This window comes from Haloferax sp. Atlit-4N (genome assembly GCF_003383025.1).
Classification (GTDB): domain Archaea; phylum Halobacteriota; class Halobacteria; order Halobacteriales; family Haloferacaceae; genus Haloferax; species Haloferax gibbonsii.
Genome location: NZ_PSYY01000002.1, coordinates 378,618 through 490,582 on the forward strand (window position 1 = coordinate 378,618; position 111,965 = coordinate 490,582).

At 67.4% G+C, this 111,965-nt stretch carries 109 protein-coding genes and 3 tRNA genes (2 of these 112 cut by a window edge); 55 read left to right on the forward strand and 57 right to left on the reverse strand.

Annotated features, from left to right (window positions below; genetic code table 11):
• Window positions 1-332, forward strand: partial view of a GNAT family N-acetyltransferase gene (locus tag C5C07_RS11165; protein WP_115805073.1) — the 3' end only. The gene continues 577 nt to the left of window position 1, outside the view; 332 of the gene's 909 nt are visible here — the last part of the coding sequence; the start codon falls outside the window, past its left edge; it ends in the stop codon at window positions 330-332.
• Window positions 333-367: 35 nt separating this feature from the next.
• On the opposite strand, the gene C5C07_RS11170 is transcribed toward C5C07_RS11165, so the two are convergent.
• A complete protein-coding gene (locus tag C5C07_RS11170; protein WP_050459659.1) occupies window positions 368-1,405 on the reverse strand; it encodes a PAS domain-containing protein in 1,038 nt (345 codons plus the stop codon).
• Window positions 1,406-1,583: 178 nt separating this feature from the next.
• Window positions 1,584-2,666 carry a glutamine-hydrolyzing carbamoyl-phosphate synthase small subunit gene (gene carA, locus C5C07_RS11175; RefSeq protein ID WP_049905075.1) on the reverse strand — a complete coding sequence of 361 codons (1,083 nt, stop codon included), beginning with the start codon at window positions 2,664-2,666 and terminating at the stop codon, window positions 1,584-1,586.
• 97 nt (window positions 2,667-2,763) lie between these two features.
• Here carA and C5C07_RS11180 point away from each other — a divergent pair, with 97 nt between their 5' ends.
• The 4 genes from C5C07_RS11180 (at window position 2,764) to C5C07_RS11195 (ending at window position 5,011) form a co-directional block, all read left to right on the forward strand.
• On the forward strand, window positions 2,764-3,177 hold the full coding sequence (locus C5C07_RS11180) for an Lrp/AsnC family transcriptional regulator (RefSeq protein WP_004042482.1): 414 nt from the start codon (window positions 2,764-2,766) through the stop codon (window positions 3,175-3,177).
• A 72-nt stretch (window positions 3,178-3,249) separates the two neighbouring features.
• Entirely contained in the window at window positions 3,250-3,819 is a 570-nt protein-coding gene (locus C5C07_RS11185; RefSeq protein WP_115805074.1) for an NUDIX domain-containing protein, read from the forward strand.
• On the forward strand, window positions 3,806-4,225 hold the full coding sequence (locus C5C07_RS11190; protein WP_115805075.1) for a desampylase: 420 nt from the start codon (window positions 3,806-3,808) through the stop codon (window positions 4,223-4,225). Before C5C07_RS11185 ends, C5C07_RS11190 begins: the two co-directional genes overlap by 14 nt.
• Before the next feature lie 87 nt (window positions 4,226-4,312).
• Window positions 4,313-5,011 carry an SDR family NAD(P)-dependent oxidoreductase gene (locus tag C5C07_RS11195; protein WP_050459657.1) on the forward strand — a complete coding sequence of 233 codons (699 nt, stop codon included), beginning with the start codon at window positions 4,313-4,315 and terminating at the stop codon, window positions 5,009-5,011.
• Window positions 5,012-5,038: 27 nt separating this feature from the next.
• On the opposite strand, the gene kynU is transcribed toward C5C07_RS11195, so the two are convergent.
• Window positions 5,039-6,310 (reverse strand): kynureninase, encoded by a 1,272-nt coding sequence (gene kynU, locus C5C07_RS11200; protein WP_115805076.1) that lies wholly within the window; start codon window positions 6,308-6,310, stop codon window positions 5,039-5,041.
• 84 nt (window positions 6,311-6,394) lie between these two features.
• Between kynU and C5C07_RS11205 the strand changes: the two genes are divergently transcribed.
• Entirely contained in the window at window positions 6,395-7,423 is a 1,029-nt protein-coding gene (locus C5C07_RS11205; protein WP_115805077.1) for an alpha/beta hydrolase, read from the forward strand.
• Between the two features lie 6 nt (window positions 7,424-7,429).
• Here the strand turns inward: C5C07_RS11205 and C5C07_RS11210 are convergent, their stop codons facing one another.
• The 7 genes from C5C07_RS11210 to C5C07_RS21300 all read right to left on the reverse strand — a co-directional run bounded on the left by C5C07_RS11210 (window position 7,430) and on the right by C5C07_RS21300 (window position 14,351).
• Window positions 7,430-8,470 (reverse strand): AIR synthase family protein, encoded by a 1,041-nt coding sequence (locus C5C07_RS11210; protein WP_004975039.1) that lies wholly within the window; start codon window positions 8,468-8,470, stop codon window positions 7,430-7,432.
• A gap of 314 nt (window positions 8,471-8,784) precedes the next feature.
• Window positions 8,785-9,735, reverse strand: a complete 951-nt coding sequence (locus C5C07_RS11215) for an alpha/beta fold hydrolase (protein ID WP_115805078.1) — start codon at window positions 9,733-9,735, stop codon at window positions 8,785-8,787.
• A gap of 95 nt (window positions 9,736-9,830) precedes the next feature.
• Window positions 9,831-12,050, reverse strand: coding sequence for an amino acid permease (locus C5C07_RS11220; RefSeq protein ID WP_115805079.1), 2,220 nt, complete (start codon window positions 12,048-12,050; stop codon window positions 9,831-9,833).
• Complete coding sequence (locus tag C5C07_RS11225; RefSeq protein ID WP_004975045.1) at window positions 12,047-12,508, reverse strand: universal stress protein; 462 nt, start codon at window positions 12,506-12,508, stop codon at window positions 12,047-12,049. The genes C5C07_RS11220 and C5C07_RS11225 overlap by 4 nt, the downstream gene beginning before the upstream one ends.
• Window positions 12,509-12,702: 194 nt before the next feature.
• Window positions 12,703-13,098 carry a hypothetical protein gene (locus C5C07_RS11230; protein ID WP_050459652.1) on the reverse strand — a complete coding sequence of 132 codons (396 nt, stop codon included), beginning with the start codon at window positions 13,096-13,098 and terminating at the stop codon, window positions 12,703-12,705.
• Window positions 13,099-13,188: 90 nt separating this feature from the next.
• Window positions 13,189-14,208: a YeiH family protein gene (locus tag C5C07_RS11235; RefSeq protein ID WP_115805080.1), complete on the reverse strand. Its 1,020-nt coding sequence runs from the start codon at window positions 14,206-14,208 to the stop codon at window positions 13,189-13,191.
• Window positions 14,205-14,351 (reverse strand): hypothetical protein, encoded by a 147-nt coding sequence (locus C5C07_RS21300; RefSeq protein ID WP_156037881.1) that lies wholly within the window; start codon window positions 14,349-14,351, stop codon window positions 14,205-14,207. The genes C5C07_RS11235 and C5C07_RS21300 overlap by 4 nt, the downstream gene beginning before the upstream one ends.
• Window positions 14,352-14,559: 208 nt before the next feature.
• On the opposite strand from C5C07_RS21300, the gene C5C07_RS11240 reads away from it, so the two are divergent.
• The 4 genes from C5C07_RS11240 (at window position 14,560) to C5C07_RS11255 (ending at window position 17,829) form a co-directional block, all read left to right on the forward strand.
• Window positions 14,560-15,186 (forward strand): adenylate kinase, encoded by a 627-nt coding sequence (locus C5C07_RS11240; protein ID WP_115805081.1) that lies wholly within the window; start codon window positions 14,560-14,562, stop codon window positions 15,184-15,186.
• Window positions 15,187-15,307: 121 nt separating this feature from the next.
• Window positions 15,308-16,228, forward strand: coding sequence for a DUF106 domain-containing protein (locus tag C5C07_RS11245; RefSeq protein WP_004975060.1), 921 nt, complete (start codon window positions 15,308-15,310; stop codon window positions 16,226-16,228).
• Between the two features lie 150 nt (window positions 16,229-16,378).
• Window positions 16,379-16,957, forward strand: coding sequence for a (d)CMP kinase (gene cmk, locus C5C07_RS11250; RefSeq protein ID WP_050459938.1), 579 nt, complete (start codon window positions 16,379-16,381; stop codon window positions 16,955-16,957).
• 2 nt (window positions 16,958-16,959) lie between these two features.
• Entirely contained in the window at window positions 16,960-17,829 is an 870-nt protein-coding gene (locus C5C07_RS11255; protein ID WP_050459649.1) for an RNA-guided pseudouridylation complex pseudouridine synthase subunit Cbf5, read from the forward strand.
• Between the two features lie 12 nt (window positions 17,830-17,841).
• Here C5C07_RS11255 and C5C07_RS11260 read toward each other — a convergent pair whose 3' ends face one another.
• Window positions 17,842-18,126 (reverse strand): hypothetical protein, encoded by a 285-nt coding sequence (locus C5C07_RS11260; RefSeq protein ID WP_050459648.1) that lies wholly within the window; start codon window positions 18,124-18,126, stop codon window positions 17,842-17,844.
• A gap of 173 nt (window positions 18,127-18,299) precedes the next feature.
• Here C5C07_RS11260 and C5C07_RS11265 point away from each other — a divergent pair.
• Window positions 18,300-18,370: transfer RNA gene (locus C5C07_RS11265), tRNA-Pro, on the forward strand.
• Between the two features lie 1,518 nt (window positions 18,371-19,888).
• Here C5C07_RS11265 and C5C07_RS11275 read toward each other — a convergent pair.
• The 3 genes from C5C07_RS11275 to C5C07_RS11285 all read right to left on the reverse strand — a co-directional run bounded on the left by C5C07_RS11275 (window position 19,889) and on the right by C5C07_RS11285 (window position 21,339).
• Window positions 19,889-20,086, reverse strand: a complete 198-nt coding sequence (locus C5C07_RS11275; protein ID WP_115805083.1) for a hypothetical protein — start codon at window positions 20,084-20,086, stop codon at window positions 19,889-19,891.
• Window positions 20,087-20,199: 113 nt separating this feature from the next.
• Window positions 20,200-20,469: a hypothetical protein gene (locus tag C5C07_RS11280; RefSeq protein WP_004042445.1), complete on the reverse strand. Its 270-nt coding sequence runs from the start codon at window positions 20,467-20,469 to the stop codon at window positions 20,200-20,202.
• A 348-nt stretch (window positions 20,470-20,817) separates the two neighbouring features.
• Window positions 20,818-21,339 (reverse strand): HPP family protein, encoded by a 522-nt coding sequence (locus C5C07_RS11285; protein ID WP_115805084.1) that lies wholly within the window; start codon window positions 21,337-21,339, stop codon window positions 20,818-20,820.
• Between the two features lie 136 nt (window positions 21,340-21,475).
• Between C5C07_RS11285 and C5C07_RS11290 the strand changes: the two genes are divergently transcribed.
• Window positions 21,476-22,060, forward strand: a complete 585-nt coding sequence (locus C5C07_RS11290) for a GNAT family N-acetyltransferase (protein ID WP_049905096.1) — start codon at window positions 21,476-21,478, stop codon at window positions 22,058-22,060.
• 1 nt (window position 22,061) lies between these two features.
• Here the strand turns inward: C5C07_RS11290 and asd are convergent, their stop codons facing one another.
• A complete protein-coding gene (gene asd, locus C5C07_RS11295) occupies window positions 22,062-23,096 on the reverse strand; it encodes an aspartate-semialdehyde dehydrogenase (protein WP_004975076.1) in 1,035 nt (344 codons plus the stop codon).
• 197 nt (window positions 23,097-23,293) lie between these two features.
• Between asd and pccA the strand changes: the two genes are divergently transcribed.
• Together pccA and C5C07_RS11305 are read left to right on the forward strand one after the other, a co-directional pair.
• Window positions 23,294-25,096: a propionyl-CoA carboxylase biotin carboxylase/biotin-carboxyl carrier subunit gene (pccA, locus tag C5C07_RS11300; protein WP_004975077.1), complete on the forward strand. Its 1,803-nt coding sequence runs from the start codon at window positions 23,294-23,296 to the stop codon at window positions 25,094-25,096.
• Window positions 25,097-25,162: 66 nt separating this feature from the next.
• A complete protein-coding gene (locus C5C07_RS11305; RefSeq protein WP_115805085.1) occupies window positions 25,163-26,296 on the forward strand; it encodes a biotin--[acetyl-CoA-carboxylase] ligase in 1,134 nt (377 codons plus the stop codon).
• A 31-nt stretch (window positions 26,297-26,327) separates the two neighbouring features.
• Here the strand turns inward: C5C07_RS11305 and C5C07_RS11310 are convergent, their stop codons facing one another.
• The 5 genes from C5C07_RS11310 to C5C07_RS11330 form a co-directional block, all read right to left on the reverse strand.
• Complete coding sequence (locus C5C07_RS11310; RefSeq protein WP_004975080.1) at window positions 26,328-26,894, reverse strand: universal stress protein; 567 nt, start codon at window positions 26,892-26,894, stop codon at window positions 26,328-26,330.
• 132 nt (window positions 26,895-27,026) lie between these two features.
• On the reverse strand, window positions 27,027-28,040 hold the full coding sequence (locus C5C07_RS11315; protein WP_115805086.1) for an amidohydrolase family protein: 1,014 nt from the start codon (window positions 28,038-28,040) through the stop codon (window positions 27,027-27,029).
• A gap of 52 nt (window positions 28,041-28,092) precedes the next feature.
• On the reverse strand, window positions 28,093-29,316 hold the full coding sequence (locus C5C07_RS11320) for an HD domain-containing protein (RefSeq protein ID WP_115805087.1): 1,224 nt from the start codon (window positions 29,314-29,316) through the stop codon (window positions 28,093-28,095).
• A 70-nt stretch (window positions 29,317-29,386) separates the two neighbouring features.
• Window positions 29,387-30,559, reverse strand: coding sequence for an HD domain-containing protein (locus C5C07_RS11325; protein WP_115805088.1), 1,173 nt, complete (start codon window positions 30,557-30,559; stop codon window positions 29,387-29,389).
• Window positions 30,560-30,658: 99 nt separating this feature from the next.
• Window positions 30,659-31,261, reverse strand: coding sequence for a hypothetical protein (locus C5C07_RS11330; protein ID WP_004975088.1), 603 nt, complete (start codon window positions 31,259-31,261; stop codon window positions 30,659-30,661).
• 134 nt (window positions 31,262-31,395) lie between these two features.
• On the opposite strand from C5C07_RS11330, the gene C5C07_RS11335 reads away from it, so the two are divergent.
• The 7 genes from C5C07_RS11335 (at window position 31,396) to C5C07_RS11365 (ending at window position 36,189) form a co-directional block, all read left to right on the forward strand.
• Window positions 31,396-31,656: a hypothetical protein gene (locus C5C07_RS11335; protein WP_115805089.1), complete on the forward strand. Its 261-nt coding sequence runs from the start codon at window positions 31,396-31,398 to the stop codon at window positions 31,654-31,656.
• A 105-nt stretch (window positions 31,657-31,761) separates the two neighbouring features.
• Window positions 31,762-32,754 (forward strand): 2-phospho-L-lactate transferase, encoded by a 993-nt coding sequence (gene cofD / locus C5C07_RS11340; RefSeq protein WP_115805090.1) that lies wholly within the window; start codon window positions 31,762-31,764, stop codon window positions 32,752-32,754.
• Window positions 32,754-33,545, forward strand: a complete 792-nt coding sequence (locus C5C07_RS11345; RefSeq protein WP_115805091.1) for a tRNA-dihydrouridine synthase — start codon at window positions 32,754-32,756, stop codon at window positions 33,543-33,545. Before cofD ends, C5C07_RS11345 begins: the two co-directional genes overlap by 1 nt.
• A complete protein-coding gene (locus tag C5C07_RS11350) occupies window positions 33,545-34,405 on the forward strand; it encodes a triphosphoribosyl-dephospho-CoA synthase (RefSeq protein WP_115805092.1) in 861 nt (286 codons plus the stop codon). Before C5C07_RS11345 ends, C5C07_RS11350 begins: the two co-directional genes overlap by 1 nt.
• Window positions 34,402-35,103: a DUF447 domain-containing protein gene (locus C5C07_RS11355; protein WP_115805093.1), complete on the forward strand. Its 702-nt coding sequence runs from the start codon at window positions 34,402-34,404 to the stop codon at window positions 35,101-35,103. Before C5C07_RS11350 ends, C5C07_RS11355 begins: the two co-directional genes overlap by 4 nt.
• Before the next feature lie 24 nt (window positions 35,104-35,127).
• On the forward strand, window positions 35,128-35,316 hold the full coding sequence (locus tag C5C07_RS11360) for a 30S ribosomal protein S17e (protein ID WP_004042417.1): 189 nt from the start codon (window positions 35,128-35,130) through the stop codon (window positions 35,314-35,316).
• A gap of 216 nt (window positions 35,317-35,532) precedes the next feature.
• Window positions 35,533-36,189, forward strand: coding sequence for a glycerophosphodiester phosphodiesterase (locus C5C07_RS11365; RefSeq protein WP_004975104.1), 657 nt, complete (start codon window positions 35,533-35,535; stop codon window positions 36,187-36,189).
• Between the two features lie 36 nt (window positions 36,190-36,225).
• Here the strand turns inward: C5C07_RS11365 and C5C07_RS11370 are convergent, their stop codons facing one another.
• The 7 genes from C5C07_RS11370 to C5C07_RS11400 form a co-directional block, all read right to left on the reverse strand.
• Window positions 36,226-36,534: a hypothetical protein gene (locus C5C07_RS11370; RefSeq protein WP_004975106.1), complete on the reverse strand. Its 309-nt coding sequence runs from the start codon at window positions 36,532-36,534 to the stop codon at window positions 36,226-36,228.
• A 63-nt stretch (window positions 36,535-36,597) separates the two neighbouring features.
• Entirely contained in the window at window positions 36,598-36,867 is a 270-nt protein-coding gene (locus tag C5C07_RS11375; RefSeq protein ID WP_004975108.1) for a hypothetical protein, read from the reverse strand.
• Complete coding sequence (locus C5C07_RS11380) at window positions 36,864-38,408, reverse strand: acyl-CoA carboxylase subunit beta (protein WP_115805458.1); 1,545 nt, start codon at window positions 38,406-38,408, stop codon at window positions 36,864-36,866. The genes C5C07_RS11375 and C5C07_RS11380 overlap by 4 nt, the downstream gene beginning before the upstream one ends.
• Before the next feature lie 226 nt (window positions 38,409-38,634).
• The gene (locus C5C07_RS11385) at window positions 38,635-40,053 is read right to left on the reverse strand and encodes a sodium-dependent transporter (protein ID WP_115805094.1); all 1,419 of its coding nucleotides are present in this window, start codon (window positions 40,051-40,053) and stop codon (window positions 38,635-38,637) included.
• Window positions 40,054-40,225: 172 nt separating this feature from the next.
• Window positions 40,226-41,563 carry a sodium-dependent transporter gene (locus tag C5C07_RS11390; protein ID WP_004975113.1) on the reverse strand — a complete coding sequence of 446 codons (1,338 nt, stop codon included), beginning with the start codon at window positions 41,561-41,563 and terminating at the stop codon, window positions 40,226-40,228.
• 251 nt (window positions 41,564-41,814) lie between these two features.
• Entirely contained in the window at window positions 41,815-42,522 is a 708-nt protein-coding gene (locus C5C07_RS11395) for an SDR family oxidoreductase (RefSeq protein ID WP_115805095.1), read from the reverse strand.
• 132 nt (window positions 42,523-42,654) lie between these two features.
• Window positions 42,655-43,620 carry an NADPH:quinone reductase gene (locus C5C07_RS11400; protein WP_115805096.1) on the reverse strand — a complete coding sequence of 322 codons (966 nt, stop codon included), beginning with the start codon at window positions 43,618-43,620 and terminating at the stop codon, window positions 42,655-42,657.
• A 277-nt stretch (window positions 43,621-43,897) separates the two neighbouring features.
• On the opposite strand from C5C07_RS11400, the gene sucC reads away from it, so the two are divergent.
• Together sucC and sucD are read left to right on the forward strand one after the other, a co-directional pair.
• Window positions 43,898-45,043: an ADP-forming succinate--CoA ligase subunit beta gene (gene sucC / locus C5C07_RS11410; RefSeq protein ID WP_004975119.1), complete on the forward strand. Its 1,146-nt coding sequence runs from the start codon at window positions 43,898-43,900 to the stop codon at window positions 45,041-45,043.
• On the forward strand, window positions 45,040-45,909 hold the full coding sequence (gene sucD / locus C5C07_RS11415; RefSeq protein ID WP_004975121.1) for a succinate--CoA ligase subunit alpha: 870 nt from the start codon (window positions 45,040-45,042) through the stop codon (window positions 45,907-45,909). The genes sucC and sucD overlap by 4 nt, the downstream gene beginning before the upstream one ends.
• A gap of 46 nt (window positions 45,910-45,955) precedes the next feature.
• On the opposite strand, the gene C5C07_RS11420 is transcribed toward sucD, so the two are convergent.
• Entirely contained in the window at window positions 45,956-46,249 is a 294-nt protein-coding gene (locus tag C5C07_RS11420) for a hypothetical protein (RefSeq protein WP_004975123.1), read from the reverse strand.
• A 159-nt stretch (window positions 46,250-46,408) separates the two neighbouring features.
• Here C5C07_RS11420 and C5C07_RS11425 point away from each other — a divergent pair, with 159 nt between their 5' ends.
• The 3 genes from C5C07_RS11425 (at window position 46,409) to C5C07_RS11435 (ending at window position 49,757) form a co-directional block, all read left to right on the forward strand.
• Window positions 46,409-48,715 carry a methyl-accepting chemotaxis protein gene (locus tag C5C07_RS11425; RefSeq protein ID WP_115805098.1) on the forward strand — a complete coding sequence of 769 codons (2,307 nt, stop codon included), beginning with the start codon at window positions 46,409-46,411 and terminating at the stop codon, window positions 48,713-48,715.
• 1 nt (window position 48,716) lies between these two features.
• On the forward strand, window positions 48,717-49,154 hold the full coding sequence (locus C5C07_RS11430) for a CBS domain-containing protein (RefSeq protein WP_004975127.1): 438 nt from the start codon (window positions 48,717-48,719) through the stop codon (window positions 49,152-49,154).
• A 93-nt stretch (window positions 49,155-49,247) separates the two neighbouring features.
• A complete protein-coding gene (locus tag C5C07_RS11435; RefSeq protein WP_004975128.1) occupies window positions 49,248-49,757 on the forward strand; it encodes a DUF2062 domain-containing protein in 510 nt (169 codons plus the stop codon).
• Between the two features lie 2 nt (window positions 49,758-49,759).
• Here C5C07_RS11435 and C5C07_RS21690 read toward each other — a convergent pair whose 3' ends face one another.
• The 3 genes from C5C07_RS21690 to C5C07_RS11445 form a co-directional block, all read right to left on the reverse strand.
• Window positions 49,760-49,909 carry a hypothetical protein gene (locus C5C07_RS21690; RefSeq protein ID WP_004975129.1) on the reverse strand — a complete coding sequence of 50 codons (150 nt, stop codon included), beginning with the start codon at window positions 49,907-49,909 and terminating at the stop codon, window positions 49,760-49,762.
• Window positions 49,910-50,193: 284 nt separating this feature from the next.
• Window positions 50,194-50,268, reverse strand: a tRNA-Val gene (locus tag C5C07_RS11440).
• A 45-nt stretch (window positions 50,269-50,313) separates the two neighbouring features.
• Window positions 50,314-50,388 (reverse strand) — tRNA-Val (locus C5C07_RS11445).
• 239 nt (window positions 50,389-50,627) lie between these two features.
• On the opposite strand from C5C07_RS11445, the gene trpD reads away from it, so the two are divergent.
• From trpD to trpG, 4 genes are read left to right on the forward strand one after another with little or no spacing between them, the layout of a single operon-like run.
• Complete coding sequence (gene trpD / locus C5C07_RS11450) at window positions 50,628-51,623, forward strand: anthranilate phosphoribosyltransferase (RefSeq protein ID WP_049905078.1); 996 nt, start codon at window positions 50,628-50,630, stop codon at window positions 51,621-51,623.
• A gap of 1 nt (window position 51,624) precedes the next feature.
• Window positions 51,625-52,290 (forward strand): phosphoribosylanthranilate isomerase, encoded by a 666-nt coding sequence (gene trpF / locus C5C07_RS11455; RefSeq protein WP_115805099.1) that lies wholly within the window; start codon window positions 51,625-51,627, stop codon window positions 52,288-52,290.
• Complete coding sequence (gene trpE, locus C5C07_RS11460; RefSeq protein ID WP_004975137.1) at window positions 52,287-53,861, forward strand: anthranilate synthase component I; 1,575 nt, start codon at window positions 52,287-52,289, stop codon at window positions 53,859-53,861. The genes trpF and trpE overlap by 4 nt, the downstream gene beginning before the upstream one ends.
• Window positions 53,858-54,478: an anthranilate synthase component II gene (gene trpG, locus C5C07_RS11465; RefSeq protein WP_050459627.1), complete on the forward strand. Its 621-nt coding sequence runs from the start codon at window positions 53,858-53,860 to the stop codon at window positions 54,476-54,478. Before trpE ends, trpG begins: the two co-directional genes overlap by 4 nt.
• A gap of 71 nt (window positions 54,479-54,549) precedes the next feature.
• Here the strand turns inward: trpG and C5C07_RS11470 are convergent, their stop codons facing one another.
• Window positions 54,550-54,762 carry a hypothetical protein gene (locus tag C5C07_RS11470; RefSeq protein WP_004975139.1) on the reverse strand — a complete coding sequence of 71 codons (213 nt, stop codon included), beginning with the start codon at window positions 54,760-54,762 and terminating at the stop codon, window positions 54,550-54,552.
• Window positions 54,763-55,297: 535 nt separating this feature from the next.
• Between C5C07_RS11470 and C5C07_RS11475 the strand changes: the two genes are divergently transcribed.
• Window positions 55,298-58,399: an adenosylcobalamin-dependent ribonucleoside-diphosphate reductase gene (locus C5C07_RS11475; protein WP_115805100.1), complete on the forward strand. Its 3,102-nt coding sequence runs from the start codon at window positions 55,298-55,300 to the stop codon at window positions 58,397-58,399.
• An 802-nt stretch (window positions 58,400-59,201) separates the two neighbouring features.
• Here C5C07_RS11475 and C5C07_RS11480 read toward each other — a convergent pair.
• Window positions 59,202-61,955 (reverse strand): BGTF surface domain-containing protein, encoded by a 2,754-nt coding sequence (locus tag C5C07_RS11480; RefSeq protein ID WP_342764749.1) that lies wholly within the window; start codon window positions 61,953-61,955, stop codon window positions 59,202-59,204.
• Between the two features lie 746 nt (window positions 61,956-62,701).
• Here C5C07_RS11480 and C5C07_RS11485 point away from each other — a divergent pair.
• The gene (locus C5C07_RS11485) at window positions 62,702-63,136 is read left to right on the forward strand and encodes a type IV pilin (protein ID WP_115805102.1); all 435 of its coding nucleotides are present in this window, start codon (window positions 62,702-62,704) and stop codon (window positions 63,134-63,136) included.
• A complete protein-coding gene (locus C5C07_RS11490; protein WP_115805103.1) occupies window positions 63,137-63,619 on the forward strand; it encodes a type IV pilin in 483 nt (160 codons plus the stop codon).
• 162 nt (window positions 63,620-63,781) lie between these two features.
• On the opposite strand, the gene C5C07_RS11495 is transcribed toward C5C07_RS11490, so the two are convergent.
• From C5C07_RS11495 to C5C07_RS11510, 4 genes are all read right to left on the reverse strand, one after another.
• Window positions 63,782-63,970, reverse strand: coding sequence for a hypothetical protein (locus tag C5C07_RS11495; RefSeq protein ID WP_004975161.1), 189 nt, complete (start codon window positions 63,968-63,970; stop codon window positions 63,782-63,784).
• 52 nt (window positions 63,971-64,022) lie between these two features.
• Window positions 64,023-64,583 carry a DUF1684 domain-containing protein gene (locus tag C5C07_RS11500; RefSeq protein WP_004975163.1) on the reverse strand — a complete coding sequence of 187 codons (561 nt, stop codon included), beginning with the start codon at window positions 64,581-64,583 and terminating at the stop codon, window positions 64,023-64,025.
• Window positions 64,584-64,643: 60 nt separating this feature from the next.
• Window positions 64,644-65,627: an aldo/keto reductase gene (locus C5C07_RS11505; protein WP_115805104.1), complete on the reverse strand. Its 984-nt coding sequence runs from the start codon at window positions 65,625-65,627 to the stop codon at window positions 64,644-64,646.
• Between the two features lie 284 nt (window positions 65,628-65,911).
• Window positions 65,912-66,178, reverse strand: a complete 267-nt coding sequence (locus C5C07_RS11510; protein ID WP_004975169.1) for a hypothetical protein — start codon at window positions 66,176-66,178, stop codon at window positions 65,912-65,914.
• A gap of 349 nt (window positions 66,179-66,527) precedes the next feature.
• Here C5C07_RS11510 and C5C07_RS11515 point away from each other — a divergent pair, with 349 nt between their 5' ends.
• Window positions 66,528-66,809, forward strand: coding sequence for a hypothetical protein (locus C5C07_RS11515; protein ID WP_004975172.1), 282 nt, complete (start codon window positions 66,528-66,530; stop codon window positions 66,807-66,809).
• A 9-nt stretch (window positions 66,810-66,818) separates the two neighbouring features.
• Here the strand turns inward: C5C07_RS11515 and C5C07_RS11520 are convergent, their stop codons facing one another.
• The 6 genes from C5C07_RS11520 to C5C07_RS11545 all read right to left on the reverse strand — a co-directional run bounded on the left by C5C07_RS11520 (window position 66,819) and on the right by C5C07_RS11545 (window position 74,048).
• Window positions 66,819-67,754 (reverse strand): DMT family transporter, encoded by a 936-nt coding sequence (locus C5C07_RS11520; protein WP_115805105.1) that lies wholly within the window; start codon window positions 67,752-67,754, stop codon window positions 66,819-66,821.
• A 115-nt stretch (window positions 67,755-67,869) separates the two neighbouring features.
• The gene (locus tag C5C07_RS11525; RefSeq protein WP_004975177.1) at window positions 67,870-69,201 is read right to left on the reverse strand and encodes an ABC transporter ATP-binding protein; all 1,332 of its coding nucleotides are present in this window, start codon (window positions 69,199-69,201) and stop codon (window positions 67,870-67,872) included.
• On the reverse strand, window positions 69,194-70,387 hold the full coding sequence (locus tag C5C07_RS11530) for an ABC transporter ATP-binding protein (protein WP_004975181.1): 1,194 nt from the start codon (window positions 70,385-70,387) through the stop codon (window positions 69,194-69,196). The genes C5C07_RS11525 and C5C07_RS11530 overlap by 8 nt, the downstream gene beginning before the upstream one ends.
• Before the next feature lies 1 nt (window position 70,388).
• Window positions 70,389-71,453, reverse strand: a complete 1,065-nt coding sequence (locus C5C07_RS11535; RefSeq protein ID WP_115805106.1) for an ABC transporter permease — start codon at window positions 71,451-71,453, stop codon at window positions 70,389-70,391.
• 6 nt (window positions 71,454-71,459) lie between these two features.
• On the reverse strand, window positions 71,460-72,458 hold the full coding sequence (locus C5C07_RS11540; protein WP_004975185.1) for an ABC transporter permease: 999 nt from the start codon (window positions 72,456-72,458) through the stop codon (window positions 71,460-71,462).
• Between the two features lie 3 nt (window positions 72,459-72,461).
• The gene (locus C5C07_RS11545; protein WP_004975189.1) at window positions 72,462-74,048 is read right to left on the reverse strand and encodes an ABC transporter substrate-binding protein; all 1,587 of its coding nucleotides are present in this window, start codon (window positions 74,046-74,048) and stop codon (window positions 72,462-72,464) included.
• Window positions 74,049-74,247: 199 nt separating this feature from the next.
• Here C5C07_RS11545 and C5C07_RS11550 point away from each other — a divergent pair, with 199 nt between their 5' ends.
• Both C5C07_RS11550 and C5C07_RS11555 read left to right on the forward strand, forming a co-directional pair.
• Window positions 74,248-74,886 (forward strand): ribonuclease HI, encoded by a 639-nt coding sequence (locus C5C07_RS11550; RefSeq protein WP_004975191.1) that lies wholly within the window; start codon window positions 74,248-74,250, stop codon window positions 74,884-74,886.
• 147 nt (window positions 74,887-75,033) lie between these two features.
• On the forward strand, window positions 75,034-75,741 hold the full coding sequence (locus C5C07_RS11555; protein ID WP_115805107.1) for a twin-arginine translocase subunit TatC: 708 nt from the start codon (window positions 75,034-75,036) through the stop codon (window positions 75,739-75,741).
• A gap of 175 nt (window positions 75,742-75,916) precedes the next feature.
• Here C5C07_RS11555 and C5C07_RS11560 read toward each other — a convergent pair whose 3' ends face one another.
• Together C5C07_RS11560 and C5C07_RS11565 are read right to left on the reverse strand one after the other, a co-directional pair.
• Complete coding sequence (locus C5C07_RS11560; protein ID WP_115805108.1) at window positions 75,917-78,172, reverse strand: NADP-dependent malic enzyme; 2,256 nt, start codon at window positions 78,170-78,172, stop codon at window positions 75,917-75,919.
• Between the two features lie 131 nt (window positions 78,173-78,303).
• Window positions 78,304-79,410 (reverse strand): Xaa-Pro peptidase family protein, encoded by a 1,107-nt coding sequence (locus C5C07_RS11565; RefSeq protein WP_004975200.1) that lies wholly within the window; start codon window positions 79,408-79,410, stop codon window positions 78,304-78,306.
• A 222-nt stretch (window positions 79,411-79,632) separates the two neighbouring features.
• On the opposite strand from C5C07_RS11565, the gene C5C07_RS11570 reads away from it, so the two are divergent.
• From C5C07_RS11570 to C5C07_RS11590, 5 genes are all read left to right on the forward strand, one after another.
• On the forward strand, window positions 79,633-80,424 hold the full coding sequence (locus C5C07_RS11570) for a COX15/CtaA family protein (RefSeq protein WP_193363460.1): 792 nt from the start codon (window positions 79,633-79,635) through the stop codon (window positions 80,422-80,424).
• 265 nt (window positions 80,425-80,689) lie between these two features.
• Entirely contained in the window at window positions 80,690-81,502 is an 813-nt protein-coding gene (locus C5C07_RS11575) for a basic amino acid ABC transporter substrate-binding protein (protein ID WP_004975205.1), read from the forward strand.
• 49 nt (window positions 81,503-81,551) lie between these two features.
• Window positions 81,552-82,385 carry an amino acid ABC transporter permease gene (locus C5C07_RS11580; protein WP_050459615.1) on the forward strand — a complete coding sequence of 278 codons (834 nt, stop codon included), beginning with the start codon at window positions 81,552-81,554 and terminating at the stop codon, window positions 82,383-82,385.
• Window positions 82,382-83,110: an amino acid ABC transporter ATP-binding protein gene (locus tag C5C07_RS11585; RefSeq protein WP_115805109.1), complete on the forward strand. Its 729-nt coding sequence runs from the start codon at window positions 82,382-82,384 to the stop codon at window positions 83,108-83,110. Before C5C07_RS11580 ends, C5C07_RS11585 begins: the two co-directional genes overlap by 4 nt.
• Before the next feature lie 70 nt (window positions 83,111-83,180).
• On the forward strand, window positions 83,181-83,411 hold the full coding sequence (locus tag C5C07_RS11590) for a hypothetical protein (protein ID WP_004975210.1): 231 nt from the start codon (window positions 83,181-83,183) through the stop codon (window positions 83,409-83,411).
• A gap of 37 nt (window positions 83,412-83,448) precedes the next feature.
• Here the strand turns inward: C5C07_RS11590 and C5C07_RS11595 are convergent, their stop codons facing one another.
• The 3 genes from C5C07_RS11595 to C5C07_RS11605 form a co-directional block, all read right to left on the reverse strand.
• Window positions 83,449-84,510, reverse strand: coding sequence for a zinc-binding dehydrogenase (locus tag C5C07_RS11595; RefSeq protein WP_004975212.1), 1,062 nt, complete (start codon window positions 84,508-84,510; stop codon window positions 83,449-83,451).
• A 109-nt stretch (window positions 84,511-84,619) separates the two neighbouring features.
• Window positions 84,620-86,083 carry a replication factor C large subunit gene (locus C5C07_RS11600; protein WP_115805110.1) on the reverse strand — a complete coding sequence of 488 codons (1,464 nt, stop codon included), beginning with the start codon at window positions 86,081-86,083 and terminating at the stop codon, window positions 84,620-84,622.
• Window positions 86,084-86,148: 65 nt separating this feature from the next.
• Entirely contained in the window at window positions 86,149-86,541 is a 393-nt protein-coding gene (locus C5C07_RS11605) for a hypothetical protein (protein ID WP_004975218.1), read from the reverse strand.
• Window positions 86,542-86,739: 198 nt separating this feature from the next.
• Between C5C07_RS11605 and C5C07_RS11610 the strand changes: the two genes are divergently transcribed.
• Window positions 86,740-87,378 (forward strand): GNAT family N-acetyltransferase, encoded by a 639-nt coding sequence (locus tag C5C07_RS11610; protein ID WP_115805111.1) that lies wholly within the window; start codon window positions 86,740-86,742, stop codon window positions 87,376-87,378.
• The gene (locus C5C07_RS11615) at window positions 87,375-88,022 is read left to right on the forward strand and encodes a GNAT family N-acetyltransferase (protein WP_004975221.1); all 648 of its coding nucleotides are present in this window, start codon (window positions 87,375-87,377) and stop codon (window positions 88,020-88,022) included. Before C5C07_RS11610 ends, C5C07_RS11615 begins: the two co-directional genes overlap by 4 nt.
• A 7-nt stretch (window positions 88,023-88,029) precedes the next feature.
• Here the strand turns inward: C5C07_RS11615 and C5C07_RS11620 are convergent, their stop codons facing one another.
• Window positions 88,030-89,205 (reverse strand): amidohydrolase family protein, encoded by a 1,176-nt coding sequence (locus tag C5C07_RS11620; RefSeq protein WP_115805112.1) that lies wholly within the window; start codon window positions 89,203-89,205, stop codon window positions 88,030-88,032.
• Window positions 89,206-89,376: 171 nt separating this feature from the next.
• On the opposite strand from C5C07_RS11620, the gene C5C07_RS11625 reads away from it, so the two are divergent.
• Window positions 89,377-89,958 carry a hypothetical protein gene (locus tag C5C07_RS11625; RefSeq protein WP_004975225.1) on the forward strand — a complete coding sequence of 194 codons (582 nt, stop codon included), beginning with the start codon at window positions 89,377-89,379 and terminating at the stop codon, window positions 89,956-89,958.
• Between the two features lie 54 nt (window positions 89,959-90,012).
• Here the strand turns inward: C5C07_RS11625 and C5C07_RS11630 are convergent, their stop codons facing one another.
• Both C5C07_RS11630 and C5C07_RS11635 read right to left on the reverse strand, forming a co-directional pair.
• Window positions 90,013-90,591: a GNAT family N-acetyltransferase gene (locus C5C07_RS11630; RefSeq protein ID WP_115805113.1), complete on the reverse strand. Its 579-nt coding sequence runs from the start codon at window positions 90,589-90,591 to the stop codon at window positions 90,013-90,015.
• Window positions 90,592-90,669: 78 nt separating this feature from the next.
• Window positions 90,670-91,320, reverse strand: coding sequence for a metal-dependent hydrolase (locus C5C07_RS11635; protein WP_004975228.1), 651 nt, complete (start codon window positions 91,318-91,320; stop codon window positions 90,670-90,672).
• 140 nt (window positions 91,321-91,460) lie between these two features.
• Here C5C07_RS11635 and C5C07_RS11640 point away from each other — a divergent pair, with 140 nt between their 5' ends.
• Entirely contained in the window at window positions 91,461-92,168 is a 708-nt protein-coding gene (locus tag C5C07_RS11640; protein ID WP_004975230.1) for a helix-turn-helix domain-containing protein, read from the forward strand.
• 109 nt (window positions 92,169-92,277) lie between these two features.
• Window positions 92,278-92,580, forward strand: coding sequence for a hypothetical protein (locus C5C07_RS11645; RefSeq protein WP_004975234.1), 303 nt, complete (start codon window positions 92,278-92,280; stop codon window positions 92,578-92,580).
• 50 nt (window positions 92,581-92,630) lie between these two features.
• Here the strand turns inward: C5C07_RS11645 and hmgB are convergent, their stop codons facing one another.
• On the reverse strand, window positions 92,631-93,968 hold the full coding sequence (hmgB, locus tag C5C07_RS11650) for a hydroxymethylglutaryl-CoA synthase (RefSeq protein WP_004975237.1): 1,338 nt from the start codon (window positions 93,966-93,968) through the stop codon (window positions 92,631-92,633).
• A 79-nt stretch (window positions 93,969-94,047) separates the two neighbouring features.
• Window positions 94,048-95,940, reverse strand: coding sequence for a type IV pilin (locus C5C07_RS11655; RefSeq protein WP_115805114.1), 1,893 nt, complete (start codon window positions 95,938-95,940; stop codon window positions 94,048-94,050).
• A 77-nt stretch (window positions 95,941-96,017) separates the two neighbouring features.
• Between C5C07_RS11655 and C5C07_RS11660 the strand changes: the two genes are divergently transcribed.
• Window positions 96,018-97,649, forward strand: a complete 1,632-nt coding sequence (locus C5C07_RS11660; RefSeq protein WP_115805115.1) for a hypothetical protein — start codon at window positions 96,018-96,020, stop codon at window positions 97,647-97,649.
• Between the two features lie 101 nt (window positions 97,650-97,750).
• On the opposite strand, the gene C5C07_RS11665 is transcribed toward C5C07_RS11660, so the two are convergent.
• From C5C07_RS11665 to C5C07_RS11675, 3 genes are all read right to left on the reverse strand, one after another.
• On the reverse strand, window positions 97,751-98,338 hold the full coding sequence (locus C5C07_RS11665) for a DUF2150 family protein (RefSeq protein ID WP_004975254.1): 588 nt from the start codon (window positions 98,336-98,338) through the stop codon (window positions 97,751-97,753).
• A gap of 139 nt (window positions 98,339-98,477) precedes the next feature.
• Window positions 98,478-99,326: a TatD family hydrolase gene (locus tag C5C07_RS11670; RefSeq protein WP_115805116.1), complete on the reverse strand. Its 849-nt coding sequence runs from the start codon at window positions 99,324-99,326 to the stop codon at window positions 98,478-98,480.
• A 110-nt stretch (window positions 99,327-99,436) separates the two neighbouring features.
• Window positions 99,437-99,913 (reverse strand): NYN domain-containing protein, encoded by a 477-nt coding sequence (locus C5C07_RS11675; RefSeq protein WP_004975259.1) that lies wholly within the window; start codon window positions 99,911-99,913, stop codon window positions 99,437-99,439.
• A gap of 195 nt (window positions 99,914-100,108) precedes the next feature.
• On the opposite strand from C5C07_RS11675, the gene C5C07_RS11680 reads away from it, so the two are divergent.
• From C5C07_RS11680 to C5C07_RS11690, 3 genes are all read left to right on the forward strand, one after another.
• Entirely contained in the window at window positions 100,109-101,674 is a 1,566-nt protein-coding gene (locus C5C07_RS11680) for a S8 family peptidase (protein WP_004975265.1), read from the forward strand.
• 150 nt (window positions 101,675-101,824) lie between these two features.
• Complete coding sequence (locus tag C5C07_RS11685; RefSeq protein ID WP_004975267.1) at window positions 101,825-103,117, forward strand: RimK family alpha-L-glutamate ligase; 1,293 nt, start codon at window positions 101,825-101,827, stop codon at window positions 103,115-103,117.
• Window positions 103,118-103,455: 338 nt separating this feature from the next.
• Entirely contained in the window at window positions 103,456-103,707 is a 252-nt protein-coding gene (locus C5C07_RS11690; RefSeq protein ID WP_004975269.1) for a hypothetical protein, read from the forward strand.
• Window positions 103,708-103,825: 118 nt separating this feature from the next.
• Here the strand turns inward: C5C07_RS11690 and tuf are convergent, their stop codons facing one another.
• Window positions 103,826-105,088: a translation elongation factor EF-1 subunit alpha gene (tuf, locus tag C5C07_RS11695; protein ID WP_004975270.1), complete on the reverse strand. Its 1,263-nt coding sequence runs from the start codon at window positions 105,086-105,088 to the stop codon at window positions 103,826-103,828.
• 427 nt (window positions 105,089-105,515) lie between these two features.
• Between tuf and C5C07_RS11700 the strand changes: the two genes are divergently transcribed.
• The 5 genes from C5C07_RS11700 to gcvH all read left to right on the forward strand — a co-directional run.
• The gene (locus C5C07_RS11700; protein WP_004975272.1) at window positions 105,516-106,001 is read left to right on the forward strand and encodes an Lrp/AsnC family transcriptional regulator; all 486 of its coding nucleotides are present in this window, start codon (window positions 105,516-105,518) and stop codon (window positions 105,999-106,001) included.
• 420 nt (window positions 106,002-106,421) lie between these two features.
• On the forward strand, window positions 106,422-107,906 hold the full coding sequence (locus C5C07_RS11705) for a proton-conducting transporter membrane subunit (protein WP_004975273.1): 1,485 nt from the start codon (window positions 106,422-106,424) through the stop codon (window positions 107,904-107,906).
• Complete coding sequence (locus C5C07_RS11710) at window positions 107,896-110,319, forward strand: DUF2309 domain-containing protein (RefSeq protein WP_115805117.1); 2,424 nt, start codon at window positions 107,896-107,898, stop codon at window positions 110,317-110,319. The genes C5C07_RS11705 and C5C07_RS11710 overlap by 11 nt, the downstream gene beginning before the upstream one ends.
• Window positions 110,320-110,630: 311 nt before the next feature.
• Complete coding sequence (gene gcvT / locus C5C07_RS11715) at window positions 110,631-111,722, forward strand: glycine cleavage system aminomethyltransferase GcvT (protein ID WP_050459605.1); 1,092 nt, start codon at window positions 110,631-110,633, stop codon at window positions 111,720-111,722.
• Between the two features lie 2 nt (window positions 111,723-111,724).
• A protein-coding gene (gene gcvH / locus C5C07_RS11720) for a glycine cleavage system protein GcvH (RefSeq protein WP_004975279.1) crosses the window boundary here: on the forward strand, window positions 111,725-111,965 show its 5' portion. 140 nt of this gene lie beyond the right edge of the window; the window shows 241 of its 381 coding nt (coding positions 1-241); it begins with the start codon at window positions 111,725-111,727; its stop codon lies beyond the right edge, outside the window.

A 111,965-nucleotide genomic window follows, 5' to 3' on the forward strand; every position in this document is an offset into this window, starting at 1 on the left:
GCGCGCGCCTCCACGACGCCGCGGCCGACGACCGACTATTCGTCGTCGGCGACGACCGCGCGACAGGCTTCACCTACCGGAACCGAACCTACACCCGCGAACGCGACGACGAGGGCGAGGTGACGTGGGCCGAGTACGCGGTCGCCGCGTGGGACGACGCGCCGGCCTGCGAGTCGCTGTTGGACGCGGTTCGACGCGACGCCGCCTCGGTCGGCGCGGACCGGACGCGCGTCCTGTTCCCCGAGCGAATCGATTGGATTTCCGACGCGTCGCTCGCCCGGAGCGACCTCGCGGAGGAACCGACGTTCGTCATGGAAGCGGACCTCTCCTGACCGGCGCGTCTCGTTCGCTCTCGGCCGAACGCGGCCTACTTCCACACGACGCCGCGGACTTCGAAGCGCGCGCCGCCGAGTTCCGAGTCGGCCACGTCGAGTTGCCAGCCGTGGAGGTCCGCGATTCGCCGGGCCGTCGAGAGGTGAAGCGAGTCGTAATCGACGCCGAGCAACTGGTTCGGGCTCGGGGCCGTCGCCGCGCGCTCCTCGGACGACGGGCGGGGGCCGTCGTCGTCGACGTAGAACCCGTCGGCGGTCGTCCCCACGACGACGCTGGAAGGCGGCCCGGGCAAGGCGTTCCGCTCGAAGCAGTTGGTGAGTAGCGCGACCAACAACAGCCCGAACAGGTGCGTGTCGGCCAAGAGCGACCCGTCGCCGACAACTCGGTAGGTGGCGTCGTTCGCGCCGTCGAGCGACGCGACGGCCCACGCCTGCGCGACGTGCTCGCGGAAGCCCACGGGCGCGAGGTCGAGCGTGCTCGGTTGTTCGGCGACGTCGATGCCCCACTCGACGAGCGACTCGATGCGCGAGAGGCTCTCGAACAGCGCGGCGGCGTCGTCGCCGTCGACCGAGACGAGCCGTTCGGCCGACTCGGTAGCCGACGCGAGGTGGGCTTTCAACTCCGAGGCGAGCCCGCCGACGAGCGCCGCGAGGTGTTCGTTCTTCTCGTTGACCTGCAGCTCCGCGAGCCGCCTGTCGGTGATGTCGAGGTGGATGACGAGCGCGAACTCCCCGTGTCTCGGCGTATCTATCGGGACGACGCGGAGCGAGAACCACCGGTAGACCGCGGGCGAGTGACACGGGTACTCGGCGGTGAAACAGTCGCGGTCGCCGCGGAGCACCGCGCGGATGCCGTCGGCGACGACGCCCGCGATCTCGTCGCTCTCGCGGGCCGCGTCGCACACGTCGAGGTAGTTGACCCCCGTCGAATCGGGGTCGCCGGCGTACCCGTTCTCGTCGGCGAACGTCCGCCACGCCCGGTTCGTGTAGACGATATCCCCGTGCCTGTCGAGAATCGCCACCGTCGCCGGGAACTCCTCGAACCCGCGTTCGATGAGCGATACGTCGTCCATTATAGGTGAGAATACGCCGGGGAACAGTTTGACAGTTTCTACCACATCCGGTCCGAAATGCGAATCCCGTTGCTCGTGGGGGAAACGCGCCGAAAAATCGGTGTTCTGTCGCCGGCGGTCGGGGTGCAGTCGACCGGGGCGTCTGGAATCGGGCTAGTAGAAGTCGCGGTCGGGGTGGTCAGTCCGAGGGAGCGACTCGGGGCTTATGCTCGTTTCCCTCTGTACCCGCCATGGCGAGCACGTCGTCGAAGAAGCCGAGCGAGTCGTGGGGACCGGGGTGGGCTTCGGGGTGGTACTGGCGCGTGATGACGCTCAGTTCCTCGCTGGCGAGGCCTTCCGCGGTGTCGTCGTTGACGTTGACCTGCGTCACGTCGAGTTGGTCGCCGGGGTCGGCGACGGTGTAGCCGTGGTTCTGGGTCGTCATGACGACCTTTCCGCTCTGGAGGTCGCGGACGGGCTGGTTGACGCCGCGGTGGCCGAAGGCCATCTTCTCGGTGGTGCCGCCGAGCGCGCTGGCGACGATCTGCTGGCCGAGGCAGATGCCCGCCAGCGGGACCTCGCCGGCGAACTCCTCGACGAGGTCGCGCGTCGCGGTGTAGTTCTCGGGGTCGCCGGGGCCGTTGGAGATGAACAGCACGTCGGGTTCGAGCGCGGTCACGTCCTCGGCGTCCGCGTCGTAGGGAAGCACGTGGACCGTCGCGCCGCGGTCGACGAGGGAGTCCACGATGGAGCCCTTCGCGCCGCAGTCGACGAGCGCGACGGTGGTGTCGCCGTCGCCCTCGAACGTCGTCAGCTCGGTCGTGGTGACCTGCGCGCCGATGTCGACGTGCTCGCTCATGCCCTTACACTGCGCGAGTTCTTCCTTCGCGTCCTCGGGGGTCACGTCCTCGCCGACGGCGATTCCGACCTTCATCGCGCCCTCCTCGCGGATGGACGTGACGAGGTCGCGCGTGTCGAGGTGGTCGACCGCCGGGACGCCCTCGTCGGCGAGCCACTCGACGACCTCCTCGGTGAACTCGCGTGCGACGGCCGCCCGAGGGTGGACCCGGTCGGACTCGAATCGCTCGGCTCGGACGCCGTAGTTCCCGATGAGGGGGTACGAGAAGGTGAGCACTTGTTCTTCGTACGAAGGGTCGGTCAGACTCTCTTCGTATCCCGTATATGCGGTTGTGAACACCAGTTCACCGCGTGTGCGCCCCGGAACACGGCCACGCGCTTCGACCACGCGACCGTCTTCCAGCGCCAGATAGGCGTCCGACATTACGAGAAACGAACGGAACACGGGTGCATAAGTGTTACTTTCGAAGTCGAGTTACGAAATTCGTAATCGGTAAGTCGCTGGGGACGGCACGTGAGATATGGACGAGCTTGACCGACGCATCCTCGATATCCTTCGACGGGACGCTCGGACCCCCAACACGGAGATTGCGGCCGAAGTCGGGACCTCCGAGGGGACCGTCAGGAACCGCGTCGAGCGGTTGGTCGAGGAGGGCGTCATCGAGCGCTTTACGATTTCGACCCGCACGGGGAACCTGAAGGCGATGATAGAGGTGACCGTCGCGGTCGACGTCGACACCAACGACGTGTCCGAGCTGATGGCCGACTGGAAGGACGTGGACTTCGTCTGGCAGGTCTCCGGCGAGGAGGACATCGTCCTCGTCGTCGACGCCGCCGACACCCGCGCCGTCAACGACCTCATCACCCGCGCCCGCGAGCACGACGACGTGAAGAGCACGAAGACCCGCCTAATCCTCGACGAGCGCCTCGGCTAATCCCGCGCCGCCGCCGCGTGGTCCGCGGTTCGCATCGAAGCTTAGTTGACCCCCGACTCCGACGGAAGGCACATGAGCAACGCAGCGGCCGACGAGGCTACTGAACTCCACAAGAACGCAGCGCAGGACGTCATCGCCGTCGACTCCGACGACAACGCCGAGGGGACGGTCAACCGACTCGACGCCCACACGGGCGACGGCATCCGCCACCGCGCGTTCACCTGCCTCGTGTTCAACGAGGAGGGACAGATACTCCTCGCCCAGCGCGCGCCCTACAAGCGCCTGTGGGACACCTCCTGGGACGGCACCGTCGCCTCCCACCCCGTCGAGGGCCAGACCCAAGAGGAAGCCACCGAAGAGCGCCTCGAAGAGGAACTCGGCATCTCGCCCGACCAGTACTCCGACCTCCGCGTCACGGACAAGTTCGAGTACAAGCGCTACTACGAGAACGCCGGACTGGAGTGGGAGGTCTGTGCCGTCCTGAAGGTCACGCTCGAAGACACCTCCCTCGACCCCGACGAAGAGGAAATCGCGGGCATGCTCTGGGCGGATTACGAGCACCTCCACGACAACCCCGAGTGGTACCGCCAACTGCGTCTCTGCCCGTGGTTCGAAATCGCCATGCGCCGTGACTTCGAGTAGGCTCTCGCTCGAACGCGACGCGCGGCAGTCGGTTCTCTCGCACGCCCGCGAGGGAGCCGCCAGCGACCCGCCCGCGGAGGTCTGCGGCGTCCTCGCCGGCGACGGCGACGCGCGCACCGTCACCGCCGCCCACCCCGTTTCGAACGTCGCCGACGACCCGCGGGTCGCCTACGAACTCGACCCCGAGGAGACGGTTTCGATTCTCGAAGCCATCGAGTCCGCGGGCGACGACGCGGTCGGCTTCTACCACTCGCACCCCGAGTCCGACCCGGTCCCGAGCGCGACCGACCGGGAACAGGCGTCGTGGCCGGGCTACGTCTATCTCATCTGCTCGCCCGACGGCCGGATGACCGCCCACGAGTGGACCGGCGACGAGTTCGGCGAACTCACTATCGCGGTCGAGTGACCCGTCGGCCTCTCGAACCTCGCCGGTACGCCGCGACCGCCGGCACGCTTCGGTGAGAATATCCTTTCTCAGTTCACAGACGCAGCCATGGAACCCGACCGCTACGACGACCTCGACGGACAGGTCGCGCTCGTCACCGGCGCGAACCGAGGTATCGGCCGCCAGATAGCCGAGAACCTCCGCGACCGCGGCGCGACGGTGTACGCGGGGTCGCGCAGCGTCACCAACGAGACGCCCGAGGGCACCGAACGCGTCCTCCTCGACGTGACCCAAGAAGGCGACATCGAGGAGGTCGTCGACGGCGTCTTCGCCGACCAGAACCGCCTCGATATCCTCGTCAACAACGCCGGCGTCGGCGGCGAGGGCGAGGACATCGTCGCCGAGTCGACCGAGCGAATCGACCGCACCCTCGGCGTCAATCTCCGCGGGCCGATGCTCCTGTGCAAGCACGCGGTTCCCCTCCTCCTCCAGTCCGACGGCGGCCGCGTCGTCAACGTCTCCTCCGGGATGGGCGCGCTCGGCGAGGGGCAGTCCGGCGGGTCGCCCGCGTACCGAATCTCGAAGACCGGCCTCAACGGCCTCACCGCCTACCTCGACGGCCAGTACGGCGACGACGGTCTCATCGCCAACTCGGTGTGTCCCGGCTGGGTCCGCACCGACATGGGCGGCGAGGAGGCGAACCGGCCGGTCGAGAAGGGCGCGGAGACGCCGACGTGGCTCGCCACGTTCAAGCCCGGCGCGCCCGCGGGGAAGTTCTGGCGCGACAAGGAAGTCATCGACTGGTAAGCGACCGACTCCCCGCCGCCGCGACCCTCACGTGACGCCGCCGCTCTGCTTCTCGAACGCCTCGTATTCGTCCCCGTCCAGAATCTCTCGGAAGTGCTCGACCGCCCGGTACACGTCCTCGAAGCCGACGTAGGCCGGCGCGGGAGCCATCCGGACGACGTTCGGTTGACGGAAGTCCACGATGACGCCCCGTTCCTTGAGCGCGAGGCTGACGCGGTAGGCCTCGGGGTGTTCGACCGCGACGTGGCCGCCGCGGGCCGCGGGGTCACGCGGGGTGCCGACCTCGCACTCCGGCAGTCGCTCGTCCACGAGGGCGATGAGGTAGTCCGTGAGCGCCAGCGACTTCTCGCGGAGGGCGGCCACGCCGCCGGCGTCCTCGACGACGTCGAGCGCGCCGTCGAGGGGGGCCGCGGACAGCACCGGGACCGTCCCCGACTGGAACGCGCCGGCCGACTGCGCCGGCTCGTAGGTCATCGCCATGTCGAACTGCGTCTCCTTGTCGTTGCCCCACCAGCCGGCCAGCGCGGGCGTGACGCCGAAGTGGCGCTCGTTGACGTAGAGGCCGGCGATGGAGCCGGGGCCCGCGTTGAGGTACTTGTAGTGACACCAGACGGCGAAGTCCACGCCGACCTCGGAGAGCCGGTGCGGGACCGCGCCGACCGAGTGCGCGAGGTCGAAGCCGGCCAGCGCGCCGGCCTCGTGAGCGGCTTCGGTGATGGCCTCGACGTCGAACAGCTGGCCGCTCCGGTAGAGGACCGACGGGAGAAACACCATCCCCACGTCGTCGTCGATGGCGTCGAGCACGTCCTCGGTCTCGATGGTCCGCCCGTCGCGGCTCTCGACCACGCGGAGCGCCTCGTCGGGGTCGCGGCCGGCGTGCTGGAGTTGCGCGCGAATCGCGTAGTGGTCCGTCGGGAAGTCGAGGTCGTCGACGACGATGTTCTCGCCGCGGGCGGGGTCGTAGAACGTCCCGACGAGCGCGTGGATGTTGACCGTCGTGGAGTTGGCGACGACGACCTCCTCGGGCGTCGCGCCGACGAGCGGGGCGAGTCGCTCGCCCAGTCGCTCGCCGTAGGTGAACCACTCCGGGTCGGCGTCGGTCCACCCGCGGATGGCGAGGTCGCGCCACTCGTCGACGACGCGTTCGAGGGCCGCCTCCGCGTCGACAGACAGCGGGCCGAACGAGTTGCCGTCCATGTACAGTTCGCCCTCGGGGACGAAAAAGCGGTCGCGGAGGTCCGAAAGCGGGTCCGCCGCGTCCATCTCGCGGGCGGTCTCGACGGTGGAGTCGTCGGTCATACGCGTGTCGAAGCGCCGGCGCGACAAGTAGATTCACGACCCGCACGGCGTGGTGTTTTTCACGGTCGCCCGCGGCCCACCGGTATGGCTCTCTTTGACGGTGACTCCCGACACGACCCCGAGGACGATTCTAACGGCTCGTCCGCCATCGGTGTCGCCGACCGCGCGGCCGACCTCGACCCGCAGGCTCACGCGGCCGTCGCCGAGGTCGAGCGTCTGGGCCTCCCCGAGTGGTCCGCGCTCGGCGTCGAGAGCGCCCGCCGGGTCGAAGACGAGGTGTTTTCGGCCGGTGACGCGCCCGAGGTAGCCCGCGTTACGAACTTCGCAATCTCCGGCGAGGGCGGGGACAGGGCCGCCTCGACCCACGAGATTCCGCTCCGCGTCTACCACCCCGAACCCGGCGAGACGCGCCCCGCGGTCGCGTTCTTCCACGGCGGCCTCTGGGCGATGGGCACGCTGGACTCCATCGACGGCGTCTGCCGACGGCTCGCGGTCCGCTCGGGCCGCGTGGTCGTCTCGGTCGACTACCGACTCGCGCCCGAGCACCCGTTCCCCGCCGGCCTCGACGACTGCGTGCGGGCGGTCGAGTGGCTCGCCGAACGCGGCGCGTCCGTCGGAGCCGACCCCGACCGAGTCGCCGTCGCGGGGACCAGCGCCGGCGGGAATCTCGCGGCCGCCGTCTCCCTCCACGCCCGCGAGTTCGACGGCCCGACCATCGAGAGACAGGTCCTCCTGTACCCGATGACCGACTGCTCGGCCGACCACGACTCGCTCCGGGAGAACGCCGACGGCCCGCTTCTCACCCGCCGCGACGTGCTGTGGGCCCACGACACCTACCTCCGAAACCCGGTGGACCGCTACAACCCCTTCGCCGCGCCGCTCCGGGCCGACTCGCACGCCGACCTCCCGCCGGCGCACGTCGTCACCGCCGGCTTCGACCCGCTTCGAGACGAGGGCGCGGCCTACGCGTCGGTACTCGACGCCGCCGGCGTGGAGGCCGTCCACGACCACGAGGCCGCCATGCCGCACGGCTTTCTGAGCCTCGCGGCCGACGTCGACGCGGCGGACGCGGCGCTCGACCGGGTCGCTGACGCGCTGGAAAACGAGGGGTGAGTCTGCTTATTCGTCGGCACCCGACTGCTCGGCCTCGCTGGCGAGCCGGTCGTAGGCGGCCCACGAGGGGTCAACGTCGGGGTGCTCGATGCGCTCGCCGTCGACGACGACGCCCTCGCCCGCGACGACGGTGCCGGCGACGCCGACGGGGGTGCCGCGGGCGTCGAGCGCGGCGACCACGTCGTCCGTGACGTCGGGGTCCGTGGCGACGACGAGCGACCCGGCGGTGGTCGAGCGCCACGGGTCGATGCCGAGGAAGTCGCAGGTCTCGCGGACGCCGGGCCGGAACGGGATGCTCGACTCGTCGATTTCGAGTTGGACGCCCGCGCTCTCGGCGATTTCGTTGAGCGCGCCGTGGACGCCGCACTCGGTGGCGTCGTGCATGGCGTGGACGCCGCGGCCGCCGGCGGCCGAGACGGTCATCGCGTCGCGGACCGCGTCGGTCTCGTCGAGTCGCGCCTGCGCGGCGGCGAGCACGTCGTCGTCGAGGTCGGCGAAGGCGTCCGGAAAGAGCGTCGTCAGGAGGCCGGTCGCCTCGACGCCGGGGCCCTTCGTCACGAGCACGTCGTCGCCGGGTCTCGCGCCGTCCGGGCGGACCACGTCGTCGTGGTCGCCGACCGCGAGGGCGGTCGCGCCGCCGACCCACGGGTACGAACAGCCGGCGTAGCGGGCGGTGTGGCCGGTGACGATGCTGACGCCGAGGTCGTCGGCCTCGTCGTGCATCGCGCCCCAGAGTTCGGCGAACTGCTCGTCTGTCATCTCGGGCGGGAGGGTAAAGGAGACGGCGAGGTGCGAGGGGTCCAGCCCCGAGACGGCGATGTCCGAGAGGACGATGTCGATGGCGAACCGGCCCGCGCGCTCGAAGCCGAGCGCGGGGAGCACGGAGACGGGGTCGGTCGCGATGGCGACGGCGGTGCCGTCGATGTCGAGGAGGCCGAAGTCGACGCCGTGGGTCGGGCCGAGCGCCACGTCGTCGCGGGCCGCGCCCAACCGCGGGTAGATGTACTCGTCGAAGAACTCGCGGTCGACCTTTCCGAGGTCGGTCATACGCGACCTGCGGGGGCCGCGAGTAAGAACGTACTCATCCGGCGACGACGGGTCCGGCCCGGTGGGGTTCGAGGCCCGGTCGTGGGCGCAGTCGCTCGCCGGTCGAAAGGTGGGACGGTCCCCCGTCCCTGCTCATGAAGAGACGCGGAGACGGTTCGAAGGGGCATGGAAAGTCCCACCACCGGACTGCTCCCGCGTCGATTCAACGTGCACGCCGGACGTACAAGAACCTCGCTAAGTTCCCTCGATGGACCTATATAGCTTCAACGAGCAACCGGCAAATACTGCTCATTAATCAAAATCGCCGGCGGAGCTCAGACCGGGCGATGGCCCGCCTCGTCGGGGGTGTTGTTCGGCGTTCGCCACGCGTCGTCGAGGTGTTCGACGAGCGCGCGGGCGACGGCCACCGGCTCCTCGTGGTGGACCCAGTGGGTCGCCTCGTCGAACGTCTTGAGGTGGCCGTCCTCGCAGAACGCGAGGCTCTCGCGCGCCATCTTCGGCCGGAGGAACCGGTCCCGGGTCCCCCAGACGACGAGCGTCGGGGGCTCGACCGTCTCGACGCGGGGTCGCGGGCGCTCGCGGGCGACCGCCCGGTACCAGTCGACCATCGAGCCGTAGGCTCCGGAGACCGACCACGCGGCGCGATAGCAGTCGAGGTCGGTCGCCGAGAACGTGCCGGGAAGCGCGGTGCCGGTCATCGTCCGCTCCAAGACGGCCCAGTCGCCGACGGGGGCGACGAGCTCGGGGAGCTTCGGCAGTTGGAAGAACAGGACGTACCAGCTCCGGAGCTGCTGGGCCGGGTCGCGTCTGAGGTGGCGGGAGAGCACTACCGGGTGCGGGAGGTTCATCGCGGTGAGAGAACGCACCCGGTCGCGGTGGTGGAGCGCGGTCCACCACGCCACCGCGCCGCCCCAGTCGTGACCGACGACGTGGGCCTTCTCGTGGCCGAGCGCGTCCGCGACGCCGACCACGTCACCGGCGAGTTCGTCGATGCTGTACCACTCGACGCCCGAGGGGCGGTCGCTCAGGTTGTAGCCGCGCTGGTCGAGCGCGACGACCCGGTAGCCCGCTTCGGTCAACGGGCGGAGGTAGTCCGCCCACGCGTACCAACACTCCGGAAAGCCGTGGAGGAGGACGACGAGTTCGCCGTCTTCCGGTCCGGCTTCGACCGCGTGGAGCGTGACCTCACCCGCGTCGATGCGGCGGCTCGTCGCCTCGACGGACAGCTCCGCGTCGTCGCGCGACAGCCCCGATTGCTTCGCCATACCCCCCGCTACGGCGGCGAAGGACAAATGTGCCGCGGCGACGCGAGAGGCCATCGGCGGCGAGAAAACGGGTCGGTTCCGCGGCGCCCTTCGGACTACCCGAACAGGCGCTCCCTGATGCTCCGCGAGCGACTCCGCTCGGCCAGGAGGACCGAACACTCCACGTCGTCGACGACGTCCATGACGACGGTGCCGCGGACGAGCCGCGAGAGGAGGCCGCGTTCCGTCGCGCCGACGACGAGCAGCGACGCGTCGGTCGCGTGCGACTCGATAGCCCTCTCGACGTCGCCGGTCTCGACGGTGAGCGTGGCGTCGCCGAGACCGCGCTCGTCGGCCCACTCGCGGAGGAACTGCTCACCCGCTTCCCTGTCGTCGGCGACGTGGAGAAGCTCTATCTCCGCGTCGCAGAACTCGCGCAGGACCGAGGCGATAGACGCCGAGAGGTCGGAGTCCGGACCGCCGGCGGTCGGCACGAGCACGTGCGAGGGGTCGAACCCGCGGTCCTTCAGCACCAACACGTCGTAGGGGAGCGCGTGCGTTATCTCCTCGAACGCGCTCTCGGCGCGGCCGGGCGACCCGTGGCTGTCGGGGCCCCAGCCCATGACGACGAGGTCGGCGCTGTAGGTCTCCGCCGCGTCGAAGACCTCCTCGAACGACCGGTGAGAGAGGACCGTGTGGGTCTCGATGTCCACGCCGAGTTCGTCGGCGTCGACGCGGGCCTGTTCGAGCAGGCGGTCGGCCTCGGCGAAGTCGTACTCCTCGCGGGCCGATTCGAGCGCGGTCTGGTCGGGCACCTTCACGATGTGGACGCCGACGAGCGTCCCGTCGTTGGCCTTGGTGACGGCCCCGGCCAGCGAGATGAGGTCGCGCTCGCTTTCGGGGTTCGAGAGGGGGACCATGACGCGATAGCCGCCGTCGGGCTGGACCGACGTGGCGGCCGAGACTGCGGCATCCGGGAGCTGTTCCGACTGCTGGAGCAGGTACTTCCCGAGGATGCCCTGTTTCGTCGCCCTGGTGCGGGCGTAGGCGGCGTACCACAGCATGGCGAACACCACGAACCCGGCAGCGAGGAGGACGATGTTGTTGGCGAAGAAGGCGATGAGGGCGAACGACGTAATCGCCCCGAGGATGGGGGTGATGGGGTACAGCGGAACCCGGTAGTCCGGCTGGTAATCCTCGGGGTCGGACACGCGCATCACGATGAGCGCAACGTTGAGCAGCCCGTAGATGATGAGGTGGAGGACGCTCCCGGCGTTCGCGAGGGTGTTGACGTCGGCCAGCAGGATGAACAGGAGGATGAACCCGCCGGTGATGGCGATAGAGCGGTACGGCGTGCCGAACCGGGGGTGAATCTCGTTGAGTTCCTCGGAGACGATGCGGTCGCGCCCCATGGCGAAGTTGATGCGCGAGGAGGCGAGAATCGAGGCGTTCGCGGACGAGGCGGTCGCGAGGAGGCCGCCGAACAGCATCGCACCCGCGCCGACCGGACCGATGAGGAGCCGGGCGACGTCGACGACGGCGGTGTCGTTTCCGGCGACGAGGCTGTTGTCCACCGCGGCCAGCACGGTCAGGAGGACGAGCGCGTACACCACCGTCACGATGACGACGCTGCCGAGGACGGCCCGCGGGAGGTTCTTCCCGGGGTTCTTGATCTCCTCCGCGACGGAGGTGATCTGGACGAATCCGAGGTACGAGACGAAAATGAGGCCGGTCACGGGGAGGAGCGGCGACACGCCCTTGTCCGGCGGGACGAACGGTCGGAGTTTTGCGAGGTCCGCGTTCAGCAGTCCGAAGACCGTGAACACGGCGAGGATGGCCAACAAGATGAGCACGATGGCGTTCTGTAGCTTCCCCGTCTCCTTCGCGCCGACGTAGTTGATGAACACGAAGAGGAGACCGCCCGCGAGGGCGACGAGTTTCACGCCGGAAACCGTGATACCGCCGAGGACGAGGCTCGGAATGGGGAGGAACGTCACCACGTACTGACCGAACCCGGTCATGTAGAACGCGGAGGCGAACGCGAGCCCCATCCAGTTGCCCCACCCGGCGACGCTGCCGAACAGCGGCCCGAGGGCGTGGTTGATGTAGTAGTACGCGCCGCCGGATTTCGGCATCGCGGTGCCCAGTTCGCTGGCGGACATGGCGGTCAAGAGCGCGATGACGCCGCCGAGGACGAACGCGGCGGCCGCGAGCGGCCCGGCCTGTTGGACCGCGGCCCCCGGAAGCACGAAGATGCCCGCGCCGATCATCGTCCCGATACCGATAGTCAACGCCGCGAGCGGGCCGAGGTCTTTGGCGAGTTCCTCGTCCGTCATGTTTCACCGTCTTCGTCGGCGTCGTCCGCCGGCAGCACGACCACGGGACGGTCGCTGTGCCGAATCAACTCCTCGCGGACCGCGCCCGAAAAGAGGTCCCACCACGAGCGGCCGCCGCGCGGGGTGAAGACGATGGCCGTCGCGTCGGCCTCGCGAGCCGCTTCGAGAATGGCGTCGCCGACGTCGGTCGCGAACCGGAGGTCGGTCTGAAGTTCGATGCCGGCGTCGTCCGCGGCGCGGCGGGCGATGTCGAACAGTTCGTCCGCGACCTCCTCGCGCTGTTCGACGCCGGCTTTGTCCGGCGCGCCGCCCGCCTTCTCGATGACGTGGACGACGGAGGCCCGACCATCGGCCGCCGCGATGCGCGGGAACGCGGTGGCACAGGTGGTATCGGCGTCGTCCGCGTTCGCGAGCGGGAGCAGCGGGCGAGAGAACAGCGACTCGACGTGTTCAGTCATGTGTCGGACCTGCGAGAGTGGAGTAAGGGAGGCGATTCCACCCGGCGGAACGGGATTGTGCCGGGGCGAGCGAGCCCACTTCACAACGTGACCGTCGGGAATTCATGCGCGGAGGTTGTGCGGCAATAGATTTAGAAGTTCGCAAACCGGGGCACAGCGTCGAATCGAATCGAACGCGGAGGGAACCCGCCCGCTCAGACGGCGGTGACCCACGCCCGGTACGCCTCGTCGCGGCCGTAGACCGCCTGAAAGACGCGGTCTGCGAAGCCGGCGAGGCGGTTCGCGTCCGAGCGGGCGGTGATGCGGACGTTCGTCCCCTCGGCCTCCTCGGGGCTCTCCAGTTGGTCGATTCGGAACTCGGGGAACTCCGCGAGCAGCCCCTTGAGCCGGTCGAGTTCCTCGTCGGTCACGTCCATGTTGAACGTCTGGTCGGCGAACTGAATCCACGGGCCGGGCCCCTCGCCGTCGACGTCGGCGAGGCGTTCGGCCTCGATGGTGAGAAAGGCGCTGCCGCGGTCGCGGTGCGCCGACACGGCGTCGGCGAAGAGCTTTCGGCGCTCGCGCGCGGTGTCGGCCTCGAATCGGGTCATGCGACTTGCTACACGCGCGCGGTACAAAAACGGCCCGCGTCGGGGCGGTGAGTCCCGGACCGCGGAGCGACCCGAACGGCCGTCAGCGCGTCAGAACAGCGCGAGAACCGCGGCGAGCGCGAGCGCGCTGATGGTGAGCAGTTGCAGTCCGAGGACGGCGAGCGGAGCCGCGCCCGTCTGTCGCATCGCGTCGAGCCGAACGTCGAGGCCGAGACCGACGAACGCGAGCGCGAACAGGGCGTCGCTGGCGGTGCCGACGGTCGCGAGCGTCGCCTCCGAGAGGAGGCCGAGGTTGGCGACGGCGGCGACGGCGACGAAGCCGACGAGGAACCGGGGAACGCCGTCGAAGACGGCGCGCAGACCGGTGGCTGCCTCCTCGGCCCGGCCGGCGTAGCGAACCGCGTAGGCGACGGCGACGAAGCCGAGCATGGAGTTTCGCGCGAGTTTGGTCACGGTCGCCCAGCGACCGGCGACCTCGGAGTGGGCGAAGCCGGCCGCGGTGACGGGGCCGGTGCTGAACATGCTCAGGCCGGCCCAGATGCCGAACTGACGGCCGGACAGCGGAAGCAGGTCGCCGGCGATGGGGAACACCGCGAGGGTGAGCGCGTCGAACAGGAGGACCGCGGCGACGACGTGGGTGAGGGACTCGCCGTCGGCGTCGATGGTGCCGGCGATGGCGGTGGCCGCGGAGACGCCGCAGACGCTCGCGCCGGCCGCGAGGAGCGACCCGGTCTTGTCGGCGAGGCCGAACACGCGGCCGGCGACGGCCTCGACGAGGAGGACGCCGGCGGCGACGGTGACGACGACGAGCGCGACGAGCACCGGCCCGGAGGCGACGAGTTCGTCGATTGCGATGCGAGCGCCGAGCAGGACGATACCCGTTTCGAGGAGGAGCTTCTGCGTGTCGACGCCGGGGCGCGCCCAGTCGGGAACGCCGACCGTGTTGGCGACGACGGCCCCGAAGAGCACGCCGAGCAGGAGCGCGTTGACGCCGGGGACGAAGCCGGCGACGAGCGCCGCCGCCCCCGCGAGGACGACGAGGATGCCGACGCCCGGTGCGAGTCGCGCGAGCCGGCCGATGCCGGCGTCCGAGCTCTCCCCGGCGCTCACGGCCCGAGCGTCGCGAGGACGGTCACGACGACGAGCCCGAGGGCGGTCGCGCGCCAGCCGCGTTCGAGCGTACACCACAGACCGTACGCGCGCTCGACGGTGGCCGCGCCGAACGCGTCGCGCATGAGGGACGAATCGCGCATCTGTCGGTGCCACGAGGGCCGCGCCGTTGAACGTGTCGCTTCCGTCTGTGAAACCGGCAACAAAACCCGCGAACACCGCGGTGGGACGGCCGTGAGAGCTGTAGAACGACGAACAAGGAGCAATATTGTCTCGTTCCTCTGACCGCCGCCGTCGCAGAACTCAGTACGTATCTTCAACACTATATGGTCTCGCCGGATGGAGTCAGATATGGCAAAGCGCATCCTCCTGCTCGGAGCGCCGGGCGCAGGTAAGGGCACACAGTCGAAGCGACTCGCCGAGACCTACGGCGTCGAACACGTCACCACTGGCGACGCGCTGCGCGCGAACAAGGACATGGAGACCGAGTACGGGACGCCCCGTTCGTTCATGGAGAAGGGCGAACTCGTCCCCGACGCGGTCGTCAACGAAATCGTCGAGGCCGCGCTGGAAGACGCCGACGGCTACGTCCTCGACGGCTACCCGCGGAACCTCTCGCAGGCGGAGTACCTCACCGAGATCACCGACCTCGACGCGGTCATCTACCTGAAGGTCGCCGAGTCCGAGCTCGTCGAGCGCCTCACCGGCCGTCGCGTCTGCGACGACTGCGGCACGAACTTCCACGTGAAGTTCAACCAGCCCGAAGCGGAGGGCGTCTGCGACGACTGCGGCGGCGAACTGGTCCAGCGCGACGATGACACCGAAGAGACGGTCCGCGAGCGCCTGTCGGTGTTCAAGGAGAACACCGAGCCGGTCATCGAACACTACCGCGACGAGGGCGTCCTCGTCGAGGTCGACGGCGAACAGACCCCCGACGAGGTCTTCGAGGACGTTCAGGTCGTCGTCGACGACGCGTAAGCGCGCACTCGGAACGACGTTTTTCACCGACTATACTCGGAGCGCCGGCGCTGTCGCCGGCGCGCCCGCTCTCGTCTCCAGAGTAAAACCTTGATAACAGCCGGTTGCTAAAGGGCCGGTAATGGCACGAATCGAATCTCGGGTGCGCGACCTCGTCGGCTCCGACGCCGACATGCGCGCCGCCGTCGAAACCGTCATCGAACGGGCGGACGACGGAGAAGTCGAGTGGGCCGACGTTCGCGACGAGCTCACGAGCGGCCAGTGGGGTCGCCTCATCGAGAAAGGCATCCTCGTCGACGGCGACGAGGGGTTCCGGCTCGCCGACGCGGCGGAGACCCGCGCCGGCCTCGAAGACGACACGTCCGACTCCGGCGGCTCGTCGTCGTCCTCGTCGGTCGATACCGACACCGGCGACTCCTCGTGGTCGAAGTACGACAAGGGCGCGGCCGTCGTCACGGTCGGCCTGTTCCTCGGCTACTCCGTCTCCGAGGTCCGGAACGTCATCGGCGGCGTGATGGACGTGGCGCTCGGCCCGCTGGCCGACATGCTCCCGTTCTACGCCGTCGTGATGGTCCTCGCGCTCGCGACCGGCCTCTACTCCACGCTCCTGCAGGCGAACCTCATGGACATGGAGAAGATGGGCATGTATCAAGAGCGGATGAAGGACATCCAACAGCGACAGAAGGACGCCAAGGAGCGCGGCGACGACGCGGCGCTCGAGAAGATTCAAGAAGAGCAGATGGAGGCGATGGGCGACCAGATGGGCATGTTCAAAGAGCAGTTCCGCCCGATGGTCTGGATCATGTTCCTCACCATCCCGGTGTTCCTCTGGATGTACTGGGCCATCGGCGTCGGCGGGGGCTCCGACCCGCACATCGTCACCGATAACATCGTGCTCCCGCTCGTCGGGTCCGTCGAGTGGAAGCAGGGTGTCATCGGGCCGATGCAGGCGTGGATTGTCTGGTACTTCCTCTGCTCGATGGGCTTCACCCAGATCATCCGCAAGAGCCTGAACATCGACATGTCGCCGTCGGCGTCGTAAGCCGACCCGAGCGACTCGAAACGACTCCGTCTCTCTCTCCGTTTCCGCGTCTCACCACCCTCGGTTCTCTCCCACTCACCCCCGTGAGAAGCCTCCGCAGGGGCCGTCGGCAACGATAACACCTTTTAGCCGACCGCACGCAGCATGGATATGTTACTGACCGTCTCCGGACCACCGGGCAGCGGGAAAAGCACGACCGCCGCCGCGCTCGCCGAGGCGTTCGACCTCGAACACATAAGCGGCGGGGACATCTTCCGCGAGCTCGCCGCCGAGCGCGACATGACCGCCGTCGAGTTCAACAAACTCGCCGAGGAGGACGATCAAATCGACCGCGACCTCGACCGCCGCCTCCGCGACATCGCCCTCGACCGCGACGACGTGCTCCTCGAATCTCGCCTCGCCGGCTGGCTCGCCGGGGACGCCGCAGACCTCCGCTTTTGGCTCGACGCCCCCGTCGACGTTCGCGCCGAGCGCATCGCCGACCGCGAGGACAAAGCGCCCGACATCGCCCGCGAGGAGACGACGACCCGCGAGGCGAGCGAGGCCAAGCGGTACGACGCCTACTACGACATCGACATCACTGACCTCTCTATCTACGATATCGCGCTCAACACCGCCCGCTGGGGGCCCGACGAGGTGACGGCCGTCTGCATCGCCGCGGTCGACTCCTACGACCCCGAAGCCGACGAGGGCAAGTACCCGGTCGACGGCGTCCGTTACGACTTCTGACCATGCTCCGAGACCCGCCCGAACACCGGAGCGTCGACGACCTGCTCTCGTTCGGCGTCGTCAACCTCGACAAGCCGCCGGGGCCGTCGGCCCACCAAGTCACCGGCTGGGTCCGCGACATGGCCGACGTCGACCGCGCCGCTCACTCGGGAACGCTCGACCCGAAGGTGACCGGCTGTCTCCCCACGCTCCTCGGCGACGCGACCCGCATGGCGCAGGTGTTCCTCGAAGGCTCGAAGGAGTACGTTTCCGTGCTCGAACTCCACGGGCCCGCGCCGGCCGACATCGACTCGACCGTCGCCGAGTTCGAATCGAAGCTCTACCAGAAGCCCCCGCGGAAGTCCGCCGTCTCGCGCCGCCTCCGCGTCCGCGAGGTGTACGACCTCGACCTCCTCGAAGTGAAAGACAGACAGGCGCTGTTGCGCATCCGGTGCGAGTCGGGCACGTACATCCGGAAACTGTGTCACGACCTCGGACTCGCGCTCGGTACCGGCGGCCACATGGGTCACCTCCGCCGGACCGCGACCGACCCCTTCGACGACGCGGACCTCGCCACGCTCCACGACCTCACGGACGCCCTCGCGTTCGCCGAGGAGGGCGACGAGTCGTGGCTCCGCGACGTGGTCTCGCCCGCCGAGCGGGCGCTGTCGCACCTCCCATCGGTCACCGTGGCCAACAGCGCGGCCCGCGAGGTCGCCAACGGCGCGCCCGTCTACGCGCCCGGCGTCTTCGACGTCGACGCCGACGCCTCCCGCGGCGACCTCGTCGCCTGTTACACCGACGACGGTTCGGCCGTCTGTCTGGGCGAACTCGTCGGCGACGCGGACGCCGACGCCGGCGAGGTCGTCTCGCTGGAAGCCGTGTTAGTGTGAGGCCGCTTCGCGCTACTTTCTCCGGCGCTTTTTCTCCGCGTCCGCGAGCGTCTCCGCCTGCTCGTTGACCGACGCGACCTCTCGTTTCGCGTCCGACTTGTCGAGGTCGTAGACGTAGCGCCACGACGCCAGCGGGTAGCCGTGGGACTCCTCGGGGCGCTCCGCCGACGGTTCGGACTCGGAACCGCGGCGAATCGACCACCACCGGAGGCCTGCGACGCCCACCGCGAGGAGGACGAGGAGCATCGCGACGAACGGGAGGAGTCCGAGCGGGACGCTCTGGAGGGACGTGAACATGCGTTGTCATTACTTCCGAGGCGGCAAAAGCGTACTCGTGGGGCGGAATCGGTTTCTTGGCACCGTTCGAACCGCACGACGACGGTGCGATACCGTGGCACGCCAGCTCTTCGCGTCGCCGCGACGAAACGAAGGGCTTAACCGCGAGACACGCATCGCTTTGAATGCACCCCGGGACCGTGGGGTAGTGGTATCCTCTGCCGATGGGGTCGGTAGGACCTGAGTTCGACTCTCAGCGGTCCCATACTTTTGCCGACGCAACACGACGAGCCGTGAGTCCGTCAGGACTCCGGCGAGACCCGCGCGTCGGGTGACGTATGCACGGAGCTGAGCGTCGAGCCCGGAAGTCGCAGCCCGCGAGCGAAGCGAGCGGGACCGTCTTCCGACGTTCGACTCTCAGCGACCCCGTACCACCGTTTTACGTCGTCGACTGTCGCTCACAGAGCGACAGTCTCCTCGCAAAAAGCTGTCCTCGTGAGCGACAGCGAACGAATGCTCGTGAGACGCCTCGCGTCTCACGGTGGACCAAAAACTCCCCGCGAGGGCTCGCTCTGCTCGCCTCGCGGTGCAAGAATCGAGTGCGCCTGTGTTCAGTTTGATCCGGTACTCAAGAACTGTCTCACATTCTCGGGGGATTACAGTCACGCACGACTAAGTCAGAGCTGAAACTAGGGCTCTGTTGAAATCCTCTTGCCGTCTTGCGATTTGTTGAGAGACCAGTTTTCACTGTGATCCACGGAAACTAGCCAGAAAGAGCGCTCTCTCCAATGTCAACGCTGAAGGATTTAAACAGAGCCGAAACTAGCTAAATAGAACACTCTACTGCTGCGAGGAACCCGTTTCCGAACATAACTAACGCAGAGATAGTCAGCAGAGTGGAAAGACCAATCAGAATCGCACCGTCCCGCTGGACGACCGAATTTCCCCGTATCCACTCTTCGTATCCACTCAGAAGCCAATTTTCCACAAAAACCTGTGAGTGCTCTTGGGAAGTGAATATCTGGTCAAGCGTGTCACCAGAGATACCGCCAGTATACTCCACGGTTACATACAGGTACGTTGCCGAGAAGATTGAAAACGTCAGTAGTCCACTCCCTACCTTCGTGAACACGTTTACAAAAGAAACTGCGGTGACGCAAGAGTCAGAGTCGATACCAATAGCAATGGCCGAAATGAGAATACTGGCTAACAGTAGGTTCAACTTGATCAACTGAATCGCGTCTGTTCGCAAATTCTGGATTGAACTGACCTGATGACCAACTACAGTTTGAGCTTCTTCGAGAAGAGTTGAGAGTTCTTGATCGGAATCTACTGTTGGGACAACTCGGACGTTGTCTTGCCCAACTCGCCGGGGCCCATCGCGAATGAGTGTACTGAATAGAATGAGGAACCCACCCGCAACGATACCTAAGGCGGGCCAGTCATACGGAGCAAGCGGGGTGTATATTGGGTGACTTTGAATAACTCCAGATAGTTGAACAAATAAGAGACTAACCAGACCAACAGAGAACAATACCCGCCCAGCTAGTGACATACCTGATTTGAATAATTCCTTAAACCAGGACATGAGATCTAAATGAACATATATACAACGTGTGTGAAAACTCTACTCACCAGCCGCCAGACCTCTTTCGTGATTTCTTGTGTAGCGGACCCAGCTCGCTGTGCGGATTCTTTCGACCTAATGTAAACTCATGGCCTAGACTCGACCGACGTGGACGTTGTTCTAGTTAACTTGTTCTGCCAGCAGTCCACAAGAACCTCACTCCCCGTAGAACAGATACGAAAACGCCAGAAACGCCAGCACCGAGCCGAGGAAGAACGCCAACAACCCCATCGTTCCGCCAGTCCGCGACCCGACGAACACCGCGGAGACGCCTCCCACGAGCGCCGAACCGAGCAGGAGAAACGCGCCGCGTTGCCACTCCTCGACGAACTCGACCACACTCTTTTCAGCCATACAACATTTTTCTCGGCGGCGGACAAAAATCTCGTGGTGACTCTGGGACAAACACGGTGTGACTGTTCGTCACACCCTGCAACAACCACCAAAAAACGGCCGGGAACCGCTACTCAGGTCGAGACGGCATCGCAGGTCCAGCCGGGGTCGCTCCCCGTGCGCCGGATGAGGTCCGCGCGGCACGCCGGACAGTAGTCGGGGACCGTCGTTTCGCCCCGCGGGACATAGACGCCACCGCCGCATTCCACGCACGCATCGGCGACGACTGTCGTGCAGTCAGCACAGAGGTTGAAGTCGTCAACCGTGAGGTCGCGCAGCACTTCGAGCTTTTTGTCCAGGATGTACTCGTCGATAACCGCCTGACAGCTGTGGCACGGCTTCATAGCGATACAGCGTGTCAATTGAGACCATGGCACATATACCTGTCGTCGTAGGTGTCTCTTGTCGCGGAATGTCAGTCGGGGCGGAGGCTCACCGATGCCGGATATGCCACGTTTGCACGCGAGCGACCCTAGCGCGGCCGGTGCGAACGTGTTTCACAGAAATCATAAGTTACTCCATGACGAATTACGTTTGCTGCTGTCAGAGGCACATCAGGGCGACGAGCGGAATCATTCGCCTTCTCCCCATCTATTCTCTCGGCTATCGATTCGAGCCGGCGGTACCGAGAATCGACCGTCCGAGCGGCCTCCAATGGGTCTCCGAGCGGCCTCCGAGGGCCGGCCCAGACCTCAACTCCGCGTTCCCGCGTCGGTTGGACTGTCCCCGTACATCTCAGCGAACAGCGCGCCCGTCGCCCGGTGGACCCCCACGAGAACGACCACGCTCGCGACGATAGTCGCGACCGACTGCGGCGTCGAGAGCAGGCCGAGCGAGACGATGAGCGTCGTCGCGCAGGCCGGCGGGTGGACCGCGTCGAGTTCCACCATTCCCCAACTCGTCGCAGCGACCGAGACCGCCCCGCTCGTGACGAGGCGCAGCGTGTCCGTCGACGCGGCCGAGAGCGACGGGTCGAGCGTCACGCCGGGGGCGACGAGCGCGTAGGCCGCGAAGCCGACGACGGCGCCGACGGCGTGGCCGCCGACGATGCGAGACGAGCGGGAGCGCCCGCCGCGACGGCGGAAGGCGAGGACGAACGCCGTGGGGCCGAGGCTCGGAAAGACGAACGGCTCGCCGGTCGCCCACGCGATGCCGCCGAGTGCGGCGACGAGCAGACCGGCGGAGAGTCCCGTTTCGAGACCGCGTCGAGACATGTGACACGCTCTGTCGACGCGGCGTGAAAACGGTGTCTAACTCTGGACGAATCGAACCGGTTCCGTGGGGCTCGCCGACAGATACCGCGTGCTCCGCACGCCCACGTTGAAGTGCGACCGCGACGACGGACGGGATATGTGCGGAGCCGCGTTTCTCGAAGGCGACCGCGTCGAACTCAGAACCGTCGAGTCGGAGCACGTCGAGTTCCTCCACGAGACGGTCAACGACCCGCGGGTTCGGCGGGGAATCGCCGCCGCCGACCCGGTGACGCGGGCGACAGAGCGCGAGTGGGTCGAGTCGCGCGGCGACGGCGACGACATCAACTTCGTGGTCGTGGTCAACGGCGACCCGGTCGGGACTATCGGGCTCAAACCGCCGAACGTCGTCACCGGCGCGGCCGAGGTCGGCTATCTCGTCGCGCCCGACCACTGGGGCAACGGCTACGCGACAGACGCGCTGCGGACGCTCTGCGGCTACGCCTTCGGCGAGCGCCGACTCAACAAACTGTACGCGAACGCCTACGAGACGAACCCGGCGTCGACCCGCGTGCTGGAGAAGGCCGGCTTCGAACGCGAGGGCGTCCACCGGGAACAGGGATTCGTCGACGGCGACCACGTCGACGTGCTTCGATACGGTCGACTCGCCGACGAGTGGCGAGACGAAGAGAAGGTCGGCGACGCCGAAGGCGAGTCCGGGAGCGACGCCGACGGGTGGATATAGCCTAAATCCAGCCCTCTTGGGCGAGGAGTTCGCCGTTGAGGACGGACGCACCGGCCGCGCCGCGAATCGTGTTGTGCGCGAGGCAGTTGTACTTCACGCCGCGTTCAGTCGCCTGGATGCCGCCGGCGGAAATCTGCATGCCGTCGCCGCGCTCGCGGTCGAGGCGGGGTTGCGGGCGGAAGTTGTCCTCGAAGACGTGGATGAGCTGTTCGGGCGCGCTCGGGAGGTCGACGCCGGGGTACTCGCGCATCGCGGCCGCGACGTCCTCGGGGGAGGCGTCGTCGGCGAGGTCGGCGAAGACGCTCTCGAGGTGGCCGTCGAGCGTCGGGATGCGGTTACACGAGGCGTTGACCTCCGCGCCGTGGAGCGCGACCTCCGCGCCGTCGAACGAGCCCAGAAGCTTGCGGGACTCCGTCTCCATCTTCTCTTCTTCGCCGCCGATGTGCGGGATGGCGTTGTCGATGATCTCCATCGAGGTGACGCCGTCGTAGCCCGCGCCGGAGACCGCCTGCAGGGTCGTGACGTCGACGCGTTCGAGGCCGAACTGGTCGAGCGCGGCGAGCGTCGGGACCATCGTGATGGTCGAGCAGTTCGGGTTCTTCACGAGCGCGCCGTCCCAGCCGCGCTCGTCGCGCTGGACCTCGATGAGGTCGAGGTGCCCCGGATTGATCTCCGGAATCGTGAGCGGCACGTCGGGGGCCATGCGGTCGTTCGAGGAGTTCGACGAGACGACGTAGCCCGCCTCGAGGAACTCGGGTTCGACCTCGGCGGCGACCGACGACGGGAGCGACGAAAACAGGAGGTCGATGTCGTCGGGCACGTCCGCGGGGTCGGTGCTGCCGACTTCCATCGCGGCCACGTCGTCCGGGATGGGGGTGTTGACGCGCCACTTCGCGGCCTCGTCGTATCGCTTGCCCGCGCTCGACTCGCTCGCGGTCAGCGCCGCGAGTTCGAACGTCGGGTGGTCTTCGAGGAGCTGGATGAATCGCTGTCCGACTGCGCCGGTTGCACCGAGGATGCCGACTCGTACTGCCATTACCCGTGTCGTAGTGTGGCACACGCATAAGGCCGTTTGGATTTGAACCAGTATTCGCGGCGTATAGTGCCAGAGAAGTGTAATCTCGGCCGTTCCTTCACGGTCGAACACGTAAATCGTCGTCTGTCGAAGCGGGCACCGACGTGCGTTGGTAAAACCGATAGAATAACGTGCGGTTCCCTGAAAGACTACCGCAAATGTTCAGCAAGGTTCTCGTCGCCAACCGAGGCGAGATCGCGGTGCGCGTCATGCGCGCCTGCGAGGAGTTAGGAGTCCGGACCGTCGCCGTCTACAGCGAGGCGGACAAACACGGCGGGCACGTGCGGTACGCCGACGAGGCGTACAACATCGGTCCCGCCCGCGCGGCCGATTCCTACCTCGACCACGAGTCGGTCATCGAGGCCGCGCGGAAGGCCGACGCCGACGCCATCCACCCCGGCTACGGCTTCCTCGCGGAGAACGCCGCGTTCGCCCGGAAGGTCGAGGAGTCCGAGTTCAAGTGGGTCGGCCCGTCGGCCGACGCCATGGAGCGCCTCGGCGAGAAGACGAAGGCCCGCGCGCTCATGCAGGACGCCGACGTGCCGGTCGTTCCCGGCACGACCGAGCCCGCCGACTCCGCCGACGACGTGAAGGACGTCGCCGACGAGTTCGGCTACCCGGTCGCCATCAAGGCCGAAGGCGGCGGCGGCGGCCGCGGCCTGAAGGTCGTCCACTCCGAGGACGAGGTCGACGAGCAGTTCGAGACGGCAAAGCGCGAGGGCGAGGCGTACTTCGACAACGCCTCCGTCTACGTCGAGAAGTACCTCGAAGCGCCGCGCCACATCGAGGTGCAGATTCTCGCCGACGAGCACGGTAACGTCCGCCACCTCGGCGAGCGCGACTGCTCGCTCCAGCGCCGCCACCAGAAGGTCATCGAGGAGGCCCCGTCGCCGGCGCTGTCCGACGACCTGCGCGAGCGCATCGGCGAGGCCGCCCGCCGCGGCGTCCGCGCCGCCGACTACACCAACGCCGGCACCGTGGAGTTCCTCGTCGAAGATGGCGAGTTCTACTTCATGGAGGTCAACACGCGCATCCAGGTCGAACACACCGTCACCGAGGAAGTGACGGGCCTCGACGTGGTGAAGTGGCAACTGCGCGTCGCCGCCGGCGAGGAACTCGACTTCTCGCAGGACGACGTGGACATCGAGGGCCACTCGATGGAGTTCCGCATCAACGCAGAGGCCCCGGAAAAGGAGTTCGCGCCCGCGACGGGCACGCTCGCGACCTACGACCCGCCGGGCGGCATCGGCGTCCGCATGGACGACGCCGTCCGTCAGGGCGACGAAATCGGTGGCGACTACGACTCGATGATAGCCAAACTCATCGTCACCGCCTCGGACCGCGAGGAGGTTCTCGCCCGCGCCGAGCGCGCGCTCGCCGAGTTCGATATCGAGGGGCTCCGCACGGTCATCCCGTTCCACCGCCTCATGCTCACCGACGAGGCGTTCCGCGAGGGGAGCCACACGACGAAGTACCTCGACGAGGTGCTCGACCCCGACCGCATTCAGGCCGCCGTCGAGCGCTGGTCGCCCGAGGCCGTCGCCGACGATGACGACGACGACGAGGTCACGGAACGCACCTTCACCGTCGAAGTCAACGGCAAGCGCTTCGAGGTCAGCCTCGAAGAGCGCGGCGCGCCCGCCATCCCGGTCGGTAACGCGTCCGCGGGCAAATCCAACTCCTCCGGCCCGCGCAAGCGCCGCGACGACGGCGGGAACGACGACTCCCAGCAGATTATCGAGGGCGACGGCGAGTCCGTCACCGCCGAGATGCAGGGGACCATCCTCTCCGTCGAAGTCGAGGAGGGTGACGAGGTCGAACCCGGCGACACCGTCTGCATCCTCGAAGCCATGAAGATGGAAAACGACGTGGTCGCCGAACGCGGCGGCACCGTCTCGCAGGTCCTCGTCTCCGAGGGCGACAGCGTCGACATGGGCGACGTGCTGCTCGTCCTCGAATAGTCCCGAGACCTCGGGACCGACGCCCGAACCGCGAACCTCTTTTCCCGTGCGCCGGTATCCACCCGCATGAGCGACACGCGACGCGCCCTCCTCGACGCACTCGCCGAGGGTCCCGTCTCCGGGCCCGACCTCGCCGACCGACTGGGCGTCTCCCGCGCCGCCGTCTGGAAGCACGTCGAGTCACTCCGCGACGAGGGGTTCGGCGTCGAGAGCGCCGGCGACGGCTACGTCGTCACCGACGTGCCGGAGTACGGCGGCCCGGCAATCGAGTACGGCCTCGAAGTCGACTACGACATCGAGTTCCACGAGACGCTCGACTCCTCGAACGTCCGCGCCCGCGAACTCGCCGCCGAGGGCGCGAGCGACGTGGTCGTCGTCGCCCGCGAGCAGACCGCCAGCCGGGGGAGAAAGAACCGCGAGTGGTCCGCGCCCGACGGCGGCGTCTGGATGAGCCTGCTCGTGCGCCCCGACGAACCGCCGGCGTACGCCCCGCTGTACACGCTGGCGATGGCCGTTGCCGTCTGCGACGCGGCGCGCGAGGCCGGGGTGGACGCGAGCATCAAGTGGCCGAACGACGTTATCGTGAGCGAAGCGAACGATAACCCGTCGGGCGCGTCAGAGTCCGACGGTGTCTCCGCGAGCGAAGCGAGCGGAGGTTCACCGGCTCACGCCGGTGGCGTTGCCACGAGCGAAGCGAGTGGCGGTTCGTCTGCGAATGCAGACGGCATTTCCGCGAGCGAAGCGAGCGGAGGTTCGAAGGACTCCGACACGCCCGCCGACAGCCGCGGCTACCGAAAGCTCTGCGGCATCCTCACCGAGATGGAAGGCGAGGCCGACCGCGTCTCGTGGCTCGTCATCGGCCCCGGAATCAACGTCAACCTCGACCCCGCGGACCTCCCCGAGGGCGCGACGAGCGTCGCCGCGGAAGCGGGTCCCGTCGAACGCCGCGTGTTCGTCCAGCGGGTGCTCGAACGCTTCGACGAACTGCGCGGCGACATCGACGCCGTCCTCCCGGCGTGGCGCGAGCGGGCGGACACGCTCGGCAGGCGGGTCCGCGTCCACACCGCGAGCGGCGTCATCGAGGGGGAGGCGGTCGATATCGAACACCCCGGCACGCTCGTCGTTCGAACCGACGAGGGCGAAAAACGAGTCCACGCCGGCGACTGCGAACACCTGCGCCCGGCCGACGGCGGGCGCTGAAACCGCGACCGACCTCCGCGCGGCTACGTCGCTATTCTCCGCCGTCGGCGGTCGCCGTCGAATCGGCGGCGGCGTCAGCCTCCGCGGGAGAATCCGCGGGTGACTCGGGCGCGGCGTCGTCCGGTACCTCGACGGCGAACTCGTCCGCGTCGTCGCCGCCGCCCTCGATGCGGACGGTCAGGACGGGGACTTTCGACGCCCGGACGACCTTTTCCGCGACCGACCCGAGGAGGAGGCGGTCGATACCGCCGCGGCCGTGGGTTCCCATCACGATGAGGTCGCACCCGCCGCGCTCGGCGAACTCGACGATTTCTCGGCTCGGCGTCCCTTCGAGGACGTGCGTCTCGACGGGGACGCCCTGCGACTCGGCCGCGCGCTCGACCTGGTCGAGCGCCGACTCGGCGTCGGCGCGCAGCATGTCGTCGAGCCCCTCCCACGACGATTCCATCGGGAGCCCCGCGAAGCTCCCGGCGTTCACCACGTACACCCCGTGGAGTTCCGCATCGTGAACGGCCGCTAACGCCGCCGCGTGGACCGCGACGCGCTCGGAGCCGGCGGAGCCGTCGATGGGAACGATGATTCGGTCGTACAACACCATGACACTTGATAACATTTTCTCGGGGTCGGTAATAACCCTTTGCTACGGGAGGAGTACTGCGAGAATAGGTCGGTTCCATGGGAGTTCTGGGCGGCTTCGGTCGGAAGCGGAAGGCGGGGACGTCGCCCGAACTCAGAGGTACACGTCTTTCACGTCCGCCTGCCCGGCGCGGCGGACGACGGCGCGGACCACGTCCTCGACGCCCGCGAGGTTGTCCGTGTCGCCGTCGAGGACCAGCAGCTTGGCGTCGCGGCCCTCCTCGACGAGGCCGTAGTTCAGCCCGGCGATGTCGGCCCCGTTGACGGTCGCCATGCGGAGGACCTCGGCGGCGGAAACGTCCGCCAGCTTGGAGGTGAACTCCATCTCGCGGAACATCGAAGGGCTGTTGAGCATCACGTTGTCCGTGCCGAGCGCGACGGTGGTGCGGTCGACCAGTTCGCGAATCGGCGCGACGCCCGCGTCGGTGACGAGGTTCGACCGCGGGCAGATGACGACGGGAATCTCGCTGTCCTCGACGCGTTCGAGGTGGAGCGCCTCCGGGTGGACCATGTGGACGAGGAAGTCCGGTTCGAGGTCCAACGCGGCGTTGATGTCGTGGGCGTCGCGCTCGCCCGCGTGGATGCCGAACAGCTTTCCGGCGGCCGCGGTCGCGTTCCGGAGCGCGCCGAACTCGCCGTCGCGCGCACCCGACGCGCCGAAGCCGTCGGCGATTTCCATCGCGTCGGCCGTCTCGCGCCCGAAGACGACCGCCTCGATGTCGCGGCCGTCGAGCGCCCGCCGGATGACGTCGACGCCCTCGACGCCGCCCTCGCGGAACTCCAGACAGGCCGCCGTGCCGCCGGCCTCCATCATCCGGAGCGACCGGTGCATCGCGGCGGCTTTCTCCTCGGTGCTCGCCGCGCGGAGGAGCCGGTGTTTCAATCCGTCCGGCGGCGCGACGAGGTCGTCGAGCGACAGTCCCTCGCCGGCCTCCTTGGCGATGGAGTCGCCGAGGTGGGTGTGGGCGTTGACGAACGCGGGCAAGATGATGTCCGTCGACTCGGTCGCCGTCTCCTCGATTGCGGTTATCGTGCCGTCTTCGACGACGACCCGCCCCTCGACCGGGTCGAAGTCGCGGCCGCGGAGTATCGTACCCTCGAGTTGCATCGCTCTCGAATGCGTCTCGGCGGTGCTTGAACCTCCCGTCTCGGGACGGGGATTACTCGAACTCGTCGAGCGTCGCGTTGAGGCCGCTTCTGACCTCGGCGACGAGCGCGCCGTCGACGTCGAGGCCGAGCACGTCCGCGGCCGCGCGGCCGACGCGCTCCGTCTCCTCGCGCGGGGCGTAGACGCCGAGTCGCCACTGCTGTTCCTGTGCGGTCCGCAGCGCCTGCACGAGCGGCGACTCCCGCTCCAACTGCCGAATCTCGCCGTTGACCATCACCCGCGACGACGACTCGGTCATCGACGGGCGCGAGGGCACGTCGAGGATGACCGACTCGGGCGACGCGTCGGCGGCGTCGGCGATGTCCCGCTCGAACGCCGCGAGCGCGTCGTGCCCGGCGTCGATAATCGAGTCGGGGACGTTCGGCAACTCCGCCCAGACGGCCCGCTTGTAGAGGTCGCGGGTGGCCAGTCGCTCGGCGAAGGCGCTCGTCGAGTCGGTGAGTTTGAGCGCGACGAGCAGGTCGGGGTCGTCCATCCGCCGAAGCTCCTCGGCGTCGATGTCCGGCTCGGCGAGCAGTCGCTCCGACGCGCGCCGGAGCATCGCCTTCGAGATGCGCGCGACGTGGTGCTGGTAGACGGTCGGGTTCATGAGCGCCCGGGCGAGCAGGAGCGATTCAGCGGTCTGGACGTTTCCCTCGGCGAGGACCAACTCGCCGTCGACGAACGTCAGCTCTCGAATCAGGCGCTCGTGGTCGATGGTGCCGTAGGGGACGCCGGTGTGGTGGGCGTCGCGGACGAGGTAATCCATCCGGTCGACGTCCAACTCACCGGAGACCAACTGGCCGAACTCGCCGTCGCCCTCGACTAAGGCGGCGACCCGCTCGGGGTCCAGTCCCTCGTCCTCAAGCGTCTCGCCGACGGTCCCGCGGGCGACGAGTTCCTCCACGTCGTCGTGGTACTTGCCGGTGTGGCGGTGGGTCACGTCCTCGATGTTGTGGCTGTAGGGTCCGTGGCCCACGTCGTGGAGGAGCGCCGCGGCCTCGACGTGGGCGGCGGCGTCGCCCTCGATGCCGAGGTGCGAGAGGGCGCGGGAGGCGAGGTGGTAGACGCCGAGGCTGTGTTCGAACCGCGTGTGGTTCGCCGAGGGGTAGACCAGTTGGACGGTTCCCAACTGCTTGATGCGCCGGAGCCGCTGCATCTCCGGCGTATCGAGGAGGGCTTCGGCCGCGCCCTCGACCTCGATGTGGTCGTGGACGCTGTCCTTGATGGTCGTCATTGTGGGTGAATCGGCCGCCATCGGTGAAAAAGGGTCGGACGGGTGGTGTGTCTCCGGCTCTCTCCGCGCCTCAGACCGGGGTCGTCACGCGAACCGGAAGCCCGAGCACGTCCACGGCGGCCGCGGCCACCTCGTCGCGGACCGCGTCGGGCGCGTAGACGCCGAGTCGCCACTGCGTCCGCTCGGCCGACCGAAGCGCGCCCACGAGTTCCGAGGCGTCTTCGAGCCGCCGGACGACGCCGTTGACGACGACGCGCGACCGGGACTCCTTGATTCGCGGGCGCGACGGCGCGTCCACGATGACCGACTCGGGCGACACGTCGGCGGCGTCGGCGACGTCCCGCTCGGCCGCCCGCGTCGCCTCGAAGTCGAGTTCGACCACGTCGGTCGGCACGGCGTCGATGGGGGCCCAGACGGCCCGCTTGTAGAGGTCGCGGCGCTCGATTCGGCGGCCGAGGTCGGGCACGCGCTCGCCGAGCGCGACGAGCAGGTCGTGGTCGGCCATCCGGACGAACGCCTCGATTGGCACGCCGCCGTCGACGAGGCGCTCGGAGGCGCGTTCGAGCATCGCGCCCGCGATGCGGGAGACGTGGTGACGGTAGACGGTCGCGTTCATCAGCGCCCGGGCGAGAAGCAGGGATTCGGCGGTCTGGACGTTCCCCTCGGCCAACACGAGTTCACCGTCCCGGTACCGGAGTTCGCGGACGAGGCGGCCGTGGTCGATAGTGCCGTAGGGGACGCCCGTGTGGTGGGCGTCGCGGACGAGGTAGTCCATCCGGTCGACGTCCAACTCGCCCGAAACCAACTGGCCGAGGCCGCCCGCGCCGTCGACCATGTCAGCGACGCGGGCGGGGTCGAGGCCGTGGTCGGTCAGGACGTCGCCGACCTCGGTCCCGTCGAGCAGATGGTGAATCTCGTCGTGGTCGCGGCCGGTGCGCCGGCGGATGAGGTCCTCGGTCTGGTGGCCGTAGGGGCCGTGGCCGATGTCGTGGAGGAGCGCGGCGGCGCGGACGTGAGCGGCGCGGTCGCCGTCGACGCCGAGGTGCGAGAGGGCGCGGGAGGCGAGGTGGTAGACGCCGAGGCTGTGTTCGAACCGCGTGTGGCTCGCGGAGGGGTAGACGAGCCGGACCGTCGAGAGCTGTTTGATGTGTCGAAGCCGCTGGAAGGCGGGCGTATCGACGAGTTCGGCGGCCACGGGGTCGAGCGAGATGTAGTCGTGGACGCTGTCCTTGACGGCGGTCATAACGGGTGTTGCACGAGAGGAGTCAAATAGCCGAGCATTCGGGTCGTCGCGGGGACGGAATGGCTGCCCGTGCGGCCGTTCGGCCCCGTTCCGCCCGCTTCACCGCTGGGAGAACTGCCCGACGACCTGCTCTGCGGTCGCGTCGGCGACGACGCCGACGAGGTGCGCGCGGTAGGCGGGTCGGCTGACGACCCCGGTTCCGGCGCTGTCGACCGACGCTTCGACCGACCCCGCGAGGTCGGGACCGTCGGTCGACTCGAAGACGAGCGCGTCGCCCGAGAGCGCCGCGTCGACGTGTCTCGCGTGCCCGCCGGCGTCGAAGGCCGCGCGCCACGCCACCGACCCCGCAGGCGCGACCGGGTTCCAGCGCGAGTCCCACTCGTCCACGACGACGACCACGACCGGACCATCAACGTCCTCGTCGCGGGCGTCGGCCGGTTCGAGGGTCACGCCGCGCTCCGCGAACGATTCGACGAGTGCTGCCGTGAGGTCGTCGCGGACGGCTTCGGGCGCGTCGACCACGAGGGTCCCGTCGGTAACCGGCGGGAGCGAATCGACGTTCGCCCCGCCCGACGCGGCGGTCGCCGAGGCCGTCGTCTCGTAGCTCGCCGCCTCGAAATCGAGGGCGAGCAGGCCACCGGCGACGGCGGCGACGACGAGAACGACCGCGACCGCGACCGTGGTTCGAGGTGACAATTCCATGGATGGTATATTCGTCTCGCTGCGGCGATAGCCGTTCTGTGACGCGTGTTGTCTGTAGTCCGCCCCGTCGAACGGTGATGGCGGTGGTTCGACCGCCCACAAACCGTTTCACTCGGGGGCGACGAGACGCTGACATGAGTCTCCGCTCGGCGCTCGGAAACGCCGTCGGCTACGCGCTCCTCGGCTTCGCCTGTCTCTCCATGGCTTTCGCGGGCTACTGGGCCGCGATGAGCGCCTTGACCGGCGTGACTGCCGGGCGCGTGATGTTCGTCGTCTCCGGCCTCGGAGCGGCCGTGACGACCGGCTTTTCGGGTTATTTCGTCAGGAAGGCGGTCGCCGGACAGGTGATGCCCGCTGAGTTCGACGTGTCGGTGGCCTACCGCGGCGGGCCCTGACGAGGGCTTCGTCGGTCTCCGCGGCCGTATCCCCCTCGCGGCGCGCGACCGGCCGTCGTCTCCGGTGAAGGAACTTTCAAACGGACACTCGCCCTACGGCGCACCATGGTTACGTTTCTCGCCGGGGGTACGGGCACCCCCAAACTCCTCGACGGGGCCGCCGGGGTGTTCGACCCCGCCGAGACGACCGTCGTCGCCAACACCGGCGACGACGTGGAACTCGGCGGCCACCTCGTCTGTCCCGACGTGGACACCGTCCTCTTCGCCGGCGGCGGCGTCCTCGACACCGACCGCTGGTGGGGCGTCGCCGGCGACACCACCGCGACCGACGACGAACTCCACCGGCTCGCCGACGCGGCCGGCCTCGAACCCGGCCCGCGCTACCTCCCCGAATCGGCCCAGACCGCCGGCCGCGACATCGCCCGCTGGCGTCGCTTCTCCGGCGTCGCGGAGTTCATGGAGATCGGCGACCGCGACCGCGCGGTCCACATCACCCGAACCTCGCTTCTCGACGAAGGGGACACGCTGACCGAGGTCACGGAAACCCTCGCCGACGCCTTCGACCTCGACGCGTCGCTCCTCCCGATGAGCGACGACCCCGTGGCGACGCTGATTCACACCGACGAGGGGACGATGCACTTCCAGGAGTACTGGGTCCACCGCCGGGCAGACCCCGCCGTCCGCGACGTTGAGTTCCGCGGCGCTGCCGACGCGACCGTCACCGACGAGGTCGCCGACGCCCTCGCGGACCCCGTCGTCGTCGGTCCCTCGAACCCGGTCACGAGCATCGGGCCGATGCTCGCCATCGACGGCTTCGCGGACGCCCTCGCCGACACGCCGGTCGTCGCCGTCTCGCCGTTCGTCGAGGACACCGTGTTCTCCGGGCCCGCCGCCGACCTCATGGAGGGCGTCGGCTACGACCCCTCGACCGCGGGCGTCGCCGAGGCCTACCCCTTCGCCGACGCGTTCGTCCTCGACCGCGACGACGGCACCGACCTCGACCGCCCGGTGGTCAGAACCGACACCCGAATCGACGGCCCGGAAGACGCCGAGCGCGTCGCCCGCGCCGTCGCCGAGGCGCTCGCGGAGGTGTCGTGATGTTCGACCCGCGCGTCGCCGTCGCGAGCCTCAGCGGCGAGTCCGACGCCGCGTGGGCGGACGCCGCGGCACCGCACGTCGGCGCGGCGTTCCTCGGCGGCGTCGCCCTCGACGACGCCTCGCAGGCGGCGGCCCGCGAACTCGTCGCCCGCGGGCGCTCGGAGTTCCTCGCCGACGACCCGGTCGCCTTCGTCTCCGACCAACTCGCTTCCCTCGCCGGATTCGACGGCGAGGACCGCTTCGTCGCGGTCAACGTCAGGGCGACCTCGCCGGCCCCGATTCGGGAGGTCGCGGCCGTCTGCGCCGACCGCGGCGCGGGCGTGGAGATAAACGCCCACTGCCGACAGGACGAACTCCGCGCCGTCGGCTGCGGCGAGACGCTCCTGCGCGACACCGACCGACTGGCCTCCTACGTCGCCGCGGCCGCCGAGTCGGGCGCGCCGGTCGGCGCGAAAGTCCGCGCCGAAATCGACGATGTGGACCTCCCGAGCCTCGCGGTCGCGCTCGCCGACGCCGGGGCCGACTGGCTCCACGTCGACGCGATGGACTCCGAGGCTGCGATTGCCGACGTGACCGCCGCCGCGCCCGAACTCTTCCTCGTCGCCAACAACGGCGTCCGCGACCGCGAGACGGCGACCGAGTACCTCGATTACGGGGCCGACGCGGTGAGCGTCGGGCGGCCGAGCGACAACCCGGCGGTCCTCCGCCGGGTCCGAACCGCCGTGGACGACTGGTTCGGTGGCCGCGAGGACGCGGCCGATTCGGGCGACGAGAGCGGGGTGTCCGCCTGATGGTCGCGCCCGTCTCCGACCGCGGGTTCGGCCCCGCGCGCCACGCCGAACTCGCGCTCCTGCTCGAAGTCGCCGGCACGCCCAAGCCGGGGAACGTCGACCGCCGCCGCGACCTCTCGGACCTGCGCTTCGAGCACTTCCTGACGGGCGCGGTCGGCTCCGCGGCCGGCCTCGGACTCGCCGCGTCGGGCGCGCCCGTCGGCGAGGCGTTCGAGGAGGCGGTCGCCGGCATGAGCCGACAGGGCGGCGGGAACACCCAGTTTGGCTGTCTCCTGCTTCTCGCCCCGCTCGTCCGGGCCGCGGCAGACGACGACCGAGACCTCTCTCCCGCCGGGGCGACCGACGTGGTCGAGTCGACCACCGTCGCCGACGCGGTCGATTTCTACCGCGCCTTCGAACACGTCGACGTGGCCGTCGGCGACGTGCCCGATGACGCCCCCGACCTCGACGTTCGGCGCGGCGGCGACGCGGCCGACGCGCTCCGGGACCGCGAGTTCACGCTCTACGACGTGATGGACCTCAGCGCCGAGCGCGACGCCAACGCCCGCGAGTGGACCGGCGGCTTCGCCCGGACCTTCCGCGCGGCCGAGGCCATCCTCGCCGACGACGGCCCCGTCACCGACCGCGTCGCTCGCGCGTTTCTCGACCTCCTCGCGGAGGAACCGGACACGCTCGTCGCGACGAACCACGGCGAGGCCGTCGCCCGCGACGTGATGGACCGCGCGGCCGCGGTCTCGGACCTCGACGAGGCCGAGGAACTGGCCGACGAGTTCGTCGCCGAGGGAATCAACCCCGGCACGACCGCCGACATCGTCTGCGCGGCGACGTTCGTCGCGCTGGAGCGGGGGGTCCCGCTGTGAGCGACGACGAGACAGCGGACGCGGGGCGTCGAGCCGGCGACCGCGACAGCGACGACTGGCCCGTCGAACTCCGCGGCGTCACCGAGACGGTCGTCGCCACGCTCGGGCCGAACGACCGGTGGAACTTCGCGGCGCTCGGCGTCCGCGCGCCGGAGTCCGACGCCGGAACCGACGACAGCGGCGGCTCGGCTACCGGCTCTCACCCGCCCGCGACCGCGACGACGTGGGGAAACACCCGAACCCGTCGGAACTTCCACCGGCAGGGGGGCGGCGTCGTCCAGTTCGTCTCCGACCCGCGGGCGTTCGTCGAGGCCGCGATGACCATCTACGAGCGAGACTCGCCGCTCCTCGATTCGGCCGACGCGTGGGCCGAAGTCGAGGCGACAGCGGTCGATTCCGGCGAGGACGGCGGGACCGAGTGGGAGGAATGGGAACTCCGGCCCGTCGATGCCGCGGTCGAGCAACGCCGACCGTTCACCATCAATCGCGGCTTCGGCGCGGTCATCGACGCGACGGTGGCGGCCTCGCGCCTCGACGTGCCGGCGTTCGACACCGACGACCTGCTGGACCGGCTCGCGTACTTCGCCGAGACGGTCGGGAAATGCGGCGGGGAAAGAGAGCGCGAGGCGTTCGCGCGAATCGACGAGTTGACGGGCTGGCGCGAGCGGGCGGCCGCGAGACGGAACGAATCGTTTTAGTGTTCGTCCGGGGAATCTTCCGACATGGCAATCAAGCCCAAGTACGTCAAGCAGCTTGGTAACATCCTGCTGGAGCGATACCCGCAGGCGTTCAACACGGACTTCGAGACGAACAAGGACAGCGTCGAAGAACTGACCACGGTCGAGTCGAAGGGCGTCCGCAACCGCATCGCCGGCTACATCACGCGCAAGAAGGGCGGCCAGGGCGCGTAAGTTCGAGTCAGTCGATTCTCTCTGCGAACACATCTTCTCCAGCCCGCGCGGAGCGGCCGCGCCGGTCCGCGCGCGACGGGCCGCGCGACGCCCGCACGGCTCGGTCCCCAGTAAACGATTCCCGTACGAACTGCTCCCCACCGTTCCCCTCCGCTCACCATCGCTTTCGACCGGTCCGGAGGAAGCGTTTAGTCCGCCCTCCCGCGATGCACCGACATGCGCGTCATCGGTCACCGCGGCTGTCCCGCCCTCGCCCCCGAAAACACGCTCGCCGCCTTCGACGCGGCCGCGGCGCGACTCGACTGGGTCGAACTCGACGTCCGGCGCTGCGGCTCCGGCGAACTCGTCGTCTTCCACGACGAGACGCTCGACCGCCTGACGGGCGCGACCGGCCGCGTCGCCGACACGAGTCTCGTTGACCTGCAAGAACTCACCGTCGGCGACTCCGACGAGTCGATTCCGACGCTCGCCGCGGTGTTCGACGCCCTGCCGGACCGCGTCGCGGTCAACGTCGAACTGAAGGTGGCCGGCCTCGCCGACGACCTCGCCGCCGTCGTCGGCGACGCGGGAAACGAGGTGCTCGTCTCGTCGTTCGACGCCGAGGCGCTCCGCGAGGTGCGCGAGACGACCGCGCTCCCGGTCGCCTTCCTCTTCGCGGCCGACTGGACGGAGTCGCTGTCGGTCGCCGCCGACCTCGACTGCGCGGCCGTCCACCCGCACTACGACCTGCTCTCGTCGGCACGGGTGGACGAGGCGCACGGCCGCGGCTTCGAGGTCAACGCGTGGACGGTTCCCGACCGCGAGGTCGCGCGGAGACTTCGAGAGTACGGTGTGGACGGCGTCATCGTCGACGACCCGAAACTCGCGGAGTGAACTACCGAGCATCGACCGCCGGCTACTGACCGCCGGTTACCGAGACCGAGTCCGAGCGTCGCCGCGGAACGCCTGAAACGCCGTCTGGTCCCGTTTCACACCGAGCGCGAGCGAGAGGAGGGCGACGACGACGCAGACCCCGACCGCGACAGACGGGAGGACGCGATCGTGAATGTAGCCGTTCGCCATCCCGAGTTCGACGCAGGTCCCGGCGAAGACGGCGGCGAGCGCCGCGGAGACGAAGTCGGGTTCGCCCTCGTCGGCGTAGTGTGCGGCGGACGCGACGGCGGCGAACCCGGCGAGGACGGCGTTGAGAAACAGCCAGACGAGCGCGGTTTGGGCCATATTGGTCCGACTGATGTCGGACGAGAATGTATGCGTTCTGTCGTGAAACTGCAGTCCTCAGACTCAGAACCGGTCGGTGCGGCCCGAGGCGGCCCACGCGTCGGTCGGCGCGCCGGTGGGGACGCGACGGCCACAGCCGGTGACCGATTCGAGGCGACCGGCGTAGCGCCAGCGCTGCTCGTTCCACGTCTCCTCGCCGTCCGCTGCGGCCGCGGCGGCCGCGGCGACCGACTGGTCGTGGAGGTGCGCGCCGACGGCGGCGGCGATGGCCGCGGCCTCCTCGGCGTCGGCGTCGTCCGGAATCGACAGCCCAGACAGCAACTCCCCGCTCATAGCGGGATGTTGCCGTGTTTCTTGTCGGGTTGGGACTTTCGCTTGGAGTTCAGCATCCGGAGGTCCGAGATGAGGCGCTCGCGGGTCTCGCCGGGTTCGATGACGTCGTCGATGAAGCCGCGGTCCGCGGCGGTGTAGGGGTTGGCGAACTCCTCGCGGTACTCCTCGATGAGTTCGTCGCGGCGGGCGTCGGGGTCGTCCGCGGCGTCGAGTTCGTCGCGGTAGAGGATGTTGACCGCGCCCTGCGGGCCCATCACGGCGATTTCGGCGGTCGGCCACGCGTAGTTCACGTCCGCGCCGAGGTGCTTCGAGGCCATGACGTCGTACGCGCCGCCGTAGGCCTTGCGCGTGATGACGGTCATGAGCGGCACCGTCGCCTCGGAGTAGGCGTACAGGAGCTTCGCGCCGTGGCGGATGATGCCGTTGTGTTCCTGGTCCGTGCCGGGCAGGAAGCCGGGCACGTCCACGAAGGTGAGGATGGGGATGTTGAACGAGTCGCAAAAGCGGATGAAGCGCGCGCCCTTCTCGGAGGCCTCGATGTCGAGGGTGCCGGCGTTCACGTGGGGCTGGTTGGCGACGATGCCGACCGAACGGCCGTCGAGGCGGCCGAAGCCGACGACGATGTTCTTCGCGAAGTCCTCCTGGACGCCGAAGAACGAGCCCTCGTCGAGGACGCCGTCGAGCACGTCGTGGATGTCGTAGGGCTTGCGGGGTTGGTCGGGGACGACCTCGGCGAGGTCGTCGTCGACGCGTTCGGGGTCGTCCCACGGCTCGACGCGCGGGGGGTCTTCGACGTTGTTCTGCGGGAGGTACGAAAGCAGGTGGCGGATGTCGTCGAGCGCCTGCTCTTCGGTGTCGGTGGCGAAGTGGGCGACCCCGCTTGTCGAGGTGTGCGTCGTCGCGCCGCCGAGTTCGTCGAAGGTGACCTCCTCGCCCGTGACCGTCTTGATGACGTCCGGGCCGGTGATGAACATGTGGCTCGTGTCGCGGACCATGAACGTGAAGTCCGTCAGCGCGGGGGAGTAGACCGCGCCGCCGGCGCAGGGGCCCATGATGGCCGAAATCTGCGGGATGACGCCGGACGCCTCGGTGTTGCGGCGGAAGATTTCGCCGAAGCCGCCGAGCGACTGGACGCCCTCCTGAATCCGCGCGCCGGCGGAGTCGTTGAGACCGACGACGGGTGCGCCGACCTCCATCGCCTTGTCCATCACCTTACAGACCTTCTCGGCGAACACCTCGCCGAGCGAGCCGCCGAAGACGGTGAAGTCGTGGGCGAAGACGAAGACGGTCCGGCCGTCGACCTCGCCGTAGCCGGTGATGACGCCGTCGCCGGGCAGTTTCGTCTCCTCCATCCCGAACTTGTGGTTGCGGTGGGTCCGGAACTGGTCGAACTCGCGGAAGGTACCGTCGTCGAGGAAGTAGTCGATGCGCTCGCGGGCGGTCATCTTGCCCTTGTCGTGCTGGGAGGCGATTCGGTCCTCGCCGCCGCCCTTCAGGGCTTCCTCGCGCTTCTCGCGGAGTTCGTCGATCCGGTCTTCCATCGTCATGCCAGACCACCTTCGCTCATTGGAGCAACGGTCCGCAGTCCTCGGTCAAAGGAGTTCCGCAATCCGGCAACCCTTACTTCGACAGTTGTCGAAGAATAGGTGGAACAATCATCATAGTTAGCGACGCGAAGCACTCCCCGCGTTCGCGTCGGTCGAAAACGGAGCAAAGGGAGCAGTCGGAGTCGAGTCAGCGCCCCGAACGCGGCCGGGAGAGCCCCACTCAGACGACCGAGTTGGGCTGTCGCAGGCCCAAGAAAGCGGCGGCGGACGCGACGACGGCGACGCCGACGGTCGGCCAGAAGCCGATGGTCGTGTCCACGCCGAAGTGCGTGAGGAGCGTGAAGACGAGGAACAGCGGGAGGACGACGCCGACGGCGAAGAGCCACGGCGTGCCGAGAGACTTCGAGAACTCGCCCGCGCCGGCGGCGAACTCCTCGAGCGCCTCGCGGCCCATGACCCAGCCGACGAACAGGAGGAACGCGGCGAGGCCGGCGGTCAGGAGGACGTTCACGAGCGGCCCGGCGACGAAGCCGAAGATGCTCGGATTGAACGCGCAGACGGTTCCGGTGACGGCGACGAGCGCGGTCATCCCGGTGACGGCGCGTTTGCGAGAGACGCCGTACTCGTCGACGAGGAACGCGACGGGGATTTCGAGCATGCTGATGGAACTCGACAGCGCCGCGAGCGTCACGACGGCGAAGAACGCGGTGGCGATGAGCGTCCCCGCGGGGAGCTGCGAGAACGCCCCCGCGAGGCCGACGAACAGCGCGCCCGGTCCGGTCCCGGTCTCGGTCGGGTTGACGCCCTGCGAGAACAGGAGCGGGAAGACGACGAGACCCGTGATGACGCCGACGCTCGTGTTGAGGACGGCGATGGCGCTGCCGTCGAAGGGAAGCGAGCGGTCCTCGTCGAGGTACGAGGAGTACGTTATCATCGTGCCCGCGCCGAGCGAGAGCGTAAACAGCGCCTGTCCGGCGGCGGGACCGAGGATAGCGAAGAAGTTCTCGGTGATGACCGAGGGGTCGAAGCGGAGGAAGAAGGCGTAACCGGCGGCCGCGTTAGGCTGGGTCGCGGCCCAGGCGGCGAGACCGGCGAGCAGGACGAGCACGGCGGGCATCATGATTTTCGTGCCGAGTTCGATGCCCTTGCGGACGCCCGCGAAGACGATGAGCGCGGTCAGTCCGAGAAACAGGAGGTGGTAGAGCGCGGCGTCGACGCCGGCGGAGACGCCGCCGAAGTACTGGCCCGGATTCGTGAAGTACGCGGGGCTGCCGCCGACGACCGCGGCCCCGCTTTCGAGGAGATACCGGATGATCCACCCGCCGACGACGCTGTAGAACGAGAGCAGCGAGATGCCGGTGACGACCGAGAACGCGCCGACGACGCCCCACGTTTTCGACCCCGAGAGGTCCCGGAGCGCGCCGACCGGCGACTTCTTCGCCCGACGACCGATGACGAACTCGCCGAGCAGACCGGGGACGCCGACGAGGAGGACGATACCGAGATACACGACGAGGAACGCGCTGCCGCCGTTTTCGGCGGTCTGCCACGGGAATCGCCAGATGTTCCCGAGGCCGACCGCGCTGCCGACGGCCGCGAGGATGAACCCGAGCCGTGTTGCCCATGTTTCTCGTGTCATTGACACCCATTGCCAGTCCACCGGTAAAAGGGCTTTCGAACCAACGATACGTCATCGGAGAAATTTAACGGTTTTGAGTGGTCTACGCGTGAAAATCACCGTCGAATAGTCGAGAAAAACGCACCGCTACCGACGATTCCTAGGCGCGATGAAAGCGGGACCGGTCGCCGCCTCAGAGGGGCGGAACGATGGCCGGGCTCTCGCCGAGGAACAGCGTCTGAAGCCCGAGGGCGAGCGTCGCCACGACGGCGACGATAACGAGCGTGCGGACCAGCCAGAGCCACGTCAGGCCGACGCCGTCACCGAGTCCGCTGCCCTTCATCAGCTCGTCGATGGCGGGCGCGCCGTAGACCCACGCCGCGAAGACGAGGATGCCGAGGACCGAAAGCGGGAGCAGCAGTTTGTAGGCGAGCGTGTCGAACCAGCCGAGCCACGCGGTGTCGATTGCCGACGGGACGCCGAGCAGGAAGATGACGCCGCCGAGACCGACGGCCATCTGCGGGCGGGAGACGTCGTAGTTGTCGATGGACCACGAGACGACGACTTCGAGGAGGCTGATCGCAGACGAGAGCGCCGCGATGAGCACGACCACGAAGAAGACGAGGCCGATTATCTGGCCGCCGGGGATGTCGGCGAACGCGCCGGCGACGCTGATGAACACCGCGCCCGCGCCGCTCGTGTTGGGGTCGATTCCCTGGGCGAACAGGAGCGGGAGGACGACGAGACCGGCGAGGATGCCGACGAAACTGTTCAGGAAGACGATGGTGATACCGTCGCCGAACAGGCTCTGGTCGCCGTCGATGTAGGAGGCGTAGGTTATCATCGCGCCCATGCCGAGCGACAGCGAGAAGAACGCCTGCCCGACCGCGAAGGGGACGATGTCGGCGAAGTTCTCCGTGAGCGCGTTGAAGTCGGGCGAGAGGAAGTACGCGTAGCCCGCGGACGCGCCGGGGAGCGTGAAGGCGAAGGCCGCGAGCACGCCGAGGATGACGACGATGCTCGGAACCATCAGTTTCGTCGCCTTCTCGATGCCGTCTTCGATGCCGGCGGCGACGATGCCGACGACGAGCGCCATGAACACGGCGTGGAGCGCGAGCGCGTCCATCCCGGCGGACACCTGACCGAAGTACTCTGCCGGGGCGGCGAAGTACGCGCCGGTCAGGCTGCCGCCGATGTACCGGAGGACCCAGCCGCCGACGACGCTGTAGTACGACAGAATCCAGAAGCCGGTGAACAGGCCGATAGCGCCGACGACGCGCCATTCCTTGTAGCCGAGCTTTTCGAAGGCGTTGATGGTGTTCAGGTTGGTCTTGCGTCCGATGACGAACTCGGCGAGGATGGCCGGGAGGCCGATGCCGAGCGCCGCGATGATGTAGACGATCAGGAAGGAGGCACCGCCGAACTGAGCGGTCTTGAACGGGAACTGCCAGATGTTCCCGAGGCCGACCGCGCTGCCGACGGCCGCGAGGATGAACCCTGCCCTGGTTGCCCACGTTTCACGTTCGGTCATGTCTATCACCCTGTTGCCGATGTGGGTGTGATAAATGACGCGGTATGCCGTCGCATATCGGAGCGAAAATCGACATAATTCTCCAACCAACTATAGGATGTGGCACGTTCGTCCGAATTCAGGCCTCGATTAGCCTCATTTTTCTAACGAGTGTCGTGTTCGTGAATCCCTTGCGTACCGCGTAAAAATTCGCGCGCACCACAACGAATGTCATACCCTATCGTGGCGAATGTTGCCACGAAACAGGGTCGTCAGGCCTCGCCGTACACCGGGACGGCCGCGCCGCTCGTCACGGGGGTCGCGTCCGAACAGAGCGCGAGGACGGTCCGGGCGATTTCCTCGGGTTTCACCCACTTCTCGAAGTCGGCGTCGGCCATCATCTCGCGGTTCATCGGCGTGTCGATGACGCTCGGCATGACCGCGTTCGCGCGCACGACGCCGCGGTTCTCCTCGGCGATGGTCTCCGTGAGCAGGCGGACGCCCGCCTTCGACGCCCGGTAGATTCCGTCGCCTTCGCCACCCTCCAGCGACGAGCGGGCCGAGACGCTCACGACTGAGCCCTCGGTCTCCCGGAGGTGCGGAATCGCGTGTTTCGACGCGAGGAACATCGTCTTGAGGTTCACGTCGAACAGGAAGTCGAACGTGTCCGCCTCCGTCTCGTCGACGGGCGTCCCGCCGCGCCACGTCCCGGCGATGTTGGCGAGGTGGTCGAGGCGGCCGAAGTCGGAGGCGACCGCGTCGACGACGCGCGCCACGTCGTCCTCGTCGGTGAAATCACCCTCGTAGAATCTGACACCCTCGGACTCGAAAAAGCCGTCCTCGTCGTCGGGTTCGACCACGTCCGCGGCCGCGACCGACGCGCCCGCCTCGTGGAACGCGCGATCGATTGCGCCGCCGAGCGCGCCGCTCGCGCCGGTCACGAGAGCCACGGTTCCGTCGAAATCGAATGTCACGTCCATGTCCGTGCGGTACGTGCGCACGGGACATAATTCGGTCGCGGCTGTGTGCCCGTCGGCGACCGGCCGCGTCGTCACCCTTCCGTGTCGGTGACCGCCTGCCCGGATTGCCGCGGGCACGACGAGGCGGTCCGGTCAGGGCGTGATGACCAGTTTTCCGAGGAAGCTGTCTTCCATGACCGCGCGGTGGGCCTCGGCGGCCTCGTCGAGGTCGTAGGTCCGCGCCACGTCGATTTCGAACTCGCCCGCGCCCATCTGGCCGGCGAGCTCGCGCAGGGGAGCCGACAGGTCGGGCGTGTTGAACATGCTCATCATCGTGAGCGAGAGGTCCTTGCCGCGGGCCGACGACGACAGGTCGAAGCCGACTTCCGGGTCGTTCTCGCCGATGCCGACGACGCGACCGCCGTGGGCGGCCACGTCGGCGTCGAACTGGAGATAGTCGTCGAGTCGGTGGTCGAGCGTCAGGTCTACTCCGTCGCCCGTCGCGGCGTCCACGACGGCGTCGGCGAGGTCGTCGCGGGCGTAGTCTAGAACCACGTCCGCGCCGAGTTCGGCCACGCGGTCGTGGTAGTCGGGCGCGGCGGTGGCGACGACGCGAGCGCCGGACGCGGCGGCGAGCTGGACCGCGGCGTGACCGACGCCGCCGGAGCCGCCGTGAATCAGGACGGTGTCGCCGAGTTGCATCCCGCCGTGGTCGACGAGGGCGCGCCACGCCGTGACGCCGGCGACGCCCGCGCCGCCGGCCGCGACGAGGTCCACGTCGTCCGAGAGGACCGCGAGCCGGTCGGTCGGGACGGCCGCGAACTCGGCGTAGCCGCCGTAGTGGTCCTTGCCGATGCCGGTGCCGACGACGTGGTCGCCCTCCGCGAATCCGGTGACGTCGGGGCCGACCGCCGCGACCGTTCCGGCCACGTCGACGCCGGGAATCATCGGCATCGCGAAGGGCTGGTACGAGCCCTCGCGGAAGTACGTGTCGACGGGGTTGACGCCCGCGGCCGCGACTTCGACGAGGACCTCGCCCGCCGCCGGGTCGGGCGTGTCGATGTCGTCTACCTGAAGCACGTCGCGTCCGCCGTGGTCGTGGAATCTGACAGCGCGCATGCCGAACGATGGGGTCGGACGGGTGATAAATTCGGACGACTCGGGGCGAATCGCGGCGACACCGACGGCGGCTTGCTCGGCGCGTTCGACCTCCGAGATTCGTACGTGCAGGCGTACGTCTGCGTATCCTGTAGATTCATCCGATTTTATTCCGGATAAATTATGAATTCCGAGGTTAATTCGGTTATGAGTGAGCCTCTCCGGCGATTTTCACCTGTCGGCTCTGAACGGAGATGAATGGGATTTAAGCGCGTGCCTTTCCCTCCCACGCATGGTAATGAAGCTTCACGAATACCAGGCGAAGGATATCTTCGCAGAGGCTGGGATTCCGGTGCCAGAGTCCCGTCTCGCGTCGTCGGTAGAGGAGGTCATGGAGGCGGTCGAGGAGATCGGATACCCCGCCGCCATCAAGGCGCAGGTACACGTCGGTGGGCGTGGCAAGGCCGGTGGCATCAAAATCGCCATGGACGAGGACGAAGCTCGACAGGCCGCGGAGGACATCCTCGGGATGGACCTCAAGGGCTACACGGTCGACCGGGTGCTCGTCGAGGCCGGCGTCGACTTCGAAAACGAACTGTACGTCGGTATCACGATGGACCGCAGCGAGGGCAAGCCCGTCGCGATGGTCTCGACGGAAGGCGGCGTCAACATCGAGGAAGTCGCGGAGGAGACCCCCGAAGCCATCGCCCGCGAGCACATCGACCCCGCGTTCGGCCTGCACCCCTACCAGGCCCGCAAGGTCGTCTTCGAGGCGGGCATCCCCCGCGACGTGGCCTTCGACGTGGCCTCGTTCCTCACGACGCTGTACGACCTCTACGAGTCGAACGACGCCTCGGACATCGAAATCAACCCCGTCATGATTACGTCCGACCGCGACATCGTCGCCGCGGACGCCGTCATGAACATCGACGACGACGCCCTGTTCCGTCACGACGACCTCGCGGCGATGGAAGAGGACGCCTACGAGAACGACCTCGAGGCCAAGGCCGGCGAGTACGGCTTCGACTACGTCCGTCTCTCGGGTAACGTCGGCATCATCGGCAACGGCGCCGGTCTCGTCATGACGACGCTCGACCTCGTGGACTACTTCGGCGGCGAGCCCGCCAACTTCCTCGACATCGGCGGCGGCGCGAAGGCCGAGCGCGTGGCGAACGCGCTGGACATGGTCTTCTCCGACGAGAACGTCGACTCCGTCGTGTTCAACATCTTCGGCGGCATCACCCGCGGCGACGAGGTCGCCAAGGGTATCAACGAGGCGCTGGAGAGCTTCGACGAGATTCCCAAGCCGGTCGTCGTCCGCCTCGCGGGCACGAACGCCGAGGAGGGCATGGAGATTCTGAACACGGACCTCGTACAGGTCGAGGGGACGCTGGAGGACGCCGTCCAGCGTGCCGTCAAGAACGCACAGGAGGTGTCCCAATGAGCATTTTCGTCGACGACGACACGCGAGTGGTTGTACAGGGTATCACGGGTGGCGAAGGCAAGTTCCACACCCGCCAGATGATTGAGTACGGCACGAACGTCGTCGCCGGGACCTCCCCCGGGAAGGGCGGTCAGGACGTCGACGGCATCCCCGTCTACGACACCGTCGAAGAGGCCGTCGACGAGGAAGACGCCAACGCCTCCGTCGTGTTCGTCCCGCCGGCGTTCGCCGGCGACGCCATCTTCGAGGCGCTCGACACGGACCTCGACCTCGTCGTCGCCATCACCGAGGGCGTCCCGACGCAGGACATGGCCAAGGTCAACAAGCGTCTGTCGGAGACCGACACGCGCCTCATCGGCCCCAACTGCCCGGGCATCATCACGCCCGGCGAGGCCAAACTCGGCATCCTCCCCGGCAACATCTTCGAGGAGGGTAACGTCGGTCTCGTCTCCCGCTCCGGTACGCTCACGTACCAGGTCGTCTCGAACCTGACCGAGCGCGGCATCGGCCAGACCACCGCCATCGGCATCGGCGGCGACCCCATCATCGGCACGTCGTTCGTCGACGCCCTCGAGGCGTTCGAGAACGACCCCGACACCCACGCCGTCGTCATGTGCGGCGAAATCGGCGGCGAGGACGAAGAGCAGGCCGCGAAGTACATCGCGGAGAACATGGACACGCCGGTCGCCGGCTTCATCGCGGGCCGCACGGCACCGCCGGGCAAGCGTATGGGTCACGCCGGCGCTATCGTCTCCGGTTCGGGCACGGGCACCGCGGAGTCCAAGATTTCCGCCCTCAACGACGCGGGCGTCCCCGTCGGCGACACGCCCAACGAGGTCGCCGACCACATCGAAGACTTCCTCTAAGCCCGCTCGAACGCGGTTTTCGACTCGCTTCGATTCTTTTTCCCACCTATCGCAACGTCGCGCCGCACAGCCCACAGCGTCCGCCGTCGGCCGCGTTCGGCACGCCGCACTCCCGGCAGACCGCCGTTCGCCGGCGCGATTTCTCCCGTGCGGACCGCAGGAACGTCGTCGGGTCGACCGCCGTCCCGGTCGGCCCGCCGCCCTCGTCGACTCTGTCGAGGACGCGCTCGACGAGGTCGTCCTCGCGCATGGCGTCGAGCAGTCTGACGAACCCGACGAACAGGAGCGACGGCGCGACGATACAGAAGCCCGCCACGAGCAGGCGGAACTCGGTTTCCATGTGGCTTGCTAGCGTTCGACAGACGTATGGTTGACGCTCGTGTCGCCCGCGGGAACTCGCGCGCGCGTCGGCGGTTCGTAGGCCGTCGCCGCCGACTATATTATCTAGATTGATACTCAGGTGCGCGGATTTATGCACCGCATTCCGGTCGGTACGGTAATGGCCGAGAATCTCGTTTTGGAGGCCGAATCACGGCTTCCTGATGCGATTACGGAGAGCTACACGCGGCGGCTGGTCGCCGCGATGCTGCTCGTTTCAGTCCTCGTCGCCGGCGTCGGAGTCGTCCAGTATCAACAGACGGCATCCACGATAGACGAGGACGCCCGCGCCGACCTCCTCACCGAGGCCGAACGCGAGGCCCTGCAGGTGAACACGTGGTTCGACGAGCGGAGCCGCCTCGCGACCATCGTCGCCGACGACCCCTCCGCCGGGAGCACCCTCGACGGGCGGTCCTCGGCGACCCTGACGGCCGCCAAAGAGGACATGCCCGCCGACGTGGCCGCGCTCCACTTCGTCGACACCGAGACGACGACCGTCCTCGGCTCGTCCGAGGAGGGCGCGGTCGGGACGACGCTGTTCGAAAGCGGGTCGCTTCCGCTCCCCGCGAGCGCCGACCTCTCGGACGACGGCGTCGAGCGGACCACCGTCTACGTCGAAGACGGCGTCGCCTACATGGGCTTCGTCGCGCCGCTTCCGTCCATCGAGCCCCGCGCAATCGTCCTCGTCGCCGAGGCGTCCTCGCTCGGGGCCGCGCTCGACGGCAACCACATCGACGGCGGCTTCACCCAACTCGTCACGACCGACGGACGCGTCCTCTACGACGGCGGCGGCGGCCAGTCGAACGTCGCCTACCCCGCCGCCGAGGCGTCCGAACTCGACGCCGCCTTCGCCGGCGCGACGGGCGTCTCCCGCCTCGCACCCGTCGAGGGCTTCGTCTCCTCGCCGCACGTCGTCGCGCACGTCCCCGTCTCCGGCGGCGTGCTCCTCCTGCACGCGCCGGCCAGCAGCGTCTTCGCGCTCTCCCGGAGCGTCGGCCTCCAGATTGCGACGCTCCTCGCGCTTTCGATGCTCGGCTTCGTCGCCTTCGCGCTCATCGTCCGCGGGAACACCGCGCTCCCGCTCGTGGACCTCGCGTCGACCGTCTCCGCGCTCCGCGACGGCGACCTCGACGTGGAACTCGAAACGGACCGCACCGACGAGTTCGGACAGGTCGTCCGCGGCATCGACAACCTCCGGGACGACCTCCGCGACCAGCGGGCCGACGCCCGCGCCTACAGCGAGGCGATGACCCGCGCGGCCGACGGCGACCTCCGCGTCCGCCTCCCGACCGACTCCGAGAGCCGCGATATGGCGACGGTCGCCGCCGCGTACAACGAGATGATGGACGACATCGAACAGACCGTCGGCACGGTCAAGACCTTCGGCGAGGACGTGGCGACGCTCGCCGACCGCGTGGCCGACCGCGCCGACGACGTGTCCGCCGCGAGCGAGGAGGTGTCCGCGTCGGTCCAGCAGATTTCCGAGGGAGCGAGCGAGCAGACCGACAGCCTCGTCGCCGCCGCCGACGAGATAAACCACCTCTCCGCGTCCATCCAGCAGATAGCGTCGTCGGCCGACGAACTCGTCCGGCTCACCGAGGAGGCCGAGGCGCGCTCGCTCGACGGCCAGACCGCCGCCACCGACGCCCTCGACGACATCGACGCCGTGCGCGCCGAGACGGAGGCGACCGTCGACGAGGTCCGCGAACTCGACGACCGCCTCGCCCGAATCGAGGACATCGTCGAGGTCATCACCGACATCGCGGAACAGACCGACATCCTCGCGCTCAACGCGAACATCGAGGCCGCCCGCGCCGGCGAGGCCGGCGAGGGCTTCGCCGTCGTCTCCAACGAGGTCAAACAGCTCGCACAGGAGACCAAGTCCTCGGCGGGCGACATCGAGTCGCTCGTCGCCGAAATCGAGACCCAGCGCGACGCCGTCGTCTCCCGCATCGAACGCATGCGGGCGCAGGTCGAAGAGAGCGCGACCTCGGTCGACGAGGCGCTTTCGTCTTTCGACGGTATCGTCGAGCGCGTCGAGGAGACGACCGCGAGCGTCCACGAGATTTCGGACGCGACGGGCAGTCAGGCCGACTCCTCCCAGGAGGTGCTGTCGATGACCGACGAAATCGCGGGCATCTCCGAGGAGACCGCCGCCGAGGCCGAGAACGTCTCCGCGACCGCGGAAGAACAGAGCGCCGCGCTCGTCGACGTCAACGGGGACGTGCGCGAGCTCTCGTCGCACGTGAGCCACCTCGACGACCTCCTCGACGCCTTCGAGGTCGACGACGGGGGCGAGGTCTCGGCGACTATCGACGACGTGCTCGGCGACGCGGCCGCCGGGTCCGGCGCGAGCACCGACCCGACCCAGTCGCGCGCTGAATCCACCCCCCAACCCGAGCGAGAACCCTCGCCCGCGGACGACTGACATGCGCGTCGACGACATCATGACCGAGGAGGTGGCGACCGTCGGACTGGGGTCGAGCGTCGCCGACTGCGCGCGAACCATGCTCCGCGAGGGCGCGGGAAGCGTCGTCGTGATGGCCGACGGCGGCCCCGCGGGCATCGTCACCGAGTCGGACGCGCTCCGCGCCGGCGTGGCGAGCGGCAAGCCCCTCGCCGCGGTCCCGGCCCGCGCGGTCATGTCGAACCCAATCAAGTGGGTTCGACCGGACTCGACCACGCGCGTTGCCGCCGAGAAGATGCGCGACCAACGGGTGAAGAAACTCGTCGTCGTTGACGGCGCGGAGATGGTCGGCATCGTGACCGCGACGGACATCGCCTTCCACCTCTCGGACGTGGCCCGCGGCGTCGGCCAGATGATAGAACTCAAGGACAAGTGGGAGTCGGACCGCCGGTTCCGCTGACCGCCGCCTCGACGCATCGACACGTCGACTGCTACCAGTTGACTGATTCTCGGCGAAGCGTTGATAACGACGTCTCGCTTCTAGTCTCGACGAGTGTACGACCGTCTCGCGTCGATTCGTCCCCGCGTCCGGTCCGGCCTCGAACGAGCGTTCGCGGCGGACCACACCCCTCACGAGGTCGCCGCCAGCTTCGCGTTCGGCGTCTTCTTCGTGGCCATGCCGACCGCAGGGACCGCCCTCGCGCTGTTCGCCCTCATCGCCTACTTCGTCGAGCGGGCGAGCCGACTCGCGCTCGTCGCCACGCTCGTCGTCTTCAACCCGCCCGTCAAGTGGGCGGTCTACGGCGCGAGCTTCTGGCTCGGTTCGCACCTGCTCGGCCCGGTTCCGGGGGCGTCCGTCGCCGACGTGTCGCTCAGCGCCGGTCTCGACATCCTCCTCCGACAGCTCCTCGGCAACACGATTCTCGCCGTCGCTCTCGCCGTCGTCGGCTACGCGGTGACGCTCCAACTGGCGCGCCTGCACCACCGACGACAGCGGTCGGAGACGCCGACGCGCGGCGCGGACGCCCGGAACGACGACGCCCGGTCCGACGTGTCGTCGTGACGCTACCGCTGTGACCGTTCTTCTCTGCCTTCTTCGAACGCCCGGAGCGACTGGATGAGTTTGTAGCCGAGGTAGACGACCGCAAGCGGGATGAGGAGCAACAGCGCCAAGATGACGAGTTCGGGACCGCCGGGGATTTGCAGGAGGGTCATGGGCGGGATTCGCGGGCGGAAGACATAGTGGTTGGGTGGTGCGGGAGACTGTCTGTTCGGTTGGGTGGAGCGAGAGACTGTATCAGGAGACACGCTCGCTTCGCTCGCGTGAACCTCACTCGCAACGCTTCGCGACTCACGGCTTCGCCGTTCGTCTTACTGCGACACTACGTGTCGCACGTTGCTCGCTGGTTCAAATCTGCCCGCGACACGATTGCACGCGACTCGCGGCACCGAGCACACGCTACGCGGTGCTCGGGAGGCAATTCGTCGCGAGAAAGTAGTGGGTTGGGGCAGATTTGAACTGCCGGCCTCCTCCATGTCAAGGAGGTGTCATAACCAGACTAGACCACCAACCCGGTGTGTTGCGAACATCGCCGAACGCCGAAACGCGGGAAGAGGAGTGGGTTGGGGCAGATTTGAACTGCCGGCCTCCTCCATGTCAAGGAGGTGTCATAACCAGACTAGACCACCAACCCGGTTACGGTGCTTCCCGCGCCCGTTCGGACGCATCTCTCCGTTGTCCGGGGTTACAATTTAAGCTTTCGAATCGGACTACGTGCGGCGATTCGGGTCACAGCGCGTTCCCACCGTTCGAGGCGGGCGATTCGCTCCGAGCGCCGACCGTCGGAGCCGGCGATTTTCGCCAGCCCGACACGCTTAAGCCGATGTACTGATTTGTACATCATAACCCGAAGAAGTACATCGGTGATTACCAATGCAGGATTATATCGAACGTGTGACCGGCGGTGCGGACCTGACTGTCGAGGAGGCGCGCGACGCCGCGCGGGCGGTCTTCGAGGACGCGACCGAGGCGCAAATCGGCGCGCTCCTCGCCGCGCTCCGGGCGAAAGGCGAGACCGAGGCCGAAATCGCGGGCTTCGCGCAGGGGATGCGCGACGCCGCGTTGACCATCGAGCCCGACCGCGGCCCGCTCGTCGACACCTGCGGCACCGGCGGCGACGACTACAACACCATCAACGTCTCGACCACGAGCGCGCTCGTCGCGGCCGGCGCGGGCGCGGCGGTGGCCAAGCACGGCAACTACTCCGTCTCTTCGTCTTCTGGGAGCGCCGACGTGCTGGAGGTCGCCGGCGTGAACGTCGAGGCCGAACCCGAGTCCGTCGAGGCGTGCATCGAGGACAACGGCGTCGGCTTCATGCTCGCGCCCGTGTTCCACCCCGCGATGAAGGCCGTCATCGGCCCGCGGAAGGAACTCGGCATGCGGACCATCTTCAACGTCCTCGGCCCGCTGACGAACCCCGCCGGGGCCGACGCGCAGGTCCTCGGCGTCTACGACTCCGACCTCGTCCCCGTCATCGCCGAGTCGCTGTCGCACATGCCCGTCGAGCGCGCCCTCGTCGTCCACGGCTCCGGCATGGACGAAATCGCCCTCCACGACGCGACGACGGTCGCCGAAATCGACGGCGATGAGATTACGGAGTACACGCTCACGCCCGCCGACCTCGGCCTCGAACAGGCCCCCATCGAGGCGGTCGCCGGCGGCACTCCGCAGGAGAACGCCGCCGACCTCGAAGGTATCCTCACCGGCGACGTGACCGGTCCCAAGCGCGACCTCATCCTCGCCAACGCCGGCGCGGCCGTCTACGTCGCCGACCTCGCGGACTCCCTGGAGGAGGGCGTCGAGGTCGCCCGCGACGCCATCGAGTCCGGCGCCGCGAAGGCCAAGCTCGACGCGCTCCGGGAGGCGTGAGATGACCCGCGTCAAAGTGTGCGGCGTCACCGACGAAGCCGACCTCGGAGCGGTCGACGCGGCCGGTGCCGACGCGGTCGGTGCCATCTGCGACGTGCCCGTGGACACGCCCCGCGAGATTTCCCGCGAGCGCGCCCGCGAGCTGTTCGCCGCCGCGCCGCCGTTCCTCACGACCGTCCTCGTGACGATGCCCGACTCCATCGACCACGCCCGCGACCTCGCCCGCGAGGTCCAACCCGATGTACTCCAACTCCACGGCGACTTCGCGGCCGACGACCTCGACTCGCTCCGCGCGACGGGCGTCGGCGTCGTCCCCGTCGTCGACGCGACCGACCTCGACCGCGCACGCGCTCTCGCGCCCGTCGTTGACGCTATCCTCGTCGACACGCCCTCCGCGTCCGGCGCGGGCGGCACCGGCGAGACCCACGACTGGGACGCCTCGCGCGAACTCGTCGAGGCGGTCGACGTGCCCGTGGTTCTCGCGGGCGGCCTGACCCCCGACAACGTCGCCGAGGCGGTTCGGACGGTCGAGCCCTACGGCGTCGACGTCGCGAGCGGCGTCGAGGCCTCCGGCGGCGTCAAGGACCACGACGCGGTCCGCGCGTTCGTCGCCGCGGCGAAGGCGGCCCGCGGAGCGTCCGAGGGTCACGAGGAGGTCGTCGCGTGACGACTCCCGACACCGACCGCGACGAGTTCGTCGAGCTCGTCGGCGACGCGGACGAACCGGTCGTGACGCACCTCGTCGCCGACCTCGACGTGTCTGTGGACCCGCTGGCCGCGTACACGACGCTCGCCGACCGCAGCGACTACGGCTTCCTCCTGGAGAGCGCCGAGAAGGTCTCCTCCAGCAACCCGCAGGGCGCGTTCTCCGCGCCCGCGACGGTCGCCGATTCCCACGCGCGCTTCTCGTTCGTCGGCTACGACCCCGAGGCGGTCGTGACGGTCGGCCCCGACGGCGTCGACGTGACCGACCTCGGCGGTCCCGCCGCCGAGTTCGTCGGCGCGGGCGACGGCGACGTACTCGACTCCCTGCGCGGCGCGCTCCCCGACCTCCCGCGCGTCAACTTCCCCGAGACGGACCGCCAGACGCTCACCGGCGGTTTGGTCGGCTTCCTCGCCTACGAGGCCGTCTACGACCTCTGGCTCGACGAGGTCGGCCGCGAGCGCCCCGATACCGACGACCCGGACGCCGAGTTCGTCCTCACCACCCGGACGCTCTCGTTCGACCACCGCGAGGACGCCGTCCGCCTCGTCTGTACCCCCGTCGTCTCGCCCGACGACGACCCCGGCGACGTCTACGACGGCGTCGTCGCCGAGGCCGAACGCGTCGCCGAGAAGCTCCGGGCGGCTGACGACCCCTCACCCGGCGGCTTCGAGCGGACCGGCGAGGAGGCCGGTTCGCGCGAGGACTACGAGGCCGCGGTCAGGAAGACGAAAGAACACGTCCGCGACGGCGACATCTATCAGGGCGTCATCTCGCGCACCCGGAAGCTCCACGGACAGGTCGACCCGGTCGGCCTGTACGCCTCGCTGCGCGAGGTGAACCCCTCGCCGTACATGTACCTGCTCCGGCACGGCGACCGGCGCGTCGTCGGCGCGAGCCCCGAGACGCTCGTCTCGGTCAGGGGCGACCGCGTCGTCGTCAACCCCATCGCGGGGACGTGCCAGCGCGGCTCCGGGCCGGTCGAGGACCGCCGCCTCGCCGGCGAACTCCTCGCGGACGGAAAGGAGCGCGCAGAGCACACGATGCTCGTCGACCTCGGCCGCAACGACGTGCGCCGGGTCTCGACGCCCGGCAGCGTCCGCGTCGAGGACTTCATGAGCATCATCAAGTACAGCCACGTCCAGCACATCGAATCGACCGTCTCGGGGACGCTCGACCCCGACTCGGACGCCTTCGATGCCACGCGCGCGACGTTCCCGGCGGGAACGCTCACCGGCGCGCCGAAGGTCCGGGCGATGGAGATTATCGACGACCTCGAAGACGAGCCCCGCGGCGTCTACGGCGGCGGCGTCGGCTACTACTCGTGGACCGGCGACGCCGACATGGCTATCGTCATCCGGACCGCGACGGTCGAGTCCGACGGCTCGGAAGACACCATCACCGTCCGCGCGGGAGCCGGCATCGTCGCCGACTCCGACCCGACCGCGGAGTACGAGGAGACCGAACAGAAGATGGGCGGGGTGCTCGACGCCGTCCGCCGCATCGAGTACGGGACCGAGGAGGTGTCGCAATGACGGCGATTCGACTCGTCGTCGTCGACAACTTCGATTCGTTCACGTACAACCTCGTGGAGTACTTCTCCGAGCAGACCGTCGAGGGCGAACCGCTCGACATCGAGGTGCGCAAGAACACCGCGTCGCTCGACGAGATTCGCGACCTGAACCCCGACGCCATCGTCATCTCGCCGGGGCCGGGTCATCCGAAGAACGACCGCGACGTGGGCGTGACGAACGACGTGCTCACGGAGCTTTCGACCGAGATTCCGACCCTCGGCGTCTGTCTCGGCCTCGAAGCCGCGGTGTACGCCTACGGCGGGACCATCGGCCACGCGCCGGAGCCGATTCACGGCAAGGCGTTCCCCGTCGACCACGACGGCGAGGGCGTCTTCGCCGGCCTCGAAGACGGTTTCCCGGCCGGCCGCTACCACTCACTCGTCGCCACCGAGGTTCCCGACTGCTTCGACGTCTCGGCGACGACCGACCACGACGGCGAGGCGCTCGTGATGGGCGTCCGCCACCGCGAGTTCCCCATCGAGTGCGTCCAGTTCCACCCGGAAAGCGTGCTCACGGGGTCGGGACACGGCGTCGTCAGAAACTTCCTCACGGCGGTCGCCGGCTTCGACGTGGCCTGAATCGGGCCAGACACGCCGAGGCGCGGTCGCGGTTTTTGCCGTTCTCTTCGCCCGATGGCCGTGCAGCCACCTCAGAGGACGTTGATGCCGAAGAACGAGAGCAGCAGCAGCGCCCCGACGACGATGGCGGCGATGGTGACCAGTCGCCACGCGACTTTGAGGAACAGTCGCCCGACGAGGATGACGACGGCGACGGCCACGAGCACCACGAGCATCTGACCGAGCGGCCCGGAGAGCAGGCCGCCGAGCTGTAACGGTGTGAGCGCGAGGGGAGTCAGTACCATACCCCGATATGACACCCGTAGAGCGGATAAGCTTGTGGGCGGTCTCGTCTCGCGGTTCCGGTGCGATTCCGCCGTCGAAACGACCGATTTCGGCACCCCTGAGCGGTTGGGTGATTTGAACATACGAATTCTGATATTTATCTGCATGTCGACTGTCCGATCTCCCTTTATATCCTCTCCGGTGATGCGGCACTGTTCACCATGTGACCGATTCAGACGGCTCGTCTCCCCCCTCACGTTCTACTGGATATCACCGTTACGTCTGTCGATTTTCTCCGCCGAGATTTCACTTCCGCTCCGCTCTAACTACGGTTATGTGGCTTCCGTCCGTTCTATGAATCCGTGCACTTCGGACCCGGTCGTCGGCCGCCGACGTAATTGCACTAATTATGATACGTTCGGCGGTCGAACCTCCGAGTTCGAAGCCCTTAACCAACCACGCAACACACACCAATATCGTCACCAATGAGCGGAATTTCCGGACACTATCGACGCGACCTCGCCCGAACGCGGCTCGGGCGGGAGGGACAGTAAGATGAGCGACGCGAACCTCTCGACGGACGAACTCGTACTTCCGGTCAAGCGGACCGAAGGCGAGACCCTCGAAGAGCGGATGACGGGCAACGCCTACAACAACATTCTCCCCGCCCGTTACCTCCGCAAGGACGCCGACGGCGACCTCGTCGAGACGCAGGAGGACCTGTTCCCCCGCGTCGCGAAGAACATCGCGCTCGCCGAGGCCGTCTTCGAGGCCGAACAGCGCGACATCGAAATCACGGTCACTCCCGACCTCATCAAGCCGGACCACCCGCGCCGCGACGAACTCGCCGAGGAGGTCTTCGGCAAGGGCGTCACGGCCGACGACGACGAGGCCGAGACGACGCTTTCGGTCTACAACGTCAACAAGTTCGCCTACGAAACCCTCGTCCCCGAACTTCCGGAGGGCGTCCGCGAGGTCGTCGTCGAGAAGCGCGAGACGTTCGAAGAGATGATGGGACAGCTCTCGTTCATGCCGAACTCGCCGACGCTGATGAACGCCGGCGACGAGCTTCAGCAGCTTTCGGCCTGTTTCGTCGACTCGCCCGGCGACGACATCACGGACATCCACCAGACGGCCAAGGAGGCCGCCGAGGTGTTCCAGTCCGGCGGCGGCATGGGCTACGCCTTCTGGAAGCTCCGCCCCTACGGCGACGCGGTCGGTTCGACCGGCGGCATCGCCTCCGGCCCCATCACGTTCATGCGGACGTTCGACCAGATGTGCGAGACCATCGCGCAGGGCGGCGCGCGCCGCGGCGCGCAGATGGGCGTCATGCGCGTCAGCCACCCCGACGTCATCCAGTTCCTCCACGCGAAGAACAAGGACGTCTCGCTCGCGCACACGCTCCGCCTGAACGACCCCGACGACTTCACCCACACCAAGTTCGTCGACGCGCTCGACGAGGCGCGCGAACTCATCGACGAGGACGGTCGCGTCCCCAAGCACCTCCGTAACGCCGTCGAAGGCCATCTCTCGAACTTCAACATCTCGGTCGGTATCACCGACGGCTTCATGGAGGCGCTGTACAACGACGAGGAGTTCGTCTTCACGAACCCCCGCACCGAAGAGCCGCACGTCGCCACGCCCCAGACGAAGGAAATCTACGACATGTTCGGTCTCGGCGAGCACGTCGAGGTCGGTGAGGTCCTCTCGGTCCCCGCGAAGAAACTCTGGGACCAGATTATCGAGGGCGCGTGGGAGAACGGCGAACCCGGCGTCGTCTACCTCGAGCGCGCAAACAAGCAGCACTCCTTCGACGTCGAGAAACATCCCGACCACCGCATCCTCGCGACCAACCCCTGCGGCGAACAGCCGCTCGAGGAGTACGAGGCGTGTAACCTCGGCCACATCAACCTCTCGACGCTCGTCGCGGAGGACTCGCCCGACTGGCGCGTCTGGTACGACGCCCACGGCGACGAGTACGACTCGCTTGAGGCCGCGACGGACGCCTTCCTGGAAGACGCCGTCGACTGGGAGGAGTTCGACCACCGCATCGACAACGGCACGCGCTTCCTCGAAAACGTCGTCACGATGTCGGACTTCCCGGTCGAGAAGATCGAGGAGAAGGTCCGCGAACTCCGTAAAATCGGGCTCGGCATCATGGGGCTCGCCCAGATGTACATCCAGCTCGGCGTCCGCTACGGCTCCGACGAGGGCAACGAAATCGCCCAACAGCTCATGACCCACATCAACCACGGGTCCAAGCGGGCGTCCCACGAACTCGCCGAAGAACGCGGCCCGTTCGAGGCGTGGGAGGACTCGAAGTACGCGAACCCGACCGAGTACCGCGAGTGGTTCGAACACCACACCGGCGAGTCCGCCGACGACTGGGAAGACGGCTACCCCATCCGCAACCACAACACGACGACCATCGCCCCGACGGGTACCACGTCGATGGTGTCGAACACCACCGGCGGCTGTGAGCCCATCTACAACGTCGCCTACTACAAGAACGTCTCCGACGACGTGCAGGGCGACGAGATGCTCGTCGAGTTCGACGACTACTTCCTCCGCGTGCTGGAGGCCAACGACATCGACGTCGAGGCCGTCAAGCGCGAGGCCCAAGAGCAGATGGCCAGCAACGAGTTCGACGGCGTCTCCTCGCTGTCGACCGTCCCGGACGCCATCTCCGAGCTGTTCGTCGTGACCTCCGACCTCGCGGGTATCGAGCACGCGGGCGTCCAGTGCGCCCTCCAGAGCGGCGTCGACTCCGCCATCTCGAAGACCTGTAACTTCCCGAACAGCGCGTCGAAGGAGGACATGGACGAGGTCTACCGCTACATCTACGACCACGGCGGCAAGGGCGTCACCGTCTACCGCGACGGCACCCGCTCGAAGCAGGTGCTCACCACGCGCGCGAAGAACACCGAGTTCTCCGACGACGAGGAGGCCGCAGAGGCCATCGTCTCGCAGATTCGCGACGTGTTCGGCGACGTGGAGGCGTTCCTCGAATCCGAGGAGGTCTCGGACCTCATCGGCAGCGAACTCGAACTCGCCTTCGCCGATTCGCCGAGCGACGTCGGCAAGAAGCGCCCCCGTCCGGACGTGCTGTACGGCGTCACCCAGCGCATCGACACCGGCTACGGGAAGCTCTACGTCAACATCAACGAGGACGAACACGGCGAGCCGTTCGAGCTGTTCGCCAACATCGGTAACTCCGGCGGCTTCACCGCGTCCTTCACCGAGGCGCTCGCCAAGACCGTCTCCACGTCGCTCCGCTCGGGCGTCGACCCCGAGGAGATCGCGAACGAACTGAAGGGTATCCGGAGCCCGAAGGTCGCCTGGGACAAAGGCGAGCAGATTAACTCCATCCCGGACGCCATCGGCACCGCGATGCGCCGGTATCTCGACGGCGACATCGACAAGGGCTACCCGCAACAGCAGAACCTGACCGAGGTCGAAGCCGAGGCCGCCGCGACCGAGGACGCGGACACCGACGGCGGCGTCGCCGTCGACGACGGCCCCGGTGGCAGTTCCGACGCCGTTGCGGACCTGCTCGCCGCGGGCGAGAGCCCCGAGTGTCCCGAGTGCGGCGAGATGGACCTCTACTACTCCGAAGGCTGTAAGACCTGCCAGAACTGCGGCTGGTCCGAGTGCTGAACGCGAGACGGTAACTCGCCGCCGTCGCCGTCTCGTCCGTCACTCGATTTCCGCTCTTTTCTTTTGCGCTCCTCGACCCCACGAGTCTGCACTGTCCAGTCTCGTTGGCGTGTTCGACGCGAAGGTGTCGTCGAGGCCGGCGGGAGAGACACGCCAATCGTGGACTCTATCGCTCGCACAGTACCCTCATCTCTCGGGGACAGCCATCGCTCCCTCCGTCCCTCCGGATGGACCGCCCGTCGACAGCGGGAGAGATGTGGTGAGATAGAGTGAGATAGAGTGCGACTGTGGAGCCCGCGCTCGTATCGCTCCGGTGACCCGACGCTGTTCGAGACGAGATGTATCGACCGACGAGACGAGAGACGCAGTCACTCGACCGTTCCCTCGACTGCGTAGTACGGCACGTCGTGAACTGCGAGCGCGTCGGCCCACGTAGTCGGTCACGACTGCCATCGGTCTCGGCTCACTCACGGCGGTCGACCGGCCGCCACCCGGTGCAATTCGTTCTCCGCACGTCGCCGACGGAACGCGAAGACCGGCCTTCGACGAACCCAAACCACGCACAGCGACTGGGAAGGACAAGAACCACCTCGGTACGACCGTGCGTCTCGGTTCTGTACGTCGTCTGGTCGTCAAGCGGAGTCGTCGCCACTAGCTTTAGCTTTCTACCTTCGAGGGCTGCACGTCGCGACGTTACTCGCCGTTTGAGTGCGTGACGACTGTCGACGCGAGTGCTGCGGCTGTCGGGTCAGCGTCGAAAGAAAGGAAAAACGCCGGGAAGGGTCCCGGTGGTTAGCTATCGTTAGTTGTCGCGGCGGACCGCGAGGAGCGCAGCGGCGACGAGCGCGACGAGGGCGACAACGACACCGAAGCCGGGCGTCTGGGACGACGTGGTGGTCGTCTCGTCAGCCGTCGTGGTGGCGGCGGTGGTCGTCGTAGCCGCAGTCGTGGTCGTCGTGTCTGCGGTCGTCGTGGTGTCAGCCGTCGTCGTGGTGTCCTCAGCCGTCGTGGTGGAGGTTTCCACGGACTCGACGACGTTGCCGTCGACTTCCTCGTCGGACGCGACGCCACCGTCAGCCGTCACGGTGAACGTGTCGCCGACGCTCTGCTCGGAGAAGTCGAAGCTACCGGAGAACGAGCCGTCTGCCTGGACGTAGACCGTAGCGGTCTTCAGGAAGCGCGGCTGCGTGTCACCGTCGGACTCAACGCGGAGCGTGAGTTCCGTACCGGGCGCGACGTTCGAGGAGCCAGAGATCATCTGGTCCGCAGCGTTCGTCACGTTGACCGGGTCAGCGTCGAACGTGTGTTCGGCTTCGACGTGCTCGTAGGAGTCAGTCTGCGACGAGTTGTCGTCAACGAGCGCAAGGTTGGAGGAAGAGACCTCGTCTTCCTCGATCATCTTGAACTGGACGTTGAACGAGTCGTCGTCGTCGACGTCGACAGCGTTACCGGAGGTCTTCTCAGAGGACTGGAGAACACCGTCGTCGTTCTCGTCGCGGTACGCGTCAATTTCGTCCGAGTCGAACACGACGAAGTACGTGTCGTTGTCGCCGTCTGCGACAACAGAGGCGTTAGCGACGTCGAGGATCTTCGGGTCGCGGTTCGGGTCGGGGTTCGTCTGGTTGATCGTCAGACGGTAGGAGTCGTCGTAACCGTTGCCGGTCGCGAAGAAGTTAGGCGTCTCGTCGTCCTGGGCACCCGTCGTGCCCTCGAGACCGGAGGCCTCGATCTGGACGACAACCTGGTCTTCGAACGCGATCTGGCTGTCTTCAGTGATGTTGCCGTTCTCGAGCGCCTCGGAGACCTCGTCGAGGTCCGTCAGCGACTCGCCGGCCGGAGCGGTCCACGTGCGGACCGCGGAGACGCCGCCTTCCTCGAGGACGAGGGTCGCGACGTTCTCGCTGTCAGAGACTGCGCTGCCCGTGCGGACTTCGAGGTCGTAGTCGCCAGCGTCGATGAGGTTGCTGGTCGCGAGGCCGACTTGGGCCACGCCGTCGTTACCAGACAGGACGTCATCGTCGCCGTCTTCGACGTCGAAGACGCTGCTCGGGTTGTTGTTACCGCTGGAGGTGGACTTCGAGGAGTCCCAGAGGAGGATGACTTCGCCGTCGTCGTTACCGTCTTCGACGGTGACGTTAGCGGCGTAGCCCTGTTCGAAGCTACCGATGGAGACCGTTGCGGTGTCAGTGTTCTCGACGGTCACCGGGATGGCGACAACGTCGCCGCGCTGCTCGGTGATGACGGACTCGCCGAAGTCGGCGGAGCCCTCACCGGCGTCTTCCACGGTGATGGTGTCGGATTCGACGGAGACACCGGAGGCCGTGTCGGTCACTTCGACCGTGTAGTCGCCAGTGTCGAGGTCGAGTTCGCTCGCGTTGAACTCGAAGTCGTATTCACCCTGACCGTTGAGGTCGACAGTCATGCTCCCGTCGTCGACTTCGTCGCCGTCGTCGTCGAGGAGAGCGATCTTGACGTTCTCGCGGTCGGAGTTCGCGTTAACCGTACCTTCGATGAGGTCCTCGTCGGTGACGTTCAGGTCGTCGATGGAGACCTCGAGACCGAGGTCACGGACCTGAATCTTCTCGTCGAGGGTGCTACCGATGGTGACGTTGTAGCGCTGGAGTTCGCGGTTGGACGTATCGAACGTGTAGACCGCGGAGGTCGAGCCGGTCGAACCGGAGCGGAAGAAGCTCTCGACGTCGTCCTGACTGTCGTCAGATTCGACTTCGACAGTCGTGCCGAGGTTACCGTTCGTCGCTGCAACGGTCTCGCCCTTGTAGGCGTCGGTGACGGAGACAGAGTTGTCGTCCGTGACCGTGACCGTCGCGACGGTGACCGTCGAGTTGTAGTCGTCGTCGAGACCCTCTTCGAGTTCAGTATTGTCGAGGTCCTCAACGCCTTCGAGGTTCACGACGATATCGCCCGTCGCAAGGTCGTCCGTAGCGACGACGACCTGACCGGGGTTGGGCTGACGAACGTCGTTAACGAAGGACGACGGAACCGGGGCGTCGTCCTGGTAGAGCTGAAGGTTGCTCTGGACGTTCTGAACTTGCTTGTTGAACGAGAGCTCGAGCACGGTGTCGCCGCTCGCGTTGCGGTAGTGAACAGCCGAGATGAGCTCAGGCTCATCGTCACTGCTGATGGTAACAGAGTTACCCTGAACGTCAGCAGCCGACGGGTCGGACTCGTTGGTCACGACACCGACGGTGTACGAGCCAGCAACCACACTGCTGGCGTCGAGCGTCTCGTTAAGCTCGGTGTCCCCACCGAGCGAGCTGTTAGACGTGGACAGTTCACCGGAGTCGAACTGGCCGTTTCCGTTCGTGTCGAGATAGGCCGTTGCGTTGTTTTCGAATCCACTGAGCGTCGCGTTCACGTACACTGTGTCGTCGGACACAGTACCGGAAACGTTGGACGCATCAGCAGCAGCACTACCCGTAAACGCGATGGACCCGGCGAAAACCGAGAAGACCATCAGCGCAGCGAGGAGTACCGCGCGGATTTGCTTATTGCGTGTCATTGTTGATGGTGTTGCAGTCGGGGACATCGTTTTCATCGACCCTCGGACGGAACCAAGCCGGGCAGAACCCGGGCCGAGGCGAGGTACTCACAGATGCCTCCGTGGGCAGGGGTACAGTTTGCTCTGTTGACCGTTCGCGGTAAATACTTTGTGTGATTGAATGGTCTCTGAAACGTTACCAATCGTGTCACACAGGCCTCGAAACCCGATTCTTCCCCACAAAGCATATGTACGTCTGTTGAAAATATATCTAGCGCGTGCGCACGCCACCTTGGGTAGGAACGGCGTCCCCGGTTCGCCGGGGGCGTACTCGTTCTCGATAACTAATCGTCGAGCCCCGGCTGTCGAAGCTCGACGTCGGCACTTCGCACAGATTTGGATGGCGACCGCGACCACAGGTGCACGTCCCTCGCGTGTACATTGGCGCTCCACGCGTACGTGCGAGAAACACATATCCTTCTGTCGTCGTTTATCATCGCCAGACGACAGCCACACCGAGTAGTGAAAAAGAACGACCGAGAACGTGTCAGAGATTCTTTAAACCGATTCGACGACGGAGTACCATCGCCCCCTTAAACGACATATAAACACTATATTAATGCCCGAATTGTTCGGAGAAACCATCCATTAATCTGGCACGTACATTTAAGTTACCCCGGAGATACGAGTCGGTTGGACACACCGCGACGGGTGCCGGGCAGGGATGACGGTTGCGCAGCGATGAACGCGTGCGCACCGGCGTCTTCGGCGAGCGATACCGTCCCGGGTGTCGGACACAACGCATGCAACTCAAACATCTCTTCACGGAAGACCGTGCAGTCAGTCCTGTCATCGGGGTTATCCTGATGGTGGCAATTACAGTCATCCTCGCGGCCGTTATTGGTACCTTCGTTCTCGGTCTCGGCGACCAAGTGAGCGAGACGTCCCCGCAGGCGAGTTTCGCATTTGATTACGACGGCACTGAATTGACCATCACGCATGAGAGTGGTGAGCAGATCAACGGTGATCTCGTCACCATCACGGGCGACGTGAACGTTTCGTCTCCGAACAACAAGTGGTCTGACCTCGGTTCAGGGACAATCTCCGCCGGTGAGTCGGTCGTCATCCAAAGTTCTAGCGACGACGCATTCACGCAGGATGAGACCGTTCGCGTCGTCTGGACCTCCGAGAGTGGGAGTACGTCGTCCACCCTTCAGAAGTGGACCTACAACGGATAGATGAACTTCAAGCAACTCCTCGCTGAGGACGACGCGGTCTCACCGGTTATCGGCGTTATCCTCATGGTCGCGATTACCGTCATCCTCGCGGCCGTCATCGGAACGTTCGTCCTCGGTCTCGGCGACCAAGTCGGCGATACGGCCCCACAGGCCAGTTTTAGCTTCGACTATCAGGATGCATCCGGGAGCAATCCGGACAACCTAACGGTGACTCACGACAGCGGTACTTCGATAGATAGCGAGAACATCAACCTGACCGCGTCTACGAACTTCGACTTCATCACGTCTGGAACGCCGGACGGAACAGAAATGAACAGCTCGAAGTCCTTCGCAGACATGGGCGTCTCTGACGACGTGACTGCGGGAACGTCCGTCCAAGTCGGAAACAGCACCTTCGACAGCGCAACGTTCCGCATCGTCTGGACCTCCGAGAGTGGCAGTAACTCCGCCACGCTCCAGAAGTGGTCCGGTCCCGACGCCTAAACGCGACACAACCTTCGCGGCAACGTTTTCTTCGGACCGACTGACTGCGCAGCGTTGCGGCTGGCACGACCACGGAACGCGTCGCTACCACGGCTGCGGCGAACGAAACGTGCTCTCACGAGAAAAGACGGTTTTAGTCGGTACGACGGGCGAGTGCCGGACTCAGACCGGACGGCCGCCCTCGGACGTGCCGACCAGCCACGTCCCGAGCGTGAGCGCGCCGGCACCGACGGCGAGCGCGTAGGACATCACCTGTGCGGCGTTCGGCAGCATTCCCGGCAGCATCGCGAGCGTCCCGACGATCATCAGCGCCATCCCGATGACGGCTTGCTTCGAACTGAGCAGTCCCATGTCCGTCTCTCCGGAAGCGTCCGATATGGAACTTGCGCTTTTGCTTCGCCGGTTACTCGTAGTCTCGCTCCCCGGCGGGGACGACTACGTCGAGCCAGTTCTCCTCGGGGGGAAGCGGACACTCGAAGGTGTCGGTGAACGCGCAAAACGGGTTGTACGCGAGGTTGAAGTCCACGACGACTTCGTCCAACTCGTCGAGGGGCGCGTCGGGCGTGAGTTCCATGTAGCGACCGCCGTTGTAGGTCTGCTGACCCGTCGTCTTGTCGCGGAAGGGGACGAACAGCGTCGGCGAGTCGTCGTGTTCCTGACGATACGCGCCGAGGGTCAGTTCGGCGTCGCGGAGTTCGAAGTGGAACGTGGCGACGCGGAGATACCGGACCTCGCCGTCGGTCGAGGTGTCCATCGTCACCGGCTCGGGGTCGTCGTGCGTCTCGACCGACGCGGTCACCCGGTAGTCGGGGTCGGGGTCGAAGTAGTCGAGGCCGTCGAAGTCGTCCCGTTCTTCCGGCGGAATCGGCGACTGGGGATGCGACCCGAAGAAGTCGTCTTTCTCCTCGCGTTTCGCCCGGAGTTCGGAGACGTAGGCGTCGGCGTCGAACGCGTCGTCGGTCATACGCGACGGTACCCACCGGCGACACCTACACCTGACGGTTCGAAGGCGCGTTCGAACTCGTTACGCGGACAGGTGGCGCTTGGCGGTCGAGATGCGTTTGAACTGCTCGTTCGTGAGCTCGATGTCCGCGGCCACGACGTTCTCGCCGAGCTGGTCGACGGTTCGTGCCCCGATAATCGGCGCGGTGACCTGCGGGTGGTGCATGAGCCACGCGAGGCTGACCTGTGCGGGCGACGCGCCGACCGCCTCGGCGACCCCCTCGATAACCTCGAGCGCGTCGAAGTTCGACGGCGTGAGGTAGGAGTCGGCGAACCGCTGGTCGTTCGCCGCGCGAGAGTCCGCAGGCGGGCGCTCGTCGCGGGCGTATTTGCCCGTGAGAAAGCCGCCAGCCAGCGGCGACCACGGCACGACGCCGATGTCGTAGTCGGCGCACATGTCGAGGTAGTTCCCCTCTATCTCGCAGTTGACGGCGTTGTACCGCGGTTGGGCGAGTTTAAACGGCTCGTAGCCGCGCTTGTCGGCGAGTTCGTTCGCCTTGACGACCTTCCAGGCGTTGGGTTCGAGCGTCGAGGTGCCGAGGTAGTTCACCTTCCCGTCGCGGACGAACCCGTCGAGCGTCCGCATGAACTCCTCGACCGGCGTCTCGTCGTCCCACCGGTGGATGTACAGCAGGTCGACGTAGTCGGTGCCGAGCCGGTCGAGGATGCGGTCCATCTGACGGCGGAGGTGTTTCCGGTTGAGCCCGCGGCCGTTGGCGTCTTCCCGCGTGGGCCAGAAAACCTTGGACGCGACGACGAAGTCCTCGCGGTCGCGCGCTTCGAGCCACTCGCCGATGTACGTCTCGCTCGCGCCGTCGCCGTACATGTCGGCGGTGTCGATGAAGTTCCCGCCGGCGGCGGCGTAAGCGTCGAGCAACTCGTGGGCGCGGTCGCGGCCGACCTCGACCTCGCCGTCGTCGGCCTGTCGACCGAACCGCCACGTCCCGAACGCGAGTTCGGAGACCGTCGTTCCGGTCCGTCCTAGTGGAACCATCGCGAGCGACATACCGAACCCGAAGACCGGAGCGCCGTAAAGCCACTCGATTCCCGATGGTCGAAGATGAGAAACCTGAGGCCGTGGCAGGTCGGCGCATCGAGCGTCTGAGGAGCGGGCGAGAACCTCGATGGAGGCGCGTGGCGAGCGCTCGCGAGGTCGAGAAACGGAGAGCGGTAGGTGGAAAGCGAGAGGTGGAAAGCGGGAAGTGGAGGGAGAACACCGCGTCTGTTTGATTCGCCGTGTCAGGCAACGCACGCACGATTACGGACAGGCGTGTCGGCGCGACCGGGTGACTACGACCGGGCGTAGTTGTGCCCGAGCACGAGCGCGAGCGCGTTGAGCGCGAGAAGCGCTCCGAAGACGGTGAACTCGCTCGCTTCGAGGCCGCCGAAGAGCAGGGGCACATACAGGAACGGGAGGGCGACCGCGGCCCAGAAGCCGACGAACCGAAGCGGTGCGGCGACGAGTTCGAAGCCGAGGCGGAGCGGTTGTTCTTCCGTTACGACCTCCCGGAGTTGGGAGAGGCGTTCGCGGGGGACCGTGGATGGGGAGTTCGACATTGGTTGGGGGGCACCTACGAGCACAACATGGAGTGGAGGGGTCATAATTACGTGCGAGAATTCCGTTCGTTTCATACTCGTTTACTTGAGAGTATTCGGTAAACGTGAAATTTCACGGGCCGACGAGCGGCGTTCTAATACTTCACAAACGCCGCTAACTCTTTTATTCACACAACAGTCAAGCGTTCTTGAACAGTCGTCGAATCCTGAATTTCCACGGTTCGACCGAGCGGACTCGGTCCTCGGTGCGCTCGGTGGCCCCCGTGTGGACCGTCGGGCGGGCGACGCTTCGACCGGCATCGTCCCGCAGGGAGCAGGGATTTAGCCCGCCGGCGCGACTGTCGATGCGATGCCAGACCTCAATCGCGTCGCAAAGCGCATGTACAACATCCACCCGAACGCCATGCACCTCACCGTCGGCGAGGAGATAGACGGCACGTTCACGCTGGAGAGCGCGGAGTTCTTCCAGACGGAGTTTCAGGCCGAGGGCCGACGCGACGGCGACGACGCGGTCTACCGGTTCGCGACGACCGAGGACAACGACGCTGTCGTCGTCGGTCAACAGCGACCCGGTGAAAACGGGTGGAGGATGGTCGGCGAAGTGGACTCGGTCGAGCGGGCGGACGCGTAGCCGCGCTTTTCAGTCGGTCGCGCGGACGCCGTCGCCGAACCGATAGCGGAGTTCGCGCCGAATCGCCCCGCGCTTCAGGAGGAGGAACCCGAGGAAGATGAGCGCGAACCCGCCGACCGTCGACGGGGTCGGAACTTCGCTCAGGAACGCCCACCCCGAAAGCGCCGCGAAGACGGGCGCGACGTACGAGACGAGGTTGATTTCGATGGGGCCGAGGCGGTCGAGCAGGTCGAAGTAGATGAGGAAGCCGAGCGCGCTCGCCGCGAGCGAGAGGTACCCGAGCGCGGCGACGGACTGGCCGTTGAAGACGACCGAGCCGAGACGCTCGCCGAGTGCGACGGACGCGACGTGCATCAGTCCCGCCCCGAGGAGCATCGACCACGCCTCCATCGTCTCGATGGACAGCTCGGAGTCGACCCGGCGGGTCAGCACCGACCCGAGGGCGAAGGCGGCGGCCGCGCCGAAGATGAGGAGCTTCGCGACCGTGCCGCCGGCGAGGAGGTTGCTCGGGTCGAGCCCCGAGAGCACCGCGACGCCGACGAGGCCGAGGAGGAGGCCGACGACGCCGAGCGCGGTGAGCCGCTCGCTCGGGAGCAAGAGCCGCGCGAATCCAGTGGTGAGCACCGGGCTGAGACTCACGATGACCGCGGCGGCGGCGCTCGTCACGCCCGGGTCGGTCTCGCCGATGAACAAGAGCGCGTGGTAGGCGGCGATGAGGAAGACCGCGCCGATGGCGACTTCCGTCCACTCGGCCCTGCCGCGCGGAAGCGGCGAGTCGGTGGCGTACAGCGCGTAGGCGAGCATCACCACCCCCGCCACGTCGTACCGGAGAGCGGCGAAAAGCACCGGCGGAAAGAACTCGAGTCCGGCTTTGATAGCCATGAACGCGGACCCCCAGACGGCGGCGAGGACGACGAACAGACCGAGGTTTCGGTACCGTGTCACAGCGATGGTGCGCCCGGTGGGGGCCTGAACGTTTCGTTACGGGGTGGTTTCGCCGGTGCCGCGGGGCGAGAACCGCCCACCGGCCACCGCCAACACACCGGTCGTCCGTCGTCGCTCAGTCGTCGGCCTCGGCGGCCGCGCCGGCGTTCGTCTCGATGACGGTCACCTCGTCGGAGCCCTCGTAGAGGTGACACGCCGCGGGGTGCGGCGCCTCGCCGACGGCGGGGCGACGCGTCTCACAGGGGCTCTCGAAGCGTTCCCGAAGCGTCTCGCCGGCGCGGTCGGCCTCGCCCTCGGCGAGGTGGCCGAGCGCCGTGTCGACGACGCCCGCGACCTCGCCGCGGAGTTCGGCGTCGACGTGTCGCGCGCGGGCCTCCTCGATGAACGCTTCCGTGTCCGCTCGGTCGGGGTCGGCGGCGTCCCAGATGTGGTCCGGGTTGACGTCGCCGACCGCCAGGGCGTCGCGGAGGTCCATCACGGAGCGGTAGGTCCCCTGTTCGATGTCGAGGTCGTCAGGGGGGATGACCTGCGGGCACCGCGTCCGGAAGCGACAGCCCGACGGCGGGTTTCGCGGCGACGGCACGTCGCCCGACAGCGCCTCGACCCGCCGGCCGTGTTCGGCCGTGGAGGGTCGGGGAACGCTCTCCAACAGCGCCTTCGTGTAGGGGTGTTTCGGCGACTCGAACAGCTCGTCTGTCGGGCCGAGTTCGACCACGTTGCCGAGGTACATCACGGCGACGCGGTCGCAGATGTGGCGGACGACAGAAAGGTCGTGGGCGATAAAGAGGTACGTCAGCCCGAACTCCGATTGGAGGTCGTCGAGCAGGTTCAGCACCTGCGCCTGCACGGACACGTCGAGCGCCGACACCGGCTCGTCGAGCACGATGAAGTCCGGTTCGAGCGCGAGCGCGCGGGCGATACCGATACGCTGGCGCTGGCCGCCGGAGAACTCGTGGGGGTAGCGGTCGAGGTGGTTCGCCGAGAGGCCGACCCGCTCCAACAGGTCGGCGACCTTGTCGCGCCGCCACTCGCGTTTCGACTCGCCGTCGGCGGACTCGGGAATCCCGTGAATCTTCAGCGGTTCGGCGACGATGTCGCCGACGGTCATTCGCGGGTCGAGACTGGAAAACGGGTCTTGGAAGACGATTTGGGCGTCCCTGCGGAACGCCTTGAGTTCGTCGTCGTCCATCTCGAAGACGTTCGCCCCGTCGAAGGTGACCGCGCCGCCGGTCGCCTCGCGCAGTCGGAGCAGCGTCTCGCCGGTCGTGGACTTCCCGCACCCGGACTCGCCGACGAGGCCGAGCGTCTCGCCGCGTTCGACCTCGAAGGAGATGCCGTCGACGGCCTTCACGCTCGTCGGGTCGCGCCCGAGGAGGCTGTCGACGAACGAGTCCTGCTCGAAGTAGTACTTCTGGAGGTCCCGAACCGCGAGGAGCGGCTCAGTCATCGGCGTTCACCTCTCGGTCGACCGCATCGGCCGCGTCGGCCGAATCGACGGCGTCCGCGGGGTCGTACTCCTGTTCGGCGAGGACGCACCTGACGCTGTGTCGGCCGTCCAGTTCGTACTCGGGGATGCGGGTCAGACAGTCGGTCATGGCTTTGGGACACCGGTCGGCGAAGTAACACGCGTCGGGCATCTCCGAGTCGAGCAGGCTCGGCACGTTGCCCGAGATGGGTTCGAGGCGACCCGAGGGGTCGTCAACGTCCGGAATCGACCCCAACAGTCCCTGCGTGTACGGGTGGACGGGGTTGTCGAAGATGTCGGCGAGCGGGCCGCGCTCGACGACTTCCCCGGCGTACATGACGCCGACGCGGTCGCACATCCGGGCGATGACGCCCAAGTCGTGGGTAATCATCAGGATGCTCATCCCCTCCTGTTCCTGCAGGTCGCGAAGCAGGTTGAGAATCTGGGCTTGGATGGTCACGTCGAGCGCGGTGGTCGGCTCGTCGGCGATGAGGATGTCCGGTTCGCCGGCGAGCGCCTGGGCAATCATCGCCCGCTGGAGCATCCCGCCGGAGAACTGGTGAGGGTACTCCTCGGCGCGGTCCTCGGGGTCGGGGATGCCGACCTGGTCGAGCAGTTCGACCGCGCGGTCCATGCTCTCGTCGTCGACGTAGCTCTTCGAGGGGAGAAGCGAGTCCACGAGGAGCGAACCGAGACCGTAACCCTGCGTCCGCGAGCGCGTGCTTCGCGGGTTCGACCGGGCGCGGCGCTGGACCTCGACCGCCTCGGCTATCTGCTCGCCGACGGTTATCGAGGGGTTGAAACTGCTCATCGGGTCCTGAAACACCATGCTGAACGACGGGCCGCGGAGCGACCGCCGGACGCCCTTCGGGAGCCGCCGGATGTCCACGAGGTCGCCGTCGACGGCCTCGGGCTTCGACCCGCGGAACTCCTCGGCGAGGTCGGCGTTGCGGTACCATATCTCGCCTTGGGTCACGCGGCCGGGCGATTCGATGAGGTCGATGACCGAGAGCGCGGTCACGGACTTACCGGACCCGGACTCGCCGACGATGCCGAATATCTCGCCGTCTTCGACGTCGAACGAGACGCTCTCGACCGCGTTGACCTGCCCCTCCTCGGTGAAAAACCGAGTGGAGAGGTCGCGGACGCTGAGAATCGTGTCGGCCATCTCAGACGCCCCCCTCCCCTTCGATGCCGGGGTCGAGCGCGTCTCTGAGCCAGTCGCCGACGAGGTTCAGCCCGATGACCGTCACCACGATGGCGAGGCCGGGCATCGTCGAAATCCACCACGCGGTGGACTGGTACTGCCGGCCGAGGGCGATGTCGAAGCCCCACGACACGTCGGCGCCGGAGAAGCCGAGGAACGACAGCGCCGATTCGAGCAGGATGATGGCGGCCACCTGAATCGTCGCCAACACGAGGATGGGCGTGATGGCGTTGGGAAGGACGTGTCTGAGCATCGTCCGCCCGTCGCTCGCGCCGAGGGCCTTCGCGGCCTTCACGTACTCCTCCTCGCGGATGGAGAGCGCTTCGCCGCGGGCGACGCGGGCGAACCACACCCAGTTGACGAGCGCGACGACGACGATGACCGTCCCCGGGAGGACGACCGTCTCGGGCATTCCCGTCGGTAACCCGACCGCCGAGCGGAACGCCGGGGCGAGTCCGGTGGCGACGAAGGGGTCGGGGATGGGCGCTTGGGCCTGCCCCCAGACGCCGACGAGGGCGATCGCGAGCACGAGCGAGGGGAACGCGAGCATGATGTCCGCGCTCCGCATCAGGAGGTCGTCCACGCGACCGCGGTAGAACCCCGCTGACAGCCCGACGAGGACGCCGATGAGCGCCGCGAGCGACGTGCCGAACAACCCGACGAGGATGGACGTTCTCGCGCCGTAGATGATGCGCGAGAGGATGTCCCGCCCATTGCCGTCGGTGCCGAGCGGATGGGCGGCCGTCGCGTTCGTGTAGACGGTCTGCGTCTCGGTGACGACCTGACCGTCCTCGATGACGACGCTCCCGTCTTCCATCTTCGTCACCTCTTTCGTCTCTTTGGTGCTGAAGCCGAGCGGCGGCTGTCGGGAGTTATCGAGATTCTGTTGAGACGGGCTATACGGGGAGATAAACGGGGCGAAGACGGCCATCGCCACCATGAGGATGACGACGACGATGCCGAGCTTCGCGAGGAGACTCCGTCTGAGTTCCCGACGAAGGTTTCTGCGTGTGCGTTCCGATATCATAGAGCGTTAATCGTAGGCCACCTGCGGGTTGACGTAGGCGTACAGGGCGTCGACGAGGATGTTCACGAGGACGAACCCGACCGCGACGACGATGAGCGAGCCCTGTAAGACCGGCCAGTCGCGGGCGTTGATGCTGTTGATGATGAGCGTCCCGAGCCCCGGCCACGCGAAGACGGCCTCCGTGATGACGGCCCCGCCGATGAGCGTGCCGAGCTGGAGGCCGATGACGGTGATGACCGGAATGAGCGTGTTCCGAAGCGCGTGTTTGTAGCGGACCAGGGTCTCCGGGAGCCCCTTCGCCCGCGACGCGCGGACGTACGTCTGCCCGAGCTGGTCGAGCATCCCGCTGCGGGTGAGTCGCGTGATGAGCGCGGTGAAGTAGGTCCCGAGCGTGATTGCTGGCAGTGTGATGTGCCACAGCCACGTCACGAAGCCACGTATCGCCGCGCCCGCCTCACCGCCGACGAGAAGCATCGCGATGCCGTCGAGGCCGATGGGGCGCTGGCTCGTCGGGAACAGGTTCAACTGGACCGCGAGCACGAGGATGAGCATCACCCCGAGCCAGAAGTTGGGCGTGCTGATGCCGACCAGTGAGAACACGGTCGCGCCGTAGTCCGCGGGCTGGTGACGCCGCGTGGCCGACAGGACGCCGAGCGGAATCGCGATGACGACGGCGACGACGGTCGCCGCGATGGCGAGTTCCAGCGTCGCCGGGAGCTTCGCGACGACGCGCGCCGCGACCGGCGTTCGGGTCACGAGCGACAGGCCGAGGTCGCCGAACGGGATGCCCGAGACGAACTGCCAGTACTGCACGTACAGGGGCTCGTTCAGCCCGAGTTCGGCGATGACCTGCGCCCTTACCTCCGGGTCGACGTCGGGCGGTAACAGCACGTTCGCCGGGTCCCCCGGCGAGATGAACCGGAGGCCGAAGACGACCGTAATGACCCCCCAGATGACGAACAGCCCCTGGAGCGAGCGTTTGATGAGGAACCTCGACAGCGACATCGACTACTGCTGGCTCATCGCGTACGCGTCGATGCGCTCGTCGGAGCGGGCCTCCCAGGCGATGGCGTCGTTGACGCCGTAGACGCTGTACTGCTGGTTCAGGAATATCCACGGGCACTGCTCGTGGGCCATCGCGTTCGCCTCCTGGAGGGTCGCCTCGCGCTCCTCGCCGGACTGGTTGCCGGCCTGTTCGAGCAGCGCGTCGAACTCCTCGTTTTGCCACGTCGTGAGCGTCCCGTCGGAGGCGAGAAGCGCCTCCATGACGAGGCCGCCGTCGAACGTCGCCTCGCCCCAGCCGATGAGGAACCACGGCGGGCGGGCCTCGATGCTGCCCGCGAGCAGTTCGTCCACGAGCGACCCGAAGTCGCGCTGGCGAACCGTCGCCGTGACGTTCGGTAGCTCGTCGATGTAGCCCGCGACCGCCTGCGCGATTTCGAGGTCCTTCAGGTAGCGGCCGACCGGCGTGTTGAGTTCGATCTCCGCGCCGGCGTAGCCGGACTCTTCGACCAACTGCTCCGCCTGGTCCGGGTCGTACGGGTACGGGTCGAGGTCGGGGTTGTGGCCGACGAACTCGGGGAGCGTCGGCTGGCCCGTCTGCGCGCCGAAGCCGCCGAGGACGTTCTGGACGATGCTCTCGAGGTCGATGGCGTAGTTCATCGCCTGCCGGAACTCGACCGAGTCGAACGGTTCGACGTCGTAGCGCATCCCGTTGTAGATGATGCGGGTCGACGGGGCCGCGGCGACGCGCGCGTTGTCGGAGTTGGTGACGCGCTGGACCTCCTGGGGCGGGACGTTGACGATGAGGTCGGTCTCGCCCTGCAGGAGTTGGTTGACGCGAGTGCTGGCCTCGGACGCCGCGCGGAAGGTGAGGGTGTCGACCGCCGCGGGCTCCTGCCAGTAGTCCTCGTACGCCGTGAGGACGACCTCCTCGTCTTCGGTGTACGAATCGAGTTGGAACGGTCCGGTACCGTTCATGTTCTGACCGATGTACGCCTTGTCGTTCTCCTCGACCCACGACTGCTGCATCACGTCGAGGTAGGTCGCGAACTCGGAGAACACGATGGGGTTGAGCGAGGAGTTGTTGACCTTGACGGCGTTCTCGCCCTCGATGACTTCCGCGCCGGCGACGCCGGCGAGTTGGTCGCTCTGCGGACTGGCGAAGCTCACCTCCTCGTCGACGACGCGGTTGATGCTGTACGCGACGTCCTCGGGGGTGAGTTCGTCGCCGTTGTGGAACGTGACGTCCTCGCGGAGGTCGAACCGGACCGCGTTCTCCCCGTCGATGCGCTCGTAGTTCGTCCCCAGTGCGGTCTGAATCGACCCCGCCGCGTCGCGGGTCAGGACGCCCTCGTACGCGTGGAGGACGACGATGTCGGTCGTCGTCTCGCGGTGGTCGTGCGGGTCGAGGCCGGAGGGCATCTGGCCCTGCGTGATGGTCACGTCGAACGAGCCGCTGTCCTCGGTCGTCGTCGTTTCGGTGGTCTCGGTCTCCTCGCCGCCGGTCGTCGTCGTTTCGGTGGTCTCGGTCTCCTCGCCGCCGCCGCCGGAACAGCCCGCGAGCGCCGCCGACGCCGCCGCGCCGCCTGCCAACTTAATGTACGACCGTCGACTAATGTGTGAATTGGTATCAGCCATCGAAGGTAGATTGCGTCGGTCGTTCTTATATCCATTGCCTGTGATTCGGCTCCCGCATAGCGTTCTGCCCATATATTGTGCGCAGTTATGCTCCCGAGTCATCACCCCCCGAACACGGGGTACGTTTATTAGGGACTATCGCCGAACGATTCGTATGGCCGTGACCGGCCGTCCCACACTTCGGGACTTGTTCGACGAGTCGCCGACGCCTCACATCGCACACCCGCCGCGCACGCACCAACGACACTTCTACGTCGCGACGGACGGGTCGTACCGCCCGAACGGCGGCGGACTCGGTGCGGTGATAGAGACCCGCGACGGCGAGCGAGTCGCCCGTATCGCGCTCCCAGACGTGCCGCCGAACAACAACGTCTCGGAGTATCGCGCGCTCCACCTCGGACTGGACGTGCTCGCCAATCGCGCGCCGCCGGGCGCTCGCGTCGGCGTCCTCGTCGACCACGACGACCTCGCCGCGAACGTCAACAACGCGGTGCTCGCCGGCGACCATCCCGACTGGAAGTCGCCGAAGCGCATCGTCGTTCCCGCCGGCAGCGAACACCACTGGCGGGGGATTCAGGCCCGCATCGCCGGGTTCAAAGAGCTTCGCGCCGCGCGAATCGACAGCCGCGAGAACCCCGCGCACCCGCTGGCGAACGCGCCGGGGGAGTACGAACACGTCAACCGGCGGCCCGACCGCTGCGTGCTCCCCGACCCGCCGGAGTTCGACACGGACTCCGGCACGGACGTGAGCTATCTCCCGCCCTCGCGGTTCGAGGGACGCGCGAGCGACTGAGCGCGAGGCGTCGACGACGACCGCGTTCGCCCCCGCCTCCGTCGGGTGGGCCGCCGAGCGCGAGCCGTCTCATCGGGCCGTCGCCTCGCCGACGGCCGGTCACTACTCCGTCAAAAAGTTGACAACGAGGAGCGACGACGCTATCGCATGGACTCCGCGGAGACCGTCGACACGTTCGACCCGCGGCGACGCGGACTCTCGCCGCTCGGCGCGGCCGCGAGACGCCACGCACGCCGACTCGTCGCCATCGGCCTCTCGACGGCCGGTTTCGTCTTCGCCGCCGTCCGCGACCCCGGAATCCTGTCACCGGCCGCCGGCGTCTCACCGACCGCCGGTGTTTCGACGGATGTCGTTACCGCCGGCGGCCCGGCCTTGCTCGTTCGCCTCGAACTGGGCGTGCTCGCCGGCCTCCTCGCCGCCGGCGCTTCGCTCGTGTTTCTCGCCGACCGCGACCCCGCAGTCGATATCCGCGCCGCGTGGGGCTGGTTCGCGCTCGCCGCCGCGGGGTTCCTCGTCGGAACCGCCGCCGCACGTCAGGTCGCGCCCGCGCTCTTCGACCTCCTGGTCGAGTGGGGCCGCGTTACGGCCGACTCCCGCCAGTCGGCGCTCGAACTCGAACTGTTCTTCCCGGCCGCGGTCGGCGGCGGCGCGGCCGTCGCTCCGCTCTTGCTCGGATTACGCCGCGCCGGCGCGCTCTCTCGTCGACTCGCCGGCGGGACGAGAGGGCTGTCGCTCCTCTGTCTCGTCGCCTTCGCCGCGTGTTTCTCGCCGCCGGACTCGACGACGTTCGCGCTCTACGCGGCCCCGCCCGCGGTCGGACTGGGCGTCGCCGTCGCGTGGGTCGAGTTCGGGTGAGCGACTCGCCGAAAAATCCGAAGACCGACTGCGCGTTACGTTACTCTTCTTCCTGCGCGTCCACGACCGCCGTCGCCGCCAGCTCGAACGACCAGCTTTTTTCGGTTCGGGTTCGCTCCGCTCACCCTCCCCGGAAAAAGCTGGACCAAAAAATCCCTCGCTTCGCTCGGGTCCGTTACTCTTCCTGCGCGTCCACGACCGCCGTCGCCGCCAGATTGACGATGTCTTTGACTTCGTCGCCGCGCTGGAGGACGTGGACCGGCTTGTCCATGCCGACGAGCATCGGACCGATGGCCTCCGCGCCGCCGAGGCGCTGGAGGAGCTTGTAACCGATGTTACCCGCTTCGAGGTTCGGGAAGACGAGCAGGTTCGCGGGGTCGTCGAGCTCCGCGAAGTCGTAGGTGCCTTCGAGGATGTCCTCGACGAGGGCGGTGTCGGCCTGCATCTCGCCGTCGACCGGGAAGTCAACGGCGGGGTCGTCCTGCAGGAGCGCCGCGGCGTCGCGGGGCTTGCGCGTCCCCTCGTTCGTGACGCTCCCGAAGTTGGAGTACGAGAGCAGCGCCGCGCGGGGTTCGACGTTGAACTGGCGGGCCAGCTCCGCCGTGTGCTTCGTAATCTCCGCGAGAATCTCCTCGTCGGGGTCGAGGTTGACCGTCGTGTCGGCGCAGAAGACGACGCGGTTCTTGAACGTCATCATGTAGACGCCGGCCGCGTAGTTCGCGTCCTCGGCGGTGCCGATAATCTGGAGCGGCGGGCGGAGCGCCGAGGGGTAGTGGTGGGTCAGCCCCGTCAGCATCGCGTCCGCGTCGCCGACCTCGACCATGACGCTGGCGAAGTAGTTCGAGTCGCGGCGGACGAGTTCCTCCGCTTCGGACTTCGTGATTCCCTTGCGCTGGCGAAGCTCGTAGAGGCGGTCGACGTAGTGGTCCCACTCGCCGTCGCGGGGATTGGCGATGGTCGGGTCGAAGTCGAGGCCCAACTCCTCCGCCTTGCGCAGAATCGTCGTCGTCTTCCCGACGAGGATGGGCTCGGCGATGCCCTCCTCCTGCATCTGGTAGGCGGCGCGAATCATCTTCTCGTTGGAGCCCTCGGCGAGGGCGACCCGCTTGGGGTTCGACTTCGCCTTGTTGAGGACGACGCGCATCATCTCGCGGGACTTCCCGAGCCGGGCTTCGAGGCGCTCGCGGTACGCGTTCATGTCGAGGCGCTTGCGAGCCGCGCCGGAGGTCATCGCCGCCTGCGCGACCGCGGGTGCGACTTCGAACAGCACGCGGGGGTCGAGCGGCTTGGGAATGACGTAGTCGGCACCGAACTGGAGCGGGTGGTCGCCGTAGGCCTTCACGACCGCGTCTGGCACGTCCTGTCGGGCGAGTTCGGCGAGCGCCTCGGCGGCCGCGCGCTTCATCGCCTCGTTAATCTCGGTCGCGCGCACGTCGAGCGCGCCGCGGAAGATGAAGGGGAACCCGAGGACGTTGTTGACTTGGTTCGGGTAGTCGGAGCGCCCGGTCGCCATGATGACGGTGTCCTCGCGGGCCTCTTTCGCGTCCTCGTAGGTGATCTCGGGGTCCGGGTTGGCCATCGCGAAGATGACGGGGTTGTCGGCCATCGACCGCACCATCTCCTGGCTGACGACGCCGCCGACCGAGAGCCCCGCGAGAACGTCCGCACCCTCCATGGCGTCGGAGAGCGAGCCCTCGTCGACCGGCTTGGCGAACTCGGCTTTGTACTTGTTGACGTCGCCCGCTTCGACGCGCGACTCGGTGATGATGCCCGAGGAGTCGCACATCGTGATGTTCTCCTTTTTCGCGCCGAGGGAGACGTAGAACCGCGCCGTCGCGAGCGCGGACGCGCCCGCGCCGGAGAAGACGATGTCGAGGTCGTCGAGGTCCTTGTCCACGATGTCGGCGGCGTTCAGAAGCGCCGCGCCAGAGATGATGGCCGTGCCGTGCTGGTCGTCGTGGAACACGGGGATGTCCATCTGTTCACGGAGCTGTCGTTCGATTTCGAAGCACTCCGGGGCCTTGATGTCCTCCAGATTGATGCCGCCGAACGTCGGCTCCATGGCCTTCGTCGCCGCCACGAAGTCGTCCACGTCGGCGATGTCGAGTTCGACGTCGAACACGTCGATGTCGGCGAAGCGCTTGAACAGCACGCCCTTGCCCTCCATCACCGGCTTCGACGCCTGCGCCCCGATGTCCCCCAGCCCGAGGACGGCGGAGCCGTTCGAGACGACGCCGACGAGGTTGCCCTTCGCCGTGTACTCGTAGGCGGCGTCTTCGTCCTCCGCGATGTCGAGACACGGCGCGGCCACGCCCGGCGAGTACGCCAGGCTCAGGTCGCGCTGCGTATTCGTCGGCTTCGTCGTCGCAATCTCGATTTTTCCGGGCGGGTCTTGTCTGTGATATTCCCGTGAGTCGTCGTCCAGTCCCATGACCCACACGTCCTCACGCAGGGGGCAAAAAGCTATTCAACAACGTCGAATTTTGACTTCGACAATAGTCGAATCCTCACCGGACGGCGGCGAGGTCGGGACGGCGAATCGACGCCGCTCCGCTCGAAAAATTACTCCGTTTCGATGTGAAGAATTTCCGGGCGTTCGAGTTCGACGGTCCCCTCGGCGTCGGTCACGGTCCGGGTCGGCCAGCGACCGGTCGCGGTCAGCACTTCGACGCCCTCGTCGGTGACGAGCGCCGTGTCCTCGCTTTTCGCCCCCTGAATGGTCGGGTTGTAGGCGTAACCCATCGGCGCGCGGACCTCGTCGTCGGCGTCGGGCGTGGCGAACCACTCGCGGCCGGCGAACCCGGCCGCGCCGCCCTGGTGGTGGTTCAGCCACTCCTCGGACTCGCCGACCGAGTCGTAGGCGTCACGGATGGCGTCGAACACGTCGCCGGCGGTGCCGCCTTCCACGGCGGCCTTTCGGGTCGCGGCCAGCGCCTCCGTCTCGACCCGCATCGCCCCCTCGTGCCGGGTTTCGAGCCACTCGGGCGCGTCGAACGCGACGGTGCGCGTGCAACTCGCGTAGAGGCCGCCGCGCTGGGCCGTCACGGAGACGAGCGCGTAGTCGCCGAGTTCCTCCTGTTTGGGCGTGTAGTGGCGGTACTTCTGGACCCGCCGCCCGCTGCCGACGAGCACGACCGGCGCTTCGATACCCATCGCGCTGAGCGTGACTTTCAGACCGGAGGCGACCTCGTGTTCCGTGTCGCCCGGTTCGAGTTCGCGACAGACCCGCTCGACGGCGCTCGCCGCGTCGCGGCCGAGTTCGCGGTAGGCCTCGATGTCGGCGTCGGAAAGCGGCTGGCGGACGGCCGCGGCGTCCACGTCCTCGAAGCCGGGCACGTCGAAGTCGGCGGCGGCGGGGGTCGGCGAGACCGCCTCGACGCCGGACGCCAGCGAGCCCTCGTACCACTGGAAGCGGTGGACGCGAACGTCCTCGTGGGGCACTTCCTCGTGGAGCAGCCGGGTCGCTTCGATGTTGTCCGTCACGACGTGGAACTCGTCGCCGTCGTAGCCGGCGGCGGCGACGCCCAAAGGCGAGTCGCGGTCGACGACGTTGTCGCCGCCGAGGAGCCACGCGAAGGAGTTCGGTCGGGCGAACCAGACCGCTTCGAGGCCGTTGTCGTCGAGGTAGCCATCGAGTCGGTCCGCTCGGGATTCGAGTCGCTCGTCCATGTTCGCGCGTCCAACCGAACCGACTTGAATGGGACGGCTCGGACAAGTGGGACGAAGCCCGTCGGGGCGTCCGGAGCCGACCGGTTCCGACCGGTGCCAGCCACGGGGCGGCGCTCCGGGGCGACGCCTTCGAGGACCATACCGACGAGATATAAGTTCGCGCGGTCCTGAGGCACGCGTATGACACCTCGGCTTCGCCGCCTCCTCGCGGGGGCCGCCGCGATGACCGGCGTCCTGATGGTCCTCGGCGTGTACACCGCCGCCTCGGGGGCCGGCCTCACCTGCGCCGGGCGCTGGCCGTTCTGCGACGGCTTCCTCGGCCTGTTCCCGGCCAACTGGGGCAGCTTCATCGAGTGGTTCCACCGCCTCGTCGCCATGCTCACCGGCTTCCTCATCCTCGGGACGACCGTGCAGGCGTGGCGCGAGGGCGTCGCGAAAGGCGTCCGCTACGCGCTCGTCGTCGCCACGGTCATCCTCCCGTTCCAGATCGTCCTCGGGGCGCTCACCGTCACCGAGTACGAGTGGGTCATCCTCACCGCCCACTACGTGGTCGCGACCTCCATCTTCACCGCCGTCGTCGCCGCCGCGGCGTGGGGGCTCGTCGACCGCGGCATCCCCCGCATCGCCGACGCGGTGAGACTGGCGCTCGTCGGCGCGCCCGTCATGCTCGTCCTCGCGCCCCACGCGTTCGTCTCCTTCGGCCCGACGACGCAAGCGGTCTACTACGTCGTCGGCCTCGCCACCTACGCCGCGCTCCTCGCGGTCACTCTCTGGGCGAACGCCGCCCACGGCCCGCGGGCGGACGCCTACGGCCGGCTCAGATTCGTCACCGCGCCCGCGAGCGTCGTGGTCGTCGCGCTCCTCATCGCCGGCCGGCAGGTGTACGGCCCGGCGCTCGAACTCGCCCACCTCGGCGGGACGGTCCTCGCGCTCGTCCTCGTCGTCGGCGCGGCGGTGCTCGTCCGCGGCGGGCTTCCGGTACCGCAGGCCGGCGCGACGAACGACGCGGACTGACGAGCGGACCGCAACCAGATCTGTCGTGCGCTCGCCCGGGTGTCGGAGATGCCTTCAATACTCGTACTAATCGAGGCAATATTTACAACAGTATTGCCAGAAGTTGTACGACAATCCGAGACCAACGAAGGGGTGACGACGTTTCGCGGTTGGAGATATATCCCACCCATCTACACAATTCCCGGATATTTTTCGTCAATATCGGAACGAATTGACGAACGGACCGAAGAAGTGTTATACGGGGCTGTGCTACCTGAGGGCTGTTATGGAACGTCGCACCTTTCTGAAGGGCTCCGCCGGGGCCGCGGCCGCGTTCACGCTGGCCGGCTGTCTCGGCGGCGGCGGCAGCGGTAGCGAGACGATTACCATCGGCTCGGACATCCCGTACCGGCCGTTCGAGTACGAGACGACCGAGGGCGAACTCGTCGGCTTCGACGTCGACATCGCGCAGGCCGTCTTCACCGACGAACTCGGCTACGAACACGAGTTCCAGAAGACGAGCTTCGACAGCATCATCCCCTCGCTCAACAACGGGAACTTCCGCGTCATCATGTCCGCGATGACCATCACCGAGGACCGCGCCGAGCAGATCGACTTCTCGGACCCGTACTTCACGGCGTACCAGACGGTCATCGTCCTCAACCAGAGCGACATCTCCTCGAAGGAGGACCTCCGGGGCGTCACCGTCGGCGTCCAGAAGGGGACGACCGGCGAGAGCGCCGCGACCAGCCTCAAAGAGGAGTTCGGCGGCGACCTGACGATTCAGAGCTACGACCAGGTGACCGGCGCGTTCGACGCGCTCCGGAACAACCAGGTCAGCGCGGTCGTCAACGACAACACCGTCAACGCCGCGTTCGTCGAGCAGAGCGACAACGTCCGGTTCCTCGAGGGAGCCGGCGCCGCCGAAGAACAGGGCAAGGAGAACGCCCCGCCGTACCTCACCCTCACCGTCGAGGAGTACGGCATCGGCTTCCGGCAGGACGACGACGACCTCCGCGAGGAGGTCAACGGCGCGCTCCAGACCATCCGCGACAACGGGACGTACGACGAGATTTACTCGGAGTACTTCTCCGGGTAACCCGAACCAGGACGCGTTTTTTATCCCACTACCGTGAGAAACACTACCAATGGCTGAATCTTACTCCGAGGGGCGAACCGGCGACGGTGAGTACCAAGAGCAGTTTTTGAACGACAAAACGCTCAGGCGACTGGGGGCGGCTGTCGCGGGACTATTCACGCTCGGAGTCGGCGGGTTCATCGCGGCGATTATCTTCACGCAGGTCGATTTCGAACTCTTCGTGGAGATTATCCACCCGCAGTTCGTCAACGCGTTCCTGCGAGTGCTCGGCATCGTCCTCGTGGGGAGCCTGCTGTCCGTCACCGCGGGCGTCTTCGTCGGACTCGGTCGGGTGTCGAACACGAAGTTCACGAACTCCGTTGCGACCGCCTACGTCGAGTTCTTCCGGGGCACGCCCCTTCTGTTCCAGTTGCTCGTCATCTACGTCGGGATTCCGGCGTTCTGGCCGCCGGGGCAGTTCCCCATCTCAGATTGGGGGTACCCCACGGCCATCATCGGACTGACGCTCAACCACGCCGCCTACGTCGGCGAGGCCGTCCGCGGCGGCATCGACGCCGTCCCGGAGGGACAGATGGAGGCCGCCCGCTCGCTCGGGATGTCCTACGTGCAGGGCATGCGCGAGGTCGTCCTCCCGCAGGCGTGGCGTAACGCGCTCGCCGCAATCGGCAACGACCAGGTCATCCTCGTGAAGGACACGTCGCTTCTGACGGTCATCGCCATCCCGGAACTCATCAGCGCGTTCCGCAACGTCAACTCGACCACGTTCGACCCGTGGACGCCCATCATCCTCGTCGCCATCGCCTATCTCATGATTACGATTCCGCTCGGCAAAATCGTCAACCACCTCGAGGCCCGCGCCGACTGGGGAGGTGACCGCCGATGAGTCTCCTCGAATTCGACGAGATTGACAAGTACTTCGGCGACACACACGTCCTGAAAGACGTCGACCTGAACGTCGAAGAGGGCGAAGTGTGCGTCATCATCGGGCCGTCTGGCTCCGGGAAATCGACGCTGCTTCGCTGTGCGAACCGCCTCGAAGAGATTCAGGACGGCGAGATTCGACTCGAAGGCCAGTCCATCTCCGCGGAGGACGCGGACATCAACCGCCTGCGCCAGCGCATCGGCATGGTGTTCCAGAGCTTCAACCTCTTTCCGCACAAGACGGCGCGGGAGAACGTGACGCTCGCCCCGACGAAGGTCAAGGGTCTCAAGAAAGGCGACGCCGAGCGCCGCGCCGACGAACTGCTCGACCGCGTCGGCCTCCGCGCGCAGTCGAACTCCTACCCGAACCAACTCTCCGGCGGCCAGCAACAGCGCGTCGCCATCGCCCGCGCGCTCGCGATGGACCCGCACGTGATGCTGTTCGACGAGGTCACGAGCGCGCTCGACCCCGAACTCGTCGGGGAGGTGCTCGACGTGATGCACGACCTCGCCGAGGAGGGCATGACGATGCTCGTCGTCACCCACGAGATGGGCTTCGCCCGCGAGGTCGGCGACCGCATCGTCCTCATGGCCGACGGCAAAGTCGTCGAGGACTCGCCGCCCGAGGTGTTCTTCGAGAACCCGAAGACCGACCGCGGCAAGCAGTTCCTCTCGAAGCTACTCTGAGCCGGGGTAGCCGGGCACATACCCGGATTCTTCCAACAAGCTTATCCCCCGAAACGCCGCTTGCTGCGGCATGAACTACGCTCCCCGCGAATTCAGTCACGAACCGCCCGATTGCGAACACACCAAGGCCGTTCTCTTCTGTCAGACCTGCGGTCGCGCCGCCGGTATCGACGAGTGGCCCGAACAGACGCACGACGGCCGGACGGTCCGACTCGATTGCCCGGACTGCGGCGAGGTCGTCTGGCGCGGACTGGACGACGAGGCGACCGAAGAACGTCGAGCGCCGACGCCGACGCCCTGAGCCGGCACCGAGCGTCCGAACCGACGACAGCCCTGTTTTACGGAACCATCACTTCGACGCCGACGGTGTCGTAGTCGGTCATCGCGGCCAGCCGCTCGGGAACCTCGTCGAGCGAGACGGTCTTCGTCACGAGCGACCCGGGGTCGACCGCGTCCGACGCGAGCAGCGAGAGCAGGTCGTCCGCGCTCGTCGGCGGCATCCCGCGCGCGCCGAGGAACGACACCTCGTGTCTCGTCATCCAGTCGGTCGGCAGCGACACGTTCCCCTTTTCGGCCTCGGTCGTCAGCCCGACCTGCACGTGCGAGCCCCGCGGCCGGACCGACCGGACCGAGTTCCGGCAGGTCTCCGCGACGCCGAGCGCGTCGAGCGAGACGTGCGCCCCGCCGTCGGTCAGCCCCCGGATGGCTTCGACCGGGTCCTCCGTGGAGCCGTTGACGACGGCGTCCGCACCGAGGTCGGCGGCCGCGTCCAGCGCGGAGTCGCGCACGTCGACGGCGACGACGCGCGCGCCGAGGACGTTCGCCACCTGAATCGCAGAGAGGCCGACGCCGCCACAACCGTGGACGGCGACCCACTGCCCCGCGCGGAGACCGGCGCGGGCGTCGAGGGCGTTGTAGGCGGTCATGAACCGGCAGCCGAGCGCGGCCACGTCGGTCGGCGAGACGCCCTCGGGGAGCCGAATCGCGTTGTAATCGGCGGAGGGGAGATGCACCAAGTCGGCGAACGCGCCCTGCGCGGAGAGTTCGAAGCCGAGGGCGTTGGGGTGGTCGCCCGTGCAGACGTTGCCGTGGCCGGTCCGACAGTAGCCGCACGAACCGCACGCGAGGTTGAACGGCAAGGCGACGCGGTCGCCCTCCGCAATTGTCTCGACGCGCTCGCCGACTTCGACGACGCGGCCCGCGGGCTCGTGACCGAGAATCTGTCCGGACGGAACCGCGTCGTTTGCCCACTCGCCGTGGCCCATCCACGAGTGCCAGTCGCTCCGGCAGATGCCGCAGGCCTCGACCTCGACGACGACGCCGTCGGGGTCGCACGTCGGGTCGGGGACTTCGGTCACGTCGAGCGGTTCACCGTGTTCGCGGAGGACTGCGGCTCTCATACGCGCGGTTCGTCGGGCGGCCCCAAAAAGCTCCGCGTGGCGTCAATCTCGGGCGGCGGGAAGCGGTGGAAACGCGGCGGAATCGCGCGGGGACGCAGCGAACGGTCCCTCAGAAGAAGTCGTCGAGGCCGGACTGCCCGTCGTCGGTCGAGGCGTCGGACTCGTCGCTCTCGGTCGACTCGTCGGCGTCGGCGTCCCGGTCGAGCACGTCGTCGGAGCCGCCACCATCGCCCTCGGCGGCCGCGGCGTCGCCCTCGATGGCCACGTCCTCCATCCCGGCGAACGCGCCGCCGGCGTGTGCTTCGACCAGTTCCTCCCGGAGTTCGCCGGCGTCCTCGACGATGGACTGGACCTTGTTCGTCGTCTCGCCGCTCCCGGTGACGAAAGAGACGTGGGACTCGTCGAACTCGTAGTAGGCGGCCATGGCGACGGTCAGCTCGCGGGGCTTGCAGTGGTGGGTGATAGCCGAGAGGTACGGGAGGACTTCGCGGCGGGCGGTCGCCATGCTGAAGCCGCCCTGTTCCGCGATTTTCCGGACGACGGTGTCGCGGGTCTTGTCGCGGGTCGAGCGGTAGGGTGCGCCGCCGTAGCGCGTCCACCCGCCGCGGGTCCGGTCGCGGGAGGCCGCGACGCCGGCGGCGAGGTTGTCGGTCGCGTAGCGCCAGTAGGAGTAGTTCTGCGTGGCGCGCACGCGGCCGAGCCAGCGGTCGGCGTTGGCGAGGAAGTCGTAGGCGCGGGCGAGTTCGTCGGGTTCGTAGACGAGCGAGACCTTGTCCTCGACCCACTTCGTGAGGTCGTCGGGCGTCTCGTCCACGTCGTAGGCGGTGTAGAGCGCCTCCTGTGCGGACTTTTCCTTGAGGACGGCGTCGAGGAACTCGAACAGGCCGACAGATCGGTCGCGGTCGCCCATGACCACGTCCTCCTCGGTGATTTTCTCGCGGCCCTCGGCGATGGCCTGCAGGTCGTTGACGGCCGACCGCAGGTCGCCGCTGTTCATCTCGGCGATGCGGTCGAGGGCGTCGGACTCGAACGCCAGCCCCTCCTTGCGGCAGATGTCGCGGAGGACGGGGACGATAGAGCGGGCGGACACGTCGCGGAACTCGATTTCCTGACAGGCGTTCCGAAGCCCGCGGCTCATGTCGTAGAACTCGTTTGCGATGAGGACGATGGGCTGGCTCGACGACTTGACGAGCCGGGTGACGGCGCTGGCCCCGCCGCGGTCGTAGTTGCCGTGGATGTTGTCGGCCTCGTCGAGGATGACCAACTGCCGGGTGGACGTGCCCGCGGAGGAACCGGCGAGCGTCGCGTTCTTCGCGGCGCGGCCGGCGAAGCGTTCGATGACGTCGCCGGTCCGCTGGTCCGACGCGTTCAGCTCGACCGTCTCCCAGCCCATGTCGGCGGCGAGCGCGTGGGCCGCGGAGGTCTTTCCGATGCCCGGGCTCCCGTGGACGACGACGGCCTCCCGGTGGTCGTCCCACGTCTTGGCCCACTCCGCGAGGGCGTCGCGGGCCTTGTTGTTGCCGCGGACCTCAGAGAGCGTCGATGGGCGGTACTTCTCCGTCCAATCTACCATTACCGGAAGGAGGACCGAGGCGCGTTTAGTGGTTGCGGAGCGCCGCGCGCCGGTCGGACGCGGACTCACCACGCCGCCCGCCGCGCCCGGTTCCGGGCGTCGACGAGCGACCACCCGAGCGCCGCGAGCGTGGTGAGACAGACGACGAACAGCGCCACGACGACGCCGACTCGTCCGACACCGGCGTAGTAGCCGGCGCTGTCGATGACGCCGGCGAACAGCAGACCGAAGGCGACGAGGCTGAGCGGCCGCGCCCACAGCTGGCTCCGAACGAGTCCGACGCCCGTCGCCAGAAGCGACACGCCGGTCAGCCCGCCCAACACGAGCGACGCGAACAGCGCGAACGGGTCGGTCCGCGGTTCCATGACGGGTCCGCGCTCGACGGTCAACACCCAGATAGCGAGCGTCACGGCTCCCATGACGAGCGCGTAGCCGCCGACCGTTCGCTCCCAGTCCATAGCGACTCCCTTCTGTCAGACGCGCTCCGGCCACAAATACGCATCTCCGCGTTCTCGCGCGGGAGAACGTGTGTGCGACCGGAACGTGTTCGAATCCGACTGCTCCGCTGGTCGCGACCGCTCGCCGGACACTGTCCCGTGCCGACACGTGTCAATGTTCAGAAAACTTATTAGCGCCCTCCGAGTGGACTCCGTTCCATGTTTCCCGACGAAATCGTGACCCCGCGGCTCAGGCTCCGCGCCCTGTCGCGGGAGGTCGTCGACCCGTTGGACGCGTACGAGCACTTCGCCGCCTCGCGGTCGGACACCATCGAAGAGGAGACCGAGTTCGTCACGTGGGGTCCCCACGAGACGCCCAAGGAGACGCTGGATTTCCTCGAACAGGCCGAAGAGGGCCACGAGTCCGCCGAAAACGCCATCTACGCCGTCTTCCCGCGCGACGGCGAGGACGGCGCGGGCGAGTTCGCGGGCACCGCCGGCTTCAACCCCGAGTGGGACAAGCGCCGGGCCGTCTTCGGCATGTGGCTCCGAAAGGAGTTCTGGGGCCGCGGCTACTCGGGCGAGCGCGCGGCCGCGTTCTTCGCCGCCGTCTTCGACGTGCTCGACCTCGAGGTCGCGCTCGCGTACGCCATGCCCGAAAACGAGGCGTCGTGTCGAGCCATCGAGAAGTACACCGACCGCTTCGGCGGGCAGGAAGACGGGCTGTTCCCCAACGAAACCGTCGACGCCGACGGGACGCCGCGCGACGTTCGCGGCTGGTCCGTGACCCGCGAACAGTGGGAAGACGCGACGGGCGGCGACTACGACGCCGAGTTCCGCTGGGAGGGTCGCGAGTGAGCGAGCTCTTTCCCGAAGTCGTCGAGACGCCGCGGCTCCGACTGGTCGCCCGCCGCCCGAAGCACGTCGGCGTCCACGAGGCCTACGACCTGTGTTCGGCCCCCGAGATGGACGACGTGACCCGGTACATGCCGTGGTCGCGCCACGAGACGCCGAAGGTGACGAAGGACTTTCTCGACCGCGGGGAGTCGAGTTGGACCGACGCGGAGAGCGCCGACTACGCGATTATCCCGCGCGAGGGCGAGGAAGGTGCGGGCGAGATTGCGGGGTTCGGCGGCCTCCACACCGAGTGGGACCGCCGCGTGGGCGAACTCGGCCTGTGGCTCCGGCCGCGTCACTGGGGCCGCGGTTACTCGGGCGAGCGCGCCGCGGCGCTGGCGGCGCTCGCGTTCGACGCCTTCGACCTCGACGTCGTCTCGGTGTCGCACGTCGCGGACAACGAAAAGTCCCAGCGCGCCATCGAGAAGTACACGGCGGCGCTCGGCGGCGGCCTCGACGGCCGCGAGCGAAACAGCATCGTCATCGACGGCGACCCGGCCGACGAACTCCGCTACAGCGTCTCCCGCGAGGACTGGCTCGACGCGACGGGCGGCGACTACGACGCCGAGTTCCGCTGGGACGTCGACCCCGACGACGTTCGCTGACCCCGACTTATTCTCCGCCGGGGACCGCGCCGGCGACGACGCGGCCGCCCTTCAGGACCGCCGCCGGGTCGTTCAGCACCGTCAGGTCCGACAGCGGGTCGTCGTCGAAGACGAGCAGGTCGGCGTACGCGCCGGGTTCGACGACGCCGCAGTCGTCCAGCCCGACCGCGTCGGCGGCCGTCTCGGTCATCGCCCGGATGGCGTCCAGCGGCTCCATCGCGTGTTGCGCCATGAACTGGACCTCGGAGGCGTTGCCGCCGTGGAAGTTGAACGGCGTGCCCGCGTCGGTGCCGCCCGCGATGCGGACGCCGGCCTCGGCGGCCAGTTTGAACGACTCGATGTGACGCTCGTAGACGGTCTCAGTCTTCGCCACGTCCTCCTTCGTCGCCGCCTCGGTGTTGCGGACGATGTGGTACGGCGCGGAGAGCGTCGGCACGAGCGTCGCGTCGCGCTCCAAGAACAGGTCGATGGCCTCGTCGTCGAGGAACGTCCCGTGTTCGACCGTGTCGACGCCGGCCCGGATGGCCGCTTTCACGCCCTCCCCGCCGTGGGCGTGGGTCGCGGTGTGGACACCCCGCCGGTGGGCCTCGTCCACGAGCGCGTGGAGCTCCTCCTCGGTGAACGCCACCGCGCCGGGGTCGCTGCCGGGCGTCGTCACCCCGCCGGTCGTCATGAACTTGATGAAGTCGGCACCCAGTTTCACCTGCTCTCTGACGGCCTTTCGGGCCTCGGTCGCCCCGTCTATCTCGCGGCCCATGTGGTGGCCGTGGCCGCCGGTAATCGTTATCGACCGGCAGTTGGCGACCGTCCGCGGACCGGGCACGTCCCCGGCGTCGATGGCGCGTTTCAGCGCCACGTCGATGTCTCGCGCGCCCATCACGCGAGCGCCCGTGACGCCCGCTTCGAGCGTCTTCCGAGCGTTTCGCGCCTCGACCAGCGTGAGTTCGGCGTCGGACATGCCGACCACGTCCTCGACGCTCCGCTCGCCCGACAAGGAGAAGTGGACGTGCGCGTCCACCAGTCCGGGGGTGACCGTCTTCCCGGCGAGGTCGACGACTCGCTCGTCCCCGCGGGGGTCGAGGTCGCCGACGGCCTCGATTCGCCCCGTCTCGGCGTCGGTTCGAACGTCCGCCTCGTCGATGACGCGGTCGCCGCGAATCACCCGTGGGCCCCGAAGTAACATGCCCGTCGCTATCGCACGGTGAGACTTGAACGTGACCCTCCGGTATTCGATGGCCGTCGGGCGGTCGCTGGACGCGTCGCCGCCATCACGTATCGGCATCGCGTACCGCGAGAGGCCCTCTCACGGCGGCCACGAGACATTTACGGGAGAACGACAATCGCTTCCGACACGATGTCAACGACACCTGAATCGACCCGCGGTTCCACACCATCGACGCTTCGGTCGGTCGGCAGCGGCGGCGTCGCCGGTCTCGGGGCGGCCCTCTTCGGCTACCTCGTGACCTACCTCCTCACCTCCTCGACCATCGAGAACTCGACGGCCAGCCAGGTGCTCGAAGCCCTCGGCTCCGACATCTCGACGTGGAAGGTCGTCGGCTGGGTGTTCATGAGCGCCCACGGCGTGACCACGACGTTCCCCGGGCTGTTCGGGACGACCTCCTCCGCGAACCTCATCGAGAGCGTCGAGGCGTTCTCGCCGGTGCTCTACGTCGCGCCCGTGGTCGCGCTCCTCGCGGCGGGCGCGCTCGCGGCCGTCGTCAGCGGCGCGTCCTCGACGCGGGCGGGCGCGCTGGCCGGCGCGGGAACCACCGTCGGCTACCTCGTCTTCGCGCTCGCTGGTATCGCGCTTTTCACCGTCACCGTCGGCGACGCGGCCGTCAGCCCCGACCCGGTCACGTCCGCGCTCCTCGCGGGCGTCGCGTACCCCGCGGTTCTCGGCACCGTCGGCGGCCTCGCGGCCACGGCGCTCCGGTAGTCGCGCCTGCCCGAGCGCTCGAATCTCCGTTCTCCGCTCCTCGCGTTCTTCGACTCAGAGGTCGCGAGCGACGAGTTCGCCCCAGTGGTCGAAGCCGTAGCGGTCGTAGAACGCCCGCGCCCGGTCGTTCGCCTCGTCCACGTCGAGGACGATTCGGTCCAACGGGAGGTCCTGCGAGCGCGCGTGGTCCAGTACGGCCTCCATGAGTTCGTCGGCGACGCCCGTGCCGCGGTAGTCGGCGTCGAGGAACAGCTCGTTGAGGACGGCGGCGTCCCAGATGAACGTCATCTCCTCGGGGAGCGCGAAGGCGTAGCCCACGAGAGTCGCGTCGTCGCCGCGGTCGTCGTCGCCGTCATCGCCGTCGCTCTCGACGCCGCCATCACCGTCCCCGTCGCCCGACACCGCCTCCGCGACGACGACGCACCCGGGGTCGTCGCTCGCGCAGCGCTCGACCCACGAGAGGTAGCGCTCGCGGTAGTCGTCGGTGAGCTTCGCCTCGTAGGTGGTGAGCTTGTCGTCGCCGCCGGTTCCCTCGCCGATGCCGAGTTCGAACCCGCGTTTCAGTTCCCAGAACGCGGCCGCGTCGCCCGGTTCGTAGGGTCGCACCTCGACGCCGTCGGGTGTCTCGCTCATGGACGCGGATGCGTCGCCATCGGTTATGAACGCTCGGAGTCGCGAGCCGCGGCCGCTCCCCCGTCCCGTTCCGACGACTCACTCCGTCCGCCCGCGCAGGCGCTCCGAGAGGAGCCGACCGCCGACCACGCCCGCACCGAGGACGATGAGCATCAACTCCGTCCCCGACGAGGCCAGCGGAGCGACCCGCTCGACGTTCTCGGGTTCCGCGCCCGGCGAGGGGTCGACGACGGTGCTGTAGTGGAGCGTCTCCGTCGTCGGCGGTGGCGACGCCGACGCCGGCCGTAGCTCGACGAACGTCTGGACGAACCCGCGCGTGCTCGACCACTCGGCGCGCCCGCTAATCGAGTAGAACGCGTCGTGCAGCGGGTAGAAGGCGTTGACGCCGTTTGTGAACAGGTCGGGGAAGATACCCCCACAGAGGAGCGCGGCGATGCCGACCCACGAGACCACGACGCCGCGAGCGCCCCACCGACCGCGAATCGCGGAGCGCTCGGGGTCACGAACCCGCGTGTCGTAGGCCACGACGGCGGCGAGGGCGAGCGGAAACAAGAGCGTGTGAAACAGCGCGCGGTGGCTGCCGGGCAGGAGCGTGCTGGTGAACGAGTCGAGGTCGGGGACCGCGGCGGCGGCGAGCGCGACGCCGACCGAGCGGGCGTCGAACCAGCGACCGAGGAGGGCGGCACCGACGAGTCCGCCGACCGCGACGTGGACGAGGGTCGATGGCATACCGCGTAGTGGTCGGGCGACGACCTTCAGGGTTCCCACGGGGTTCGTCAGGCGACGACTACCACTTTCGACACCCTTTTGCGGGACACTCACGCACGTTGTCCCATGACTCACTCCTCGGTTGGACCGAGGTGTTCGCGATGACCGCGGCACCGCGCGACGACCTCGCCCGCCGCATCGCGGGCGAGATTACCCTCTCGGACGACCCCGGCGCGACGCTCCGGAAGTGGCGGACCGACTTCGACATCTCCCAGACGGCGCTCGCCGAGCAGTTGGACGTGTCGTCGTCGGTCGTCTCCGACTACGAGAGCGGTCGCCGCGAGAGCCCCGGCATCGGCGTCATCCGCCGGATGGTCGAGGCGCTTCTCGACATCGACGAGGCCCGCGGCGGCAGTCGCATCCGGCAGTACGCCCGCGTCCTCTCGGCCGGCTTCGAGAGCGACATCGTCCAGGACCTCCGGGAGTACCCCACGTCGATTCCGCTGGACAGCTTCTACGACGCCATCGGCGCGACGCCCATCGTCGACGGCGACCAAGACCGCATCAGCGGCCACACCGTCATCAACAGTATCCAGGCCATCACGCGACTCTCCTCGGAGGAGTTCTACCGGCTCTACGGCCAGTCGACGAGTCGGGCGCTCGTCTTCACCGGCGTCACCCGCGGCGAGTCGCCGCTCGTCGCCATGCGCGTCGTCACGCCGACGCCGAACGCCGTCGTCCTCCACGGCCTCTCGGAGGACGAACTCTGGGAGCACGCGCCCGCGCTCGCCACTATCGACGGCTTCGCGCTCGCCGTGACCGACCGCGACCTAGACGAGATGCTCGAAGACCTGCGGAAGCTTCCCTGAGTCCGCCGTCGCAACTCGATTTTCCCGTTCTCTCCGATTCGATTCGAATTTCCAGAGTGTCCGTCCGAGGGCGAAAAAAGCCGAAGGGCGGCCGCGACGATGTCACTCCATGGATATTCGCGACCTCCAATCGCACCTCGAAACGGCGTTCGAATACCCCGTTGCGACCGACCGCGTACTCGAACGCGTCGGCGACATCGAAGTGACCGCGCCGAACGTCGACGACGCGGAGACCGTCGAGGCCATCCTCGACCCCCTCGGAGCCGAGACCTACGAATCGGCCGCCGACCTGTACAACACGATACTCGGAAGCGTGAGCGACGACTACATCGGCAGAAAGTTCTACGACGACCGGGGCGCGGACCCCGCTGACTCGTGGTCGATACTCCCCGAACAGGCGCGGTCGTTCTAACGACCTGCGCTTCGTCTCCGCACTCGCTTCGCTCGTGTGGTCGGTCCCCGCTACTCCACGTATTCGTAGCGGCGCTCGTTCATCCGACCCCAGCCCGTGAAGACGAACTCGGCTTCGGGTTGGGTGAACTCCTCGACCTCGATCTCCTTTTCGTGGTTGTGCACGTCGTGGATGAGCTCGTAGTCGTCGAAGGAGATCTCGGTTCGGGCCGCGAGCTGGTCGTCCACGTCCACGGCCTCGATTTCGTCGAGCCACGTCTCTTGGACCGTCTCGGCGTGAATCTCGGCCTGCGCGCCGGAGCCGTACGACCCGACGAGAAGCTGCTTGCCGGTCATGTCTTTCCCCTCGTCGGCGGCGGCGATGAGCGCCGACAGTCGGGCGATGTGGACCGAGCCGGTGTACCAGTTGCCGACGCGGCTGGAGATGTCGAGCGTCGGCTCGATGACGCGGCCGTACCAGTCGCGGTACTGTTCGGTCGTCTTCAGTTCGTCCATGTAGCCGCGGATGGCCTCCTCGTAGTCGTCCCACGTCTCGAAGTCCTCCTCGCGGGGCTGGCGGCCGATTTCGGCTTCGAGGTCGTCTTCGATGTCGGTGTCGCGGGTCATGTGACGGAACCCGAGGAGCGCCGCCTTCCGAACCATGCCGGGGAACGGCGTGTGGAACGGGATGTACTCGAAGAGGTCCGGGTGCGTGCGGCCCGCGACGCTCTCGTAGTCTTCGAGCGCCTCGCGCATGCGGGCGAGGTACACCTGCATGGAGCGCTTGCCGTCCACGGAGGGGAACTGCTGATTCGGCTTGAGGAAGTCGGTCTCGTCCATACTGCCGTAACCCTGCTCCGTCGAGAGTTCGACGAGGTCCGGGTCCTCGTCGATGAGCATCGCCACCGCGCCCGCGCCCTGCGTCGCCTCGCCGGGGTCGCCGCGCTCGTAGAGGGCGGTGTCGGTGGCGATGACGAGCGCCGCGCGCCCGCGGTTGCGTCCCGCCTTAATCCAGTTGTAGGCGTCGTCGAGGCTCTGGGTGCCGGCGATACAGGCGAACTTGCGCTCGCCCTTGTTCGCGTGGCGGAAGTCGCCGTCGTACACCTGTTCGAGACAGCCGGCGATGTACGTCGACACCGGCTTGGAGTTGTCGAACGCCGACTCGGTCGCCACGTCGATGCGGCCGATATCCGCGGGCGTGAGCCCCTTTCGGTCCATCAGTTGCTTGGCGGCGTTCGCACCCATCGTGACGATGTCCTCGTACACGTCCGGGAACGACGACGTGTGGAGACCGAGGCCCTTCGTGTACTTCTCCGGGTCTTCGCCCTTCACCGGCGCGAAGGTGTTGGGGAGGTCTAACACGAGTTTGCCCGTCCAAATCTCCATGGCGTCGATGCCGACGGAAGTCATGGTCGATGCTACAGAACCGAGGGATAAGGTTTTGTCGATGGTGAGTTACGTCGGTTGTCGAAGAATAGGCGACGAGCGGTCAGGCGTTCTTGTCGCCCGCGATATCCGAGAGGACGTATCGGTCGACCACGATACCGTCGTCGTCCACGACGCGGACCTCGATGTCGTAGGTGTTCCCGGTCCCGTAGGTTTCGGTGTATTCGAGGTTGTTCTCGCTCGTCGCGGCACTTCGGACGACTCCGCTGGCCTGCGGTTGCTGGCGGTTGCGGAAGTACACCTCAACTTCGGCGAACTCGCTCGTCTCGACCACTTCGTAGTCGACCCGGTAGCGAACCTGATTCTGATTCGTATTCGACTTGTCCGACACCGACACCGAGTCGAGCGCGGGGCTTCCCGCGCGGGAGAGGCCGTCGTTTCCGGATGGGTCGGTCCAGTCCGCGTCATCGGTCACGATGCGCTCGTCGACGACGACGCCGTCGGCGTCGAGCAACTGAAGCCGGATGTGGTAGGTCATCCCGAAAGTCCCGCCGTTGTCCTCGGCGGCGAAGTCCTCGATGGTGTGCCGCGGGTCCGGGCTCTCGTAGATTCCCTCGGCGTACGACGCGTCCACGTTCGAAACCCACAGCCTGACGCGGCCGAACTCCGCCCAGTCGGTGACGTTGTACGAGGCCTCGTAGTCGGCCTGCGTCATGCTCAGGTCGTCGATGATGGTCCCCGCGAACGACGGGCTGGACGCCCGCGTCAGGTCGTCGTTGCCGGCGGGGTCGACGCCGTCAGCCACGTCCGAGATGACCCGGCGGTCGACGAGTACGCCGTCCTCGTCGAAGACGCGGATGACTGCCTCGTAGTCGTCGCCTTCGGTCCCGTCGTACGCCGAGTAGCCCGCGATGGTCCCGCGGGGTGCGGTCCCGCTGAGTTCCGCGGTCGCCGAGGGCGCGTCGAGATTGTCGAACTCGACGCGAATCTCCGAGAGGTTCGAGGCGTTCGTGACGTTGTAGTTCAGTTCGTACGCCGCACCCTCCTGCGTCAGGTCGATGAGCGCGGCACCGCGAATCTTTGGGTCGTTCGACTCGGGGAGCCCCGTGTTCGCGTCGGGGTTGTCGCCGTCGGCAACGTCCGAGATGGTTCGCGAGTCGAGAACGTTGCCGCCTGCGTCCAGCGCCGCTACCGTGATTCGGTAGCGGTCGCCGACGCCAGCCCCGATGTCGTAGGTCGCAAAGCCTCGGGCGTTCGTCTCAGTGACCGTCTGGGTCGCCCACGACGAATCGAGGTTCTCGAAGGTCACGCGGACGCGGTCGAAGTCCGGACCCGCGGCCACGTCGTAGTCCACGCGGTAGCCGGCACCGCCGGAGTCGGTCGTCCGGTCTTCCACGTGCACCCCGTTGATAGCGGTCGATTCCGGGGGTGTCGAAGTGGTCGTGGCCGTGGTCGTCGTTGCGGTCGTCGAAGTTGTCGTCGCCGTGGACGTGGTGGTCGCTTGCGGACTCGTCGTCGTCGGTCGCGGCGTCGGCGCGGGACCTGGGGTCTCCGTGACCGCGCCGAGCGTCCGCTCCGCGCGGTGGATGACGGTGTTACTCGGTTCGTGGACGACCAACACGAGGTACGGGTCGCTCCCGTCGAATCCGACAGGGGCGGCCGGCCGCCAGCTGTCTCCGGGGCCGAACAGCGACTCCGTCGTCGCCGCTCGCCCGTTGATGTCACCGTCAGTCCCGAGCGAGTACCGGGTCGTCGTGTCCTCGCTTCGGGTGATGACGGCCACGTCGCCGGCACGGAGGGTGTCGCCGGCGCGGTGCGCGAGCGTCAGGTTCGACTCGTCGACGGTCACGTCGAGTTCCACTAACGGAGCGTCGTCTCGGTAATCGTCGACAGCGGCGAGCGCGGCGACGCCCCCGACCGTGACGACCACCACGACGAGTCCTAACAGGAGGACCATCCCGACCGTCTCGCTCTGTGCGCGCGAAGCGACCTGCACGACTGAACGCAGGCGGGTGCGACATAAAAACGTACGCGGCAACAGACCTTTATCAGTCCGACCAGTTGACCACCCCAATGGAACTCCTCGACAGCGAACGGGGGCAGGCGGTTCAGGTCGGCGCTATTCTCCTGTTCGGCTTCCTCGTCATCGGCCTGTCGCTCTACCAGGCGACGGTCGTTCCCCAGCAGACGAAAGCGACGGAGTTCGGGGCCTATCTGGACGCCTCGGACGACCTCGTGTCGCTCCACAACGACGTGCTCGCGACCGCGACGAGGGGAGTGCAGTCGGGGGTCACGGTTCAAACGGGCGTCCAGTACCGCCCGCGCGTCGTCTTCATCAACCCCGGCCCGCCGACGGGGAGCCTCGCGCTCACGGACTCGCGGGACGTCACTATCGCCGGTGTCGATGCCGTCGACGGCGAGCCCGAGGCCGTCCGGACGCTCTGGGACGGCGGGGCCCGCACCTACGAGAGCAAGGTCCTACGCTACTCACCGAGCTACAACGAGTTCGATGGCACGCCAATTACCGTCTCCGGCGCGTCGGTCCAGCGCGAGGCCGGTGCGAACGTGGTCCCGCTCGGCGGACAGACGCTCGTCTCGGGGAACCGAATCACCGTCGTCTCCGTCGACGGACGAATCGGCCAGACGGCGGCCCGAACCCCGCTGACCGTCGCGCCCATCTCGTCGGCCGCGCGGACGGTGACCGTGACGAACGAGTCCGACGAGGACATCAGTCTAACTGTCCCGGTGGGGTCGAACGCGACGGCGTGGAGTCGGTCTCCGACCGCCGACCGGTTGCTGGAGAACGTCCGGGTGAAAGCCGTCTCCGACCTCGGCGACGGCGCGGACCCGACGAACAGCCTCGTCCGCGTCACCCTGAACGGCTCGTACACCTACGAACTCCGGCTCGCAAAGGTCGAGCTGTCGTCCTCGTCGGCCGCGTCGACGGTCGCCAGTCCCGACGGACAGTACCTCGTCCCGGTCACGACGGGAGCCTCCGCCGCGCCCGGCGAGTCGACCGGAGTCGTCGTCGAGGCTCGCGACGGCTACAACAACCCTGTCGAGGGCGAGCGTATCGACTTCACCGTTACCGAAGGCGACGCGTCACCGACGAGTCGGACCATCACAACGACCGACGATGGCCGCGCTGGGTTCGCGTTCACGCCCGCCGGCGACGCGGATGGACCGATAACCGTCCGGGCGTCGGGCGACCTCGACGGCGACGGGACGGTCGAGGCGATCGAGCAGACGACCTACACCGTCCCGCTGGTCAACGGGAGCGGCGGTGGCGGCGGCACGGGCGCGGGAGACGACGGGTCGACGGGAGAGATTAATCCTCCGAACGACTACGAGGGCGACGTGGTTCTGGAGGGCGCGAGCGAGGTCGGCCCGAGCAACGAGGTCGAAATTCGACTCAACAACACCGGAGATACGCGGACAATCACCAGTTTCCGGGTCTCGTTCCACTACCCCGATAGCAACAACAAGTTCGCCAGCGGCGTCGAATTCAACGGGTCACCTGAGCAACCTATCGGGGGACAGCAGTACACGCTCGGGTCGAACGCCGTCACCCTTCAGGGCAATCAGACGACCCCGGTCTCGGTGACGTTCGCCCCAAGCGGCGTGAACGCGAACGGCGACTTCTTCATCCTCACCGTCCAGTTCGACGACGGCGAGTTCGCGACGTACTTCGTCGCGGTCCCGTAGCCGGGGCTCGCCGTCGGAAAACGGTCGGAGCGGGTCCGGGAGATTCCGGCGCTCTCAGCGGACGAAAAGCGAGACGAAAAGCAGCGCGAGAGAGGCCGAGTTCAGTCTTCTTCTTCGACGACTTCGGGCTCCGAGAGGCCGCTCTGGAGGCTGTCGAGGCCGTTGACCCACTCGGTAACGAGTCCGAATTCGAGTTCGTCGAGAACCTCGATGTCGAGGTCGTCGCCGTCGATGACGCGGGTGCCGACCTGGACGATGTAGCCGAGCGCGCTGTCGAGGTCGTCGGCGGCCTCGGCGTCCGCGGCGGCGCGGATGTAGGCGTCCATGTCGTCTTCGAGTTCCGCGGGGCCGGCGACGATGAACTCCTCGGCGGCGAAGAAGGCACACGAGAGGCTCGTCTGGACGCTCCCGATGAGGATTTCGGCCTCCTCGTTCTCCGACTCGAACTCGGGTTCGGCCATGACGATGTCGTGGACGGTCGAGAGCTCGTCGAGCGCCTCTTCTTCGCCCAGCGTGTCGTCGTCGTAGGCGGTCAGAATCTTGGCGATGGCGATGGCCGCGTCGTTCTGGATGTTCATCAGAAGACGGCCGGTCTCCTCGCTTTCGAGGTCCAGGTCCTCTTCTTCGACGCGCGTCAACCAGTTCTGCCAGCGTTCCGGCGAGTAGTATCGTTCCTCGGCCTCGGTCATACCTACAACCTCCCGTGCCGGACTCAAATGCCTTTCTTATCCTGCTTGTGACCGTGCGAGGGCTCGACGTGGGAGAAGACGGCGCAATTCGACTCGTGCGCCGGTCTCGGCGGCCGTTCCGCGCTCCGCCCGACAGTCCCTATCGGTCGAGCGTCGCTTCGGTGTCGACGCCGTAGACCAGCGCGGGCGTCTCGACGTGAGCGTTCCTGATGGCGTCCTCGCGCCCCTCGTCGAGAAGCCAACCGACGCGCCGGGGGACGGTCTTCGGCCCCATCACCGCGCCGGGGCGGTCGGGGTCGTCGATGAAGTCGGTCTCCATGAGGAACGGGTCGCCCCGCTCGGCGGCGTCTTCGAGGCGGTCCTTGTCGCTCATGACGCTCGGCGTGCCGCCGGTCAGGTGGCCCTGCGCGTAGTGTTTGACCACGCGCTCTCCGGGGACGCCGCGCTCGTCGGCCCACTCGGCTACGTCCGAGAGGTCGGTCGTCGACTCCGTGTGGAGTTGGAGCGCGCAGTCGCAGTCCGCGGCGAGGTCGAGGCCGTGTCTGAGGACGGCGTTCGAGGCCTCCCAGACGGCGTCGGTGACCTCGTAGTGCGGGCGGCCGGACTTGAGCGCGAGCGCGTCGCCCTCGCGGACGAACTCGGCGGCGGTGTCGAGGCCGGCGCACATCAGGTCGCGGGCGGCCTCGGGGTCGTAGCCGCGGTCGTCGACGAGCTTCGAGACGAGACCGGGGTGGACGCCGAGGACGGGCCACGCGCGTCCGGGAAGTAGCTCGGAGGCCTCGCGGACGACTTCGACCGTCGTCTCGAAGACCGGGCGGAAGTCCTCGCCCGTCTCGACCTCGTGGCCGAGGAGCCACGAGGGCTTGTTGACGACGAGGAGGTGCGTGCCGCCGCTCCGGGCGAAATCCTTCACCGCCTCCAGCCCGCGACCGTGGTCCGGGTCGAGGTGGAGGTGGTTGTCCACGACCGGCGTGTCGAACTCCTGCATGGACGACTGGTCGGTCGGGGGAGGAAAAAGCGAACCGTTCGCGGTCGGTCGTGTCGAATTGAGTCAGGCGCAGTCGGATCGTATCGGGGTCGACCGGGTCGTCGCCCGACTCAGTCGCCGTCCTCTGCGAGTTCGTCGAGCGTCATCGCGTGGGTCGCCGCGTTCTGGAGCGCGTCCGAGCGGCCGTAGCTCCCGGGCGCGATGGCGACCGTCCGCAGGCCGTAGGCGTTGGCCGTCTCCAAGGCGGGCTTGAAGTCGGTGTCCCGCGAGGCGACCGCGATGACGTCGGCGCGGTCCTCGACGGCGTACCGGGTGAGGTCGACCGCGAGCTTCACGTCCACGTCGCCGCTCGTGACGACGACCTCGAAGCCGCGCGCCTCGGCCGCCTGAATCAGCCCCGGCGTGGCGTGTTCGTCGAGGTAGAGCCGCGCCGCGCTCACCTGTCCGCCGAGGGAGCGAGCCGCCGCCCGGATGTCGTCTAAGTCCACGTCGAACTCGTCGCGGAGGACGTTCGGCCCGTCCACGAAGAGCGCCACTCGGCCCGACGGGAGCCCGTCGGGACCGACCAACCGCCGCAGGAGGTCCATACACCACCTCGCCCGGTTTCGGGTTTATAAATTTCGAGGGAGGGTCGACCGAAGCAGGAACGACGATTCGGGAATCTGTCGAGGATTTATTTTGGTTTACGGATTCGTTCCGAATCCCCTTTGAAGAACAGGCTGAAATTGAAATTTCAGTCAAGCTAACAAATATTGCCACGGTCTCCCGAGTCATGTGTGCCCATGGCAGGCACACCGAACTTCGACAGACGAACCTTCCTGAAGCTCGCCGCGGCCGCCGGGTTGACCGGCGCGGCAGGCGTGACCACCGCGACGCCCGGTCGGTCCCCCGGGCCGAAGAAAGAAGAGATTCTCGTCGGCGTCTCGAAGACGGCCGACAGTCCGCGCAAGGCCGTGGAAAAGCACGTCCCCGGCAACGCGACGGTCGTCCACGAGAACAAGACCCTCAGTTACGTGGCGGTCAAGTTCCCGTCGGTCGCCGCCGACCGCGCCCGCGAGAACTTCATCTCGGCGGTCACGAAGCGCGACGAGGTGAAGTACGCGGAGAAGAACGTCACCCACCAGGCGCTCTACACGACGAACGACCCGCAGTACGGCAGTCAGTACGCGCCCCAGCAGGTGAACGCCGACACCGCGTGGGACACCACGCTCGGCAGCGCCGACGTGACCGTCGCCGTGGTCGACCAGGGAGTCAAGTACGACCACCCCGACCTCTCGGCGCAGTTCGGCTCCGACAAGGGCCAGGACTTCGTCGACGCCGACGGCGACCCGTATCCGGACGTGCTCGCCGACGAGTACCACGGAACCCACGTCGCCGGCATCGCCGCCGGCACCACCGACAACAGCGAGGGCATCGGCGGTATCAGCGACTCCTCGCTCCTCTCGGGGCGGGCGCTCTCCGAGTCCGGCAGCGGCTCGACGAGCGACATCGCCGACGCCATCGAGTGGGCCGCGGACCAGGGCGCGGACGTCATCAACCTCTCGCTCGGCGGGGGCGGTTACACGTCCACGATGAAGAACGCCGTGTCGTACGCGACCCAGCAGGGGAGCCTCGTCGTCGCCGCCGCCGGCAACGACGGGAGCGGGAGCGTGTCGTACCCCGCCGCCTACAGCGAGTGCGTCGCCGTCTCCGCGCTCGACCCCGACGAGACGCTGGCGTCGTACTCGAACTACGGCACCGACATCGACCTCGCCGCGCCGGGGACGAACGTCCTCTCGTGTTGGACGACCGATACCGAGTACAAGGAGATCTCCGGCACGTCGATGGCGACGCCGGTGGTCTCGGGGGTCGCCGGGCTCACGCTCGCCGTCTACGACCTCTCGCCGGCCGACCTGCGGAGCCAGCTCAAGAACACCGCGGTCGACGTCGGCCTCTCCGAGAACGAACAGGGAGCGGGCCGCGTCGACGCCGCGAACGCCGTCACGACCGAGCCGGGAAGCGGCGGCGGCGGTGGCGGCGGTGGCGGCGACTCGACCACCTCGACCATCGACGACTCGCTGTCGTCGTCGGCCGACTCCGACTGCTGGAGCTACGCGTGGGAGTACGGCTCGCCGTCGCAGGTCGTCGTCGACCTCAGCGGGCCGTCGAGCGCCGACTTCGACCTCTACGTCAACGAGGGCTCGGGGACGTGCCCCACGACCGGGTCGTACGACTACCGCTCGTGGACCACGGACAGCGAAGAGCAGATCGTCATCGACGACCCCGACACGTCGGCCGACCTCTCGGTGCTGGTCGACAGCTACTCCGGCGGCGGCAGCTACACCGTGACCGTCACGGAAAAGGAGTAACCGCGACCGCCGACTCGGTGGCGGGACCGAACCGATAGCCGACTTCATGAGCAGGTGACCGCCGCGCCCGCGACGCGTCGCGCGGCGTCACATTCCGGTTCTGCGGAACCTCGCGATGCGCTGATGCGACCGGAACGCGTAGTCTCACCTATGGGTGGGGACGAACCGACGGTCACCGTGGGGATTCTGGGATTCCACGACAGCAGGGAGACGAAAGCCATCAGCAACGCGGTCAGGGCGCTCGGCCACGAGGCCGTCTGGTTGCACGAGGAGGCGGTCGGCATCGACGTGTCGCCGTCGGGCGTCGCGCTCGACCCCGACGTCGACGTGGTGGTCAACCGGCTCCTGCTGTCGAAGTCGACGAGCCCGCTCGAAGACCTCTCTATCGCCAGTTGCTACGCCGCCGTTCGACCCGTGCTCAACGACCCGCGGAGCGTCCTCTTCGCCGTCCACAAACACGCGACGGGGAGCAGGCTGGCCGCCGCGGGCGTCCCGGTGCCGCACACGTACATGGCCACCGCGGACGCCAGGCTGAACGCCGCGCGAGAGGGGTTCGGGACGCCAGTCGTCTACAAGACTGCCGTCGGGACCAACGGCGGGGGGACGTGGCTGGTCGACCACGACCGGGCCGTCTCGGCGACCGTCGACGGCCGGCGAGCGTTCATTCAGGAGTACGTCGACGCGAGCGAACGCCACCGCGACCTCCGAATCTATATCGTCGACGACGAGGTCGTCGGCGCGATGTACCGCTACGCCCCGGCGGGCGACTGGCGCACGAACGTCGCGCTCGGCGGCGACGTCGAGGACGCGACGGAGGAACTCCCGCCGGAGGCCGCGGGAACGGCGCTCCGGGCGGCGAGGGCGCTCGGTCTCGACTACGCCGGCGTCGACCTCATCGAGAGCGACGACGGCTGGGTCGTCCTCGAAGTCAACCCGACGGCGGGGTTCCGCGGGCTCTTCCGCGCCACCGGTCGGTCGCCCGCGGCGGCCATCGCCCGCCTCGCAATCGAGCGCGCTGGCGGGCGCGTCGACCCGGCGCTCGTCGAGCGGGTCGAGCGCTCTCTCGACGGGACGCGACCGGCAGACGCCCCTTCGGGAATCCGCGACGAGCGGGTCCCCGTCGTCGGCCACGCGGAGCGCGTGACCGTCACCGGCGTCAGCGGGTCGAAAGCGGTACTCGCGCGCATCGACACCGCCGCGTCGACGACGCGAATCGACCCCCGGTTGGCGGCCGACCTCGGTACCGAGCCGCCGGACGTGGTTGACGACGGCGCGCCCCCGCGGGTGGATATCGTGGTCGAACTCGCGGGGGAACGGCGGACCGTGACCGCGGTGCTCGACGAGGACGTGGGTCCGGAGACGCCGCTTCGAATCGGCCGGGACCTGCTCCGCGACTACTACGTCGACGTGCGCCGGGGCGTCCGCGGCGACGCGGGTGACTAATCAAACCGGATATATCAAGCCATTCCGTTAATTGGCTCCACTTCCTATGACGACTGCGCCCCGTCCCCGATTCGAGAAGCCGTACTCACGCGACACGATTCGTTTCGACGACCCACCCGCGCTCGATAGCGTGGCCGTGTCGCGTCACGTCCCACGCCGGTCGCAACCCAACAGCCGGCGCACGGCGCGTCGAATCGACCACCGGACGCGGGCCATTCTCCGAAAACCGACCGACGGCGAGCGGACGGTTTTCCGTGGGAAACAATCACGATGTAGTTTATAATGATTTACTAAACGCGTCGCCGGGTTTTATGTATCTCATTAACATATAATGGAGTATGTCCGAGACAGCGTCCAGAAATAATTCGAATACGTTCACAATCGTAAACGAGGTAAACGACCACGGTGCGGCGACCCTCCGCGGCGACAACGGGTCGACGTACCACGTCACCTCCTACGAGAACAGCACCTTCCGCGACTACCTCGCGAACCACCACGCCGGCGACCGCGTGCGGATGGACATCGAGCGGGCCGGCGTTCGCGCGAACGTCTGGCAGGTGTCGGCGCTCTACCCCGGCGCTAACGAGTGACGCCGCGGGCCGCGGACGCTCACACGCGGTTTGTGACCAATCGGTCGGCCGACCTCCGCGCAGACGGCCCGACCGCTGTCGCGGCGGTGGGACGAAAAACGGTGGTCGAAACCGGGCGCTACTCGTAGACTTCGAGGACTTTGCCGGCCGCGATGGTCTGTCCCATGTCGCGGATGGCGAAGCTCCCGAGTTCGGCGATTTCTGACGACGGTTCGATGCTGAGCGGCTTCTGGGGACGCAGCGTGACGACGGCGGCGTCGCCGGCCTTGATGAAGTCCGGCTCTTCCTCTGCGACCTCGCCCGACGCGGGGTCGAGCTTCTGGTCGAGCGACTCGAACGTACAGGCGACCTGCGCCGTGTGCGCGTGGATGACCGGCGTGTAGCCCGCGGTGATGACCGACGGGTGTTGCATGACCACGATTTGCGCCTTGAACGTCTTGGCGACCGACGGCGGGTCGTCGGCCGGGCCGCAGACGTCGCCGCGGCGGATGTCGTCCTTGCCGACGCCGCGGACGTTGAAGCCGACGTTGTCGCCGGGGCCCGCCTCCGGGACCTCCTCGTGGTGCATCTCGATGGTCTTCACCTCGCCACCCGCGTCAGAGGGCATGAACCGGACGTTGTCGCCGGTCTTGAGAATCCCCGTCTCGACGCGGCCGACCGGGACTGTCCCGATGCCGGAGATGGTGTACACGTCCTGAATCGGGACGCGGAGCGGCGCGTCCGTCGGCGGCGACGGCTCTGGGAGGTTGTTGAGTGACTCCAGTACGGTCGGCCCGTCGAACCACGGCATGTTCTCCGAGGGCTCGGAGATGTTGTCGCCCTCGAACGCCGAGATGGGGATGAAACCGGCGTCGTCGGAGTTGAACCGTACCTGGTTCAGGAGCTGTTGGACCTCCTCTTTGACCTGCTTGTAGGAGTCCTCGCTGTAGTCGACGACGTCCATCTTGTTGACCGCGATGATGAGTTCCTCGATGCCGAGCGTTCGAGCGAGGAAGACGTGCTCGCGGGTCTGCGGCGCGACGCCGTCGTCGGCGGCGACGACGAGAATCGCGTGGTCGGCCTGCGACGCGCCCGTAATCATGTTCTTCACGAAGTCGCGGTGGCCGGGCGTGTCCACGATGGTGAAGTAGTACTTGTCCGTGTCGAAGCGCTGGTGGGCGATGTCGATGGTGACGCCGCGTTCGCGCTCCTCGGCGAGGTTGTCCATCACGTAGGCGAACTCGAAGCCCGACTTCCCCTTGGACGCCGCCTCCTCGCGGTGTTGTTCGATGATGTGTTCCGGGACGCTGCCTGTCTCGAACAGGAGCCGGCCGACGAGCGTGGATTTCCCGTGGTCGACGTGTCCGATGATGGCTAGGTTCTGGTGTGGTTTGTCTGCCATGGGTATCAGGGCGGTGTCGCCCAGTTTGGTAGAATATGACACCCAAAGGTAAATCCGTTTTCCCGGCTCGAAGCGCGTCTCGCGCCGGTTCGGACGAGTCGAGGAAACGGGTTATCAGGGGACGCGAAAACTCAGGAAATCAGTCATGTCGCGGCGCAGTCGGGCGAACCGAGAGGAGAACCGAACCCCGACGAACCACTCAGAACCCGCGCATCGCGGCGGCCATGTCGGCGAAGGTGGCCGTGCGGCGAACGGACTGCTCGTGAGCGTCGGACACGTCGGTGTTATCTTTTACAACAATCATAGTAACTAATTGTATCGGATGGGTAATAAATCTACCCCCGGAGACGACGGACGTCGGGTACCGCGCGGACCACCGTCCGAACAATATCAAAGGATAAAGTGCTCTCCACCCCGAGGTAGTGGCATGGCTGGCGAGGATATCGACGACGTGGACAAGGCGATTCTGTACGCGCTCCAAGAGGACGCCCGGAACATGTCGTCCGGCGACATCGCGAAGCGAACGGGAACCTCGGACAGCACCGTCCGCAAGCGCATCCAGCGACTCGAATCCGACGGCGTCGTCAAGGGCTACAGCGCGAGCGTCGACTATGGGAAGTCGGGCTATCCCCTCCGAATGCTGCTCTACTGCACCGCCTCGATTCCCAAGCGGGGCGAGCTCGTCCCCGAGATTCTGGAGATGGACGGGGTCGTGGCCGTCCAAGAACTGGTCACCGGCGAACAGAACCTCCTCGTCACCGCCGTCGGCGAGACGGACGGCGACATCACGTCTATCGCGCAGGAACTCCTCGATATGGGACTCACCGTCGCCGACGAGGTGCTCGTCCGCACGCACGAGACGACGCCGTTCGGGAAGTTCGACGCCGAGAGACACGCCGAAAACGACTCCTGAGCGGGCGCGCGCACGATATCCTCGCGACGAACGGGTCGTTCACGAATCGAACGGAGCGTTCACGAATCGAACGGAGCGTTCACGAATCGGTCACCGAGCCCGACGAGCGACCGCAGCCACGGGTCGTCGCGGAACGTCGCCCCCGTGTAAATCGTCGCCGACACTCGGTCGTCGAACGGGCGGATAGTACGATACGAGGGTCGAAAAGAGCGTTCTAAGCCGATTTTGCCTCTCCAGGGCCGGCTGTTCGAGTCGTCCCGCACTCGCAAAACCATAATGTTCTATAATGGCTAATTTGCGAACGATTTGTGAATGTAGGTAGATTTAATAGACAATCTGTTCTCGGATGGGTGTAAGGACGACCAGTATCGGACGCCGAACGCGTTTCGGTGACCGTTCTGGTCAACGACGAATCGAACGATGTCAGGACACAGCTCGAAACCGACGGTCGGAGCACTCCCGGACGCGGTGGCGGACTCGCCACTCGCGCCCGTCGCACTAACGAAGCTCGTGTGGGCGCTGTTCGCCGCGAGCGTCGCCGTGCTCTTCGCCCGAGTCCGACTCGGCGGCGCGTGGGAGGTTCCCGGCGTCGTCGCCGTCGACGGCCTGACCGTGCTGCTGTGGGTGGTCGTGACGTTCTTCAGCGGCATCGTCCACAGCTACTCGCGCCGCTACATGGCCGGCAGTCGCCACGAGACGAGCTTCTTCGCCACCGTGTTCGGCTTCACGGTCGCCGTGATGGGACTCGTCGCGGCCGACCACGTCGCGCTGTTCTGGCTGCTCTGGCTGACGATGGGACTGGCAATGGCGAAACTCATCGGCATCATCGACGGCTGGAATCAAGCGCAGGCCGCCGCGAGCGTCGCTCGCAGGTACTTCCTCGCCAGTAGCGCGTTCCTCGGCGTCGCGCTCGCGGCCCTCTGGTGGGCGACCGGCGCGACGACGGTCTCCGGCATCGCCGCGAGCGCCGACGGGCTCGGCGGGCCGGTGTGGCTTCTCGCCTGTGTCGCGCTCGTCCTCGCGGCGATGATTCAGTCCGCGCTCGTCCCGTTCCACGGCTGGCTGCTCTCGTCGATGACCGCCCCGACGCCCGCCTCCGCGCTGATGCACGCCGGGTTCGTCAACGCGGGCGGCATCCTGCTGCTTCGGTTCGCCCCGGTCGTGACCCTCGACGCCACGCTCATGCTCGGCATCGTGGCCGTCGGCGCGACGAGCGCCCTGCTCGGAAAGCTGCTCAAGAACGTCCAGTCGGACGTCAAGAGCGAACTCGGCTGTTCGACCATCGGCCAGATGGGCTTCATGATTATGCAGGCCGGCCTCGGCTTCTTCGGAGCCGCCATCACCCACCTCATCCTGCACGGATTCTACAAGGCGTACCACTTCCTCAGCGCGGGCGCGGCGGTCGAACACACCGCCCCGACGGACCACGGCGCCCACGAGACCGGTGTCGCGGGCGCGGTCGTCGTCCTGGCGACCGGGCTGGCCGGCGGCGCGCTGTTCGCGGCGCTCACCGGGAAGGGAACGCACCTCGACAGCGGGCTCCTGCTCGTGACGTTCGTCGTGCTCACCACGCTGCACGCGGCCCGCAACGTCGTCGCGCACGCCTCGCTTCCGACGACAGTCCGCTACGGCGCGGTCCCGCTCGTCTTCTTGCCGGCAATCACCGTCTACGCGCTCGCCTACGAGGCGGTTTCGAGCCTCCTGTCCGGGCTGCCGGTCGTCGAGGCACCGGCCGAACTGACCGCGCTCCACGCGCTCGTCGCCGGCGTCTTCCTCGTCGTCTACGCCGCGATAGAACTCGGCGTCCACGAGCGCAGCCACCGCCTCTACGTCGCGCTGTTGAACGCGAGCCAACCCGCCTCCAGCACCGTGCTGACCGCCACGGAGGACTACAATGAGTACTGAACACACCATCGAAGACAGCATCGACAAAGCGGCGACGACCGTCGGTTCGGTCTGGCCGATTCACTCGTTCGTGACGGCCAACCCGCTTTCGGGATTCGAAGACATGCCGTTCCACGAGGCCGTCACCCAGGCCGCTGACCTCGTCGGCGGTCGCGGCTACCCGACCCCCGAGACGTTCCGGGCGGCCCTCGACGACGGGCAAATCGACCCCGACGCGCTCGCCTCGGAACTGGCCGAGCGCGGCTACGACGACGACCCCGAAACGCTGCTGGAGCGCATGGACGCCGGCGTCGAGTCGGAGCCCTCGGACGCCGAGACTGACGCCGACACCGCGCGGGTCGACCGCGTGCTGACGAAGTGGCTGTCGGCGTTCCTCGACGAGGGACAGGCCCACTGGCCGATGCCGAACCGCGAAGACGGGTTCTACAGCGCCTTCCGGTCGATGGCCGCGTACGACGGGCAGATTCCCGACGACGGAATCGTCGCCGACCTACCCGAGTCGCCGGTCGAAACCGTCGAGGCCGCGCTGGAGTCGTATCCCCAGAGCCAGTGGGTCCCGATATTCGAGGAGCAACTCGCCGCGCTCCCCGGCTGGACCGGCTTCATCAAGCAACGCGCCGCCGACGGCGGCGAGTGGCAGTCCACGCACCCGATTACGCTCGAAGGCTACCTCGCGGCACGTCTCGCGCTCCTCGACGCGTTCGGCGTCGATGTCGAGCCGTCGACCGGTCCCGAACGCGGCGAGGCCGATGCGACCGACGAACTCGCCGACGCGTTCCTGAGCGCGTGGGAGGCGAGTTACCGCGGCGAGGTCGTCGACCGCGTCGCCGCCGAGAGCGAGGCCCTCGACGACAGCGGCTCCGCCGGTCGCCCGGACGCGCAGTTGGTCTTCTGTATCGACACGCGCTCCGAGGTCATCCGCCGCCACATCGAGGACACCGGCGACTACGAGACCCACGGCTACGCCGGCTTCTTCGGCATCCCGATGGAGTACCAGGGCTACGACGCCGAGGTGGCGGTCGACGCCTGTCCCCCGATTGTCGACCCGCAGCACCACGTCTCCGAGGTCCCGACCGACACGGAGACGAAGGCGAGCCACGACCGCTGGTCGCGCTTCCGCGAGACCGCGGGCGAAGTCATCGAGTCGCTGAAGACCAACCCCGCTACCGCCTTCGGCTTCGTCGAGAGCGCCGGAAGCGGGTACGGACTGGCCCTCGCGGCCCGCACGCTCGTCCCCGGGCGCGTCTCCGACCTGCTGGGAACCGCCGACGACGCGGTCCCCGACAACCACGAGTTCTGCGACCAGGCCGTCCACCGGCAGCACTCCTACGTCGGCGACCTCCCGGTGGGGCTGACCGACGAGGAGAAAGTCGAGTACGCCGCGAACGCCTTCGGACTGATGGGCTGGGAGGAGTTCGGTCGCCTCGTCGTGTTCACCGGCCACGCCAGCGAGACGGCGAACAACCCGTTCGATTCGAGTCTGGACTGCGGTGCCTGCGCCGGCAACCCCGGCGGACCGAACGCCCGCGTCCTCGCGGCAATCTGCAACGACGAGACCGTCAAAGCCGAACTCCGCGACCGCGGGTTCGACATCCCCGAGGACACGGTGTTCGTCGCCGGCGAACACAACACGACGACCGACGAAATCGACCTGTTCGACGGCGACGTGCCCGAGAGCCACGCCGACGGCCTCGACCAGCTGCGCGCGGACCTCGCGGTCGCCCGGGAGAATGCGACCGCCGAGCGCGCCGAGTCGATGGGAGCCGACGGCTCCGCGGGCGTCAGGGAGACCGAGCGCCGCGCCGCCGACTGGGCCGAGACGCGTCCCGAGTGGGGACTGGCCGGCAACGCCGGCTTCGTCATCGGCCCCCGCGAACTGACGAGCGACCTCGACCTCGACGGCCGCGCGTTCCTCCACTCGTACAACCACTCGACGGACCCCGACGGCGACGCGCTCGAAGCGATTCTGACGGGCCCGATGGTCGTCACGCAGTGGATTAACGCCCAGTACTACTTCTCGACGGTCGACAACGCCGTCTACGGGAGCGGGTCGAAGGTGACCCAGAACCCCGTCGGCAACGTCGGCGTCTACCAGGGCAACGGCGGCGACCTGATGACCGGACTTCCGCTCCAGTCGCTGATGGCCGCTGACGACAGGCCGTACCACCAGCCGCTCCGCCTCTCGACGATTATCCACGCGCCGGTCGACCGCGTCTCCGACGTGCTGGCCGACCACGCGGAACTGACCGAACTGCTCGACAACGACTGGCTCTCGCTGACGATCGTCGACCCGACGCAGGACCACCGCGCCTTCCACTACGAGGAGGAACTGACGTGGACGCCGGCGTCCGAACAGGTCGAAGCGCGCCCGGAACCAGAGACGCCGACCACGGCCGCCGTCGCGGACGACTGACCGTCCTCGCGGACAGGCGGCAGCGACCCCGGTGGCCTCCGCTTTTCTGACTCTCTGTCACCGCCCAGTACGACGCGGATAGCGACCTCGCGGCGCGTCGCAACTCCGTTTCGGAGTTCTGTATCGTAGTAGTCGGTTTATCGCTCCGAGCGCCGTCCAGGCCGCGACCGCTCCCGGACGGCAGATTTCGCCACCTGGTTGCGGGTTCGTGGTGTTTACCCCCGCAACTCGCCCCCGATTCATGCAAGATAATGAACAGACCGAGCGAACAGATACCAAAGCATTACTTATCGCAGTTCGCAGGGGCCTGTATGGGCCTTCGCAAGCCGCCGTTGTACGACGTCCACGCGGACGCCGGGGCGACGTTTACCGAGTTCGGCGGATGGGACATGCCTGTGGAGTACGACTCCATCAAGGCCGAACACGTGGCCGTCCGAGAATCGGTCGGCATCTTCGACGTTTCGCACATGAGCGAACTCGAGGTGTCCGGCCCGGACGCGACCGCGCTGATGCAGCGCCTGACGACGAACGACGTGACGGCCCTCGAACCGGGTGATTCGCAGTACTCGGCCATCGTGAACGACGAGGGCGTCATCATCGACGACACCGTCGTCTACCGACTCCCCGACCGCGACGAGCGGGTCTACCTCTTCATCCCGAACGCCGGCCACGACGAGGAGATGTACGACCGCTGGACCTCGTTCCGCGACGACTGGGACCTCGACGCCACCGTCGAAGACGTGACCGAGGACTGGGCGATGTTCGCGGTACAGGGCCCGGACGCTCTCGATTCGGTCACCGACGCCGCGCCCGACGCCGCCCTCGGCGACCTCTCGAAGTTCCAAGCGACGTTCGCCGACGTGGCGGGCGTCGAGTGCTGGGTGGCCCGGACGGGCTACACCGGCGAAGACGGCTTCGAGGTCCTCTGTCCGTGGGACGACGCCGAGACCGTCTGGTCGGCGCTCGACGCGACCCCCTGCGGGCTCGGCTCCCGCGACACGCTCCGACTGGAGATGGGCTACCTGCTCTCGGGACAGGACTTCGACCCCGAGACTGAGCCCCGGACCCCCTACGAGGCCGGCATCGGCTTCGTCGTCAAGCTCGACACCGAGTTCGTGGGCCGCGACGCCCTCGAACAGCAGTCCGAGGCCGGCGTCGACGAGACGTTCGTCGGCTTCGCCCTCCTCGACCGCGGCGTTCCCCGACACGGCTACGACATCGCCGACGAGGACGGCGAGGTCATCGGCGTCGTGACGAGCGGGACGATGAGCCCGACGCTGTCGGAGCCAATCGGCCTCGGCTACGTCCCCGTCGAGTACGCCGACGACGAGACCGAGATTTCGGTGCTCGTCCGCGGCCGCGAGAAGCGCGCAGTAATCGTGACACCTCCCTTCATCAACTGACAATGTTCGAAATCCCTGACGACCGGAAGTACCTGGAATCGCACGAATGGACCACCACCGAGGGCGACGCCGTCAAAATCGGCATCTCCGACTTCGCACAGGACGAACTGGGCGACGTCGTCTTCGTCGAACTCCCCGCCGAGGGCGACGAACTCGCCGCCGGCGAGGAGTTCGGCGTGGTCGAGAGCATCAAGGCCGTCTCGGACCTCTACGCCCCCATCTCGGGCACGGTCACGGCCGTCA

Bases quoted from the DNA above. Each gene is read 5' to 3' on its own strand.
- C5C07_RS11180 (WP_004042482.1), top strand. From the start codon at position 2,764: ATGGACGAGCTTGACCGACGCATCCTCGATATCCTTCGACGGGACGCT.
- C5C07_RS11385 (WP_115805094.1), bottom strand. From the start codon at position 40,053: ATGACACGAGAAACATGGGCAACACGGCTCGGGTTCATCCTCGCGGCC.
- C5C07_RS11480 (WP_342764749.1), bottom strand. From the start codon at position 61,955: ATGAAAACGATGTCCCCGACTGCAACACCATCAACAATGACACGCAAT.
- C5C07_RS11550 (WP_004975191.1), top strand. From the start codon at position 74,248: ATGGCCGTGACCGGCCGTCCCACACTTCGGGACTTGTTCGACGAGTCG.
- C5C07_RS11225 (WP_004975045.1), bottom strand. From the start codon at position 12,508: ATGACTGAACACGTCGAGTCGCTGTTCTCTCGCCCGCTGCTCCCGCTC.
- pccA (WP_004975077.1), top strand. From the start codon at position 23,294: ATGTTCAGCAAGGTTCTCGTCGCCAACCGAGGCGAGATCGCGGTGCGC.
- C5C07_RS11470 (WP_004975139.1), bottom strand. From the start codon at position 54,762: ATGGTACTGACTCCCCTCGCGCTCACACCGTTACAGCTCGGCGGCCTG.
- sucC (WP_004975119.1), top strand. From the start codon at position 43,898: ATGAAGCTTCACGAATACCAGGCGAAGGATATCTTCGCAGAGGCTGGG.
- C5C07_RS11195 (WP_050459657.1), top strand. From the start codon at position 4,313: ATGGAACCCGACCGCTACGACGACCTCGACGGACAGGTCGCGCTCGTC.
- C5C07_RS11215 (WP_115805078.1), bottom strand. From the start codon at position 9,735: ATGGCGAAGCAATCGGGGCTGTCGCGCGACGACGCGGAGCTGTCCGTC.
- carA (WP_049905075.1), bottom strand. From the start codon at position 2,666: ATGTCGGACGCCTATCTGGCGCTGGAAGACGGTCGCGTGGTCGAAGCG.
- C5C07_RS11595 (WP_004975212.1), bottom strand. From the start codon at position 84,510: ATGAGAGCCGCAGTCCTCCGCGAACACGGTGAACCGCTCGACGTGACC.
- C5C07_RS11500 (WP_004975163.1), bottom strand. From the start codon at position 64,583: ATGACCGACGACGCGTTCGACGCCGACGCCTACGTCTCCGAACTCCGG.
- C5C07_RS11245 (WP_004975060.1), top strand. From the start codon at position 15,308: ATGGCACGAATCGAATCTCGGGTGCGCGACCTCGTCGGCTCCGACGCC.
- C5C07_RS11640 (WP_004975230.1), top strand. From the start codon at position 91,461: ATGACCGCGGCACCGCGCGACGACCTCGCCCGCCGCATCGCGGGCGAG.
- sucD (WP_004975121.1), top strand. From the start codon at position 45,040: ATGAGCATTTTCGTCGACGACGACACGCGAGTGGTTGTACAGGGTATC.
- C5C07_RS11350 (WP_115805092.1), top strand. From the start codon at position 33,545: ATGGTCGCGCCCGTCTCCGACCGCGGGTTCGGCCCCGCGCGCCACGCC.
- C5C07_RS11305 (WP_115805085.1), top strand. From the start codon at position 25,163: ATGAGCGACACGCGACGCGCCCTCCTCGACGCACTCGCCGAGGGTCCC.
- C5C07_RS11700 (WP_004975272.1), top strand. From the start codon at position 105,516: ATGGCTGGCGAGGATATCGACGACGTGGACAAGGCGATTCTGTACGCG.
- C5C07_RS11515 (WP_004975172.1), top strand. From the start codon at position 66,528: ATGCCAGACCTCAATCGCGTCGCAAAGCGCATGTACAACATCCACCCG.
- C5C07_RS11400 (WP_115805096.1), bottom strand. From the start codon at position 43,620: ATGCGCGCTGTCAGATTCCACGACCACGGCGGACGCGACGTGCTTCAG.
- C5C07_RS11620 (WP_115805112.1), bottom strand. From the start codon at position 89,205: ATGTTACTTCGGGGCCCACGGGTGATTCGCGGCGACCGCGTCATCGAC.
- C5C07_RS11535 (WP_115805106.1), bottom strand. From the start codon at position 71,453: ATGATATCGGAACGCACACGCAGAAACCTTCGTCGGGAACTCAGACGG.
- C5C07_RS11390 (WP_004975113.1), bottom strand. From the start codon at position 41,563: ATGACCGAACGTGAAACGTGGGCAACCAGGGCAGGGTTCATCCTCGCG.
- C5C07_RS11185 (WP_115805074.1), top strand. From the start codon at position 3,250: ATGAGCAACGCAGCGGCCGACGAGGCTACTGAACTCCACAAGAACGCA.
- C5C07_RS11690 (WP_004975269.1), top strand. From the start codon at position 103,456: ATGTCCGAGACAGCGTCCAGAAATAATTCGAATACGTTCACAATCGTA.
- C5C07_RS11660 (WP_115805115.1), top strand. From the start codon at position 96,018: ATGGAACTCCTCGACAGCGAACGGGGGCAGGCGGTTCAGGTCGGCGCT.
- C5C07_RS11510 (WP_004975169.1), bottom strand. From the start codon at position 66,178: ATGTCGAACTCCCCATCCACGGTCCCCCGCGAACGCCTCTCCCAACTC.
- C5C07_RS11240 (WP_115805081.1), top strand. From the start codon at position 14,560: ATGGCAAAGCGCATCCTCCTGCTCGGAGCGCCGGGCGCAGGTAAGGGC.
- C5C07_RS11625 (WP_004975225.1), top strand. From the start codon at position 89,377: ATGTCAACGACACCTGAATCGACCCGCGGTTCCACACCATCGACGCTT.
- hmgB (WP_004975237.1), bottom strand. From the start codon at position 93,968: ATGACTTCCGTCGGCATCGACGCCATGGAGATTTGGACGGGCAAACTC.
- C5C07_RS11555 (WP_115805107.1), top strand. From the start codon at position 75,034: ATGGACTCCGCGGAGACCGTCGACACGTTCGACCCGCGGCGACGCGGA.
- C5C07_RS11495 (WP_004975161.1), bottom strand. From the start codon at position 63,970: ATGGGACTGCTCAGTTCGAAGCAAGCCGTCATCGGGATGGCGCTGATG.
- C5C07_RS11600 (WP_115805110.1), bottom strand. From the start codon at position 86,083: ATGGTAGATTGGACGGAGAAGTACCGCCCATCGACGCTCTCTGAGGTC.
- C5C07_RS11330 (WP_004975088.1), bottom strand. From the start codon at position 31,261: ATGGAATTGTCACCTCGAACCACGGTCGCGGTCGCGGTCGTTCTCGTC.
- C5C07_RS11280 (WP_004042445.1), bottom strand. From the start codon at position 20,469: ATGAAGCCGTGCCACAGCTGTCAGGCGGTTATCGACGAGTACATCCTG.
- gcvT (WP_050459605.1), top strand. From the start codon at position 110,631: ATGGGCCTTCGCAAGCCGCCGTTGTACGACGTCCACGCGGACGCCGGG.
- C5C07_RS11680 (WP_004975265.1), top strand. From the start codon at position 100,109: ATGGCAGGCACACCGAACTTCGACAGACGAACCTTCCTGAAGCTCGCC.
- C5C07_RS11710 (WP_115805117.1), top strand. From the start codon at position 107,896: ATGAGTACTGAACACACCATCGAAGACAGCATCGACAAAGCGGCGACG.
- C5C07_RS11255 (WP_050459649.1), top strand. From the start codon at position 16,960: ATGCTCCGAGACCCGCCCGAACACCGGAGCGTCGACGACCTGCTCTCG.
- C5C07_RS11320 (WP_115805087.1), bottom strand. From the start codon at position 29,316: ATGACGACCATCAAGGACAGCGTCCACGACCACATCGAGGTCGAGGGC.
- C5C07_RS11490 (WP_115805103.1), top strand. From the start codon at position 63,137: ATGAACTTCAAGCAACTCCTCGCTGAGGACGACGCGGTCTCACCGGTT.
- C5C07_RS11675 (WP_004975259.1), bottom strand. From the start codon at position 99,913: ATGGACCTCCTGCGGCGGTTGGTCGGTCCCGACGGGCTCCCGTCGGGC.
- C5C07_RS11310 (WP_004975080.1), bottom strand. From the start codon at position 26,894: ATGGTGTTGTACGACCGAATCATCGTTCCCATCGACGGCTCCGCCGGC.
- C5C07_RS11220 (WP_115805079.1), bottom strand. From the start codon at position 12,050: ATGACGGACGAGGAACTCGCCAAAGACCTCGGCCCGCTCGCGGCGTTG.
- C5C07_RS11645 (WP_004975234.1), top strand. From the start codon at position 92,278: ATGGATATTCGCGACCTCCAATCGCACCTCGAAACGGCGTTCGAATAC.
- cmk (WP_050459938.1), top strand. From the start codon at position 16,379: ATGTTACTGACCGTCTCCGGACCACCGGGCAGCGGGAAAAGCACGACC.
- C5C07_RS11365 (WP_004975104.1), top strand. From the start codon at position 35,533: ATGCGCGTCATCGGTCACCGCGGCTGTCCCGCCCTCGCCCCCGAAAAC.
- trpG (WP_050459627.1), top strand. From the start codon at position 53,858: ATGACGGCGATTCGACTCGTCGTCGTCGACAACTTCGATTCGTTCACG.
- kynU (WP_115805076.1), bottom strand. From the start codon at position 6,310: ATGACCGACGACTCCACCGTCGAGACCGCCCGCGAGATGGACGCGGCG.
- tuf (WP_004975270.1), bottom strand. From the start codon at position 105,088: ATGGCAGACAAACCACACCAGAACCTAGCCATCATCGGACACGTCGAC.
- C5C07_RS11590 (WP_004975210.1), top strand. From the start codon at position 83,181: ATGAACTACGCTCCCCGCGAATTCAGTCACGAACCGCCCGATTGCGAA.
- C5C07_RS11565 (WP_004975200.1), bottom strand. From the start codon at position 79,410: ATGGACGAGCGACTCGAATCCCGAGCGGACCGACTCGATGGCTACCTC.
- C5C07_RS21300 (WP_156037881.1), bottom strand. From the start codon at position 14,351: ATGCGCGATTCGTCCCTCATGCGCGACGCGTTCGGCGCGGCCACCGTC.
- trpF (WP_115805099.1), top strand. From the start codon at position 51,625: ATGACCCGCGTCAAAGTGTGCGGCGTCACCGACGAAGCCGACCTCGGA.
- C5C07_RS11635 (WP_004975228.1), bottom strand. From the start codon at position 91,320: ATGCCATCGACCCTCGTCCACGTCGCGGTCGGCGGACTCGTCGGTGCC.
- C5C07_RS11290 (WP_049905096.1), top strand. From the start codon at position 21,476: ATGTGCGGAGCCGCGTTTCTCGAAGGCGACCGCGTCGAACTCAGAACC.
- C5C07_RS11430 (WP_004975127.1), top strand. From the start codon at position 48,717: ATGCGCGTCGACGACATCATGACCGAGGAGGTGGCGACCGTCGGACTG.
- C5C07_RS11395 (WP_115805095.1), bottom strand. From the start codon at position 42,522: ATGGACGTGACATTCGATTTCGACGGAACCGTGGCTCTCGTGACCGGC.
- C5C07_RS11475 (WP_115805100.1), top strand. From the start codon at position 55,298: ATGAGCGACGCGAACCTCTCGACGGACGAACTCGTACTTCCGGTCAAG.
- C5C07_RS11610 (WP_115805111.1), top strand. From the start codon at position 86,740: ATGTTTCCCGACGAAATCGTGACCCCGCGGCTCAGGCTCCGCGCCCTG.
- C5C07_RS11705 (WP_004975273.1), top strand. From the start codon at position 106,422: ATGTCAGGACACAGCTCGAAACCGACGGTCGGAGCACTCCCGGACGCG.
- C5C07_RS11585 (WP_115805109.1), top strand. From the start codon at position 82,382: ATGAGTCTCCTCGAATTCGACGAGATTGACAAGTACTTCGGCGACACA.
- C5C07_RS11325 (WP_115805088.1), bottom strand. From the start codon at position 30,559: ATGACCGCCGTCAAGGACAGCGTCCACGACTACATCTCGCTCGACCCC.
- C5C07_RS21690 (WP_004975129.1), bottom strand. From the start codon at position 49,909: ATGACCCTCCTGCAAATCCCCGGCGGTCCCGAACTCGTCATCTTGGCG.
- C5C07_RS11505 (WP_115805104.1), bottom strand. From the start codon at position 65,627: ATGTCGCTCGCGATGGTTCCACTAGGACGGACCGGAACGACGGTCTCC.
- C5C07_RS11580 (WP_050459615.1), top strand. From the start codon at position 81,552: ATGGCTGAATCTTACTCCGAGGGGCGAACCGGCGACGGTGAGTACCAA.
- C5C07_RS11230 (WP_050459652.1), bottom strand. From the start codon at position 13,098: ATGACCCGATTCGAGGCCGACACCGCGCGCGAGCGCCGAAAGCTCTTC.
- C5C07_RS11205 (WP_115805077.1), top strand. From the start codon at position 6,395: ATGGCTCTCTTTGACGGTGACTCCCGACACGACCCCGAGGACGATTCT.
- C5C07_RS11420 (WP_004975123.1), bottom strand. From the start codon at position 46,249: ATGGAAACCGAGTTCCGCCTGCTCGTGGCGGGCTTCTGTATCGTCGCG.
- C5C07_RS11170 (WP_050459659.1), bottom strand. From the start codon at position 1,405: ATGGACGACGTATCGCTCATCGAACGCGGGTTCGAGGAGTTCCCGGCG.
- C5C07_RS11605 (WP_004975218.1), bottom strand. From the start codon at position 86,541: ATGGACTGGGAGCGAACGGTCGGCGGCTACGCGCTCGTCATGGGAGCC.
- C5C07_RS11425 (WP_115805098.1), top strand. From the start codon at position 46,409: ATGGCCGAGAATCTCGTTTTGGAGGCCGAATCACGGCTTCCTGATGCG.
- C5C07_RS11570 (WP_193363460.1), top strand. From the start codon at position 79,633: ATGACCGGCGTCCTGATGGTCCTCGGCGTGTACACCGCCGCCTCGGGG.
- C5C07_RS11670 (WP_115805116.1), bottom strand. From the start codon at position 99,326: ATGCAGGAGTTCGACACGCCGGTCGTGGACAACCACCTCCACCTCGAC.
- C5C07_RS11345 (WP_115805091.1), top strand. From the start codon at position 32,754: ATGTTCGACCCGCGCGTCGCCGTCGCGAGCCTCAGCGGCGAGTCCGAC.
- C5C07_RS11370 (WP_004975106.1), bottom strand. From the start codon at position 36,534: ATGGCCCAAACCGCGCTCGTCTGGCTGTTTCTCAACGCCGTCCTCGCC.
- asd (WP_004975076.1), bottom strand. From the start codon at position 23,096: ATGGCAGTACGAGTCGGCATCCTCGGTGCAACCGGCGCAGTCGGACAG.
- C5C07_RS11375 (WP_004975108.1), bottom strand. From the start codon at position 36,867: ATGAGCGGGGAGTTGCTGTCTGGGCTGTCGATTCCGGACGACGCCGAC.
- C5C07_RS11335 (WP_115805089.1), top strand. From the start codon at position 31,396: ATGAGTCTCCGCTCGGCGCTCGGAAACGCCGTCGGCTACGCGCTCCTC.
- C5C07_RS11380 (WP_115805458.1), bottom strand. From the start codon at position 38,408: ATGGAAGACCGGATCGACGAACTCCGCGAGAAGCGCGAGGAAGCCCTG.
- C5C07_RS11260 (WP_050459648.1), bottom strand. From the start codon at position 18,126: ATGTTCACGTCCCTCCAGAGCGTCCCGCTCGGACTCCTCCCGTTCGTC.
- C5C07_RS11485 (WP_115805102.1), top strand. From the start codon at position 62,702: ATGCAACTCAAACATCTCTTCACGGAAGACCGTGCAGTCAGTCCTGTC.
- C5C07_RS11525 (WP_004975177.1), bottom strand. From the start codon at position 69,201: ATGACTGAGCCGCTCCTCGCGGTTCGGGACCTCCAGAAGTACTACTTC.
- C5C07_RS11575 (WP_004975205.1), top strand. From the start codon at position 80,690: ATGGAACGTCGCACCTTTCTGAAGGGCTCCGCCGGGGCCGCGGCCGCG.
- C5C07_RS11685 (WP_004975267.1), top strand. From the start codon at position 101,825: ATGGGTGGGGACGAACCGACGGTCACCGTGGGGATTCTGGGATTCCAC.
- trpD (WP_049905078.1), top strand. From the start codon at position 50,628: ATGCAGGATTATATCGAACGTGTGACCGGCGGTGCGGACCTGACTGTC.
- C5C07_RS11560 (WP_115805108.1), bottom strand. From the start codon at position 78,172: ATGGGACTGGACGACGACTCACGGGAATATCACAGACAAGACCCGCCC.
- C5C07_RS11540 (WP_004975185.1), bottom strand. From the start codon at position 72,458: ATGTCGCTGTCGAGGTTCCTCATCAAACGCTCGCTCCAGGGGCTGTTC.
- C5C07_RS11315 (WP_115805086.1), bottom strand. From the start codon at position 28,040: ATGCAACTCGAGGGTACGATACTCCGCGGCCGCGACTTCGACCCGGTC.
- C5C07_RS11530 (WP_004975181.1), bottom strand. From the start codon at position 70,387: ATGGCCGACACGATTCTCAGCGTCCGCGACCTCTCCACTCGGTTTTTC.
- cofD (WP_115805090.1), top strand. From the start codon at position 31,762: ATGGTTACGTTTCTCGCCGGGGGTACGGGCACCCCCAAACTCCTCGAC.
- C5C07_RS11210 (WP_004975039.1), bottom strand. From the start codon at position 8,470: ATGACCGACCTCGGAAAGGTCGACCGCGAGTTCTTCGACGAGTACATC.
- C5C07_RS11665 (WP_004975254.1), bottom strand. From the start codon at position 98,338: ATGACCGAGGCCGAGGAACGATACTACTCGCCGGAACGCTGGCAGAAC.
- C5C07_RS11285 (WP_115805084.1), bottom strand. From the start codon at position 21,339: ATGTCTCGACGCGGTCTCGAAACGGGACTCTCCGCCGGTCTGCTCGTC.
- C5C07_RS11630 (WP_115805113.1), bottom strand. From the start codon at position 90,591: ATGAGCGAGACACCCGACGGCGTCGAGGTGCGACCCTACGAACCGGGC.
- C5C07_RS11360 (WP_004042417.1), top strand. From the start codon at position 35,128: ATGGCAATCAAGCCCAAGTACGTCAAGCAGCTTGGTAACATCCTGCTG.
- C5C07_RS11275 (WP_115805083.1), bottom strand. From the start codon at position 20,086: ATGGCTGAAAAGAGTGTGGTCGAGTTCGTCGAGGAGTGGCAACGCGGC.